The 112399-nt window shown below is 71.6% G+C and carries 115 protein-coding genes (2 of these 115 cut by a window edge); 19 read left to right on the top strand and 96 right to left on the bottom strand.

Going from position 1 to position 112399, the window contains the following annotated elements; genetic code table 11:
- The 3 genes from CFRA_RS02455 to CFRA_RS02445 all read right to left on the bottom strand — a co-directional run.
- Positions 1–551, bottom strand: the beginning of a protein-coding gene (locus tag CFRA_RS02455) for an inorganic phosphate transporter (RefSeq protein ID WP_075663307.1). The gene continues 1066 nt to the left of window position 1, outside the view; the window shows 551 of its 1617 coding nt (coding positions 1–551); its start codon is at positions 549–551; its stop codon lies off the left edge, out of view.
- Positions 552–1029: 478 nt separating this feature from the next.
- A complete protein-coding gene (locus CFRA_RS11815; RefSeq protein WP_425429717.1) occupies positions 1030–2670 on the bottom strand; it encodes a DNA polymerase Y family protein in 1641 nt (546 codons plus the stop codon).
- 163 nt (positions 2671–2833) lie between these two features.
- The gene (locus CFRA_RS02445) at positions 2834–3619 is read right to left on the bottom strand and encodes a hypothetical protein (protein ID WP_211272334.1); all 786 of its coding nucleotides are present in this window, start codon (positions 3617–3619) and stop codon (positions 2834–2836) included.
- 55 nt (positions 3620–3674) lie between these two features.
- Here CFRA_RS02445 and CFRA_RS02440 point away from each other — a divergent pair, with 55 nt between their 5' ends.
- Positions 3675–4103 (top strand): hypothetical protein, encoded by a 429-nt coding sequence (locus CFRA_RS02440; protein ID WP_075663304.1) that lies wholly within the window; start codon positions 3675–3677, stop codon positions 4101–4103.
- 109 nt (positions 4104–4212) lie between these two features.
- Positions 4213–5571, top strand: a complete 1359-nt coding sequence (locus tag CFRA_RS02435; RefSeq protein ID WP_075663303.1) for an NtaA/DmoA family FMN-dependent monooxygenase — start codon at positions 4213–4215, stop codon at positions 5569–5571.
- 63 nt (positions 5572–5634) lie between these two features.
- Here the strand turns inward: CFRA_RS02435 and CFRA_RS02430 are convergent, their stop codons facing one another.
- From CFRA_RS02430 to CFRA_RS02420, 3 genes are read right to left on the bottom strand one after another with little or no spacing between them, the layout of a single operon-like run.
- Entirely contained in the window at positions 5635–5892 is a 258-nt protein-coding gene (locus CFRA_RS02430; protein WP_075663302.1) for a hypothetical protein, read from the bottom strand.
- A 39-nt stretch (positions 5893–5931) separates the two neighbouring features.
- Positions 5932–6579 (bottom strand): response regulator, encoded by a 648-nt coding sequence (locus tag CFRA_RS02425; protein ID WP_075663301.1) that lies wholly within the window; start codon positions 6577–6579, stop codon positions 5932–5934.
- A 32-nt stretch (positions 6580–6611) separates the two neighbouring features.
- Positions 6612–7799: an ATP-binding protein gene (locus tag CFRA_RS02420; RefSeq protein ID WP_211272333.1), complete on the bottom strand. Its 1188-nt coding sequence runs from the start codon at positions 7797–7799 to the stop codon at positions 6612–6614.
- 85 nt (positions 7800–7884) lie between these two features.
- Here CFRA_RS02420 and CFRA_RS02415 point away from each other — a divergent pair, with 85 nt between their 5' ends.
- The gene (locus CFRA_RS02415) at positions 7885–9198 is read left to right on the top strand and encodes a PspC domain-containing protein (RefSeq protein ID WP_075663300.1); all 1314 of its coding nucleotides are present in this window, start codon (positions 7885–7887) and stop codon (positions 9196–9198) included.
- 95 nt (positions 9199–9293) lie between these two features.
- Here the strand turns inward: CFRA_RS02415 and guaA are convergent, their stop codons facing one another.
- Complete coding sequence (gene guaA, locus CFRA_RS02410; protein ID WP_075663299.1) at positions 9294–10868, bottom strand: glutamine-hydrolyzing GMP synthase; 1575 nt, start codon at positions 10866–10868, stop codon at positions 9294–9296.
- Positions 10869–10957: 89 nt separating this feature from the next.
- Positions 10958–11851 (bottom strand): LysR family transcriptional regulator, encoded by an 894-nt coding sequence (locus CFRA_RS02405; protein ID WP_075663298.1) that lies wholly within the window; start codon positions 11849–11851, stop codon positions 10958–10960.
- Between the two features lie 100 nt (positions 11852–11951).
- Here CFRA_RS02405 and CFRA_RS02400 point away from each other — a divergent pair, with 100 nt between their 5' ends.
- Positions 11952–12896 (top strand): EamA family transporter, encoded by a 945-nt coding sequence (locus CFRA_RS02400; protein ID WP_083667005.1) that lies wholly within the window; start codon positions 11952–11954, stop codon positions 12894–12896.
- 14 nt (positions 12897–12910) lie between these two features.
- Here CFRA_RS02400 and CFRA_RS11965 read toward each other — a convergent pair whose 3' ends face one another.
- The 4 genes from CFRA_RS11965 to guaB all read right to left on the bottom strand — a co-directional run bounded on the left by CFRA_RS11965 (position 12911) and on the right by guaB (position 17416).
- A complete protein-coding gene (locus tag CFRA_RS11965; RefSeq protein ID WP_281247464.1) occupies positions 12911–13036 on the bottom strand; it encodes a hypothetical protein in 126 nt (41 codons plus the stop codon).
- Positions 13033–14418 carry a PAS domain-containing protein gene (locus tag CFRA_RS02395; RefSeq protein ID WP_075663296.1) on the bottom strand — a complete coding sequence of 462 codons (1386 nt, stop codon included), beginning with the start codon at positions 14416–14418 and terminating at the stop codon, positions 13033–13035. The genes CFRA_RS11965 and CFRA_RS02395 overlap by 4 nt, the downstream gene beginning before the upstream one ends.
- Positions 14419–14494: 76 nt before the next feature.
- Positions 14495–15631, bottom strand: coding sequence for a GuaB3 family IMP dehydrogenase-related protein (locus CFRA_RS02390; RefSeq protein WP_075663295.1), 1137 nt, complete (start codon positions 15629–15631; stop codon positions 14495–14497).
- Between the two features lie 264 nt (positions 15632–15895).
- Positions 15896–17416, bottom strand: coding sequence for an IMP dehydrogenase (gene guaB, locus CFRA_RS02385; RefSeq protein ID WP_075663294.1), 1521 nt, complete (start codon positions 17414–17416; stop codon positions 15896–15898).
- A 136-nt stretch (positions 17417–17552) separates the two neighbouring features.
- Between guaB and CFRA_RS02380 the strand changes: the two genes are divergently transcribed.
- Positions 17553–17924 (top strand): DUF5319 domain-containing protein, encoded by a 372-nt coding sequence (locus CFRA_RS02380; protein ID WP_156887942.1) that lies wholly within the window; start codon positions 17553–17555, stop codon positions 17922–17924.
- Positions 17925–18031: 107 nt separating this feature from the next.
- Here CFRA_RS02380 and CFRA_RS02375 read toward each other — a convergent pair whose 3' ends face one another.
- Both CFRA_RS02375 and CFRA_RS02370 read right to left on the bottom strand, forming a co-directional pair.
- Entirely contained in the window at positions 18032–18886 is an 855-nt protein-coding gene (locus CFRA_RS02375; protein WP_075663292.1) for a hypothetical protein, read from the bottom strand.
- Entirely contained in the window at positions 18879–19451 is a 573-nt protein-coding gene (locus CFRA_RS02370; protein ID WP_075663291.1) for a sigma-70 family RNA polymerase sigma factor, read from the bottom strand. The genes CFRA_RS02375 and CFRA_RS02370 overlap by 8 nt, the downstream gene beginning before the upstream one ends.
- A gap of 349 nt (positions 19452–19800) precedes the next feature.
- On the opposite strand from CFRA_RS02370, the gene CFRA_RS02365 reads away from it, so the two are divergent.
- Positions 19801–20088 carry a WhiB family transcriptional regulator gene (locus CFRA_RS02365; RefSeq protein ID WP_075663290.1) on the top strand — a complete coding sequence of 96 codons (288 nt, stop codon included), beginning with the start codon at positions 19801–19803 and terminating at the stop codon, positions 20086–20088.
- Between the two features lie 185 nt (positions 20089–20273).
- On the opposite strand, the gene groL is transcribed toward CFRA_RS02365, so the two are convergent.
- The 15 genes from groL to glmS form a co-directional block, all read right to left on the bottom strand.
- A complete protein-coding gene (groL, locus tag CFRA_RS02360) occupies positions 20274–21887 on the bottom strand; it encodes a chaperonin GroEL (protein WP_075663289.1) in 1614 nt (537 codons plus the stop codon).
- Between the two features lie 15 nt (positions 21888–21902).
- Positions 21903–22202 carry a co-chaperone GroES gene (groES, locus tag CFRA_RS02355; RefSeq protein WP_075663288.1) on the bottom strand — a complete coding sequence of 100 codons (300 nt, stop codon included), beginning with the start codon at positions 22200–22202 and terminating at the stop codon, positions 21903–21905.
- Positions 22203–22432: 230 nt separating this feature from the next.
- A complete protein-coding gene (locus CFRA_RS02350; protein WP_075663287.1) occupies positions 22433–22852 on the bottom strand; it encodes a hypothetical protein in 420 nt (139 codons plus the stop codon).
- A gap of 157 nt (positions 22853–23009) precedes the next feature.
- Positions 23010–24062 carry a tRNA (adenosine(37)-N6)-threonylcarbamoyltransferase complex transferase subunit TsaD gene (gene tsaD / locus CFRA_RS02345; protein ID WP_075663286.1) on the bottom strand — a complete coding sequence of 351 codons (1053 nt, stop codon included), beginning with the start codon at positions 24060–24062 and terminating at the stop codon, positions 23010–23012.
- Positions 24063–24144: 82 nt separating this feature from the next.
- Positions 24145–24603: a ribosomal protein S18-alanine N-acetyltransferase gene (gene rimI, locus CFRA_RS02340; RefSeq protein ID WP_075664816.1), complete on the bottom strand. Its 459-nt coding sequence runs from the start codon at positions 24601–24603 to the stop codon at positions 24145–24147.
- A gap of 116 nt (positions 24604–24719) precedes the next feature.
- On the bottom strand, positions 24720–25382 hold the full coding sequence (gene tsaB / locus CFRA_RS02335) for a tRNA (adenosine(37)-N6)-threonylcarbamoyltransferase complex dimerization subunit type 1 TsaB (RefSeq protein WP_075663285.1): 663 nt from the start codon (positions 25380–25382) through the stop codon (positions 24720–24722).
- 27 nt (positions 25383–25409) lie between these two features.
- The gene (locus tag CFRA_RS02330; RefSeq protein ID WP_075663284.1) at positions 25410–27005 is read right to left on the bottom strand and encodes an aspartate:alanine exchanger family transporter; all 1596 of its coding nucleotides are present in this window, start codon (positions 27003–27005) and stop codon (positions 25410–25412) included.
- A gap of 204 nt (positions 27006–27209) precedes the next feature.
- The gene (locus CFRA_RS02325; RefSeq protein WP_245797636.1) at positions 27210–28586 is read right to left on the bottom strand and encodes a Dyp-type peroxidase; all 1377 of its coding nucleotides are present in this window, start codon (positions 28584–28586) and stop codon (positions 27210–27212) included.
- On the bottom strand, positions 28583–29797 hold the full coding sequence (gene efeO / locus CFRA_RS02320) for an iron uptake system protein EfeO (protein WP_075663283.1): 1215 nt from the start codon (positions 29795–29797) through the stop codon (positions 28583–28585). Before efeO ends, CFRA_RS02325 begins: the two co-directional genes overlap by 4 nt.
- The gene (efeU, locus tag CFRA_RS02315) at positions 29797–30792 is read right to left on the bottom strand and encodes an iron uptake transporter permease EfeU (RefSeq protein WP_075663282.1); all 996 of its coding nucleotides are present in this window, start codon (positions 30790–30792) and stop codon (positions 29797–29799) included. Before efeU ends, efeO begins: the two co-directional genes overlap by 1 nt.
- 491 nt (positions 30793–31283) lie before the next feature.
- Positions 31284–31844, bottom strand: coding sequence for a vitamin K epoxide reductase family protein (locus CFRA_RS02310; RefSeq protein WP_075663281.1), 561 nt, complete (start codon positions 31842–31844; stop codon positions 31284–31286).
- 45 nt (positions 31845–31889) lie between these two features.
- On the bottom strand, positions 31890–32729 hold the full coding sequence (locus CFRA_RS02305) for a class I SAM-dependent methyltransferase (RefSeq protein ID WP_245797634.1): 840 nt from the start codon (positions 32727–32729) through the stop codon (positions 31890–31892).
- On the bottom strand, positions 32726–33223 hold the full coding sequence (gene tsaE, locus CFRA_RS02300; protein ID WP_075663280.1) for a tRNA (adenosine(37)-N6)-threonylcarbamoyltransferase complex ATPase subunit type 1 TsaE: 498 nt from the start codon (positions 33221–33223) through the stop codon (positions 32726–32728). Before tsaE ends, CFRA_RS02305 begins: the two co-directional genes overlap by 4 nt.
- Entirely contained in the window at positions 33220–34398 is a 1179-nt protein-coding gene (alr, locus tag CFRA_RS02295) for an alanine racemase (protein ID WP_075663279.1), read from the bottom strand. The genes tsaE and alr overlap by 4 nt, the downstream gene beginning before the upstream one ends.
- Positions 34395–36257 carry a glutamine--fructose-6-phosphate transaminase (isomerizing) gene (gene glmS, locus CFRA_RS02290; protein WP_075664813.1) on the bottom strand — a complete coding sequence of 621 codons (1863 nt, stop codon included), beginning with the start codon at positions 36255–36257 and terminating at the stop codon, positions 34395–34397. Before glmS ends, alr begins: the two co-directional genes overlap by 4 nt.
- Before the next feature lie 142 nt (positions 36258–36399).
- Here glmS and CFRA_RS02285 point away from each other — a divergent pair, with 142 nt between their 5' ends.
- Positions 36400–37266: a dienelactone hydrolase family protein gene (locus CFRA_RS02285; protein ID WP_075663278.1), complete on the top strand. Its 867-nt coding sequence runs from the start codon at positions 36400–36402 to the stop codon at positions 37264–37266.
- A gap of 130 nt (positions 37267–37396) precedes the next feature.
- Here CFRA_RS02285 and CFRA_RS02280 read toward each other — a convergent pair whose 3' ends face one another.
- The 12 genes from CFRA_RS02280 to eccCa form a co-directional block, all read right to left on the bottom strand.
- Entirely contained in the window at positions 37397–37579 is a 183-nt protein-coding gene (locus CFRA_RS02280) for a hypothetical protein (protein WP_169842158.1), read from the bottom strand.
- Positions 37576–39168 carry a hypothetical protein gene (locus CFRA_RS02275; protein WP_075663276.1) on the bottom strand — a complete coding sequence of 531 codons (1593 nt, stop codon included), beginning with the start codon at positions 39166–39168 and terminating at the stop codon, positions 37576–37578. The genes CFRA_RS02280 and CFRA_RS02275 overlap by 4 nt, the downstream gene beginning before the upstream one ends.
- Positions 39165–39485, bottom strand: coding sequence for a hypothetical protein (locus tag CFRA_RS02270; protein ID WP_075663275.1), 321 nt, complete (start codon positions 39483–39485; stop codon positions 39165–39167). Before CFRA_RS02270 ends, CFRA_RS02275 begins: the two co-directional genes overlap by 4 nt.
- Before the next feature lie 160 nt (positions 39486–39645).
- Positions 39646–40989 carry a phosphoglucosamine mutase gene (gene glmM / locus CFRA_RS02265; RefSeq protein WP_075663274.1) on the bottom strand — a complete coding sequence of 448 codons (1344 nt, stop codon included), beginning with the start codon at positions 40987–40989 and terminating at the stop codon, positions 39646–39648.
- Positions 40990–41281: 292 nt separating this feature from the next.
- A complete protein-coding gene (gene rpsI / locus CFRA_RS02260) occupies positions 41282–41836 on the bottom strand; it encodes a 30S ribosomal protein S9 (protein ID WP_075663273.1) in 555 nt (184 codons plus the stop codon).
- The gene (gene rplM / locus CFRA_RS02255) at positions 41833–42276 is read right to left on the bottom strand and encodes a 50S ribosomal protein L13 (protein WP_075663272.1); all 444 of its coding nucleotides are present in this window, start codon (positions 42274–42276) and stop codon (positions 41833–41835) included. The genes rpsI and rplM overlap by 4 nt, the downstream gene beginning before the upstream one ends.
- A 382-nt stretch (positions 42277–42658) precedes the next feature.
- Positions 42659–42949, bottom strand: a complete 291-nt coding sequence (locus CFRA_RS02250; RefSeq protein WP_075663271.1) for a WXG100 family type VII secretion target — start codon at positions 42947–42949, stop codon at positions 42659–42661.
- Positions 42950–43009: 60 nt separating this feature from the next.
- Positions 43010–43324 carry a WXG100 family type VII secretion target gene (locus CFRA_RS02245; protein ID WP_075663270.1) on the bottom strand — a complete coding sequence of 105 codons (315 nt, stop codon included), beginning with the start codon at positions 43322–43324 and terminating at the stop codon, positions 43010–43012.
- 192 nt (positions 43325–43516) lie between these two features.
- A complete protein-coding gene (locus CFRA_RS02240; RefSeq protein WP_075663269.1) occupies positions 43517–44581 on the bottom strand; it encodes a DUF349 domain-containing protein in 1065 nt (354 codons plus the stop codon).
- A gap of 247 nt (positions 44582–44828) precedes the next feature.
- Positions 44829–45455: a hypothetical protein gene (locus CFRA_RS02235; protein WP_075663268.1), complete on the bottom strand. Its 627-nt coding sequence runs from the start codon at positions 45453–45455 to the stop codon at positions 44829–44831.
- A 64-nt stretch (positions 45456–45519) separates the two neighbouring features.
- A complete protein-coding gene (locus CFRA_RS02230) occupies positions 45520–46569 on the bottom strand; it encodes a type VII secretion-associated protein (RefSeq protein WP_083666785.1) in 1050 nt (349 codons plus the stop codon).
- On the bottom strand, positions 46566–50222 hold the full coding sequence (gene eccCa / locus CFRA_RS02225; RefSeq protein ID WP_342743163.1) for a type VII secretion protein EccCa: 3657 nt from the start codon (positions 50220–50222) through the stop codon (positions 46566–46568). The genes CFRA_RS02230 and eccCa overlap by 4 nt, the downstream gene beginning before the upstream one ends.
- Before the next feature lie 412 nt (positions 50223–50634).
- Here eccCa and eccD point away from each other — a divergent pair, with 412 nt between their 5' ends.
- Complete coding sequence (gene eccD / locus CFRA_RS02220) at positions 50635–51972, top strand: type VII secretion integral membrane protein EccD (protein ID WP_075663267.1); 1338 nt, start codon at positions 50635–50637, stop codon at positions 51970–51972.
- 77 nt (positions 51973–52049) lie between these two features.
- On the top strand, positions 52050–53261 hold the full coding sequence (locus CFRA_RS02215) for a S8 family serine peptidase (RefSeq protein WP_075663266.1): 1212 nt from the start codon (positions 52050–52052) through the stop codon (positions 53259–53261).
- Between the two features lie 37 nt (positions 53262–53298).
- Here CFRA_RS02215 and CFRA_RS02210 read toward each other — a convergent pair whose 3' ends face one another.
- From CFRA_RS02210 to secY, 17 genes are all read right to left on the bottom strand, one after another.
- Positions 53299–53979, bottom strand: coding sequence for a hypothetical protein (locus tag CFRA_RS02210; RefSeq protein ID WP_156887939.1), 681 nt, complete (start codon positions 53977–53979; stop codon positions 53299–53301).
- Between the two features lie 80 nt (positions 53980–54059).
- Positions 54060–54857: a hypothetical protein gene (locus CFRA_RS11540; protein ID WP_156887938.1), complete on the bottom strand. Its 798-nt coding sequence runs from the start codon at positions 54855–54857 to the stop codon at positions 54060–54062.
- A gap of 149 nt (positions 54858–55006) precedes the next feature.
- Complete coding sequence (locus tag CFRA_RS02200) at positions 55007–56314, bottom strand: SAM-dependent methyltransferase (RefSeq protein WP_075663263.1); 1308 nt, start codon at positions 56312–56314, stop codon at positions 55007–55009.
- A 196-nt stretch (positions 56315–56510) separates the two neighbouring features.
- The gene (locus tag CFRA_RS02195; protein WP_075664810.1) at positions 56511–58025 is read right to left on the bottom strand and encodes an FAD-binding oxidoreductase; all 1515 of its coding nucleotides are present in this window, start codon (positions 58023–58025) and stop codon (positions 56511–56513) included.
- Between the two features lie 124 nt (positions 58026–58149).
- On the bottom strand, positions 58150–59352 hold the full coding sequence (gene eccB, locus CFRA_RS02190; RefSeq protein ID WP_083666779.1) for a type VII secretion protein EccB: 1203 nt from the start codon (positions 59350–59352) through the stop codon (positions 58150–58152).
- Positions 59353–59574: 222 nt separating this feature from the next.
- Positions 59575–60519, bottom strand: a complete 945-nt coding sequence (gene truA / locus CFRA_RS02185; protein WP_075663262.1) for a tRNA pseudouridine(38-40) synthase TruA — start codon at positions 60517–60519, stop codon at positions 59575–59577.
- A gap of 152 nt (positions 60520–60671) precedes the next feature.
- A complete protein-coding gene (locus CFRA_RS02180; RefSeq protein ID WP_075663261.1) occupies positions 60672–61592 on the bottom strand; it encodes a PRC and DUF2382 domain-containing protein in 921 nt (306 codons plus the stop codon).
- Positions 61593–62172: 580 nt separating this feature from the next.
- Positions 62173–62679: a 50S ribosomal protein L17 gene (gene rplQ / locus CFRA_RS02175; protein WP_075663260.1), complete on the bottom strand. Its 507-nt coding sequence runs from the start codon at positions 62677–62679 to the stop codon at positions 62173–62175.
- A gap of 37 nt (positions 62680–62716) precedes the next feature.
- On the bottom strand, positions 62717–63727 hold the full coding sequence (locus CFRA_RS02170; protein ID WP_075663259.1) for a DNA-directed RNA polymerase subunit alpha: 1011 nt from the start codon (positions 63725–63727) through the stop codon (positions 62717–62719).
- Positions 63728–63795: 68 nt separating this feature from the next.
- On the bottom strand, positions 63796–64401 hold the full coding sequence (gene rpsD / locus CFRA_RS02165) for a 30S ribosomal protein S4 (protein WP_075663258.1): 606 nt from the start codon (positions 64399–64401) through the stop codon (positions 63796–63798).
- 23 nt (positions 64402–64424) lie between these two features.
- A complete protein-coding gene (rpsK, locus tag CFRA_RS02160; RefSeq protein ID WP_075663257.1) occupies positions 64425–64829 on the bottom strand; it encodes a 30S ribosomal protein S11 in 405 nt (134 codons plus the stop codon).
- Positions 64830–64832: 3 nt separating this feature from the next.
- On the bottom strand, positions 64833–65201 hold the full coding sequence (gene rpsM, locus CFRA_RS02155) for a 30S ribosomal protein S13 (protein WP_075663256.1): 369 nt from the start codon (positions 65199–65201) through the stop codon (positions 64833–64835).
- 194 nt (positions 65202–65395) lie between these two features.
- Positions 65396–65614, bottom strand: a complete 219-nt coding sequence (gene infA, locus CFRA_RS02150; RefSeq protein ID WP_075663255.1) for a translation initiation factor IF-1 — start codon at positions 65612–65614, stop codon at positions 65396–65398.
- Between the two features lie 178 nt (positions 65615–65792).
- Entirely contained in the window at positions 65793–66590 is a 798-nt protein-coding gene (locus CFRA_RS02145) for a L,D-transpeptidase (protein ID WP_075663254.1), read from the bottom strand.
- 197 nt (positions 66591–66787) lie between these two features.
- Positions 66788–67579, bottom strand: a complete 792-nt coding sequence (gene map / locus CFRA_RS02140) for a type I methionyl aminopeptidase (protein ID WP_075663253.1) — start codon at positions 67577–67579, stop codon at positions 66788–66790.
- A gap of 6 nt (positions 67580–67585) precedes the next feature.
- A complete protein-coding gene (locus CFRA_RS02135) occupies positions 67586–68143 on the bottom strand; it encodes an adenylate kinase (protein WP_075663252.1) in 558 nt (185 codons plus the stop codon).
- The gene (gene secY, locus CFRA_RS02130; protein WP_075663251.1) at positions 68140–69465 is read right to left on the bottom strand and encodes a preprotein translocase subunit SecY; all 1326 of its coding nucleotides are present in this window, start codon (positions 69463–69465) and stop codon (positions 68140–68142) included. Before secY ends, CFRA_RS02135 begins: the two co-directional genes overlap by 4 nt.
- A 267-nt stretch (positions 69466–69732) precedes the next feature.
- Between secY and CFRA_RS02125 the strand changes: the two genes are divergently transcribed.
- Positions 69733–70377, top strand: coding sequence for an arsenate-mycothiol transferase ArsC (locus CFRA_RS02125; RefSeq protein WP_075663250.1), 645 nt, complete (start codon positions 69733–69735; stop codon positions 70375–70377).
- Between the two features lie 239 nt (positions 70378–70616).
- Here the strand turns inward: CFRA_RS02125 and rplO are convergent, their stop codons facing one another.
- Genes rplO through rpsH form a run of 6 tightly spaced genes read right to left on the bottom strand, consistent with a single transcriptional unit; the run spans position 70617 to position 73305 of the window.
- Positions 70617–71066 (bottom strand): 50S ribosomal protein L15, encoded by a 450-nt coding sequence (gene rplO, locus CFRA_RS02120; protein ID WP_075663249.1) that lies wholly within the window; start codon positions 71064–71066, stop codon positions 70617–70619.
- 7 nt (positions 71067–71073) lie between these two features.
- Entirely contained in the window at positions 71074–71259 is a 186-nt protein-coding gene (gene rpmD / locus CFRA_RS02115) for a 50S ribosomal protein L30 (RefSeq protein WP_075663248.1), read from the bottom strand.
- A gap of 3 nt (positions 71260–71262) precedes the next feature.
- A complete protein-coding gene (gene rpsE, locus CFRA_RS02110) occupies positions 71263–71901 on the bottom strand; it encodes a 30S ribosomal protein S5 (RefSeq protein ID WP_075663247.1) in 639 nt (212 codons plus the stop codon).
- A gap of 40 nt (positions 71902–71941) precedes the next feature.
- Positions 71942–72349: a 50S ribosomal protein L18 gene (gene rplR, locus CFRA_RS02105; protein ID WP_075663246.1), complete on the bottom strand. Its 408-nt coding sequence runs from the start codon at positions 72347–72349 to the stop codon at positions 71942–71944.
- Between the two features lie 2 nt (positions 72350–72351).
- Complete coding sequence (gene rplF, locus CFRA_RS02100) at positions 72352–72888, bottom strand: 50S ribosomal protein L6 (protein ID WP_075663245.1); 537 nt, start codon at positions 72886–72888, stop codon at positions 72352–72354.
- An 18-nt stretch (positions 72889–72906) separates the two neighbouring features.
- Positions 72907–73305 (bottom strand): 30S ribosomal protein S8, encoded by a 399-nt coding sequence (gene rpsH, locus CFRA_RS02095; protein WP_075663244.1) that lies wholly within the window; start codon positions 73303–73305, stop codon positions 72907–72909.
- A gap of 485 nt (positions 73306–73790) precedes the next feature.
- On the opposite strand from rpsH, the gene CFRA_RS02090 reads away from it, so the two are divergent.
- Both CFRA_RS02090 and fdhD read left to right on the top strand, forming a co-directional pair.
- Positions 73791–74090 carry a DUF6457 domain-containing protein gene (locus CFRA_RS02090; protein ID WP_075663243.1) on the top strand — a complete coding sequence of 100 codons (300 nt, stop codon included), beginning with the start codon at positions 73791–73793 and terminating at the stop codon, positions 74088–74090.
- Between the two features lie 28 nt (positions 74091–74118).
- Complete coding sequence (gene fdhD, locus CFRA_RS02085) at positions 74119–74943, top strand: formate dehydrogenase accessory sulfurtransferase FdhD (RefSeq protein WP_075663242.1); 825 nt, start codon at positions 74119–74121, stop codon at positions 74941–74943.
- 10 nt (positions 74944–74953) lie between these two features.
- On the opposite strand, the gene CFRA_RS02080 is transcribed toward fdhD, so the two are convergent.
- The 7 genes from CFRA_RS02080 to CFRA_RS02050 all read right to left on the bottom strand — a co-directional run bounded on the left by CFRA_RS02080 (position 74954) and on the right by CFRA_RS02050 (position 83140).
- Positions 74954–75760, bottom strand: a complete 807-nt coding sequence (locus CFRA_RS02080; RefSeq protein WP_075663241.1) for a formate/nitrite transporter family protein — start codon at positions 75758–75760, stop codon at positions 74954–74956.
- 419 nt (positions 75761–76179) lie between these two features.
- Entirely contained in the window at positions 76180–76764 is a 585-nt protein-coding gene (rplE, locus tag CFRA_RS02075) for a 50S ribosomal protein L5 (RefSeq protein ID WP_075663240.1), read from the bottom strand.
- On the bottom strand, positions 76765–77079 hold the full coding sequence (gene rplX, locus CFRA_RS02070; protein ID WP_075663239.1) for a 50S ribosomal protein L24: 315 nt from the start codon (positions 77077–77079) through the stop codon (positions 76765–76767).
- A complete protein-coding gene (rplN, locus tag CFRA_RS02065; protein ID WP_075663238.1) occupies positions 77080–77448 on the bottom strand; it encodes a 50S ribosomal protein L14 in 369 nt (122 codons plus the stop codon).
- A 265-nt stretch (positions 77449–77713) separates the two neighbouring features.
- Complete coding sequence (locus CFRA_RS02060) at positions 77714–79216, bottom strand: hypothetical protein (protein ID WP_075663237.1); 1503 nt, start codon at positions 79214–79216, stop codon at positions 77714–77716.
- Positions 79217–79429: 213 nt separating this feature from the next.
- Positions 79430–81490: a sucrose-specific PTS transporter subunit IIBC gene (locus CFRA_RS02055; RefSeq protein WP_075663236.1), complete on the bottom strand. Its 2061-nt coding sequence runs from the start codon at positions 81488–81490 to the stop codon at positions 79430–79432.
- Between the two features lie 135 nt (positions 81491–81625).
- A complete protein-coding gene (locus tag CFRA_RS02050) occupies positions 81626–83140 on the bottom strand; it encodes a glycoside hydrolase family 32 protein (RefSeq protein WP_075663235.1) in 1515 nt (504 codons plus the stop codon).
- A 196-nt stretch (positions 83141–83336) separates the two neighbouring features.
- Here CFRA_RS02050 and CFRA_RS02045 point away from each other — a divergent pair, with 196 nt between their 5' ends.
- A complete protein-coding gene (locus tag CFRA_RS02045; protein WP_156887937.1) occupies positions 83337–84233 on the top strand; it encodes a carbohydrate kinase family protein in 897 nt (298 codons plus the stop codon).
- A gap of 136 nt (positions 84234–84369) precedes the next feature.
- Here CFRA_RS02045 and CFRA_RS02040 read toward each other — a convergent pair whose 3' ends face one another.
- The 15 genes from CFRA_RS02040 to rpsJ form a co-directional block, all read right to left on the bottom strand.
- A complete protein-coding gene (locus CFRA_RS02040; RefSeq protein WP_075664809.1) occupies positions 84370–85638 on the bottom strand; it encodes a threonine/serine exporter family protein in 1269 nt (422 codons plus the stop codon).
- Positions 85639–85748: 110 nt separating this feature from the next.
- Positions 85749–87089 carry an ABC transporter permease gene (locus CFRA_RS02035; RefSeq protein WP_075663233.1) on the bottom strand — a complete coding sequence of 447 codons (1341 nt, stop codon included), beginning with the start codon at positions 87087–87089 and terminating at the stop codon, positions 85749–85751.
- The gene (locus CFRA_RS02030; protein WP_075664808.1) at positions 87086–87742 is read right to left on the bottom strand and encodes an ABC transporter ATP-binding protein; all 657 of its coding nucleotides are present in this window, start codon (positions 87740–87742) and stop codon (positions 87086–87088) included. Before CFRA_RS02030 ends, CFRA_RS02035 begins: the two co-directional genes overlap by 4 nt.
- Before the next feature lie 104 nt (positions 87743–87846).
- Complete coding sequence (locus tag CFRA_RS02025; RefSeq protein ID WP_156887936.1) at positions 87847–89115, bottom strand: efflux RND transporter periplasmic adaptor subunit; 1269 nt, start codon at positions 89113–89115, stop codon at positions 87847–87849.
- A gap of 185 nt (positions 89116–89300) precedes the next feature.
- On the bottom strand, positions 89301–89582 hold the full coding sequence (gene rpsQ / locus CFRA_RS02020; protein ID WP_075663231.1) for a 30S ribosomal protein S17: 282 nt from the start codon (positions 89580–89582) through the stop codon (positions 89301–89303).
- Positions 89583–89822, bottom strand: coding sequence for a 50S ribosomal protein L29 (rpmC, locus tag CFRA_RS02015; protein WP_075663230.1), 240 nt, complete (start codon positions 89820–89822; stop codon positions 89583–89585). It abuts the gene before it with no gap.
- A complete protein-coding gene (gene rplP, locus CFRA_RS02010; RefSeq protein ID WP_075663229.1) occupies positions 89822–90238 on the bottom strand; it encodes a 50S ribosomal protein L16 in 417 nt (138 codons plus the stop codon). The genes rpmC and rplP overlap by 1 nt, the downstream gene beginning before the upstream one ends.
- Positions 90239–90241: 3 nt before the next feature.
- Positions 90242–90994, bottom strand: a complete 753-nt coding sequence (rpsC, locus tag CFRA_RS02005) for a 30S ribosomal protein S3 (RefSeq protein ID WP_075663228.1) — start codon at positions 90992–90994, stop codon at positions 90242–90244.
- Positions 90994–91356: a 50S ribosomal protein L22 gene (gene rplV, locus CFRA_RS02000; protein WP_075663227.1), complete on the bottom strand. Its 363-nt coding sequence runs from the start codon at positions 91354–91356 to the stop codon at positions 90994–90996. Before rplV ends, rpsC begins: the two co-directional genes overlap by 1 nt.
- Positions 91357–91359: 3 nt before the next feature.
- Complete coding sequence (gene rpsS, locus CFRA_RS01995; protein WP_075663226.1) at positions 91360–91638, bottom strand: 30S ribosomal protein S19; 279 nt, start codon at positions 91636–91638, stop codon at positions 91360–91362.
- 16 nt (positions 91639–91654) lie between these two features.
- Entirely contained in the window at positions 91655–92494 is an 840-nt protein-coding gene (rplB, locus tag CFRA_RS01990; protein ID WP_075663225.1) for a 50S ribosomal protein L2, read from the bottom strand.
- Between the two features lie 27 nt (positions 92495–92521).
- Entirely contained in the window at positions 92522–92827 is a 306-nt protein-coding gene (gene rplW, locus CFRA_RS01985) for a 50S ribosomal protein L23 (protein ID WP_075663224.1), read from the bottom strand.
- Positions 92827–93483, bottom strand: coding sequence for a 50S ribosomal protein L4 (rplD, locus tag CFRA_RS01980; protein WP_075663223.1), 657 nt, complete (start codon positions 93481–93483; stop codon positions 92827–92829). Before rplD ends, rplW begins: the two co-directional genes overlap by 1 nt.
- Positions 93480–94136: a 50S ribosomal protein L3 gene (rplC, locus tag CFRA_RS01975; RefSeq protein WP_075663222.1), complete on the bottom strand. Its 657-nt coding sequence runs from the start codon at positions 94134–94136 to the stop codon at positions 93480–93482. The genes rplD and rplC overlap by 4 nt, the downstream gene beginning before the upstream one ends.
- A 29-nt stretch (positions 94137–94165) precedes the next feature.
- Entirely contained in the window at positions 94166–94471 is a 306-nt protein-coding gene (gene rpsJ / locus CFRA_RS01970; RefSeq protein WP_003854291.1) for a 30S ribosomal protein S10, read from the bottom strand.
- Between the two features lie 656 nt (positions 94472–95127).
- Between rpsJ and CFRA_RS01965 the strand changes: the two genes are divergently transcribed.
- Genes CFRA_RS01965 through amaP form a run of 6 tightly spaced genes read left to right on the top strand, consistent with a single transcriptional unit; the run spans position 95128 to position 98312 of the window.
- Positions 95128–95628 carry an Asp23/Gls24 family envelope stress response protein gene (locus tag CFRA_RS01965; protein ID WP_075663221.1) on the top strand — a complete coding sequence of 167 codons (501 nt, stop codon included), beginning with the start codon at positions 95128–95130 and terminating at the stop codon, positions 95626–95628.
- Positions 95629–95631: 3 nt separating this feature from the next.
- On the top strand, positions 95632–95940 hold the full coding sequence (locus tag CFRA_RS01960; RefSeq protein WP_075663220.1) for a hypothetical protein: 309 nt from the start codon (positions 95632–95634) through the stop codon (positions 95938–95940).
- Between the two features lie 18 nt (positions 95941–95958).
- Complete coding sequence (locus tag CFRA_RS01955; RefSeq protein ID WP_075663219.1) at positions 95959–96156, top strand: hypothetical protein; 198 nt, start codon at positions 95959–95961, stop codon at positions 96154–96156.
- A 5-nt stretch (positions 96157–96161) separates the two neighbouring features.
- Complete coding sequence (locus CFRA_RS01950; protein ID WP_075663218.1) at positions 96162–97142, top strand: Asp23/Gls24 family envelope stress response protein; 981 nt, start codon at positions 96162–96164, stop codon at positions 97140–97142.
- Entirely contained in the window at positions 97123–97755 is a 633-nt protein-coding gene (locus tag CFRA_RS01945; RefSeq protein ID WP_075663217.1) for a DUF6286 domain-containing protein, read from the top strand. Before CFRA_RS01950 ends, CFRA_RS01945 begins: the two co-directional genes overlap by 20 nt.
- Positions 97752–98312, top strand: coding sequence for an alkaline shock response membrane anchor protein AmaP (amaP, locus tag CFRA_RS01940; RefSeq protein ID WP_075663216.1), 561 nt, complete (start codon positions 97752–97754; stop codon positions 98310–98312). The genes CFRA_RS01945 and amaP overlap by 4 nt, the downstream gene beginning before the upstream one ends.
- 173 nt (positions 98313–98485) lie before the next feature.
- Here the strand turns inward: amaP and CFRA_RS01935 are convergent, their stop codons facing one another.
- The 10 genes from CFRA_RS01935 to rpoB form a co-directional block, all read right to left on the bottom strand.
- The gene (locus CFRA_RS01935; RefSeq protein ID WP_075663215.1) at positions 98486–99199 is read right to left on the bottom strand and encodes a hypothetical protein; all 714 of its coding nucleotides are present in this window, start codon (positions 99197–99199) and stop codon (positions 98486–98488) included.
- Positions 99200–99395: 196 nt separating this feature from the next.
- A complete protein-coding gene (gene tuf / locus CFRA_RS01930) occupies positions 99396–100586 on the bottom strand; it encodes an elongation factor Tu (protein ID WP_075663214.1) in 1191 nt (396 codons plus the stop codon).
- Positions 100587–100989: 403 nt separating this feature from the next.
- Positions 100990–103113 (bottom strand): elongation factor G, encoded by a 2124-nt coding sequence (gene fusA / locus CFRA_RS01925; RefSeq protein WP_075663213.1) that lies wholly within the window; start codon positions 103111–103113, stop codon positions 100990–100992.
- A gap of 230 nt (positions 103114–103343) precedes the next feature.
- A complete protein-coding gene (rpsG, locus tag CFRA_RS01920; RefSeq protein WP_075663212.1) occupies positions 103344–103811 on the bottom strand; it encodes a 30S ribosomal protein S7 in 468 nt (155 codons plus the stop codon).
- A gap of 3 nt (positions 103812–103814) precedes the next feature.
- The gene (rpsL, locus tag CFRA_RS01915; RefSeq protein ID WP_075663211.1) at positions 103815–104186 is read right to left on the bottom strand and encodes a 30S ribosomal protein S12; all 372 of its coding nucleotides are present in this window, start codon (positions 104184–104186) and stop codon (positions 103815–103817) included.
- Positions 104187–104522: 336 nt separating this feature from the next.
- Positions 104523–105752 (bottom strand): hypothetical protein, encoded by a 1230-nt coding sequence (locus CFRA_RS01910; RefSeq protein ID WP_156887935.1) that lies wholly within the window; start codon positions 105750–105752, stop codon positions 104523–104525.
- A gap of 110 nt (positions 105753–105862) precedes the next feature.
- The gene (locus CFRA_RS01905; RefSeq protein ID WP_075663209.1) at positions 105863–107686 is read right to left on the bottom strand and encodes a choline/carnitine O-acyltransferase; all 1824 of its coding nucleotides are present in this window, start codon (positions 107684–107686) and stop codon (positions 105863–105865) included.
- Positions 107687–107696: 10 nt separating this feature from the next.
- Positions 107697–107984 carry a hypothetical protein gene (locus CFRA_RS01900; protein ID WP_156887934.1) on the bottom strand — a complete coding sequence of 96 codons (288 nt, stop codon included), beginning with the start codon at positions 107982–107984 and terminating at the stop codon, positions 107697–107699.
- Between the two features lie 197 nt (positions 107985–108181).
- Positions 108182–112189 (bottom strand): DNA-directed RNA polymerase subunit beta', encoded by a 4008-nt coding sequence (locus tag CFRA_RS01895; RefSeq protein ID WP_075663207.1) that lies wholly within the window; start codon positions 112187–112189, stop codon positions 108182–108184.
- A gap of 144 nt (positions 112190–112333) precedes the next feature.
- On the bottom strand, positions 112334–112399 hold the final stretch of the coding sequence (gene rpoB, locus CFRA_RS01890) for a DNA-directed RNA polymerase subunit beta (RefSeq protein WP_075663206.1). It continues 3429 nt past the right edge of the window; 66 of the gene's 3495 nt are visible here — the last part of the coding sequence; its start codon lies beyond the right edge, outside the window; its stop codon occupies positions 112334–112336.

Here is a 112399-nt window from a genome sequence, read left to right as displayed (position 1 = left end):
CCCTTGCCGGTGATGAAGCCGACGGTCAGGGCGGCGCCGACGATGCCGCCGACGATGGAGTGCGTGGTGGACACGGGCCAGCCGAGGCGGGTGGCCACGAGCAGCCAGATGGCGGCGCCGAGCAGGGCGGCCATCATGATGTAGAGGAACTCCGAGGCGTCCAGGCCCTGGATGGCGTCGAGGTCGACGATGCCGGACCGCACGGTGTCGGTGACCTCGCCGCCGGCGAGCACGGCGCCGCTGACCTCGAAGATCGCGGCGACGACGAGCGCCTGCTTCAGTGAGAGCGTGCCGGCGCCGACGGAGGTGCCGAAGGAGTTGGCCACGTCGTTGCCGCCGATGTTGAACGCCATGAACATGGCGAAGGCGATGGCGGTGATCAGGACGATGCGGCTGGCGCCGTCGCCGACGAAGTCGAAAGACCACAGCGTGAAGATGATGATGGTGACCGCGAAGATGGCGCCGAAGGTCAGGTGCCAGCCCCAGTCGTTGGCCTGGGACGCGAGCGATTCACCGCCCTTTTTCGTCTGAGTCGTTGGTGATGCAGTCATGGCCCGGTTCCCTTGTCTCTCTCCGGTTTCTCTGAGGGAGGCGGGCCGCCGTCGCCGGTGGCACCGCCTCCATGTGCGTGCAGGTTCGACGGTCCGCACGGGGCCGCACCCCCAGGTTGGTCGGCCAGCGTGTCCACAGGGACGCCCCAGGGCGACGCCAGGGTTGCGTGCGCGTTAATTCTTCGTGGCGCTTGCCGACGTCCCGTCGGTCCCCGTCGGCGGTTCCGCGCGGCGTGCGCGCGTGGTGGCGCGGGCGCGGGGTACAGCGCAAACGTGGAATTTATGGGATACGCGCATGCACGTGTGCACGCAGGTGCGGGTGAGCCCGGCCGACCAGCTGAGCGACCATGTAGTCCTCACCCGTGTGCGCGCTGGTGCGGCGGGCGAGCCCGACTGTGGAGGCGCGCGTGGGCGGGGTGCGCGCAGGGGCAAGTGAATACGGGACCCAGCAGAAACGACCCGGCCGCGGGCATGCGGCCTAGGTGTAGAGCGCCTCGATGGCCCAGCGGCCCGCGCGCCAGATGAGCAGCCAGGCGTAGGCCGCGCCGTCTTCGCCGTCCTCGCCGGCGACCTGGAGCCGGGCGACCGGCTCGGGACGGTCGACGGGCCAGGGGCCGGCCCAGCCGGTGACCCGGAAGCGGCGCCCGCCCCAGGCCAGCCCGGCGGGGGCGGCGCTGAGCTCGGCCTCGGCGGTGACGGCGACGCGGCGCCCGGAGGCGTCGACGAGCGTGACCCGGCTGGCGGGGTGGTTCGGCCCCGCGCCGAGGCGCGCGGGCAGCGGTCCCGGGATGCGGCCGGGCCACGAGCCCTCGGGCGGCGCCTCGCGGGCCTCGCCGTAGGGCACGAGCTCGACGCGCTCGGCCACCCCGCGGCCGCCGATCAGGCGTGGCTGGAGCACGGCGTCGGCCCCGAGGGTGGAGACGACACGCTCGACGGCGCGGCGGGCGGCCTCTCCCCCGGTGCGCCGGCCCCACAGGGCGGCGACGGTCTCGGGCTCGGCGACCTCGACCGGGTCGAGGGTCAGCGCGACCAGCCCGTCGTCGGGGTCGGGGAAGGCGTCCTGCCCCTCGTCAGCCTGCGCCGGATCTGCCGCGGAGACCGGATGGACTGCACCGGCGGGACGGGAGGGACGGGAAGGCCGTGGGGCAGCATCGGCGTCACCCGCCGCACCGGGCCGCGGGGCGCGGGGGTGGCCCGGGGCGGCGTCGAGGGCGCGGGCGGTCAGCCAGCCGTCGAGCTGCCAGCGCACCCGGTCGGCCGTGGCGGACTCGGTCAGCGGCTCGCGGGTGCGCCACACGCGCGTCAGCCGCTCGCCGCCGGCGAAGTCCGCGGTCACCCGCAGCCGGTTGCACGCCACCCCGGCCTCGGCGAGGCGCGCGTGCAGGCGTGCGGCCAGCTGGCGGGCGGCGAAGGCCGCGGCGTCGACGCGCACCACCGGCTCCGACGGCTCGAGGGCGACCGCCAGGTCCGGGCGCCCGGCCTGCGGGGCGACCAGGCGCTCACCGGCGGCCGTGGCCACCTCGCGCAGCCGCGCCCCGGCCGCGCCGAACCGGGTGACCACGGCCGGGCCGGGCAGGGCGGCCAGCTCCCCGGCCGTGCGCACCCCGAGGCCGACCAGCGTGGCCGCGGTCTCCCCGTCGCAGCCCAGGGCGACCTCGGCGACGAGCTCGGCGAGCGGCAGCGGGGTCAGGAACTCCCGGGAGGCGCCCGGGGCGACGACCCGGCCGTGCCGGGCGGCGAGCACCGCCGTGGACAGCTCGTCGGCGACCCCGGCCAGGCAGTCCACGCCCCGGCGGGCGGCGGCGTCGAGCAGCCGCTCCACCGCGGCGTCCTCGCCGCCGAAGAAGCGCGCCGGCCCGCCCGCGGAGACCACCGCCAGGCCCGGGCGCAACACCTCGACGCTGGCGGCGACCTCGTCGAGCCCCGCGGCCACCGGCTCGAAGGCGCGCGCGTCGCGGTCGGCGTCGGCCTCGGCGACGTCGAGCTCCGGGCACAGCGCCTGGGCCGCGCGCAGCCGCATGCCGCGGCGGACCCCGGCGGCCCGCGCGGCGGTGCCGCAGGCGAGAACGCGGTGCTCGGCGACGACGGCGGCCGGGGCGGTGAGCCCCGCGGCCTGCACGGGCCAGTCGGGGAACCACAGCGCGATGACGCGCGGGGCCTGCGGGACCGCCGCCCCGCGCGCGTCCCCGTGCCTCCGCTCCGCACTCTCCGCATTCGCCGTCACGGGGCCGATTATCGTCTATCGAACACCTGTGCGCCAGCGCTGCCGGTCAGGACCGGACTCAGACCGCGCGCAGCCGCCCGGCGGAACGCCGCACCCCTCCGACAGCGTCGTCGACCGCGCCCTCGGCACCCGCGCCGGCGTCGCGCGCGGCGTCGGCAAGCGGGCCCGGAGCCCCCAGGCGCAGCACCGTCGACCGCGGCGCCGCCCCGCGCACCAGGGTCCGCACGCCGATCTCGAGCACCCGGATGCGCCCGGCGCCGCGGCCCAGCCCGTCGAAGCCGGTCACGCGCGCGCTCACCCGCGCCAGCGGCGAGGGCACGCGCACCCCAACGGCCAGCAGCGCCGCCGTGCCGCCGCGCAGCCGGGCCAGAAGCGGGCGCGCCGCACGCGGGGTGAGCTCGCCCGCACCGCGCCAGACCACCAGGTCCAGGCCGTCGACGAGCACGCCGGCCACCGCCGCCGGCTCCGCCCCGGCCCGCGGCACGGCCACCACGCGGTCAAGCTCCCCGCCGGCCTCGGCGACCCCGGCGAAGGAGAGCTCCGGCCAGCCGACGACCCCGACGCTCAAGCCCGCCGCGGTCGCCCGGGCGAGCGCCTCGGCGACCAGCGCGGCGCACCCGTCGAGCTCGGTGACCGCGCCGCGGGTCAGCGGCAGGGCGGCGTCCAGGCGCGCGCCGAGGCCGAGCACGTGCGCCGCATCGACCACCGCGGCGTCGGCGGTCGAGCCACCGCCGCCCGCCCCCGCACCGCCGGAGAGCGCGGCGACCTTCTCGCGCAGCACCGCGATGGTGCCGGCACGGTCGAGCCCCGCCAGCTCCCCGCCACGAACGCCTGTTCTATCCACGTCCGCGATTATCCCCCGCCCGCCGCCCGAGCGTCAACTGGTAGCGTGAGGCCCCATGACCACGGCATACGGCAGCATGCACGCACACCAGACCCCGATCCCCACCCCGCCGGTGGTGCGCCTGGGCACCTCGGCGCTGTTCGGTCTCGCCGTCGCCGTGCTGACCACCCCGCTGCCCCGTGGGGCGCAGGTCGCCGTGATGATCGTCGCCGTCGCCGCCGGCTGCCTGCTGACCTTCTCACACCCCTACCGCCGCGAGATGCGCGCCTTCCTGGACAAGCGCGGCATCGAGGCCCGCCCGCGCCTGGGCCAGGTGCTGCCGCTGTTTCTGGTCTGGCTCGCGCTCATGCTCGCCCCGCTGCTCGCCCCGGCGGCCACCTGGGTGACGCTGGTGGCCTTCCTCGTCGTCTTCGGCTGGATGTTCTGGGTCTTCCCGCACGTCGACGGCACCCGCGCGCTCGCCTTCGCCGACCCGGAGGAGTAGCGCCCACGGCGCGCGGGCGGGGCGTCGTCAAGCACGCGCACCTCACCTGAACGGGGGTTTGCGCGCCAAAAATTTCGCGTGGTCCAGGACACGGACGACAATTGCCGTCATGTTCCTCTCCGCACTCGACATGCTCGTGCCCACCCACCAGTCCTCCGGCCTGTGGCGCCACCCCGACGCCGAGCCGGAGCAGTACCGCGACCTGGACTTCTGGGTCTCCCACGCGCGCATGCTCGACGAGGCCGGCTTCGACGCCCTCTTCCTCGCCGACGTCGCCGGCATCTACGACGTCTACGGCGGCAGCGGCGCGGCCGCCATCCGCGCCGGCATGCAGTACCCGCTGCTCGACCCGATGCTGCTCATCTCCGCGCTGGCGGCGGCCACCCGGCACCTCGGGTTCGGCGTCACGGCGAACACCTCGTATGAGTCGCCGTACCTGCTCGCCCGGCGCTTCGCCACGCTCGACCAGCTCACCGGCGGGCGCATCGCCTGGAACATCGTCACCGGCTACCAGCCCGGCGCGCTGCGCAACATCGGCGCCCCCGAGCTGGACCACGACACCCGCTACGACCGCGCCGACGAGTTCGCCGAGGTCTGCTACGCGCTGTGGGAGGGCTCCATCGAGCCCGGGGCGCTGGTCTCCGACGCGGAGTCGGGCGTGTACATGGACCCGGCCAAGGTGCACCCCATCGAGCACAGGGGCGAGTGGTTCGACGTGCCGGGCGCGGCGGTGAGCCTGCCCGGCCCGCAGCGCACCCCGTTCCTCTTCCAGGCCGGCTCCTCGCCGCGCGGCCTGGCCTTCGCCGCCCGCCACGCCGAGGCGCTGTTCTTCTCCGGCACCACGCCCGACAACGTCGCCCCGCTGGTCGCCGAGGCGCGCCGCCTGCTCGCCGGGGAGGGCCGCGCCGACTCCGAGCTGACCACGATCACCTCCGTGACCGCCATCGCCGCCGAGACCGACGCCGCCGCCTTCGAGCGCTACGAGTCCTACCTGCGCTACGTCGACCGGGAGGCCGCGCTCGCGCTCTTCGCCGGCTGGACCGGGCTGGACCTGTCGACCTACGGCCCCGACGACGTGCTCGAGGACGTCGAGATCCAGGGCAACCGCTCCGCGCTGCAGTCCTTCACCAGCCTGGACCCCACGCGGCGCTGGACCGTCGGCGACCTGGCCGCGCACATGACCATCGGCGGGCGCGGGCCGGTCTTCGTCGGTTCGGGTGCGACGATCGCCGACGAGCTCGAGCGCTGGCTGCGCGAGTCCGGCGTCGACGGCTTCAACGTCGACTACGCCCTGCGCGGGCCCGACATGCGCGCCTTCGCCGAGCACGTGGTGCCGGTGCTGCGTGCGCGCGGGCTCGTCTCGGCCGAGGATTCGATTGACGACGCCGCGCCGCGCACCCTGCGTGCGCGCGTGGCGGGTTCCGACCTGCTTCCGGCCACGCACCCGGCGGCGAAGTACCGCCGGTAGGGGCCGGGGCGCTGCCGCACCCCGCGCCGGGGAGGGAGCACGTCGCGGGGGGCGGCGTCGGGCTCAGCGGCCGCCGCGGCGGTCCTGCTCGGCGCGGATGCGCTCGGAGACGTCCTGGATCTTGTTGTTCGCCCACACGTAGAACAGGTGGCAGGCGTAGAAGACCGCCCAGATGCCGAGGAACGTCGGCAGCCACCAGCCCCAGTAGAGGTCGGACTGCCAGATGAAGATCGCCGTGAACAGCAGGGCGAACAGCAGCGTGCGGGTGGGGTCGACGTGGAAGAAGATGCGCTCGCGTCCGCGGCGCTCACGTGCGGCCATGGTTGACTCCCTTCGGTTCCGGTCGGGCTTTCCGCCCGCTCAGTCCAGGTCGCGCGAGGCGGCCCAGCGCGACAGCGCGTAGCGGTTGGACTGCTGCGTCTTGCGCAGGATGTTGGAGGCGTGCGTCTCCACGGTCTTGACGGAGATGAACAGCTCCTTGCCGATCTCCCGGTAGGTGTAGCCGCGCGCCAAAAGCCGCAGCACCTCCAGCTCACGTGGGGTCAGCTCGTCGACCACAGGGTCGTGCGCGCCGGCGGCCGCCGGGCCGTGGCCGGCGAAGGCGTCGAGGACGAAGCCGGCCAGCCGCGGCGAGAAGTAGGCGTCGCCGCCGTCGACGCGCTCGACGGCGTGGGCGAGCTCCGCGCCGTCGATCGACTTGGTCACGTAGCCGCGCGCGCCGGCGCGGATGACCGAGATGACGTCCTCGGCGGCGTCGGAGACGCTCAGCGCCAGAAAGCGCGGCTCCGCGCCCGCGTCGTGGACCCGCCGGATGACGGCCACCCCGCCGCCGTCGGGCATGTGCACGTCGAGCAGCACCACGTCGGGCCGGGTGCGCACGATCCCCGTGACGGCGTCGGCGACGGTGCCGGCGTCGCCGACGATCTCGCAGCCGGGCTGGGCGCCCAGCTCGGCGCGCACGCCGGAGCGGAACACGGAGTGGTCGTCGACGAGGAAGACTCGGGTCATGCGGCCAAGGATACCGCCCGCGCCCGGCCCGCTCAGTCGAGCTCCACGGCCACGCGCACCTCGGTGCCCTCCCCCGGCGTCGAGCGCACCGTCGCGGTGCCGCCCACCCGCTCGACGCGCCCGTGCACGGAGTCGGCCAGCCCGTGGCGGTCGGCGGGCACCGCCTCCGGATCGAAGCCGCGGCCGCGGTCGCGCACGAAGATCTCGAGGCGCCCGCCGAGCAGCTCGGCGTAGACGTCCGCGCCGTCCACCCCGGCGTGCTTGGCCACGTTCACGCACGCCTCGCGCGCGGCCAGGACGGCGGCCTGCGCGGCGTCGGAAAGCGGCCTGTCCTCGCCGACGGTGACGGGTGCCAGGTGCAACCCGAAGAGGTCCTCGACCTCGCCGCAGGCGCGCTCCAGTGCGCCGAAGACGCTCAGGGTCTGCTTCTCCTGGGTGTCGAAGAGCCACTGGCGCAGCTCGCGCTCCTGGCTGCGCGCCAGGCGCGAGACGGTCTCGGGCTCGGCGGCGTTCTTCTGGATCAGCGCGAGCGTCTGCAGCACCGAGTCGTGCAAGTGGGCCGCGATCGCGGCGCGCTGCTCGCCGGCGAGTTTCTCGGCGCGCTCGGTGGACAGCCGCTCGGAGACGCGCAGCGCGGCGGGCACGCCGATGACGGCCACGCCGGCCAGGGTGAACACGACGGCGGTGAGCGCCTGGACGAAGCCGTCGGAGCTGGTGCCCACCAGCAGCACGACCACACCGACGAAGACCAGCCCCGTACCCACGAGCACGGAGGCGACCCCGGCGGCCCCGCGCACGCCGCGGTCGTAGGCCTGCCAGGCCAGCACGGCGCCGAGCGCGACGACGACCAGCGGCACCAGGAGCTCGACGTGGAGCCCGCCCTCGCCGTCGGTGCTCACCGACATCGTCGAGCCGAGCACCAGGGTGACCAGGATCAGCCCCCACCACCCGAGAGCGGGCACGCGGGTGCGCGTCGGCGGGGCGTCGGCGGTCCCGGCGTCACGCGTGCTGACCAGCCAGATGCCTGCGTAAAGCAGCACGCCCACCCCGCCGGTGACCGTCAGGCCGAGCAGCACCAGGCGCACCCAGAACACGTCGACGCCCAGGTGGCGCGCGAGGCCCGCGGCCACGCCGGCGAAGACCGCACCCTCGCGCGGGCGGGTGTAGACCGGGTAGGCCACCTCCCCGCGGATGCGCGCGCCGGACTGCTTTCGGAACATGCCCTCCATCTTCCCCGCCACGGTGCCCGCGCACATCGGGGGTTTCCCTGATGCGCCCCGGCGACGCACCGGAGAGAATAAGGGCATGGACACGAATACCGCGGGTGAGCTGGCCCGCCGGATCTGGGCGACGCGCCCGCCGCGCCTGTCGGGCTCCCCGGGTGCGGGGGTGTGCGAGGGCATCGGCGTGCGCTACCGCATCGACCCGGTGCTCGTGCGCGTGCTCTTCGTCGTCGGCGCGTTCATCTGGGTGACCAGCGTGCCGATCTACCTGATCCTGTGGGGCCTGATGCCCCGCTACGGCGTGCCCTACTCGCCGTTCGAGTCACTCGGCCGGCCCGGCTCCGACAGCAAGGACCGCACGGCCGGCGTCCTGCTGCTCATCTTCGCCGTGCTGACCTCGGGGTTGCTCGGCTCGAGCCTGGTCGACGGCGCGGCGCTGGCGTTCCTGGTCTCCCTGGCGCTGGCCGGCGGCGCGATCGTGCTGCTGCACAAGCGCACCCCGGTGCCGCCGCCCGGGCTGGTCGCCGCGCAGCGCCCCGTCGGCGGGGACGCACCCGTCGATGGTGGTTCCGGCGATGCTTCCGGCGATACGCCCGGCGAGGGGCGGGACGGCACAGGCGCCGTCGGCGCGGGTGCCGCGGGCGGCGCGGGTGCCGCCCCCTGGGCCGATCTGTCCGGCTACAAGGTCGCCGAGGGCTGGCCGGACCCGCGGGCGGGCGCGCAGCGCCAGGCCCCGGCCGGCGACTGGGACCCGCTGGGCGCGGCGCCCTACGACTGGCGTGACCAGGGCCGCACGGACTACCGGGCGAAGAACCCCGACTCCACGGGGGCCAGCTACCCCGGCGACGGCACGGGCGGCGCCCAGGACGCACCGTGGTACGCCGACGCCGCCGTCGGGGCCGGCTCCGGCGCGAGCACCCACTACACGGGCGCAGACTTCGCCGGGCGGCCGGGGAGGAAGCGGCGCAACTGGCCGCTGATCGTCGCCGGGGCGCTGCTCGGCGCCCTGATCGGCGTGGCCGGGCTGCTGCTCGCCGGCGGCGCGGTCTTCGGCGAGGACCACCACGCCCCCGCCTCGGAGGCGGACCTGCGGGACGACTACGAGGGCGGAATGAAGGCCCTGACGGTGGATCTGACGGACGTCGGCCCGCTCGACGAACAGCACACGGTGACCGTGAGCTCGGGCCTGGGGCCCACCCAGGTCTTCCTGCCGGCCGACGTCCCGCTGCACCTGGAGTGCGACGAGGGCCTCGGCGAAATGGACTGCCGGCCCGGCGACTACAACACCGGCGCGGGCGGAGCCCGGATGACGGTCGTCGTCGAGGGCGGGCTCGCGCCCACGCCCACGACGGTGGCGGTGGTCAGCGACCCGCCCGAGGACCGCGACGCGGACTAGACGGGCCTCCGGACGCCGGGGGCTCCGGGGCACCTAGGCCGCCTGCACGGCCCCTCCCCCGGGGCCCCGGGATCAGGGCCGGGGCCGGGGGTGGGTCACTCCCACTCGATGGTTGCCGGCGGCTTCGAGGTCACGTCGAGGACCACACGGTTGACGTCGGCGACCTCGTTGGTGATGCGCGTCGAGACGGTCTCGAGGACCTCGTAGGGGATGCGCACCCAGTCGGCGGTCATGGCGTCCTCGGAGGAGACCGGGCGCAGCACCACGGGGTGGCCGTAGGTGCGGTGGTCGCCCTGCACGCCCACCGAGCGGACGTCGGCGAGCAGCACCACGGGGCACTGCCAGATCTGGTCGTCGAGGCCGGCGGCGGTGAGCTCCTCGCGCACGATGGCGTCGGCGGCGCGCAGCGTCTCGAGGCGCTCGGCGGTCACCTCGCCGATGATGCGGATGCCCAGGCCCGGGCCCGGGAAAGGCTGGCGGGCGACGATGACCTCGGGCAGGCCGAGCTCGCGGCCGACGGCGCGCACCTCGTCCTTGAACAGCAGCCGCAACGGCTCCACCAGGGTGAACTCGACGTCGTCGGGAAGCCCGCCGACGTTGTGGTGGCTCTTGATGTTGGCGGTGCCGGAGCCGCCGCCGGACTCGACGACGTCCGGGTACAGGGTGCCCTGCACCAGGAAGTCCACGCTGGCGCCGGCGGGGGCGTCGGCGAGCACGCCGGAGACGGCGCGCTCGAAGGAGCGGATGAACTCGGCGCCGATCGCCTTGCGCTTGGCCTCCGGGTCGGTCACACCGGACAGCTTGGCCAGGAAGGCCCCGGACTCGTCGACGGTGACCAGCTTGGCGCCGGTGGCGGCGACGAAGTCGTTCTCCACCTGCTCGCGCTCGCCGGCGCGCAGCAGGCCGTGGTCGACGAACACGCAGGTCAGTCGGTCACCGATGGCGCGCTGCACGAGCGCGGCGGCCACGGCGGAGTCCACACCGCCGGACAGCCCGCAGATCGCGTAGCCGTCGCCGACCTGCTCGCGCACGCCCTCGATGAGCTCCTGGGCGATGTTGGCGGCGGTCCAGTCCTGCTCGAGGCCCGCGACGTCGGTGAGGAAGCGGGTGAGCACCTCCTGGCCGTGCGGCGAGTGCAGCACCTCGGGGTGGTACTGGACGCCGGCCATGCGCTTCTCGGGGCACTCGAAGGCGGCGACGGGCGCGCCGGCGGAGCTGGCGGTGGCGGTGAAGCCCTCGGGGGCCTCGGTCACGGCGTCGCCGTGGCTCATCCAGACCTTGTGGGTGTGCTCGAAGCCCTGGTGCAGCACGCCGGTGTCGACGGTGAGGTCGGTGCGGCCGTACTCGCGGCGGCCCGTGGCGGAGACGGTGCCGCCGAGCTGCTGCGTCATGATCTGGAAGCCGTAGCAGATGCCGAAGACGGGCAGGCCCAGCTTCAGGATCTCCGGGTCCAGGGAGGGCGCACCGTCGGCGTAGACGGAGGCGGGCCCGCCGGAGAGGATGAGGGCGGCGGCGTTCTTCTCGCGCACCTCGTCGGCGGTGATGGTGTGGGGCACGACCTCGGAGTAGATGCGGGCCTCGCGCACGCGACGCGCGATGAGCTGCGCGTACTGGGCGCCGAAGTCCACGACGAGGACGGGGCTGTTCTTGGTCTCGATCGGCTGCGTCACGGTGTCTGATCCTAGTCGATGCGCCGGTGGCACCCCGATTCGGCTCCGCTCCCCTCCCCCGCGTCTTGTGCTTGCCGACGTCCGCTCACTCACCGTCCGGCGGGCAACGCGCGCGCGAGCGCGGCGCGCACCGCACGTAGCGCGGGCAGGTGCTCCCGTCCGGCGTTGACCACCGAGTACAACCGGCGGGTGGGGTCCCCGGGGAGGCGCACCCGGCGCACGCCCTCCAGGTGCGGGACGAGCAGGCCGGAGACCATGGCCACGGCGTGTCCGTCGGCGACGAGCTGGGCCTGCAGCATCGGGTCGATGGTCTCGTAGACGACTCTCGGGCTGAACCCGGCGTGCCAGCAGGCCGCGTGCGCCCAGCTGCCCGGCGGGGTGCCGGGCGGGTCGAGCGCCCAGGGCGCGGCCGCGAGCTCGCCGAGCTCACGGGCGGACCACGGCCCGCTCGGCGGGGTGATCAGCACCCAGGGGTCGTCGACAAGGTGTTCGCGGTGCAGCCCGCTGGCCGCGCTCGCGCCGACGGTCGCCGTCAGCGAGAACTCCTCGCCGAGCAGGAGGTCCAGGCGGCGGGCGCGCAGGTCGTCGAGTCCCTCGGCGAGCTCGCGCTGGAAGACGCGCACCGTCAGGCCGGGGTGGCGTTGGGCCAGTTCGGCGATGGCTGTGGGCACGACCCCGGAGAGCACCGACTGGAAGGAGCCGAGGCGTACCGTCCCGCGGACCTCCTCGGTGGCCATGGCGGCCTCGGCCTCGCGGGCCAAAGCGAGCAGCCGCTCGGCGTAGTCGACGAGCTGCTCGCCCTTGGCTGTCAGCCGCAGGCGCCGGCCGTCGCGTTCGGTCAGCGGGCAGCCGGCCTCGGCCTCGAGCTGGGCGAGCTGCTGCGAGATCGCCGAGTGGGTGTAGTTGAGCTGCGCGGCGACTGCCCCGACCGTGCCCAGGCGGGCGAACTCGCTGAGCACGCGCAGGCGCTGGAGATTGAACACGTGCGTCCCCTTCCACCGGCTCATCCGTCAGTTTCTGTTAACTGTACAGGCGAGAAAACGTCGCTTTTCTTTGACTGTCGCCTGCGCCATTCTCGAGGTCATGACCGTCTCCTCCTCCTCCCCCGTCGGCGACGGCGGGGACGTGGCCGGTGGTGCAAGGCCCGGCGCGCCCGGCGCAGCGTCGGACGCAGCACCCGACCGTTCGCGCGTCACCGGCGTGCTCCTCGTGCTCGGCTCGTGCGCGTCCCTGCAGTTCGGCGCCTCCGCGGCCACCCAGGTCTTCCCGGCGGCCGGGCCCTGGGGTGTCACGGTGCTGCGCCTGGCCTTCGCCGGGATCGTGCTGACGGCCATGGCCCGCCCGCGGGTCGGTAAGTGGTCGCGCGGGACGTGGGTCAAGGTCGTGCTCTTCGGTGTCTCGCTGGGCCTGATGAACGGCTTCTTCTACGCCTCGATCGCGCGCATCCCCCTCGGGGTGGCCGTCACGGTCGAGTTTCTGGGGCCGCTGCTCCTGGCCGCGGCCACGGGACGGCGCGCCCGGGACTTCGCGTGGGTCGCCCTGGCACTGGCGGGCATCCTGCTCATCGGCTTCGACTCGTTGGCGGGGGCGACCTCGCTGGACCCGCTGGGCATCGTCTTCGCCCTGGTGGCCGGGGCGTTCTGGGCGGCCTACATCCTCTCCTCGGCCCGGGTGGGCGCCGCCGTCGACGGGCAGGGCGGGCTGGCGGTGGCCTTCCTCGTCGGCGCACTGGTGCAGGTGCCCGCCGGTTTCCACGGCGCGGGTGTCATTCTCGCGGACCCGGCGTTGATCGGCTGGATGGCGCTGACCGCGCTCTTCGGTTCGCTGGTGCCCTACACCCTGGAGCTGGGCGCGCTGCGCCGGCTGCCGGTGGGCGTCTTCGGCATCCTGCTCTCGCTGGAGCCCGTCTTCGCCGCCGCCATCGGCTGGTGGCTGCTCGGCCAGACCCCGAGCGCGGCCGTGTGGGCCGCGGTGGTCTGCGTGGTGGCGGCCAGCGTGGGCACCACCCGCAGCAAGCCGACCAACTGAGCCTCCGGTCGGGGCTACCAGCCGCGGGTGGCGCGCTGCAGGGCGTCCTCCACCTCGGCGACGAGGTGACGCAGCTCGGCGACGTCCGGGCGGGGTAGCCGACCGGCCCGCCGGCGGTGCCCTGCCGCGGGAGTTGTCACCAGCCGCGGGTGGCGCGCTGCAGGGCGTCCTCCACCTCGGCGACGAGGTGACGCAGCTCGGCGACGTCCGGGCGGGCCAGCGCGGAGAGCGAGCCGGAGGCCGCGGTCAGCTGGGCGGCCGCGGCCCGGGTCTCCTCGGCGGCGGCCGAGACGGTCTCGACGAGCTCGCGGGCGCCGCCCGTCAGGTGCTCGACGTCGGTGTCGTCGAGCCAGCCGGCGATCATGCCCTGCACCGGCTCCATGATGCGGGCGACCGAGCCGGCCTTGGAGTTCAGGCGGGTGACCAGGCGCTCCTCGCGGGTGACCTGCTCGTCGAGGGAGTCGATGCCCGCCTTCAGCGCGGTGCACAGCGCCGTGAGCGACTCCGGGGAGTCCGCGGCGCCCGGTTCGACGGCGAAGGTGCCCGCCGCGGCGGTCTGCAGGCGCACCAGCGCCAGCGAGAACAGCGCCTCGCGGGAGGCACGGTCCACCCGCTCGATGAGCCCGGAGAGCTCCTCGAGGTAGCCGCCGACGATGCCGTGCATGTTCGCCCAGATCTGCAGCGGGGCCAGCAGCAGGGTGCGCTGCGGGCCGGTCAGGTCCAGCTCGTCGGCGGCGGCGCGCACCCGCTCGCCGGCGCCCGCGGCCTCGGAGACCCGGGCGGTCAGCCCGCTGAGTTCCTCGGTGAGCGCGCCGGTCTCCTCCTGGCCGCGGGTCCAGTCGCCGAGCAGGTCGTGGGCGCGGTGCAGCGCGGCGATCATCTCCGCGGCCGCGGCCTTCGCCGTGACGGCTGCGTCCGGGGACCCCGTCCCGGTACCCCCGTCGGCCGCGCCGTTCGCGGCCCCGGACTCCGCGGGGGCGTCGGGAAGCGCGGCGCCGGCGGCCTCGCGCGCGGCGAGCTCGGCGGGCAGCAGCCCCCACTGGAAGCGCTCGTAGCTCTCGGCACCGAGGGCCTCGGGCAGCGCCGCGGCGGTGTCCCGGGCGGCCTCGCGGCGGGTCCGGCCGGCGTGCTCGGCCGCGCGCTCCTGCTCACGCGCCTCGGCGTAGAGCGCGAAGGCCCGGTCGGCGGCCTCCGTCATCGGGCGGGTGCGCACCGAGAGGTAGCCGCCCGCGGGCAGCGGGGTGACCGTGGCCAGCACCTCGTAGGGGCTGCCGTCGGCGGACCGGTTGCGCACGAAGCCCGCGAACGGGCGCTCCGCCTCGAGGGCGTCCCACATGACGCGGAAGACGCCGGCGGGCATGTCGGGGTGGCGCACGATGTTGTGCGGGGCGCCGACCAGCTCCTCGAGCGGGTACTTGGACAGCCGCACGAAGACCTTGTTGGCCAGCGTGATGCGGCCCTTGTCGTCGGTGGTCGAGAAGAAGACGTCGTCCAGGCCGACCGGGTTCTCTTGCCGGTTCATCGTCGTTGTTTTCAGCTCTGTTTTCAGCTCGGTGATCTCTGGGCGGGGCGCCTCAGACGTTCGGGACTCCGGCGCCTCAGCGGAGCGCCAGGTCGACCTTCTGGAAGGACTTCACGTCGGTGTATCCGCACTTGGCCATCGCGCGGCGCAGGCCGCCGACCAGGTTCTCCCGGCCCGACGCACTGGTCGAGGGGCCGTGCAGGAGGGTCTCCAGGCTCGGGCGCTCGCCGGTGTAGGTCGGGCGCGAGACGACGCCGCGCGGGAAGCGCGGGTGCGCGGCCACGGACGGCCAGTAGTAGCCCCCGGCCGGGGTCTCGGCGGCCGGGGCGAGCAGCTCACCGGCGGCCACGGCGTCGGCACCGCAGGCGATGGCCTTGGCGACGTCGCCGGAGCTCTCGATCTCGCCGTCGGCGATGATGTGCACGTAGCGCCCGCCGGTCTCGTCGAGGTAGTCGCGGCGCGCGGCGGCGGCGTCGGCGATGGCGGTGGCCATCGGGGCCTCGATGCCCAGCGCCGCCGAGGAGGTGTTCACGCCGGAGCCGACGATGACGCCGGCGGCGCCGGTGCGCATCAGGTGCAGCGCGGTGGTGTAGTCGGTCACGCCGCCGGCGATGACCGGCACGTCGAGGGAGCCGATGAACTCCTTGAGGTTGAGCGGCTCACCGCCCCGGGCGACGTGCTCGGCGGAGATGATGGTGCCCTGGATGATCAGCAGCTCGGCGCCGGCCTTGATCACGTGCGGGGCGAACTCGCGGACGTTCTGCGGGCTGACGCGCACGGCGACGGTGGCGCCGGAGGCGCGGACCTCGCCGATGCGCTCGGCGAGCAGGTCGAAGTCGACCGGGGCCGAGTGCAGCTCCTGGAGCACCCGGTTGGCGGCCGGGGTGTCCACGCCCTCGCCCTCGGATTCCTCCGCGGCGGCGGTCACGCGGGCGATCGCGCCGTCGAGGTCGGCCTGGCGGCCCCACAGGCCCTCGGCGTTGATGACGCCGAGGCCGCCCTGGCGGTCCATCTCGATGACGAACTCGGGCCCGGCCAGCGAGTCGGTCGGGTGCGACATCACCGGGATGTCGAAGGTGTAGGCGTCGATGTGCCAGGTGGTGTCGGTCTCCTTCGAGGAGCGGGTGCGCCGGGAGGGCACGATCGAGATGTCGCGCAGGTGGTAGGTGCGGCGGGCCTCTCGCCCGATGCCGATTTCGGCGTAGTCACGCATTGGGTATTTCCTCATCTCAGGGGACGACGAACGGCGGTTGTGCGCACAAGAGTTTACTCGCGGCGGCCGCACCGGGGCCAGACGGGGCGAACGGCGCACTGCGGGGTGCGGGCGGCGGAGCCGCCCACACGGCGGCGCCGCGCGGTACCCGCCCACGGCGGCCGACGGGACGTCGTCAAGCACGGGCCCGGGCACACGGAAGGGGCGCACCCCGGGTGACACCCGCGGTACGCCCCTGCCCCGCTGTCTCAGCGGACCCGGCGACTAGTGGTAGTTCGGCGCCTTGACGGTCTGCTGGATGTCGTGCGGGTGGCTCTCGCGCAGGCCCGCGCCGGTGATCTGGACGAAGCGGGCGTCGTGCAGCGCGGTGATGTTCGCCGAGCCGGTGTAGCCCATCGCGGCGCGCAGCCCGCCGACGAGCTGGTGGGTGATCGCGTCGATGCCGCCGCGGAACGGCACGCGGCCCTCGACGCCCTCCGGGACCAGCTTGTCCTCGCTCTTGACGTCGGCCTGGAAGTAGCGGTCCTTCGAGTAGGAGCGCTTCTCGCCGGTCAGGCCGCGGCCCTGCATGGCGCCCATCGACCCCATGCCGCGGTAGCGCTTGTACTGCTTGCCGCCCACGACGACGATGTCGCCCGGCGCCTCGGCGGTGCCGGCGAGCATGGAGCCGAGCATGACGGAGTCCGCGCCGGCGGCCAGGGCCTTGGCGATGTCGCCGGAGAACTGCATGCCGCCGTCGGCGATGATCGGCACGCCGGTGCCCTTCAGGGCGGCGGAGGCCTCGAGGATGGCGGTGATCTGCGGGGCGCCCACGCCGGCGACGACGCGGGTGGTGCAGATCGAGCCCGGGCCGATACCGACCTTGACGGCGTCGGCGCCGGCCTCGTACATGGCCTTGGCGGCCTCGCGGGTGGCCAGGTTGCCGCCGACGACGTCGACGCGGTCGCCGAAGTCCTTCTTGACACGGGTGACCATCTCGAGCACGCGGTTGTTGTGGGCGTGCGCGGAGTCGACGACCAGCACGTCGACCTCGGCGTCGACCAGCTGGGCGGCGCGCTTGTAGGAGTCCTCGCCGGTGCCGATGCCCGCGGCGACGAGCAGGCGGCCGGAGGCGTCCTTGGAGGCGTTCGGGTACTGCTCGGTCTTGACGAAGTCCTTGACCGTGATCAGGCCGGTCAGCTTGCCGTCCGGGTCGACGATCGGCAGCTTCTCGACCTTGTTGGCGCTCAGCAGCTGCAGCGCCTGCTCCTTGGTCACGCCCGAGGGGGCGACCACGAGCGGCATCGGGGTCATGACCTCGGCGACCTTGCGCTTCATGTCCGGCTCGAAGCGCATGTCGCGGTTGGTGCAGATGCCCACGAGCACGCCCTCGGCGTCGACGACGGGCAGGCCCGAGATGTGGAAGCGGGCGCACAGGGCGTCGACCTCCTCGAGGGTCATCCCGGGGGTGCAGGTCACCGGGTCGGTGACCATGCCGGACTCCGAGCGCTTGACCGTCTCGACCTGCTCGGCCTGCTCCTCGGCCGACAGGTTGCGGTGCAGCACGCCGATGCCGCCCTGGCGCGCCATCGCGATGGCCATGCGCGACTCGGTGACGGTGTCCATGGCCGCCGAGGCGACCGGCATGCCCAGCCGGATGTTGCGCGTGAACTGCGCGGAGGTGTCCACCTCGGAGGGGATGACGTTGGACTCCGCCGGCAGCAGCAGCACGTCATCGAAGGTCAGCCCGTTGAGCAGGACCTTGTTCGGGTCGTCTCCGCCGGTGAATACGCGCTCCTGGGTCATCTTCTTCGGTCTCCTCACTTGTGCGATCGCTCCCGGTCACCACCACGACAATGGCGGTACTCCCCGTCACTTTAGTGCGGAAACGCCAGGCGGGGGTCATTGCCCTCGGCAGGCGCTCTCAATAGGATCGGGCGTTGTGAACTTTGACCATCAGATGCCCCTCGACCCGTTCGCCGACGACCCGAACGACCCCGCGTCGTTCCTGACCGAGGACGAACCCGTCGAGCCGATCTCCGACGAGGAGCGCGCCGCCATCGAGCGCGACCTGGCGCTGGTCAAGGACTTCCGCCGCGTGCTCGAGCCGCGCGGGGTGCGCGGCATCGTCTTCTTCTGCGAGGACTGCGAGATCTACCACTACTTCGACTGGGCGATCCTGGCGGCCAACATGCGCGCCACGCTGCGCGAGACCGTCAGCCCGGTCCACGAGCCGGGCGCGCAGCCCGACGTCGACGCCTACGTCACCTGGGACTACGCCCTCGGCTACATCGACGGCGTGCGCGGCATCTGAATTTCCGACGGCGCGCGCGTGCGGCGGCGCGCGTGACACGCACCGTGGGGTGGGGTACGCGCCGCCGGGGGGCGGCGCGCGGCGTCGGCGATCGCGCGGCAGGCGCGCTAGCTGCTGCCCTGGTTGCCGTCGCCCTGCCGGCCGGACGGCGACGGGGAGTCCGTCTCGGGGAGCAGCTGGATGGTCGTCGTCGGCGTCGGCTCGCTGGTCGGCTGCGAGGGCGGCTGCGGGGAGCCGCCGGGCACGGTGGTGGTGATCACGACGGTGCTGGTCTCGGTGACCGTCTCGGTGGACGCCTCCGGGCGGGTGGGCTCGCTCGACTTCGCGGAGGGCTTCTCCGGCTTCGAGGTCTCCGGGGTCTCGGTGACCTTCTCCGAGATCGTGCGCTCGAGGCGCTCGGTGGCGGTCTCGGCCGTGCGGCCCTCCATGCCGGCGATGAGTTCGCGGGCCTCGAGCAGCAGGCGGCGGGCGGTCTCCTCGTCGCCGCTGTTGCTCGCCGCCTCCATCTGGTCGAGGGTGCCGGCGAGCTCGACGAGCGCCTGCTGGTCCTGGCCGCGGTCCAGCACGCCGGTGGCGTTGAGCGCGAGGCCGCTGCAGGCGATGAGCATGGTCGCGGCGGCCGCGCCGACCAGGCCGGCGAGCCACGGGCGGCCGCGGCGACGCTCGGAGAGGTCGGTGACCGCGGCGTGCCGGCCGCCGGTGGGCGTGCCCGAGGCGCGGCCTGCGCCGGCGGACGCGGCGGCGCCGGTCGCACAGGCGGCGCCGGACGCACGGGTGGCGCCGTCGGCGTCGTCGGCGCCGGAACCGGCGAGGAAGACGGGCGCGGGCGGCGCGTCCGAGCGGACCTCGTCGCGCAGGTCCGCGAGCATGCGGGTCAGCTCGTCGGAGCCCTCCGCACCGGCGCCGAGCGCGTCGAGGAGCCGATCCTCCTCGCGCACCGCGTCCAGCTCTCGCTCAGCCATTGATCTCTCCCTGTTTTTCAATCAGCGTGCGCAGACGTTTCATCGCACGGAACTGGGCCACCCGAACCGCACCGGGGGTGCTGCCGACGATCTCGGCGGTCTCGTCCGCCGAGAGGCCGACCATCACGCGCAGGATCACGATGTCACGGGCCCTCTCGCCCAGTGAATCGAGAAGCGCGCGCACTCTGTTACCGCCGTCGGCGGCGAGCACCGCGGCCTCGGGTCCCTCGGCGTGTCCGCCGGTCTCGGGGACCTCCTCGGTGGGCACCGAGTGGTCGCGGGCCATGGCGCGGTGGGCGTCGGCGACCTTGTTGAAGGCGATGCCGTAGACGAAGGCCATGAACGGCCGTCCGCGGTCGCGGTAGCGGCTGATCGAGTTGGCCACCGCCAGGCAGACCTCCTGGGCGACGTCCTCGGCCGTCGGCGCGCGGCCGCCTCCGATGCGGGCGCGCGCGTAGCGCAGCACCTGCGGGTGGATCAGCCGGATGATCTCGCGCAGTGCCCGGCGGTCACCGGAGACCGCGTCCGGCACGAGCCGTCGCAGTTCTTCGTCGGTGTCACTCACGGCGTCAGGGGGATCTCTCTACGTGTCACGGAAAAAGGCGGGGCGTCCGGGGCCGGACCGGGCCGGGCGGGGGACGCGCCGCGGACAGGGGTCGCACAGCATCGTAGCGCGGGAGCGCGGGCGACCGTCAGCCAGTCGGGGACTTTCTGCCACCCCTCCCCCAGGCGTGGGCAGGACGAAAGAATTAACCCATCGTTAATCTTTTACGTTTATGCAGCTCAACGACGTGCGATTCCGGGAGGGCATCTTGTTTCCACAGTTCAGCTACCGGGCGGCCACTTTTCGTTCACCGAGCCTGTTTTAACTGCGTCTGGTAACGCGGCCACGAGAGTTCACGAGGAGATAGTCGATGTCACAGCCCCACCTGCTGCCCGGTCCGAACGCGGATTTCTGGGACTGGCAGCTGCACGGAGCATGCCGCGGTAAGGACTCGGACGTTTTCTACCACCCGGACGGTGAGCGGGGTCGGGCGCGCGCCCGCCGCGAGAACCGCGCCAAGGCCATCTGCCACACCTGCCCGGTCATCGACGCCTGCCGCGAGCACGCGCTGTCCGTCGGTGAGCCCTACGGCATCTGGGGTGGCATGAGCGAGTCCGACCGCATGCTCTACCTGCGCCGCGAGAGCGTCCGCGTCTGAGGCGCGCAGGTCGCGCCCCGACGCCCGCGGGTTGAGTCACCGCGGCGTCGGGGCGCTGACTGACCACGACAAGGCCCGCCCCCTCTCTCCTGAGGGGACGGGCCTTGTCGTTCGTCCGCGACGGCGGCGCGGTCACGCGCACCCGGCCGGTGACCCGGCCCGGGCGGCGCGGCCGTGTTCAGCCGCTAGTGCTGGTGGCCGTGGCCGGCGCCCTCGGCGGGCTCGGCCGGCTTGTTGACCACGGAGGCCTCCGTGGTCAGCACCATGCGGCCCACCGAACCGGCGTTGACCACCGCGTTGTGGGTGACCTTGACCGGGTCGATGATGCCGTCGTCGATGAGGTTGCCGTACTCGAGGGTCTGGGCGTTGAAGCCCTGACCGTTCGGCAGCTCGGCGGTGCGGGAGACGACCACGGCACCGTCCAGACCGGCGTTCTCGGCGATCCAGAAGGTCGGCTTGGTCAGCGCGTGGGCCAGCACGCGCACGCCGACGCGGGTGTCGCCGTCGAACTGCTCGGCGTACTCGTCGATCTCGCGGGAGATCTGGGTCAGCGCGGAGCCGCCGCCGGCGACGATGCCCTCCTGCACCGCGGCGCGCGCGGCGTTGATGGCGTCCTCGACGCGCAGCTTGCGCTCGGAGACCTCGGTCTCGGTCGCGGCGCCGACGCGCAGCACGGCCACGCCGCCGGACAGCTTCGCCAGGCGCTCCTCGGCCTTCTCCTTGTCCCAGGAGGAGTCCGTGGTCTCGATCTCGCGGCGGATCTGCGCGCGGCGGGACTCGACGTCGTCGGCGGAGCCGGCGCCGTCGACGATGACGGTCTCGTCCTTGGTGATGGTGACGCGGCGAGCGGCACCGAGCACCTCGGGGCCGGCCTCGGCCAGGGAGATGCCCAGGTCCGGGTCGACGACGGTGGCGCCGGTGACCACGGCCAGGTCATCCATGAAGGCCTTGCGGCGCTCGCCGAAGTACGGGGACTTCACGGCGGCGACCTTGAGGGTCTTGCGGATGGCGTTGACCACCAGGGCCTGCAGGGCCTCGCCCTCGACGTCCTCGGCGATGATCAGGGCCTGCTTGCCGGAGTCGGCGATCTTCTCCAGGATCGGCAGGAAGTCCGGCAGGGAGGAGATCTTGTTGCGCACCAGCAGCACGACGGCGTCGTCGAGCACGGCCTGCTGCGCCTCGGTGTCGGTGATGAAGTAGGGCGACAGGTAGCCCTTGTCGAAGGAGACGCCCTCGGTGACCTCCAGCGAGGACTCCATGGACTGGCTCTCCTCGACGGTGACCACACCGTCGCGGCCGACCTTCTCCATGGCCCCGGCGACCATCTCGCCGACGCGCTCGTCGCGCGAGGAGACGGTGGCGACCTGGGCGACGGCCTTGGCGTCGGCGACGTCGGTGGCACGCTCGCGGAGCAGCTCGACGGTCTTCTCGACACCGGCGCGGATGCCGGCGCCGAGCTCGAGCGGGTTCGCGCCCGCGGCGACGTTGCGCAGGCCCTCGCTGATGATGGCGCGGGCCAGCAGGGTGGCGGTGGTGGTGCCGTCACCGGCGTTGTCGTTGGTGCGGATCGCGACGTCCTTGACCAGCTGGGCGCCGAGGTTCTCGAAGGGGTCCTCGACGTCGATCTCGCGGGCGATCGTCACGCCGTCGTTGGTGACGGTGGGGCCACCGAAGGCCTTGTCCAGCACGACGTTGCGGCCGCGCGGGCCCAGGGTGACCTTGACGGCGTCGGCCAGGGTGTCGACGCCGCGCAGGATGCCCTCACGGGCCTCCTGGTCGAATGCGATGAGCTTCGCCATAAAAGAGGACCTCCCTTACTTGCCGACGACCGCGAGCACGTCGCGGGCGGAGAGGATCAGATAGTCCTCGCCGTCGTACTTGATCTCGGTGCCGCCGTAACGCGAGAAGATGACGGTGTCGCCCTCCTTGACGTCCACGGGCACGCGGTTGCCCTCGTCGTCGAAGCGGCCCTTGCCGACGGCGATGACGGTGGCCTCCTGCGGACGCTCCTTGGCGGTGTCCGGGATGACCAGGCCGGACTTGGTGGTGGTCTCGGCCTCGTTGATCTGGACCAGGATGCGGTCCTCGAGCGGGGTGATGTTGACGTTTGCCACTGTCATTCCTCCATTGCTGAAAGTTTCGTTCAAAGCCGGTCGCGGAAGTGAGGCACAGCCGCCGTCGCGGGTGGACAACTGTGTGTCCGTCAACCTGTTTGGCACTCTACCCCCGTGAGTGCCAGCATTCAACAACCACAACTGCCAGCGCCGGGGCGCCGGCGGAGCGGCGAAGGCCCGCACCCCGCGAGGTCGCGGGAGGCGGGCCGGAGGTCGGGTGCGCGCGGCGGTCAGTTGGCGAGGTTGAGCACCGCGGCGCGCCAGAGGGCGAAGTCCTCGGGCTCGTCCTCGCGGTAGGCCTCGACGGCGCGCACGGCGTCGTCGACGCGGGCGACGGTGTCGTCGTCGATGTCCTCGCCGTCGGCGCCGACGAAGAGCACCGGACCGCTGATGGCGCGGGTCGGGTCGGGCAGGAAGGCGGAGTTGCCGGTCGCGGCCTCGTTGCGGGCCAGGGAGGCCACGGGGTTGGGCTCGGCACCGGCGGCCGCGGCGCCGGCGCTGTAGAGCGCGGCGTAGACGTCGCCCTCCTCCTGGAAGACGACGGAGACCCGGCCGTCGACCGGGCCGCCGAGCAGTTCGGCGGCGTCGTCGAGTTCGAAGTCGACGACGCGGTGGGAGAGGTCAGGCTGCACCAGCAGGCCACGGGTCATGGGGTCCTCCATCGGGTCGGTACGGGCCGAAGTCAGGCTCACGCTAACCCGGATCCGATGTTTCCGCAGCGCAGGCCACCTTTCGTTCACCGCGCCGACGCCGCGGGTTCACCGCACGTCGGTGCGTGCGGCCCCTCGCACAGACCCGCCGTGCCCCTCAGCCCGCCACGAGCGGGGTGTCCACCTCGAGCGAGGTGTCCGTGCCCACCGCGTAGCCCGAGGGCTGCGCCCCACCGTGGATGAGCTTGGCCGCCAGCGTGGCGATCATCAGCCCGTTGTCGGTGCACAGCTTCGGCTCGGGCACCCGCAGCGCGATCCCGGCCGCCGCGCACCGCCGGCCGGCGAGCTCGCGCAGCCGCGAGTTGGCCGCCACTCCCCCGCCGAGCAGCAGCGTGTCCGCCCCGGTGTCCTGGCAGGCGCGCACGGCCTTGAAGGTCAGCACGTCGCAGACGGCCTCCTGGAAGGAGGCGCACACGTCGGCCACGCGCACGGTGCGCCCCTCGCGCTCTGCGGCCTCGACGTGGCGGGCCACGGCGGTCTTGAGCCCGGAGAAGGAGAAGTCGTGGCGGTGGCCGTGCTCCTCGTCGCGGGCGCGCATCAGCCCGCGCGGGAAGGCGATCGCCTCCGGGTCGCCGTCGCGCGCGGCGTTGTCGATGGCCGGCCCACCCGGGTAGCCCAGGCCGAGCAGGCGGGAGACCTTGTCGTAGGCCTCGCCGGCGGCGTCGTCGAGCGTGGAGCCTAGCTCGCGCACCGGCAGCCCGTCGGAGCCGACCTCGAGCAGCTGCGTGTGCCCGCCGGAGACCAGCAGCGCGACGGCGTGGCCCAGCCCGCCCTCGCCGGTCAGCGAGCCGACGGCGACGTGCCCGCCGAGGTGGTTGACCCCGTAGAAGGGCACGCCCCAGGCCGCCGCGTAGGCCTTCGCGGCCGAGGCGCCGACCAGGAGCGCCCCGGCCAGGCCCGGCCCGACGGTGGCGGCCACCGCGTCCGGGCGCCCGATGCCGGCCTCCTCCAGCGCCGCGCGCATGACGGGCACGACGGCCTCGAGGTGGGCGCGCGAGGCGATCTCCGGCACCACACCGCCGAAGCGGGCGTGCTGCGTCATCGACGAGGCGACCTGGTCGGCCAGGACCGTCACCGTGCCGTCGTCGTTCAGGCGCACCACGCCGACGCCGGTCTCGTCGCAGGAGGACTCCACACCCAGGATGATCATGCGCTCAAGGTTACCGAGCCGGTCAAACGGCCCCGGACGCGCCGTCCCCGCGCACGGTCACCGGCGCGCGCGGCGCGCCGTCTCAATTTCCGACGCCCGCGCGGCGCATCGTGTACGCGTCCGCCCCCGAGGGCTGGTAATAACCGCGGCGCACACCGATGCGTTCGAAGCCGAGCGACTCGTAGAGCCCGATGGCCGGGGCGTTGTCCGTGCGCACCTCGAGGAAGACCGGACCGCCGAATCGGTCGGCCTCCGCGAGCAGCACGTCCATCAGCCCACGGCCGAGCCCACGGCCCTGGAACCCCGGGTCCACGCCCACGGTGTGCACCTCGAACTCCGGGTCGCGCAGGGGCCCGGCGATGCCGAGGCCCGCGTAGCCGACGAGCAGCCCGTCGATCTCGCAGCCGACGTAGATCGTCGAGCGCGCCGCGAACTCCTCGCGGAAGGCCTGCTCCGGCCACGGGCTCTCGCCCGGGAAGAGGACGCGTTCCAGCTCCGCGCAGCGCACGGCGTCCCGGGTCTCGAGCCCGCGCCAGACCACGCCCCGGGCCGCGTCGCCCGCGGCGCTCTCAGTGCCGCCGCCGGCGGCGTCCCCGCACCCGGCGGCGCCGGAACCGCCGGCGCCGCCGGGCGCGACGTCGTCAATCGGGCCGCCGCTCACGGGCGCAGCGCCGGGGAGACGCGCACCGTCGGCGCGACGGCGTCCGGGCGGCGCAGGTAGATGGGCCGGAACTCGACCTCGGGCGCGGTGACCAGGCCGGCCGGCTCCGGGTAGAGCTCGACGAGCTCGGCGTCGCCGGTCTCCGGCAGCTTCTCGGCCAGCGTGTCCGGCGCGCTGACGACCGCCAGGCCCGCGGGCAGCGGCAGGTCGGCCGGGGCGCAGACCTCGGGGCCGGCGGTGCGGGCGCCGGCGGCGTCGTAGGTGGCCCAGTAGGCCTCGCGGCGCCGCGCGTCGGAGACGACGAGCGCGACCCGCCCGCTCAGGCGCGGCGAGCGCGCCACGGCGTCCAGGGAGCAGACCCCGCGCAGGGGCACGCCCAGGGCGTCGGCGGTCGCGGCGGCGGTGGCCATGCCGACGCGCAGGCCGGTGAAGGGGCCCGGGCCGCAGCCGCAGACCACCCGGTCGATGTCGGCGTAGTTCAGGCCCGCCTCGGCGAGCACCTCGGCGATGGTCGGCACGAGCAGCTCGTTGTGGCGCCGGGCGTCGTCGAGCACGCGGGCGGCGCGCACGACGGGCGCGGGGCGGGCGGCGTCGGAGACCCCGTCGACGAGTCCGACGACGAGGCGGGCGGTTGAGGTGTCCAGGGCGAGCGTTGTCACACGCGCAACCCTACTGCCCCGCCTGGATCAGACGAGCAGCAGGACCAGCAGCTGGCCCGCGATGATCTTGCCGACCATGCCCGTCGGGTAGACGGTGGCGTAGCCGCGGGCGGCCAGCTCGGTGCCCGTCTGCTCGTTGAGGTAGGAGATCACGGCCGGGTTGGTCGACGCACCGGCGGCGACACCCATCGCCTCGTCCCAGGTCAGGTGCAGCAGCCACATGCCGACCGCAGCGCTGACGAGGTAGACCACGACGGTGACCAGGAAGCCGGCGCCGATGTAGTAGAGGCTCGAGGCGTCGGTCAGCGCGTCGCGGAAGCCCGCGCCGGCGGTGGTGCCCACGCCGGCCAGGAAGATCGACAGACCGAGCGTGGAGAGCGTGCGGTTGGCGTGGTACGGGATCTGCCAGTTGATGCCGCCGGTGCGGGTGAGCGCGCCGAGGATCAGGCCGGCGATGATCGGGCCGCCGCCGAAGCCCAGGGAGAGCACCGAGCCGCCGGGCAGCGGGATCGGGATCGCGCCGATGAGCAGACCGGCGAGCAGGCCCAGGGCGAAGGGCAGCAGGTTCAGGTCCGCCAGGGAGCGCTCGGAGTCGCCGAAGAAGCGGTTGACCTCCGGCAGGCGCTCCGGGGTGGTGACCACGCGCACGCGGTCGGAGTAGTTGAGCACCAGGTCGTCGCTCGGTGCGATGTCGGAGTCGCCGCGGCGCACGCGCGCGATGGTGAAGCCGTGGGCGACGGTGTCGAGCTCGCCGACGGTCTTGCCGGCGACGTTCGGGTTGGACAGCGTCAGGCGGCGGAACATCAGCCCGGAGCTCTCCAGGGACATCGGCACGGCCTCGCCGAGGACGGCCTCGGCGGCGTTGAGGGCTTCCTCGGTGCCGTTGAGCACCACGACCATGCCGGGCTCGACCGGGCGGTCCGGGTCGGCCAGGGTGTGGGTGCCGTCGGGCAGCTGCAGGCGGGTCGCCGAGACGGGCTGGTCGGCGACGACGGGCAGGTCGCGGATCGCGCCGCTGATGCCGCTGCGCAGGGAGATCGCGCGCCACTGCACGGGCGCGACGATCAGGCCCTCCTTGCGGGCGTCTGCGACGTGGTCGACCTTGAGGATCGCCGAGCCGGCCGCCGCGATGACGATGGCGGCGATGACCGCACCCGGGTAGGCCAGCGAGTAGCCGACGACCACGTCCGCGCCCTGGGAGGCGTCGAGCATGTCGACGATGGCGGCCATGGCCGGCGTCGAGGTCAGGGCACCGGCGAACATGCCCGAGCCCTTGATCGGGTCGAGCCCGAAGCCGCTGACCAGTGCGTAGGTCAGGCCGACGAGCGCCAGCAGGAAGACCGCCAGGAAGGCGTTGAGCTTCCAGCCGCGCGAGAGGAAGGAGGCGAAGAACTCGCGCCCCGCGGTCAGGCCGATCGCGTAGACGAACAGCGCCAGGCCCAGCTGGTAGACGAGGGTGGGCAGGCTGATCTCCGGGTTCATCGCGCTGAGGCCCAGAGCGACGAAGAGGACCGCGGAGGCGCCGAGCGCCAGGCCCGCGACCTTGATCTTGCCGACCGCCAGACCCACCGCGAGGATCAGGAACATCGCGATGAGGGGTTGATCGGCCAGGAAATCTAGCACTGCCACGGGCTCCAGGGCTCCTTCACTCGGCGGGCATTACCGGTTGCGATTGTGCCCGGGAACGCCCGGTTAGGCAACAAAATGAATGTGCACCTACGCCGACGCCCGGGCCTGCCCCCGGATGGGGCGGGCCCGGGCGTGACAGCCTGTGCTCAGGCGGGCGTCAGGTGGTTCCCACCGTGGGCGGCGGACATGCCGGCGGGGCTACTCCGAGACCTCGAAGAGGCGCTGCCCGACCATCGAGTCGTCCTCGCGCAGACCGCCGGGGATGATGAACATGCCCTTGCCGATGTGCTGGAGGTACTCGGTCATCTGGTCGTCGTACATGGCCTTCAGCTGCGGGATGAAGTTGGTCGCGGGGTTGCGCACGAAGGCGATGAAGAACAGCCCGGCGTTGAGCCGGCCGAACTTGGTCAGCCCCTCCGTGTAGTTGTAACCGCGCCGCAGCATCCGCGCGCCGCCGTGGTGGGACGGGTGGACCTTGGCCACGTGGCTGGTCGGGTCGATCAGCGGCTCGCCGTCCTCGCCGGTCTTCTCGAAGTCCGGGTCGGTGAACTCGTCGCCGCCCGACTTGGGCGCGCCCTTGAGCTTGTCGCGGCCGATGATCGTCTCCTGCTCGGAGAGGATCAGCTCGTCCCAGACCTCCATCATCATCTGGATCTTGCGGAAGCAGAGGTACGAGCCGCCCGCGGCCCAGTCGCCGGCGTCGTCGTCGGGCTGGATCCACAGGTGCTTGTCCAGCTCCTCGTCGGTGTCCTCCGTCTTGATGTTGGAGGTGCCGTCCTTGAAGCCGAAGAAGTTGCGCGGGGTCTCCTGCTCCGTCGAGGTCGAGGAGGTGCGCCCGTAGCCGAGCTGCATCCACTTCACCGAGGCGGTGCCGAAGGCGATGCGCTTGAACTGGTGCATCGCGTGCAGGACCACCATCGGGTCCTCACCGCAGATCTGCACGAGCAGGTCGCCGTTGCAGATGGACTCGTCCATCTTCTCGGCGGCCATGCGCGGCATGCCGTCCTTGAGCACCTGCGGGCAGTGGGCGGCCAGGCCGAAGCGGTCGCCGTCCTCGGGGTGCTCGAACAGGGTCGCGCCGAAGCCGAAGGTGATGGTCAGGGCACCGGTGCCCAGGCCCATCGCCTCACCGGTGTCGTCCGGCGGCACGTCGTCGCGCGCCTTCGGGTCGTTGACCGGCTCGCCGGCCTGCATGCGCTCGGCCGCCAGGGTCCAGTCCTCGAGCAGCTGCCTGAGGTCCTCGCGCCGCCCGGCCGTCATGTCGAAGGCCACGGCGATCATCTGCTGCTGCGCCGGGGTGACGATGCCGGACTGGTGCTCGCCGCGGAAGGGCACCACCTCGTCGGAGGCGGGGCCGTCCGCGGTGGCCCGGGCGGTGCCGTAGCCCGCGCCGAACCCGGCCAGGCCGAGCGCGGCGCCGGCGCCGATGCCGCCCATGAGCATCGTGCGCCGGTTGACGGTGAAGCTGTCTGACTTCCCGGCGTCGGCGGCCCCGGCGGCGGACGCGCCCTGGGCGCCCGCACCGTCAGTGCCGTCGGTGCCGTTCAGGCCGGGGTTGTCCTGCGTGCCGGTCACGACAGGATGGCCTCCGTCAGCTTGGCCAGCGGCACGCGCAGGGCGTCGACCTTGTCGGCGAGCTCGCGGGTCTGCTGGTCGTTGAGGGTGTCGTAGTAGACGTAGCCGTCACCCTCCTTGTACTTCGCCAGCTCGTCCTTGAGGTCACCGATGCGCTGGTTGATCTGCTCGGTCAGCTCCGGGTCCTTCTTCTTCGCCAGGGCCTCGACGTTGCCGAAGGCGACCTCCGCGCCCTCCAGGTTGGCCTGGAAGTCCCACAGGTCGGTGTGGCTGAAGTGCTCCTCCTCACCGGTGATCTTGGTGGTGGCGACCTCCTCGAGCAGCGAGATGGCGCCGTTGGAGATGTCGTCGATGTTCACCTCGAAGTCGTCGGCGTAGACGAGGTCGTAGAGCTCCTGCGTGTCGGCGACCAGCTTGTCGGCGTACTTCTCGCGGTCGGCCTGGCTGAAGGGCTGGTAGGCCTTGCCGTCGTTGTCCTCGGGCTTGGGCTGCCAGAGGTCCTTCTCGATGACGTGCCAGCCGGTCCACTCGCGGTCGGCGGTGTCGTCGGCCTCCTGGTAGTCGGCCTCGCGCTCGTCGAGGGCCGGGTCGATGTCGCCGAAGGCCTCGGCGGTCGGCTCGATGCGCTCGTAGAACATGCGGGCCGGGGCGTACTGGGCGCGGGCGGCGTCGTCGTCGCCGGCCTTGTAGGCCTCGGCGAAGTTCTTGGTGGCCTCGAGCAGCTGACCGGACTGGTCGCGGATGTAGGCCTCGTACTGCTTGACGCCCTCGTCGATGGCGGCCTGGTCGTCGGCGGCCAGCTCGACGGCGTCACCGGTGACGGTGAACTCGCGGGCGTCGACCAGGGAGCCGACCATGTTCTTCTTGCAGGCGGTGTAGTAGGTGCCCGGCTCGAGGAGCACGGTGAAGTCGCGGGTGGTGCCCGGCCCGAGGTTCTCCAGCTCGCCGACGATGCGCAGCTTGTCCTCGGCGAGGACCTCGAACTCGTTCTTGGCGGGGCCCTTGTTGTTCAGGGTGAACTTCACCTGGCCGGAGTTCGCCTCGCTGACGGCGACGTCGCAGGTGGTGTCGTCGATCTCGACGGCAATCGGGTCGCCGGAGCCGGCGGCGTCGGTGCCGGAGGAGGCGCCGTCGTCGTTGGCCACACACCCGGCGAGGGCCGCGGGCAGCACGAGCGCGGCGGCGCCCACGGAGATAATGCGTCGGTTCATTACTGTTCTTCCTTTCGGGAGGACGCGTGCGCGGCTGCCGGGTCCGACCCGGGATTTCCGACGCCCGCGGCGGTCGCCGGGGCGGGCCCGGAACCGTCGGCGGGGGCGTCGCCCTCGGGGCCGTGCCCCGGGTGCTCGGCACGCTTCACGGCACGCCGGGTGCCGCGGATGTTGATGATGAAGATCGGCAGGACGATGACCAGGTAGACCACCCAGCCGATGACCTGCAGGTAAGTCGGGGCGAGGTTGAGGTTGAACATCGCCTCGAGAAGGACGAACCAGACCGTGTCCGGGGAGAGCCCCGGGATCGAGCCGTCGAAGTAGCCGGTGATGTCGTAGGCCGGCACGCCCCAGCCCGGCAGCACGGAGGCCTCCTGGAGGTCACCGATGCCGTAGGAGACGATGCCCGCGGCCACGAAGATGAGCAGCAGGCCGGTGATCTGGAAGAACACCGACAGGTTGATCCGGGCGGTGCCGCGGTAGACCAGCCAGCCGATGAAGACGGCGACGATCAGGCCGGTCAGCACGCCGACGGAGGGCTGCCAGAAGCCGCCGTCGGTGGTCGCCTTGACGGTGGCCCACACGAAGACGGCGGTCTCGACGCCCTCACGGCCGACCGAGAGGACGGCCAGCCAGACGATCCCCCAGCCGGAGGAGTCGCCGGCGAGCGCGGCGTCGGCCTTGCCGGTGATGTCGGCGCCCATCTTCTTGCCGTTCTTGCCCATCCACAGGATCATCCCGGTGATCATGGCGACGGCGACGAGCGAGAGGGATCCGCCGAGGATCTCCTGCGCCTGGAAGGTCAGGGTGTAGGGGCCCCAGGTCATCAGGGCGCCGGCGGCCAGCGGCACGACGGCCGCGATGACCACGCCGACCCACATGCGGGGCAGGACGTCGGTGCGCCCGACCTTCTTCAGGTAGGCGACGAGGATGCCGACGATCAGGGCGGCCTCCACGCCTTCTCGCAGGGCGATCAGAAAGTTTGCGAGGAACACGTGGATCCCACCGCCTTTCGGTACCGCCGGTCCCCCGTTCCGGCGTCTCGTTCTCGAGAGACCTCAGGACCGGCGATCGTTAAGCCTAGGCTCACCTCCATCACATGACCACTACTTAATTAGTAGTTGACTCAATATGTATGCCCAGGCATGCCTAAGCCGCCCTTATTCGGGGGCATGCACCCCGCACCGGACATTCCGCGCCGTGCGCAGGGAGAATGCACGCCGCCCGACCGGATCCACCCGGCCACGGCTGCCCGGCCACGGCTGCCCGACCGGATCCACCCGGCCGGAGCCACGCGACCCCAGCCACCCGGCCACGGCTGCCCTACCGAGACCGCCCCCGGACACACGAGAGCCCGGACGCATCGACTGCGGCCCGGGCTCTGCGGTGGTGGTGCGCGGTGGTGGTGCGCGGAGAGTGCGCGGCAACCGGCGGGGCGCGCGCCGGCGCCGGTCCACGTGCGGATCAGTTGCGGATCAGTTGCGGATCAGAAGAGGTACTCGTGGTTGCGCGAGATCACCACGGCCGCGATCACCGCGACCCACACGAGGATGATCAGCCAGCGCCAGCGGTACAGCACGGTGTTGCCGCCGTAACTGCGCACGGTCTCGGAGGTGACCAGCACGAACAGCGGGATGGTCACCGCCCACACGACCATGCAGTACGGGCACAGCAGGCCGAGCACGAAGACGGAGTCGTAGAACATCCAGTGCACGAAGATCAGCGCGAGGGTGACACCGACCTGAATGAGGAACCAGAACCAGCCGGCGAAGACCGCACCCGCGGCCAGCGCCGCGCCGATGGCGGTCACGGCGGCGAAGCCTGCGACGCCGAACAGCGAGTTGGGGATGCCGCCGATGACGGCCGAGGAGTTCGAGCGCATCACCGAACCGCAGGAGAGCACGGCGTTGACGTCACAGCTGGCGACGTAGTCTTCGTCGGCGACGATGTGCAGGTACTCGACGGTGAGCACGAGCGCGGCGGCCAGGCCGACGGCTCCGAGCAGGAAGATCAGCCAGCCGAGGACGCGGTGGGGCTTGGTGAGCACGGGGACTCCCTTTCGGGGCGGTTGTTCAGGACCCCTACAGAATAGTCACACCTGCAAGTTGTTGACACGTCGGCAGTCTTCCTCCGGGGCGTAACCGCCGAGCACCACCAGCGGCCAGCGCACCTCGCGGACCGTCGCGGGATCACCCCACAGCTCCGCGAGGTGCCCCAGGAAGTCGTCCATCAGCGCGCCCTCGCCTGCCTCGCGGGCGGTGCGCAGCGCCGACCAGGTGCCCAGGTAGCCGGCGAAGCCGGGCAGGTCCATCCCGCGGACCAGGTGGGAGTCCTCGCGGAAGGTCCGCTCCAACGGCACCTCCACCGAGCGCAGGTTCTCCTCGACCAGTCGGCGGCGCGGATCCCAGAACCGGTGGAAGGGCCCGTGGTAGAACTCCCGGAAGGCCGCGGCCACCGGCGTGCCCGGTCCGGGCTCGGCGACCCCGTAGGAGACCAGCGCGACCGGGGCGGCGGGCTTGGCGACGCGGCGGGCCTCGGCGAAGAATCCGGGCAGGTCCACCCAGTGGGCGGCCTGGGCCACGGTGATCAGGTCGGCGCACGAGTCCCGCAACGGCAGCTTCTCGGCGGTCGCGGCGACGTAGCGGGCCGCGCCCGCGCCGTGGCGCACCTGTGCGGTGGCCGGGTCCAGCCCCACCGTCAGCTCGAAGTGCTCGGCCAGCCGGGCGGTCAGCTGCCCGGTGCCGCAGCCGACGTCGACGGCCAGCCCGCGGCCCGGGGCCGCCTCGGCCAGGCGCCCGGAGAGCTCGGCCGGGTAGTCCGGCCGGAAGGCGGCGTAGTCACCGCCGGAGTCGAAGAGCGCACCGCCGCCGGTCACGCCGCCGGTCACACCCCCGCCCGCGGCACTGCTGTCGGCCGGCTGTCCCCCACTCACGCGTCCTCGCCCTCCCAGCGCCAGGAGATGATGCGCGCCTCGCTGTCGGGGTCCTCCTCGACCGCGGTCGTGCGGTCCAGGTGGACGACCAGGCAGGTGCCGGCGATCTGGCCGACCAGCCCCTCACCCCACTCGGCCACCACGGCGGCCTCGTCGAGGCGCGACTCCAGGTCCAGGCTGTCGAGCGCACCGACGGGGTCTCCCCCGCCGTCGCCGAGCAGCCGGTAGGCGTCGACGTGGATGAGCCCCGGGGCGCCCGGCTCGGTGGCGCGGTGCTCGCGGGCGATGGTGAACGTCGGTGAGGTCACCCGGCCGCGCACGCCCATGCCGCGGGCCAGGCCCTGGGTCATGGTCGTCTTGCCGGCGCCGAGCGGGCCGTCGAGGATGACCACGTCACCGGCCTCGAGCAGCGCGCCGAGGCGCTCGCCGAAGGCGCGGGTGTCCTCCGCGGTCTCGGCGCGGATCTCGCCGCGCTCCCCCAGGCCGGGCCTCATCGCGCACCGCCTGCGGTGCCGTCCTCGCCCGCGGTGACCGACGCGGCGTCGTCAATCGCACCGCCGACGAAGACGCGGCGGGTGCGCCCGGTCGGGCGCGAGACGACCTCGTAGTTGATGGTGCCGACCTGCTCGGCGAGCCGGGTGGCGCTCACGCCGCCGGCGCCGAAGATGACGGCCTCGTCGCCGGGGGCGACCCCGTCGGGGTTGTCGCCGAGGAAGATGACGTGCTGGTCCATGCAGACCCGGCCGACCTGCGGGTAGGCGCGACCTCTCACGGTCACGCCGAAGCGGCCCTGCCAGGCGCGCGGCAGCCCGTCGGCGTAACCGGCGGGGACCACGGCCAGGTAGCCGTCCTCCGGGGCGCGCCAGGTCATGCCGTAGCTGGTGCCCTCGCCGGCGGCGACGGGTTTGACCACGGTGATCCGGCCGACCCAGCTCATCGCGGGGACCAGGCCGTGCTCGTCCTCGGGCACGCCGGCGACGGTCTCCAGGCCGTAGAGGGCGGCACCCGGGCGGACCATCTCGAAGCGCAGGTCCGGCCGCGAGAGCGTGCCCGGCGAGTTGGTCAGGTGGTTGACCGGCACCTCCAGGCCGAGGGTGCGCGCACGCGCGATCGCGGCGCGGAAGTGCGAGGCCTGCAGGTTGTTCTGCGCGTCGCCGGCGACGTCGCCGCAGGCCAGGTGGCTCATCAGGCCGGTGACGGTGACCTGCGGGGCGTCGCGCAGCATCGCGAAGACCTTGCCCCAGTCCGCCTCGTCGACCCCGGAGCGGTGCATGCCCGTCTCCACCTTGACCGTCACCCGGGCCGGGCGGCCCGCGTCGACGACCGCGCGGGCGTGCTCCGGCGAGATGACCGCCAGGTCGATGCCCGCGTCCAGCGCGGCGGCGACGTCCTGCTCCGGCGACCAGATCCACGCCAGCACCGGCGCGGTCACGCCGGCGTCGCGCAGCTGGTGGGCCTCCGCGAGGGTGGCCACGCCGAGCTGGTCGGCGCCGGCGGCGAGCACCGTGCGTGCGACCTCGACCGCGCCGTGGTTGTAGGCGTCGGCCTTGACCACGGCCATCAGCTGGGCCGGGTCGACGGACTCCTTGAGCGCCCGCGTGTTGCGCGCGACGGCGTCCAGGTCGATCCGCAGTTCCAGAAGGTTCGTCCCGGACTTCTGCCCACTCACTCCACGGTCACCGACTTCGCCAGGTTGCGCGGCTTGTCGATGTCCTCGTTGCCGCACTCGCGGGCGATGTAGGCCGCGAGGAACTGCAGCGGGACGGTCGCCAGGAGCGGCTGCATGATCGTGGAGGTCTGCGGCATGCGGATCAGCCAGTTGGCGTAGGGCTCGACGGCGGTGTCGCCCTCCTCCGCGATGACGATGGTCTTCGCGCCGCGGGCGCGGATCTCCTGGATGTTGGAGACGATCTTGGAGTGCAGCTGAGGCACCCCGCGCGGGCTGGGCACGATGACGACGACGGGCAGGTCGTCCTCGATCAGGGCGATCGGACCGTGCTTGAGCTCGCCGGCCGGGAAGCCCTCGGCGTGGATGTAGGCCAGCTCCTTGAGCTTGAGCGCGCCCTCGAGCGCGACCGGGAAGCCCACGCCGCGGCCGAGGAAGAGCATCGTCGGCAGGGCGCCGAGGTGGTGGGCGATCTCCTCGCACTGGCCGGCGGCCTCGAGCAGCGGCTCGATCTTGCCGGGGATCTCCTCGAGGGTCTCCCAGATCTCGCGGATCTCGTCCGGGTACTTGGTGCCCTTGGCCTGGGCGACGGCCAGGCCGACGATGTAGTTGGCGGCCACCTGGGCCAGGAAGGCCTTGGTGGAGGCCACGCCGATCTCCGGGCCGGCGTGGGTGTAGAGCACGCCGTCGGACTCGCGCGGGATCTGCGAGCCGTTGGTGTTGCACACGGCCAGCACCTTCGCGCCCTGCGACTTCGCGTGGCGCACGGCCTCGAGGGTGTCGGCGGTCTCGCCGGACTGCGAGATGGCGATGACCAGGGTGCGCGCGTCGACGACGGGGTCGCGGTAGCGGAACTCGCTGGCGACCTCGATCTGGACGGGCACGCGCGCCCAGTGCTCGATGGCGTACTTGGCCAGCAGGCCCGAGTGGTAGGCCGAGCCGCAGGCGACGACGAAGACCTGATCGATGCTCTTGAGGAACTCGTCGGAGAAGTTCTGCTCGTCGAGGACGATGCGGCCGTCCTGGCAGTGGCCGGCCAGGGTGTCGCGCACGGCGGCGGGCTGCTCGTTGATCTCCTTCATCATGAAGGAGTCGTAGCCGCCCTTCTCCGCGGCCTCGAGGTCCCAGTCGATGGTGAAGGGGCGCCCGGTGGCCTCGGAGCCGTCCAGGTTGAGGATGCGGTAGCCGTCGCGGTCGATGACCACGACGTTGTCCTGGCCGAGCTCGACGGCCTCCTTGGTGTACTCGATGAAGGCCGCGACGTCGGAGCCGAGGAACATCTCGCCGTCGCCGACGCCGATGAGCAGCGGGGTCGAGCGGCGGGCCGCGACGATGCGGTCCGGGTGGTCGGCGTGCAGGAACAGCAGCGTGAAGGCGCCCTCGAGACGGTTGACCACGGCCAGGGCGCTGGCCTCGAAGTCGCCGGCGGTCTCGCCCTCGTTGTAGGCCTTGGCCATCAGGTGGGCGGCGACCTCGGAGTCGGTCTCGGAGACGAGCTCCACGCCGTCGCGCTCGAGCTCGGCGCGCAGGGCGGCGAAGTTCTCGATAATGCCGTTGTGGACGATGGCCACCTTGCCGTCGTACGACAGGTGGGGGTGGGCGTTCTCGTCGACCGGGCGGCCGTGGGTCGCCCAACGGGTGTGCCCGATGGCGGTGGTCCCGGCCAGCTTGTCGGCCCCGATCTCCTCGATGCGGTCCTCGAGGTTGGCCAGCTTTCCGGCGCGCTTGGCCACGGAGACCCGGCCCTGGTCGGCGACGGCGACACCGGCCGAGTCGTAGCCGCGGTACTCCATCCTGCGCAGGGCGTCCACCGCGACGGTCAGCCCCGCCCGGTCACCCACGTATCCAACAATTCCACACATGCCCATCAGGCTACCGGCGCGTCGACCGCCACGGGAATCGCACGCGCCGGGGGTGTCCGAGGGGTCTTTCCGGACGGCGGCGGGCAAACGGATTCGCCCGGTCGGCGGCGCGGCATGCACGGCGTCGGATATTCTCTAGGGCGTGGCTGAGAATCTGAGCAAGAACCTGTCCAAGCTGTCCAAGCGGGGGCCGCACCGCGTGCTCGTGGGCGACCTGAGTTACGCGGGGCTGCCCGGCAAGGTCTACACCCCCGCCGAGGGCAACGGCGTGCCCGGCGTCGCCTTCGGTCACGACTGGCTGCGCGGACTGAAGAACTACCACGTCACGCTGCGCCACCTTGCCAGCTGGGGCATCGCCGTGGCCGCCCCGGAGACGGAGACCGGATTCTCGCCGAACCACCGCGGCTTCGCCGCCGACCTCGAGACGGCCGTGCAGATCCTCGCCGGCGTGCGCCTCGGCCACGGCAACGTCACCGTGGGCCCCGGCAAGCTGGGCGTGATCGGCCACGGCATGGGCGCCGGATGCGCGGTGCTCGCCGCCGCCGGTTCGACGAAGATCCGCGCCGTCGGCGCGCTCTACCCGGCGACCACCGCCCCCTCCTCCGTCGAGGCGGCCCGCCGCCTGGAGATCCCGGGCCTGGTCGTCGGCTCCGGCGAGAGCGCGCTGCTCGACGCCGGCAACCCGGCCGCGCTGGCGCAGGCCTGGGGCGGCGAGGTGGCCTACCGCGAGATCGACAAGGGCAACCAGCAGGGCTTCACCGAGGACACCATGTTCAAGCTGCTGCTCGGTGCGGCCCGCCCGCAGGTCGGGGCGCGCGAGACCGCCCGCGGCCTGCTGACCGGCTTCCTGCTGGCCACCCTGGGCGACGACCGGAAGCTCTCCGGCTTCGCCGACCCCGAGGCCACCGCCAAGGGCTTCGAGTCGCTGACCGGCGAGGACCTCGCCGACCGCGCCGACACGCTGGGCTACAAGTCCGGCTCCGGTATCGAGCGCTCCCCCGCCAACTGACTGAGCGCGGGAGCGATTCCCGCCGCCGCGGCGCCACCTTCTCCGGTGGCGCCGTTTTTTGCTGTTCCGGTTTTTCGTCCCCGCTCTGTCGTCCCCGTTTTGTCGCCCTGTGTCGTCGCCCCCCCCCGGCTCAGCGGCGCAGGATGCCGCGCACGGGACCGCCCCTGCGCGACCGCGGCCGCTGCTGCCTTCGCTTGGACGTCTGCGGCGCCTCGGTCTTCTTCTTGGCCTCCTCGAGGGCGGCCTCGAAGTCGCGCAGCCGAGCGTCAGCTCGGGCGCGGAAGTTCCGCGCGAACTCCTCGAACTCCATCACCACGGCCCCGCCTTCCTGGTCTCGGTGGCGGGCACGGGCTCCGGGGCCGGGCCGTCAGCCGGTGGCTCCGGTGCGGGTGGCTCCGGTGCGGGAGCAGGGGCGGGCGGCTCCGGTGCCTGGGCCGGTGGCGGTGTCTCCGCCGCGGGAGCCGGCGCGGGATCCGGGGCCGGCGCGGCAGGTGCGGGTGCTCCGTCCGCGCCCGGTGCGACCCCGGCCGCGGCCAGCTTCTTGGGCGGGGGCTCAGGCTCCGGCACCTGGTCGAGCGGCACCTCCGGCTCCGGTTCGGGCGCAGGCTCGGGTTCAGGTTCCGGTTCGGGCTCCGGCTCGGGTTCAGGCTCCGGTTCAGGTTCCGGGACCGGGCACTCGAGCACCCCCGAGGACTCGATGCACTCGGCCACCGCACCGACGACCACTCCGGCGACCACCAGGCCGATGCCCACCCCGAGCACCGCCTCATGCCCGCCCGGCTGCGGGCACTCGACCGGTGGGCATTCCGCCGTAGCCGGGGTGACCGGCTCCTCTTCGGGTGGGCACTCCTGCTCCCCCGTCTCCTCCTCCGGCGGGCAGTCCTGCTCCCCGGTCTTCCCTGTCTCCTCGGCCGTGGTGGTGCTCCCGCCGGTCTCCACGGTCTTCTCGTCGACGACCTTCTCCGGCACCGGCTTGCCCGCGGGCTCGTCCCCGCAGTCCTCGGCGGGCGGTACGGGCTTGGCCGAGCTCGCGGTGGTCTCCTCCTGCTCACAGTCCCCGGTCCCGTCGCCGCCCGAGCCGTCATCCGAGGCGTCACCGGCGCCGTCTCCCTTGTATTTCTTGTCGGCCGCACCGCCACTGTCCTCGGTGACCGTCCCGCCGCCCGGACCGGGGGCGCTGCCTGTCCCGCCGGCCGAACCGCCGGCCAGGGCACTATCCGCACCGCCCGCGGAACCGCCGCCGGGCGGGCAGGACTCGGGCGCGACGGCCCCGGAGGCCTCCGCCTCGCACGGCTCCGAGCAGGCGTCCTCGACCCGGCCGGTCAACTCCTCCAGACACCCGCGCACGGCCTCATCGCGGCCCTCGCACAGGTCCAGCAGGCACTCGCCGGCCTCGTCGATGAGCCCCTCGCCCGCAGTCACGCAGGCCAGGAACTCACCGGCCTGCTCCAACGGGTCGAGCAGGCCCAGGCGCGCGGCGATCTCCTTCACGGAGGCGACGAGCCGGCCGATGATGTTCTCCATCGCCGAGTCGGAGTCGTCCTCCACCTCGTCGATGACGCGGCACGCCTCCTCCCCCGCTTTCACCGCCTTGTCCGCGTCGTCCTTCTGCGCGAACCAGGTCTCGCCCAGCTCACCGAGGCCGTGGACCAGCAGGCCGACGCCGAATTCCCCGAGCAGCCGGATGAGCAGCCCGTTCTTCCGCCGCAGCGGGGCGGTCTCCGTCTCCCCGGCCGCGGCGGCGAGCTGTGCGCGGATCTCCCCGGTGTCCAGCCCACCCAGGGAGCCGAGCCGCTCGCCGAGGGCGGCCGGCGAGACCTTCGGGCCGCGGTAGGCGCCCCGCGAGGCGCGGCCCAGCTCGGCGACCGCACCCGCGTAGCCGGTGCCGATCCCCGGCCTCATCGAGCGATCCCCGGCAGACGGGTCAGGGCCAGGTCATTGTCCGCCTCGACCGCGGCGGCGCGGCCGACGTGCCCGTCGACGACCGAGATGCCCCGCCCCACCGCGTGCAGTCGGGCGGCCGCGGAGTCGTGCAGCCGTGCCAGCGCCGCGGCCAGGGCCGCGCCCTGGGGCGCGAGGTCGCGGCCGGCGGCCGCCGGGTCGAGCGCGGGCCGGGTCGAGCCGTGCACCCCGGACTGGTGCTCGACCTCGCGGGCGGCGTCGTCGAGTGTGGCGCGGGCGCGCCACGTGTCTATCCTCATCACTTCCTGGCCCGACATGGGCGATCCCCCTCCTGGAACGGCTAACTGGCTTACACCACTGTTCGACCCGTCAGAAGGGGGTTCCGGTTCCCGATTCCGCGAAGGACACGGGAAACCGCAGATCAAAGGCCCGCGGACCCGCACGCGCGCAGAACCGCGCGCACCCGGGTCCCCGGCGTCAGACGGCGGTGACCACCGCGGCCAGCCGGCCGGCGACGCGCCGGGCGACGGCCTCCTCGGGCGCCTCGACCATCACGCGGAAGAGCTCCTCGGTGCCCGAGGGGCGCAACAGCACCCGGCCGGTGTCGCCGAGCTCCTCCTCGGCCTCGGCGATCGCGGCGACCACCGAGGGGTCCCCGGCGATCGAGGTCTTGTCGGCCACGGGCACATTGACCAGCACCTGCGGCAGCACCGTCATCACGGCGGCGAGCTCCTTGAGCGACTTCCCGGTCTCGGCCATGCGCGCCATGACCGAGAGCCCGGTCAGCGTGCCGTCGCCGGTGGAGCAGTGCTCGGGGATGATCACGTGGCCGGACTGCTCGCCGCCCAGCGAGAGGTCGAGGTGCTGCAGCTCCTCGAGCACGTAGCGGTCGCCGACCTTGGTGGGCACGATGTCGATGCCCTGCTCGGCCATCGCCAGCTTCAGCCCCAGGTTGCTCATCACCGTGGCGACGAGCTTGTTGTCGCGCAGGTCGTTGCGCTCCTTCATGCCGACGGCGAGGATGGCCATGATCTGGTCGCCGTCGACGACGTTGCCCTCGGCGTCCACGGCCAGGCAGCGGTCGGCGTCGCCGTCGTGGGCCAGGCCCAGGTCGGCACCCTGCTCGACGACGGCGCGTTGGACCTGCTCGATGTGGGTCGAGCCGCAGTTGTCGTTGATGTTGTAGGCGTTCGGCGTGTTGAAGATCGGCGTGACCTCCGCACCGGCGGCCGCGTAGGCCGTCGGGGCGACCACGGAGGCCGCGCCGTTGGCGGTGTCGACGACGACCTTGATGCCGCTGAGGTCGGTGCGCACGGCCTCGCGCAGGTGGTTGAGGTAGCGTTCCTCGGCGTCGGGGGCCTCCTCGATGATGCGGCCCACCCCGGTGCCGGTCGGCCCGGTCTCGGGCAGGTCGGCCATGGCGCGCTCGATCTCGTCCTCGACGGCGTCGGGCAGCTTGCGCCCGCCGGCGGAGAAGAACTTGATGCCGTTGTCCGGCATGGGGTTGTGCGAGGCGGAGACCATCACGCCGATGTCGGCGCCGTAGTCGTCGGTCAGGTAGGCCAGCGCCGGGGTCGGCAGCACGCCGACGCGCAGGACCTCCACGCCACGGGAGGCCAGGCCCGCCGAGAGCGCCGCGGCGAGCATCTCGCCGGACACGCGCGGGTCGCGGCCGATGATCGCGGTCGGCCGCTTCTTGTGCGAGGGCAGGTCCGCGGTGAGCACCTGCGCTGCCGCCGCACCCAGCTTGAGGGCGAGCGGGGCGGTCAGCACGGTGTTCGCCTGACCACGCACGCCGTCAGTTCCGAAGAGTCGTGTCATGGACCCCATTATGCCTGCCGGTGTCCCCCGTCCCCGGTGCAGGCCCACGGCGTGGCTTGACGACGCCCGCGCCCGCACCCGTGCAGCGCACCGCGCCGTGGGCGCGGGCGTGGGCGCCGCGACGCAGCAGCGGCCGTGCGGCGACACGGCGCAGCAGTGCGGCGGCGTGCGCTGTTCTGCGGTGCGTGCAACGCGTCCAGTGCGGCCGTGAGGCCGCACCTCCCCCGACAGACGGCGACGCCGCCGCTCCCGGGCGGGAGACGGCGGCGTCGGCAAGCGAAACCGGGAAGGTTTAGCGCTTGGAGTACTGCGGGGCGCGGCGGGCCTTGTGCAGACCGGCCTTCTTGCGCTCGACGGCACGGGCGTCACGGGTGAGGAAGCCGGCCTTCTTCAGGGCCGAGCGGTCACCCGGGTTGTACAGGTTCAGCGCACGCGCGATGGCGAGGCGGAACGCGCCGGCCTGACCGGTGGGGCCGCCACCGGAGAGGTTGGCCTGGATGTCGAACTGGCCCTCGCGCTCGAGGAGGGTCAGCGGGCCCAGGATGAGCTGCTGGTGGATCTTGTTCGGGAAGTACTCCTCGAGGGAGCGGCCGTTGCAGGAGATCGCACCGGTGCCCGGCTGCATCTTCACACGCACGATGGCGCGCTTACGACGGCCGACGGTCTGGATCGGGCCGTCGACACCCGCGGGCTGCTCGGCGACGACGTCGCCCTCGGCCTCGGTGTCGGTCGCGACGGCGTCACCGATGGTGTTGGTGAACTCCTCGGTCGCGGCCGCGGCGGCGGCCAGGTCCTCGGCGTCAGCCACGTTCTCGGTGTTCTCGGTGTTGTTGATCGGCTCCGTCACTGGGACACCACCTTGATCTCGTAGGACTCGGGCTGCTGGCCGGCGTAGGGGTGCTCGGAACCGGCGAAGACGTGCAGCTTCTTCACGGACTGGCGGGAGAGCTTGTTGTGGGGCAGCATGCCCTTGACAGCCTTCTCCACGGTCTTCTCGGGGTACTCGTCGAGGGCGCGACCGAGGGTCATGGCCTTCAGGCCACCCGGGTAGCCCGAGTGACGGTAGCGCATCTCGCGCTGACGCTTCTTGGTGCTGACCGCAACCTTGTCCGCGTTGATGATGATGACGTGGTCGCCGCAGTCGACGTTCGGGGCGAAGTACGGCTTGCCCTTGCCACGCAGCAGGTTCGCCGCGTGGGTGGCAAGGCGTCCCAGAACCACGTCCGTGGCGTCGATGACGTACCACTTGCGCGTGACGTCACCGCTCTTCGGGTGGAATGTAGACACTGATGACTCCTTGAAAGTCTGTCTTGGGGCTGCCGGCCAAGCTGGTGCGCCCGTGAACGGGATGCCTCGGCGGCCGGTGGAGACCCGGGGCAGTCGCGCCCCCGGTTTCCCGGGAGGCACGGCACACAGACCGGAAACGATACCCGCCCGGTGGCGGTCAAGGCAAAACGCGTGTGAGGGCCGGGTGACGGGTGGTTCCCGTCGCCCGGCCCCGGCCGGCTAGTGCCGTCGTTCCCCTGCTTTCCGACGCCGCGTCGGTCGCCGTCGGCGGTTCGTGCCCACTCCCCGCCCCGCGCCCGAGCCGCCCGCCGGTCGTCGTGTGCACGTGGCGCATGCGCGCCGCGTACGGCGGACCGGTCGGCGCCGGTGCTTCACCCGTGGGTCAGTTGCCCCAGGCGGCCGCGGCGGCGCGGTTGGTGTTGGACATGTTGTCGTTGCCGGTGTCGACGACGCGGGCCACGGTCCGGAGGACCTCGTTGAGCTCGGCGGCGGCGTTGTCCCACTTGTTCTGCGCCTCGTTCCAGGCGACGGCGGCGTCGCCCTCCCAGATGGCGGCCATCGGGGCGACGTCGGACTTGAGCGTCGCCAGCTGTCCGGAGATGCGGCCGCTGGTGGCGGTGATGTCCGCGGACGCCGCGGAGATGGCACCGAACTGGTACTGGATGTCGGTCATGGTGGTCTTGTCCCCCTGTGTGTTCCTGTTTTCCCGTGCGGTCTGTGGCTGAGGCCCGTGCTAGATCGGCAGGCCCGCACCGGCGCTCTTGAGGTCGCCGGCGTTCTGGGTCTCGGTGTCGTCGAAGCTGCGGGCGTTGCCGCGGATCGTGTCGCTGATGGTGCGCAGGGCGTCCTGCAGGTCCCGTGCGGCGGTGTCCCAGCGCGCCATCAGCTGGTCGAAGCTGCGCTGCGCCTCGCCCTTCCAGGACGCCCGCACCCCGTCGACGGTGCCCCGCAGTCGGTCAAGTTCCCCACGGACCTCGCTGTTGGTGCCGTCCACGCGGTTGGCCGTGGACTGCATGACCTCGGAATCGGTACTGAACTGTCCGGACATGTTCTCTCCCCCTCGAGTTGTCGGTGCGGGCGGCGGCCGGGCGGCCCGCCTGCTTTCCCACACATCTAGTTCGACTGTCCGGACCCCCTGTCCGGTTCCCCGCCCGCCGAATTTCTCTTCCGCGGTTCGCCTCTGTGGTCCTCTTCCGCGGTTCTCCTCCGCCGGCGCGTGCGTGCGGCCCCCCGGCGCGGCTCAGTACATCCGGCGGAGGCGGTCCTCCAGGTCCCACACCTTCCGCTCCGCGATGCGCACCCGCGTCGCCGCGTCGCGCAGCCGGGCGTCCGCGTCGCCGTTGAAGACCCAGGGCTGTCCGTGCATGCTCCGTGCGACGGACTCGTGGTGGTCGCGCGCATCGGCGAGGCGGGCGCGGGCGTCGGAGAGCGCGGCGTCGAGGTGCGCCCTGGCCTCGTCGTGGTTGTCGGGGCCGCGCCGGCCGAATCGGCGGTCGGCCTCGGTGGTGCGCTCGCCGCGGGTGAACCGCTCGGGGTGGGACTTCTGCAGGTCCCGGCGCGCGTAGAAGCGGTCCTTGGCGGCCCAGAAGTCCCGGTTGATGCGCTTCCGGTCGGCCTTCTTCATCGGGCCGTCGAGCGCCCTGAACGTCGCGATCAGCTGGTGCACCTCACCGGAGGCGCTGGCGGGGTCGGGCAGCTCGGCGAAGGTGGTCATCTTGCCCACCAGTTCCTCGGCGTAAGTGGTCGTCGTCCGGGCGCGGTTGTTCCAGTCCTCCCAGTGCTGGTTGGACAGGGCGTAGTAGTCCCCGCGCAGGGCGTAGTAGCGGTCGTTGAGCTCCTTGGTCTCCTTGCCCGAGTAGCCGACCGCCTTCCAGTGGACGTGGATCTCCTTGACCCGGTCGCGCGCCTGCCGGGAGTAGTCGCGCATCTGGATGACCCCCTCGAGCTGACGGATCAGCTCGCGGCGCTCGTCGGCCGTGCGCGACCACTCCGCCTTGAGCTGGTCGAAGTGCTCGTTGCGGCACTCATAGACACGGTCGCGTGCGGAGTAGAACTGGTCGCCCAGGTCGTTGTTGACCTCCTTGCCGGCGAACCCCGCGGCCTTGAACCTCTCGGTGAGGCGCCTGGTCTCGAGGGAGATCCCCTTCTCCCCGGCGCGGTGAACCAGTTGCTCCATCTCCGCGATGAGTCCGCGCTTGATGTCTGCGGCGCGGGCGAACTCCTGTTCCTTCTCCTCCCAGAACCGCCGCTTCTCCTCGCGTTCAGCCTGGATACGAGCCCATTCGTCGTCGCTGTACCACGTCATGGCTTGAGCGTATCCAGCACGGGGCCGGCCACGTGGTGTGTTCGGGGAGCAGTCCCCGGCGCGACCGGGTCAGAAGGTCGGCCGGCAGGACAGCCGGCGGGTCGGCCAGCCGGTCGGGCCGGACCGACAGCGGGTCGGGCCGACAGCGGGTCGGGCCGGATAACCGGGCGAGCCGGGAGGTCTGCGGCAGGCTCCGAAGGCATGCGACAGAGCCGCCCGGGAGGCGGGTCCGGGGCGGGGAGAGGGACTAGCTGGAGCTGCCGAAGCGACCGAAGAAGTCCCGGACCATGGAGAAGAGGTCCGGCAGGGTGATCCACTGGTCGAGCCCCGGGATGTAGACCTTGACGGGCGAATCCCCCGAGCTGCTCAGCGACGAACCCTGCTCAACGGGAGCGTCCTGGTCGTCCTGACCGTCCTCGCCGTCCTGGCCGTCGTTGCCGTTCTGGCCATCCTGACTGTCCTGGCCATCCTGGCCGTCGTTGCCGTTCTGGTCATCCTGACCGTCCTGGCCATCCTGGCCGTCGTTGCCGTTCTGGTCATCCTGGCCGTCCTCGCCACCCTGGTCGTCCTCGTCGTCCTTGGGCGGGCCGCTGCCGTCCTTGAGGCCGCAACGGTTGGCCGCCTCGTCGACGCGCTCGAGCGCCTCGAGGATCTGCGGGCCGCGGGGGTCGAACCTGGCTGCAATGCGCGCCATGGTGACCTTCTGGTTGTAGTCGGCGGTGTTGGTCCAGTACTTCGAGGCCTGCTCGCAGGTGATGGGACCGTCGGGCAGGGCGGAGAGGGCGTCGTCGATGATGTCGGCGTTGGCAACGGGCGTGGAGAGTCCGGCGACGAGGGTGCAGGCCACGACGCCGGCGCGCAGAGAGTTCTTCATGGCCGTAAGGATAGATAAGAACTGTCTTACAGGTGACTTGAACGGCAAAACGTTCAGCTCCCGTTCACTCGGCGACGTAGACCTCCAGGGAACCGGTGACGACCCCGCAGGCCGCGCGCTGCGTCGCCGCCGGGGCCGTGCGCGTCTGGCACCCGACCGACAGTTGCGTGTCGTGGGCGACCCAGCTCAGCCAGTTCGTCTCCGAGCCGTCACCGGGGTCCTCCCGGTAGGCCACCGCACCTTCGGGCGCCTCGGATGCCGCGGCCGCGGCGTCCTGCGGGTGCAGCACCGGGTCAGCGTCGACCTCGCGGGAGACCTCCTCGAGCACGCGGGAGCCGGCCACGCCGTGCAGCGGTGCCGCGGCGACGTGCACCCGCAGGTCCGGGTCCGGCCCGCGCAGGATCCAGCCGCCGTCGACGGACTCGGCGCGGAATCCCGGCGGGGTGGCCAGACGCACCGTGTCCAGCTCGTGGACCACGACCTGCCCGTCGATACCCGAGCCCGGACCGTCGCCGCCGGTGCCGGAGGCCCGCCCGGAGCCGTCACCGCCCGCTCCCCCGGCCCCGGGCGCGTCCGCGTCGCCCACGCCGCCGGCGGCGGCCGGGGCGTCGTCGGCGCCCGACGCCGATTGGTCTTGGGGTGAGGTTGTCACCCGGATCGCCCACCACGACAGCGCCGCGACCAGCAGGACCACCGCGACGAGCACGAAGTGAAAGACACCAGGGCGAGGACCGTCCCCACCGCGCAACGGCCCGGGACGGTCCGCAGGCTCGAGCGGCTCGGGAAGCGGGTGCTCACGCAGGGCGTCGGCCGGGTAGGCCCCCACCCCCTTGGCCACCAGGGCGCGCACGAGGATCTCGGCGGCGGGCTCGGCGGCGTCCACGATGACCTCGACCTCGGGCCAGCGCTCCGGGTAGAGCTGACGGACCTGGTCGACGACGGCGGGCACCGCCCATCCGTCGGTGATGCCGGAGGCCGGCAGGTCGTAGCGGTAGATGCTGTCCGGCCCGTCGAAGATCGTGGCGGTCTCGGTCACGGTCACCGTCAGCGCACGGTCGGCGCGCCGTTCCTGTCCGTCCAGGCTGTCCGCCAGCCGGTCGATCGCGTTCGTCACGCCCGCTCACCTCCCCCGGCGCCCGAGGTCCCGGCGCTCTTGGCGGGGACGGCGACCTGGAGTACGCCGACCCCGGCCAGTTGCGCGCGGCCCGGCGCGCGGGCGGCGGGTTTCACGCCGAAGATGGTGCCGTCGTCACGGTCGGAGTCGAGGACCACCGCCGCGGGGTTCTGGTCGCGCACCCCGGAGAGCAGCGGGCGGAAGGCCGCGCGCGAGAAGCCGCCGGCCTTGCGGGCGAGCACCAGGTGCAGCCCGATGTCGCGGCCGTGGGGCAGGAGCTCGACGATCCCGGCGAACTCGTGGTCGTCGATGAGGTCCGCGTCGTCGACGACCAGGAAGATCTCGGGCCCGGCCCACCAGTCGCGGGCGGCCAGGCGCGCCGGGGTGATGTCCTGACCGGGCAGCCGCTCGCGCAGGGTGACCACCGTGTCGGCGAGTACGCCGCGCACCGCCGCGCTGTTGGCGGCGTAGGCGGCGAGCATCTCCTCGGCCACCGCACCGAGGTGGGCGCGGCGCGGGTCGAGCAGCACGATGCGCGCTGCGTCGCGCCCGAGCTCCGTGATCCCGGCGAGCACCCCAGCCAGCATGGTGGACTTGCCGGATCCCGAGGACCCGACGCAGACCAGGTGCGCGCACTCGGTGGTGTCCCAGCTCTGCGTGGTGAGCCGCGGCCCACCCACGCCCAGCGGGATCAGGCTGCCGGCCGCCGGGGCGAGTGCCGCGCGGTCGAGCAGTTCCGGCAGCTCGCGCAGCGGCTCGACCGGCGGCTGACCGGAGGCCTCGGTCACGGCGGTGACGTGTCCGATGTCCTGGGTGTTGGCCGCGGCCCACAGCACCGGCTCGCAGTCGGCGGTCAGCCCGCGCCCCGGTGCGGCGGGCAGTTTCTGCTGGGCCTTGCGGTTCAAAAGCGAGTCCATCGCCTCGGCCAGGCGCAGCTCGAGACGGGTGGAGATCAGGTCGCGGATCGCCGGGCGCAGCGAGGGCCAGCGCACCGTGGAGATCAGCACGTGCACCCCGGCCGCAGGCCCGTCGGCGACGATGCGTGCGACCTGGTCGAGGCGGTCCTCAAGCTCACCGGACAGCGTGTGCCACCCGTCGAGGACCAGGAAGGTGTGGGCGGCCGGGCTGCCGCCGGGGTGGTCCTCGATGACGGCGGTGACCTCGTCGAGCACGCGCCGGGCACGCTCCATCTCGCCGCGCCCGGCGCGCCCGGCGACGTGCGGCAGGCGGGCCAGTGTGGCCAGGTCGCGGCCGGAGTCGATGATGTAGCAGCGGATCTGCGTGGTCGTGTGGGTCGCGGCCAGGGCGGTGACCACGGTGCGCAGCGCGGTGGTCTTGCCGGACTTCGGCCCACCGGCGATCGCGAGGTGGCCGTCACCGACGGAGAAGTCCAGGATCATCGGGTCCTGGCGCTGGTGGTAGGGCCGGTCGATGACGCCGACGGCCACCTGCAGCGGCCCCGGCGACTCGACCACGCCGGCCAGTTCCACACGCTCGGGCAGCGGCGGCAGCCAGATGCGGTGGGCGCTGCGCCCGTCGGCGGAGGCGACGGCCGCCTCGACGACGGCCTCGAGCACGGTGGGCCGCTCCCCCGCCTCGCCGGAGACGGTGCCCTCCCCCGCCGCGGACAGGACTTCCTCCCCGGGCGCAGACACGCCCTTGCGGCCGGAGACGGGTGCATTCGTTACCCCGGGGACGGATGCGCCAGCATCCGTCCCGTCGAAGAGCCGCACTCTCCTGCGCCCACGGGTGACGGACGCGGCGTCGGCAATCGACGGTGCCTCCGGGGCGGCGGGCAGCGGACCGGAGACGTAGGCCGCCTGGAAGCCGGTGATGGCCTCGGGCCCGGAGCGCAGGAGACCCGCGCCCGGCGCGCGCGGCAGCGAGTGGGCGTCAGGCACGCCGAGGACCTGGCGGGACTCGGCGGCGGAGAAGGTGCGCAGACCGATGCGGTAGGACAGGTGGCTGTCCAGGCCGCGCAACCGGCCCTCCTCGAGGCGCTGGCTGGCCAGCAGCAGGTGGACGTGCAGCGAGCGGCCGAGGCGCCCGACGGCGACGAAGAGGTCGGCGAAGTCGGGGTGCGCGCTGAGCAGCTCGGAGAACTCGTCGACGACGATGACCAGCGCGGGCAGCGGCTCGAGCCCGGGACGACGGGCGCGCAGCGCCTCGTACTCGGCCACGCCCGAGAGTCCCCCGGCGGCGCGCAGGACCTCCTGGCGGCGGTGCAGCTCGCCGGAGATCGCGTCGTGCATGCGCTCGACGAGCACGGCCTCCTCCTGCAGGTTGGTGATCACCGCGGAGGTGTGCGGCAGCTCCTCCAGGCCGAGGAAGGTCGCCCCGCCCTTGAAATCGACGAGCACGAAGTTGAGCTGCTCCGGGCTGTGGGTGGCGGCCAGCGCCACGACCAGCGTGCGCAGCAGCTCGGACTTGCCGGAGCCGGTCGCGCCGATGCACAGCCCGTGCGGGCCCATCCCGCCCTCGGCGGACTCGCGCAGGTCCAGGGTGACCGGCACGGCCGGCCCCGACCCGCGGGTGATCCCGATCGGCACGGTGAGCCGCTCGGCGGGTGGGTCACGCCACAGCCGCGGCGGGTGCGCGCCGCCCAGGCCGTCCGGCCCGTCGAGGCCGAGGAGCGCGGGCAGGTCGTTGGCCACCGCACCGCGGCCGTGGCCGGGCCGGCGGCAGGACGCCGTGGCGCGTGCCAGGGTGGCGGCGGCGCGCGGGGACATCGCGTCGGGCACGCCGAGATCCTCGCGCCCGCCGTCGGTGTGGGCGATCAGCCGGTCGGCGGCGGTCAGCGCCAGGCCCTCGTCGCGCGCCCGGGTGCGCAGCGCCGTCGGCGCCCCGGTGCCGACCTCGATGACGCAGGTCAGCGAGTCGTCGTCGAGGAAGTCCTCGGTGCCGGTGGTCGTGATCCCGTCGACGACGAGCACCCGGAACGCCGCCGCGTGCGGGGCGCGGGCGTGCGGCAGCCACTTCACCCACGCCCAGCCGGTGGTGTCCCCACGGACCTCGACGCCGACGGCCTCCGGCCCGTGGTGGAAGACGAGCTGGGCGACGATCGCGCGCACCTGGTCGCCCGCGCCCGGCCCGGCGACGGAGAGGTGGCCGAAGGCGGCGAGGTTGAGCACCACCGGCAGGTCCGGCACCGTGCCCACGGAGCGCACCGTGTGCCGCAGCGCCACCGCGCACACCGGGTCGAGGTCCTCGGGCGCGCCCTGCTCGCCGACCTCGAGCGGGGTGCACAACGGCGCGGGCCCGGTGCCCAGGCGCACGTGCAGGGCGTCCGCGTCCTCGGCGCCGCGCTCCCAGAGCCGGTCGGTGGGCACCAGCGCCCACAGGTCGCCGGGCGCGGGGTGGCGGTGCTCCTCGTGGGCGCGCTGGGCGGCGGCGTTGTCGAGTGCGGTGCGCCGCAGCTCGTTGAGGTGGCGCAGGTAGGTCCGCCGGGTCTCGTCCGGGTCGCGGTTCTGCGGCGGGGCGAACATCCCCATGAAACCCATCGCCAACATGACCGGGAGAATCAGCATCATCGGGTGCACCGTGCCGGCCATGCGCACCATCAGCAGCACCATGCCGATCATCGCCGCGACCATGACCAGCGGCAGCAGGATGCGGATCAGTGCGATCGGGCGCGGGGTGTCGGCGGCGGGCACGGCCTCGGCGGCGAGCCTGCCCTCCGGGCGCGGCGGGGCGGGCTCGCGGGCGCCGGGTGTCAGCGGATGGACGGTGCGCCGACGCGGGCGCTCCGGTGGTGCGAACGGCGCGGGCGGCGCGGGCGGTTCTGGCTGCGCGGCCGATGCGGGCGGCGCGGGCGGTTCTGGCTGCGCGGCCGATGCGGGCGGCGCGGGCGGCGCGGCCGGCGCATGCCGGTCGCCTGGCGCGATTGCGGTGCTCATGCGGAATTTCCCCCTCTGGTTTCCCCCGTCGCACGCGGGGTCCCCGCGGCACCCCTCGCGCCGCGCCCCCCACGCGGGTCCCACCCCTCTCGGGTGGACACGGGCGCAAGTCTAGGTCACGATGAGCGCGCACACAGGGGGAAGAAAATATCGAGGGGGATTTTTCACCGTGGAGACCGAACACGTTCTCCGGCTGTGCGTGCGCGTCCACACAGGCGGCTTCCACCGGGAGACCGACCTGAGCGTGCCCGTGAGCAGCTCCGTCGCCGACATCGCCGAGGAGGTCGCCTGGCTGGTCGGCGCGCCGCACCCGCAGACGCCGTGGCAGGCGACCACCGCCGCCGGCGCACCCGTGCCGCCCGAGGAGCCGCTGGGTGCGGTCGGCCCACCCGACGGCGGGGTGCTCGTGCTCGCACCCGGGCACCCGAGCCCGCGCCCGGTGCCGCGCGACGCCGCCGAGGCGCTTGCCGACGCCGCGCTGGCCGGCCGTGCGCATCCCGGCGGGTTGGCGCAGGCCACCGCCGCCACCGGCGTCGTGATGCTCGCCGTGCTCGTCGCCCACGCCGCCCCGGCGTGGCTGGTCGCGGCCGTGGCGGCCACCGCCTGCCTGCTGCTTCTGGCCTGGCGCCGCGAACTGACCGCGGCCGCCATGGCGCTGCCGCCGCTGTGCGGGCTCGCGGCGTCCGGCTGGGTGCTCGGCGGCACGGTGCCGGAGGACTCCTCCGGGTGGGCGGCCGCGCTCGGCGCGGGGCTGGCCGCCGCCGGGGTGGGGCTGGCCGCGGTGGCGGCCCTCCGCCCGCACCGCCCGGGTGCCGGCTGCCTGGCCGCTGGCGTGGTGGTGCTGCTCGTCTGCGCCTGCGCCACCGGCGCAGGCGTGCTCTCCGGGGCGACGGGGGCGGCGACGGTCGCCGTGGCCGTGGCGCTGATCTGCGGGTGGGCGGCGCCGGCGATCGCGCAGACGGCCGCGGGGCTCTCGGTGCCGCGCCTTCCCACCGCCGGCGAGGAGGTCACCCTCGCCGGAGTCGAGGTCCCGGACGCCGCGGCGCGCGCCGGGCGGGCCCGGCGGGTGCACGCCGGGGTGGTCTGCGGGGCCGCGGCGGTGGCCGTGGCGGCGCTGCCCTGGCTGGCCTGGACCACGCGCGGGAGCTCGCCGGCGTGGTTCGCGCTGGCCTTCACGCTGTGCGTGGCCGCCGCCTGCGGGCTGCACGCCCTGCGCCACGCCGACCCGGTCGCCCTCTGGGCGAACCTGGCCGTGGCCCTGGCCGGGCTTGTCGCCGCGGCCCCGGCGGCGACCGGGGTACCCGGGGCCGCGCCCGTGGCTCTCGGCATCACCGGTGCGGTCGCCGCCGCCGCGCTGACCGCGCCGCTGTGGGCGGGCAGACTCAGCGACCCGGAGCCGACGACCCTGGTGTGGTGGGAGCGCGCCGAGTCCACCGCGCTGGCGGCCGCGGTCCCGCTGGCCGCGCACCTGGCCGGCGTCTTCACCTGGCTGCGGGCTCTGGGATGAGGGCCCGGCTGCCCGCGGCCTGCGCCGCCGCCGGGATGCTCCTCGTCCTGTCCGCCCCACCCGTCCAACCGGCCGCGGTGGGCGCCGAACCCGACCGCGCCTGCGTGGTGGGCACCCCGCCGCGGGAACTCGCGGTGCCGCCGGTGGCCGACCGCGGCCACGGCCTGGCCACCGGGTCCGGGGTGATCGTCGCCGTCATCGACACCGGGGTCGCCGACCACCCGCGCCTCGGCGGGGTGGTGCCGGGCGCCGACCTGGTCACCCCGGACGCGCCGGACCCGCTGCGCGACTGCGACGGACACGGCACCGTCGTCGCAGGTGTCATCGCCGCCCGCCCCTCGGAGCAGGACGCGCTGGTCGGCATCGCCCCCGGCGCGCGGATCGTCAGCGTGCGCCAGTCCAGCGCGCACTACCGCTCCCCCGCCGGCCCCGGTGCCGCGGGGGCGCAGCGGGAGGGCTCGGGCACCCTCGGCGGGTTGGCCCGGGCGATCCACGAGGCCCTGGACCAGGGCGCGCGGGTGATCAACGCCTCCGTGGTCGCCTGCGTGGAGCCGAGGCGCGCGGCGGGCATGGACACCGGCAGCCTGGACGAGGCGCTCGCGCGGGCCGAGGCCGAGGGCGCCGTGGTGGTCGCCGCCGCCGGCAACGCCTCGGCGGACTGCCCGCCGGGTTCGGTGGTCTACCCCGGTCACGCCGAGACGGTGCTCACCGTCACCGCGCTGGCCGACGAGCACCGGTTGGCCGACTACTCGGTGGCCGCCGGGCCCGGCTCGCTGGCCGCCCCGGGGACCGTGGCCGTGGGGCTGGACCCGGGCGGGGCGGGCCTGGCCACCGGCGTGACCGACCCGGAGAGCGGCACCGCCCGCGGCTTCGAGGGCACCAGCTTCGCCGCGCCGGTGGTCAGCGGGTTGGCCGCCGCGCTCATCGAACGCCACCCCGAGGCCTCGCCGGCGCTGCTGCGCGCGCACCTGCGCCAGGCGGCCCAGCCGCCGCACGGGGCGGTCGACGCCCACCAGGTGCTCGGCCACCTGCACGTGCCGGAGAGCGCCCGCGCAGGCGGCGGTGCAGGAGGCGTCGACGCGGGCGCCGCAGGCGCCGGCGGGGGTGCGGGAACCGCCGACGGGGGCCGCGGGGCGTCGTCAAGCGGAGAAGACGGGGAACGCATCGCCGCACCCGTTCCCGCCGACACCTCGGTGACCGGGCGCGCGGCGGCCGTCGGTGTCGGGATCCTGGCGATCCTGGCGCTGTCCGGCCTGGTGGTGGGCCTGGCCGTGGGCGGGCGTCGGTAGGAGGTCCTGAAGCGGCGGGCCCTGAACGTGACCGGGCCTATCCGACGTTGATGATGTCCTGGCGGACCACGAAGGGCTTGTGGCCGGGCCGGGCGATGGTCACCTGGACCGACTGGGGCCCGAGCGCGTCCTCGGGCAGGTCGACCACGTAGGTCTTGCACGAGTTGTTCTCGAAGCCCTCCGAGGGGTCGGGCCGCGAGATGCTCACGCCCGCTTCGTCGAAGATCTCGTGCTTGAAGGAGCACCGCATGCCCTCGAGGTCCTTGCCGTCGGTCGTCTCGCCGCCGATGCTGACCCAAAGCCCGTCGGACCGCTTGGCACCCTCGTGCTGGAGGTAGGCGTTCATGTAGTCGTCGCTGAAGGTCACCGTCAGCCGCTTGAAGCCCTCGTCGTCGAGGTTGCTGAAGGTCGCCGAGACGTCCTCGGGCGGGCGGTCCGGGTCCGGGGCGTCGTCGGTGAGCCGGTAGGTGCCGTCGCCGTTGGCCAGCTTCTCGTTGGGGTCACCCGCCGCCTTCGTCGTGGTCGACGACGAGGTCGCGCTCGAGGTGCCCGCGGTGCTCGAGGCCGCCGGGCTTGACTGCGCGGGCGAGGTCTGCGGCCGGGTGGTCAACACCGGCGCGTCCGGCTCCGGGTCCCCGATCGTGCAGGCCCCGAGGGTCAGCGCGGCGGTGCCGAGGGCCGCGGCGAGGGTCATGCGGGCGGGACGGGACAGGGACACGGCGGACTCCTAGGGCGGTCAGGTCATCGGTGGTGCGCACCTCACTTTAAGGGTGCGCACCAGGAGGCGCCGGGACGAGGTCAGGCATTCCCGGCGAGCACGATCGGCTGGGCGATCACGAGCGGCTCGAAGCCGGACATCGCGACCGTGACGCGCAGCTGGGCCGGGCCCGTCTGCTCCGGAAGCGGGGCGGTCACCCACCCGTTGCAGGTCTGGCGGTGGACCGTGCCCGCCGACGGGATAGCCGCCCCGGCCGGGTCGCGGAACTCGAGGTCGACCGCGCAGTCGCGCTCGCCGAAGACCTCGCCGTTGACGTCCCGGCTGCTCAGGTAGACCGCGGCGGTGTCGGTGCCGGCCAGCGAGCGGGTCGGCCGACCCGCGCCCGGGGCGCCGTAGACGAGCATCGCGCGGTTGTCCGCCTGGTCGAGGCGGACGTCGAGGCGGTCGAAGCCGTGCTCGCGCGCCCCGGTGAAGCCCAGCGCCACCGGGGCGACCGCGCCACCCGGCGCGCGGGTGGTCGCGCGGAAGGAGCCGTCGGGGTTGCTCAGCTGCGCGGTGGCCTCCCGGCCGTCGTCGAAGACCCGCAGGCTCCCGTTGACGGCGGGACCGGGCGGAGTCGCGGTGGCCTCGGGGCCCGCCGTCGCCGCCGCACCGGCGGTTCCCGCACCGAACCCGGCCGTCTCCGCCGTGCTCCGCGCGGCGGACTCCGCCGCGGCGTCCCGGGCGGTGGCGGCGACGGTCCCCGGGGCGGGCTCCGGCTCAGGCCCGTAGACCGGCCCGTTCCCGGCACCGGCCTGACCGGCGCAGGACGCCGCACCCACGCCGAGCCCCAGCACGCAGACGGCGAGCGCCGCGCGGCGTCGGAAAGCGACGCTCACGCGGGCGAGTCGACGGCGGAGGGCGGCACGGGACATGGCGGTACTCCTGGGAGGTCGGGGCGACGCACGGCGGTCCGTGCGTCGCGGTACGGCCTCAACCTAGAAAGCCCGCGGGTCCCGCGGCCAGTGCTGCGGGGAGCGCTCCCTGCTCAGGGGCGCCACCACATGCGCTCGGGCACCCCGCAGCGCGAGCCGTTCTCGTCGAGCTTGACGCCGAGCACCTGGTGCAGCTGCACGACGTTGTGCTCGAAACCCCACTCGGAGCCGGCCATGTACATCCCCCACAGCTTCGCGGTGGGCAGCCCCACCAGGTCGACGGCGCGGTCCCAGTTGGCCTTGAGGTTCTCGCACCAGTCACGCAGCGTGCGCATGTAGTCGAAGCGCAGGTTCTCCTCGTGGAGCACCTCGAAGCCGTGGTCCTGCATCTTGCGCACCACGGTGCCGGAGCCGGTCAGCTCGCCGTCCGGGAAGATGTAGCGGTCGATGAACTCGCCCTTGCGGGTCTTGTGGTTGTCCGGGTAGGTGATGCAGTGGTTGAGCATCAGCCCGCCCGGGCGCAGCTTGCCGGAGAGGAACTCGAAGTAGTCCGCGTAGTTCTTCACGCCGACGTGCTCGAGCAGCCCGATGGAGCTGACGGCGTCGAAGTCGGACTCGGGCACGTCGCGGTAGTCCTGGTAGCGGATCTCGGCGAGGTCGCCCAGGCCGTCGGCCTCCACGGCGGCGCGGCCCCACTCGGCCTGCTCCTGGGAGAGCGTCACGGCGATGACGTGCACGCCCCGGCGCGCGGCGTAGCGGGCCATCCCGCCCCAGCCGCAGCCGATGTCGAGCAGGCGGTCGCCCTCCTTGAGGCGCAGCTTCTCGAAGACGAGGCGGTACTTGTTGATCTGCGCGTCGTCGAGGCCGGCGTCCTCGCTCGGGTAGTAGGCGCAGGTGTAGGTCATCGTGTCGCCGAGGAAGAGCTCGTAGAACTCGTTGCCCACGTCGTAGTGGGCGGAGATGACGTCCGCGTCGCGCTCCTTGGAGTGGCGCGACAGGCCCTGGCGCAGAGAACGCTCGAGGAAGGAGGAGCGCTCGACCTCGGGCAGCGGCTGGATCTGCAGCGCGCCCATCCTGCGCAGCTCGGCGTAGATCTTGAGCAGCTCGCCGGCCGAGGGCTTGCGGAACTGCCCGTAGAGGTCACGCAGGGTGTCGAAGATGCCGTAGGGGTGGGCCAGGTGCTCGCCCTCGACCTCCATGCCGCCGGTGACCCAGGCGCGGGCGAAGCCGACGTCGCCGGGGCTGGTCGCGATGTAGGACAGACCCTCCGGGCTGAGGATGCGCACCGTGTACTTCGCGTCGGCGGGGCCGGCGGTCGAACCGTCGAAGGCCTCCCATCGGAAGGGGTTCGGCGCCTCGACGAGCTTGTCGATGATCTCACCGACGGTCATCGTGGAGTCCTTCTCGGAGGAGGCGGTCATCGCGTTCACTATCCTTTCTCAACCGACTGACATGCCAGTCTAATCGTCTGCGACTAATTCGCCCGTTGAATCAGTGCACCGTTCGGCGGGTGCGCTCCGGCGGGGTGGAAGGGCGCCCGGCGCGAGCGGCGGCGCAGGCCGCGGCGCGGGACCCGGTGCCCGCGGCGCGGGCCCCGACGCGCAGCCCGGTGCCCGCTCAGGCGCCCTCGACGGTCTTCTCGTAGAGGCCGGGGAAGCGCCCGTCCGGGTCGAAGACGCCCTTGAGCCGGGCGGGAAGTTCGCCGCCGTAGAGCGCCTCGAACTGCTCGCGGGTGTAGAAGGCCTCCGAGTACAGCGACTTGTGCCCGCCGAGCTCGTGGACCTTCGCCTCGATCGCGCGGTTGAAGGCGCCCTCGCCGGCGTCCGGGCCCATCAGGTCGCCGGGCACCGCCGACCAGAAGCCGGCGTTGATCCAGGTGGTGCCGGGCTTGAGCGGGTAGAGCGGCCAGGGCGCGTCGGCTGCGGCGGTCAGCTCGCCGGTGCCGACCAGCTTCTCGGAGCCGGCGCGCAGCCGGATCGGGCACAGCCACATCGGCTGGATGTCGCAGGAGTCGAAGAACCAGCGCAGCCACTCGGCGAGCCGGTCGGTGGTCACCTCGACGTCCTGGACCACCCGCTCACGGTGCGGCTCGCCGGTGCGCGCCCGGGTCAGCCGGTGCTCGATGTCGAAGCGGCGGTCCAGGCCGACCAGCTTCCAGTAGAAGCTCGAGCGGCGCAGGCTGCGCGGCCACAGGCGGCGCACCGTCGGGTCCTGCGCGCCGAAGGCCCGCGAGCACCAGAACCAGTCGATGTCCCAGCGCCACAGGTAGTCGCGGAAGGCCAGCCGGTCGCGCAGCACACCCTCGGGGTGCTGGATGGAGCGGTAGTAGACCCGCTCGCGGGTGTAGTCGCTGACCGGCCCCTCCTCCTCGGAGGCGGTGCCGAGCACCAGGTAGAGCTCCTCCGGGGAGAAGACCACCGCGTCCAGGTAGTCGACGCGGACGCCCTCGTACTCGGCCGTCTCGGCGGCGGTGCCGAGCGCGGCGGCGAAGGTGTCGGGGTCGTGGAAGCGCACGTGGCGCAGCTCGACGGCGGCCGGGGCGTCCTCGAGCAGCACGCGCAGGCGCACCGCGTAGCCCAGCGAACCGTAGGAGTTGGGGAAGCCGCGGTAGAGGTCGACGTTGCGCTCCGGCGAGCAGGTGACGATCTCACCGGTGCCGGTGAGGATGTCCATCTCGGTGACCGACTCGTGGGGCAGCCCGTTGCGGAAGCAGGTCGACTCCACACCCATGCCGCTGACCGCCCCGCCGAGGGTGATGGTCTTCAGCTGCGGGACGACCATCGGCACCAGGCCGTGCGGCAAGGTGGCGTCGACGAGGTCCTCGTAGGTGCACATGCCCTGCACGTCGGCGGTCTTGGCCACCGGGTCGACGGCGATGACCCCGTGCAGCCCGGAGACGTCCAGGCCCGCGGCGTCGCCGGAGCGGCCGCGGAAGAGGTTCGAGGTCTTCTTCGCCAGCCGGGCGCGCTGGCCTGCGGGGATCGCGCGGAAACTCTCCGTGAGCTTGTCGACGCCGCGTTGGTGCGCCCACCAGCCCACAGGTTCCACGTTGACGGGGTCGACCCCGCGCCCGAGCGCAAGCGACTGAGTGGCCTTGGCCGCCAGCCCGACGGCCGCATCGCGAATACCCATGACCGCCACCCTAACTCCGGTTCCGGGCCGCGCGCCCGCGAAGAGTTCCGCGACGGCGCGCGCCGTGCGCGCCCGCCGTGGGTGCCGGCCGCGGGTGCCGGTCGCGCGCGTCCGGGAGCGCGGCTCAGGGGCGGGCCGGGGCGTCGACCTCGAGGGCGGCCTCGGCGGTGAGCGCCGCGCCCTCCGGCAGCAGGCGCAGCACCGGCCACCAGCCCGGGTGCGGCTCGGGCAGGCCGAGCACGGCGGCCGCCTCCGGGTCCGGCAACCGGTGGCGCACCCCGTTGTCGGAGATGACCTGCACACCGTGGCCGGTGTCGACGGCGAAGGCGCCCGCCCCGGGCCCGGCGAAGCGCTGCGCGGTGCCCTCCCCCGGGAGCTCCACGGCCGCGCCGTAGGGCCGCGCGGCGTGCAGGCTCAGCGCGGCGTCCGGCCCGCCGGTGCACACCTCCGCGTCCGTGGGGTCGGCCAGCTCGACCACACCGCCGCCCGCGCCGGACGCGCCGGCCGCGTCGAGGTCGACGGCGGTCAGCTCCGGCAGCTCCGGGGCGGCGGCGAGCACCTCCGTCGGCGGGCGCCACACCCGGGTGGCCTGGTCGACGCCGAGGGCGGCGCGCACCCGGTCTCCCTCGGGCGTGCCCTCCTCCGGCAGCGCCCGGCGGCCCTCCGCGGTGACCAACCAGTCACGCACGGTGCCGGAACGCGCGCCGTCCGCGCGCGGCCGGGCGATGAGCCCCGCGGCGTCGGCAAGCGGGCGCGGCACGGTGAGGGCCACGGTGACCGCACCGTCGGGGGCGACGCACGCGGCCCAGCGCGCCTCGGGTGACGGGGCCTCCTCGGCGACGGTGCCCGGCGCGCCCGGGATGCCGACCGGCCGGCCGAGCGGGCGGGCGGCGAGCGCGTCCGGGGAGGCCTCGGCGGGCTCCTCGGGGCCGCCGGCGATCAGGCGCGCGGAGGCGAGGTTGGCCACGGGGTGCACGGTGTCGTCGACGCGCACGAAGAGGGCGCCGGACTCGGCGCGCAGGACGGCGGCCTCGCCGGGGTCCGGGGCGGGGTCGACGACGGCGAGCAGGCCCGCCCCGGCGGCGACCAGGCCTGCGGCCGCCGCGCCGATCAGCCCGGCGCGTCGGCGTCGGGCCAGCGGGTCGTGGATCATGCGGATGTCGCCGAAGACGAGGCCGTGGCGCAGGCGGCGGGTGAGGAAGCGGTGGCCGGAGACCTGCGCGCGCGTCGTCGGTGCCGGTCCCGGCGCCGGCCCGCGCCCGGGTGCCCCGTCCGGTGCGCCGCCGGATGCGCCGCGCGCGGCTGAGTGGTCGTGCCTGTGCGACATGGTCCTCCCCCGTCGAACCCCGTTACTCCCCCTTGGCGGGCGGGCCCGGCGTGGCGCCGGGCCGTCTCGCCTCTGGCGCACACCCTAGCGCGGGGCCGGCGGCCGCGCCCGGTGAACGCGGTGTGTGGACGCACCCCGTGGTACGAGCCACGACGTGCGGGCCTCCGGGTACGCACCCCGGGGAACGGGCCCCGGAATACGCGCCCCGGGTTCAGGCGACGCTCACCGGGCGGTCTCGTCGCCGTCGCCTGCGGCGGCGACCCCGCCCGGGTGCGCGGGCGGGGCGGGCACCGTGCGCCTGGTGCGGGTGGTCTCGGCACGGGCGGCGAGTTCGTCGGGGGCCGGGTAGTCGACGCCGACGAGGCTGAGCCCGCAGGCCGGGGCGACCGGCACGGCGGAGCTGCGGGAGGTCTCGGCCAGCAGCGCGCGGGCGAACTCGGGCTCACGGCGGCCCTCCCCCACCGCCAGACAGCAGCCGACCAGCGAGCGCACCATCGACCAGCAGAAGGCGTCGGCGCTCACCCGGGCCTCGAAGAGCTGCGGTTCGGCCGGGGTGGACACGTCGTGCCAGGTGAAGGCCTGCAGCTCGCGCACGGTGGTGGCGTGCTCCTTGGGCCGGCAGAAGGCCGCGAAGTCGTTGAGGCCGATCAGCTGGGCGGCGGCCTCGTTGAGCCGGTCGAGCTCGACGGGCTTGGGCCACACGGCCGTGTCGCGCGCCCGGGTCGGCAGGGCCCCGGAGGGCGCGGTGGTCACGCGGTAGCGGTAGTGACGGCGCAGCGCGGAGAAACGGGCGTCGAAGCCGGCCGGGGCGAAGCTGCAGGCTCGCACGACGACGTCGGCCTCGAGCAGCTTGAGCAGCCGCGGCACCAGGCGGGCCGGGTCGCCGGCGATCGAGCGCTGCCCGAGCACGTCGGCCGGCACGTCGACGTGGGCGACCTGCCCGGAGGCGTGCACCCCGGCGTCGGTGCGCCCGGCGACGGTCAGGGTCACCGGCTCGCGGAAGATCAGCGAGAGCCGGTCGGTGATCTCGCTCTCCACCGTGCGGATCTGCGGGTCCTTCTGGCTGGCCCACCCGTGGAAGTCGGTGCCGTCGTAGGCGATGTCGAGGCGCAGCCGGACGTGTCCGGCGCTCTCCCCGTGGTCGGTGCTCCCCGTCTCCGGGCTCATCGGGTTCCGTGGCCTCTCTTTCCGCGTTCACGTCCGTACGCTGGGCTGAAACACGTCAACGGTACCAACCTACGCAGACGACCGCCGCGCCTCCCTCGACGGGTGACGCGGCGGTCGGGTTCAGGCGGGGCCTGGGATGTCGGCCTGAGGGCTTACTTGCCGGCCTTCGGGTCGGTGACGCCCTCGGTGTCGAACTGCTCCTTGCGGACGGTCTCGGAGACGGTCTCGGTGTCCTGGACCTGCTCCTTGTTCAGGGCGACCTTCTCGACCGGGACGGTGTCCTTGGAGACGTTCACGCGCTCCTCGTGGAGGGTGACCGAGGCCTCCTCCTCGCCGATGTTGCCGGTCAGGTTCTTGGCCTCCTCCTCGGAGATCGGGGTGCGCTCGACGCGGACCTCCTCGCGGGTGACCGGGACCTCGACCTGCTCGGTGTCCTCGACGACGTACTTGCGCAGGCGGGCCTCGCCGGAGGCGACGCGCTCCTTGCCCACGTTCAGGCGCTCCTCGGAGCGGATCATCTCGTCCTGGTTGCCGGCGGCCTGACGCTGGGCGTCGACGTCGGCGGCGGCACGACGGTCGGCGTCGACGTCGGCGGCGGCGCGACGCTGGGCGTCGACGTCAGCGTCGGCGTGGTGCTTGCCGTCGGCGGCGGCACCGGCGCCCGCGCCCGCGGCGGCGTAACCGGCCTTGTCGCCGGCGACCTCGCGCTCACCGGCGGCGGCCTCGCGGCGGTCGGAGCCCACGCCGGTGATGCCGGGGGCGTCCTGCACGCCGTAGTGGCGGTAGAGCTCGTCCTGCTGCTCCGAGGTGAGGTTGCGGTCGGAGTCCAGGTCCGGGGCGTCCTTGACGCGGTCCTTGGAGAAGGCCAGGTTCAGGGCGTCGCCCTCGAAGTTGGCGCCGCGCAGCGGCACCAGGCTGGAGCTCATGCCGAACAGGCCGTGGCCCACCTCGACGAAGGTCGGGGCACCGGTCTCGTCGTCGACGAAGATCTCCTTGATGTCGCCGAGCTTGTCGCCGGTGTTGTCGTAGGCGGTCGCCTCGAAGAGCTCCTTGAGCTCGCGCTCGTTGGCCATTTTTCGTTCCTTTCGCTCGGCGCCGTCGCGCGGCGCCCGGTCGATGATGCGTCTGAAAATGAGAGGTTGCGGGCGAACCCCGCTTCCTGCCCGACACGCTATGGACATCAACGCCGTACTGTCCGCCCCACGGCGGGCCGGAGGACGCCTCGAGACGCCGAAATTGAACGGAAATTGAACGGCCCGGTCCGATTTCGCGGACAAACGCGCCCCCGGGGCCAGCCCATTTATCACGCCGGGCGTATGCCTTGAGCCCCCGACACTCCACTACGGGCCGGGAAATGAAGATTTGGTAACACCTGAAACCAACTGCGGTGACGGACGTTCACCGGTCGTCCTACGTGTCACCCGGGCCCCGTCCCGATTTCCGACGCCCCGCCGCGCGGTCGGCGGTCCCCGCACCGCCGGCGCCCCCTCCCGCGGGCGCACCCGACGCCGTGTGCGCTGTGCCCGGACGTACCCGCGCCGCGCGGACGCGGCGCCCCTCCCCCGGACATGACGAAACCCCGCGCGGTGCACGCGCGGGGTTCGGGCGCCCGGTGGGCGCCGGCTCATACCGGGTCAGTCCGGTACGGGAGAACTACTTCTCCTCAGCCTCAGCGGCCTCGGTCTCCTCAGCCTCGGTGGCCTCGTCGGCCTTGTCCTCGGCGTCGGCCTCGGCGGCCTTCTCCTCCTCGGCCTTCTGCGAGGCGGCCACGCGGTTGGCGCGGGAGGCGTCCTTGCCGGCGACCTCCTCGAGGACCAGGGAGATCTGGGACATCGGCGCGTTGTCGCCGGTGCGGTTCTCCAGCTTGATGATGCGGGTGTAGCCACCCTCACGGCCCTGGAACTGCGGGGCGAGATCATCGAAGAGGTGCTTGACCACGGCCTTGTTGGTGACCTTGGCCAGGACCTCGCGGCGGTCGGCGAGCGTGCCGGCCTTGGCCTTGGTGATCAGCTTCTCGGCGTACGGGCGCAGGGCCTTGGCCTTGGCGTCCGTGGTCTTGATGGCGCCGTGCTCGAACAGCGACGAGGCGAGGTTCGCGAGAACCTTGCGCTGGTTGGTCGCCGATCCGCCGAGGCGGGCGCCCTTCTTCGGGGTAGGCATTGATTACTCCTCGTGTGAAAGTTGGTGAGCGGGCGTTCTACTCTTCGTCCTCGGCCTCGTCGTCCACGAATCCACCGGTCTCGGCGTCGTAGCCCTCCAGCTGCGTGGGGTCGAAGTCCTCCGGCGCGTCCTTGAGCGTGAGCCCAAGGCCGGCCAGCTTGATCTTGACCTCGTTGATCGACTTCTGCCCGAAGTTGCGGATGTCCAGCAGGTCCGACTCGGTGCACTCGGCGAGCTCACCGACGGTGTGGATCTCCTGGCGCTTCAGGCAGTTGTAGGACCGGACGGAGAAGTTCAGGTCCTCGATCGGCATGCTGTAGGCGGCCAGCGACTCGGACTCCTGCGGGGAGGGCCCGATCTCGATGCCCTCGGCCTGCTCGTTGAGCTCGCGGGCGAGCCCGAACAGCTCGACGAGGGTGCCGCCGGCGGACGCCATGGCGTCGCGGGCGGTGATGGAGTTCTTCGTCTCCACGTCGATGACCAGCTTGTCGAAGTCGGTGCGCTGCTCGACGCGGGTCGCCTCGACCTTGTAGCTGACCTTGAGCACCGGCGAGTAGATCTGGTCGACCGGGATACGGCCGATCTCGCCGGCGGTCTGGGCCGCCGGGACGTAGCCGCGGCCGCGCTCGACCACGAACTCGATGTCCAGGCTGCCCTGCTCGTTGAGCGAGGCGATGTGCAGGTCCGGGTTGTGGATCTCGACACCGGCCGGCGGCTCAATGTCGCCGGCGGTGACCTCGCCCGGGCCCTGCTTGCTCAGGTACATCACGACGGGCTCGTCGGAGTCCGAGGACAGCACCATGGACTTGATGTTCAGGATGACGTCCGAGACGTCCTCCTTGACACCGGCGATGGTGGTGAACTCGTGGAGCACACCCTCGATCTTGACGCTGGTCACCGCCGCGCCCGGGATGGACGACAGCAGGGTGCGACGCAGCGAGTTGCCGAGGGTGTAGCCGAAGCCGGGCTCCAGCGGCTCGATGACGAACCGGGAGCGCGACTCGTCGATGTACTCCTCGGTGAGGGACGGTCGCTGAGAAATGAGCATGATTCTCTCCTTTGGCGCCCGCTATATGACGCCGGTAGGTGGAAAGGTGGAGGACGGGACTCGGAGGATTACTTCGAGTAGAGCTCGACGATGAGCTGCTCCTGCAGCGGGATGTCGATCTGGGCGCGCTCGGGCAGCTGGTGCACGAGGATGCGCAGGGTGTCGGGGACGACCTGGAGCCAGGCCGGGACGACGGAGTCGTTCAGGTTCTCCTGGGCCTCCTCGAACCAGACCATCTTCTTGGAGCGGTCGCGCACGTCGATGATGTCGTACTGCGAGACCTGGAACGACGGAACGTTGGTGTTCTTGCCGTTCACGGTGAAGTGGCCGTGGGAGACCAGCTGGCGGGCCTGGCGGCGGGTGCGGGCCAGACCGGCGCGGTAGATGACGTTGTCGAGCCGGGACTCGAGCAGGATCAGCAGGTTGTCACCGGTCTTGCCGGGAAGGCGGTTGGCCTTCTCGTAGTAGCGGTGGAACTGCTTCTCCATGACGCCGTAGGTGAAGCGGGCCTTCTGCTTCTCCTGCAGCTGGAGGAGGTACTCGGACTCCTTGATGCGGGCGCGGCCGGCCTGACCCGGCGGGTAGGGGCGGCGCTCGAAGTAGCGGTCTCCGCCGACGAGGTCGACGCGGAGACGGCGGGACTTACGGGTTGCGGGACCGGTGTAACGGGCCATTTCTTCCTAACCTTTCCTTTCCCTTAGACGCGGCGACGCTTCGGCGGACGGCAGCCGTTGTGCGGCTGCGGGGTCACGTCGGAGATCGAGTTGACCTCGAGGCCGGAGGCCTGGAGGGAGCGGATGGCGGTCTCGCGGCCGGAGCCCGGCCCCTTGACGAACACGTCGACCTTCTTCATGCCGTGGTCCATCGCCTTGCGGGCGGCGTTCTCGGCGGCCATCTGCGCGGCGAACGGGGTGGACTTACGGGAGCCCTTGAACCCGACGTGGCCGGAGGAGGCCCAGGAGATCACGTCACCGTTCGGGCCCGTGATGGACACGATGGTGTTGTTGAAGGTGGACTTGATGTACGCGTGGCCTGCGGCCACGTTCTTCTTCGGAGTGCGGCGCCCGCTGCGGCGTGCGCCAGAGCGTGTCTTCGGAGGCATGTTTTACTTCTTCTTTCCGGCGATCGTCTTCTTCGGGCCCTTGCGGGTCCGGGCGTTGGTCTTGGTGCGCTGACCGTGCACGGGCAGACCGCGACGGTGGCGGCGACCCTGGTAGCTACCGATCTCGATCTTGCGACGGATGTCGGCCTGGACCTCGCGGCGCAGGTCACCCTCGACCTTCCAGGACGCCTCGATGACGTCGCGGAGGGCGGAGACCTGCTCGTCGGTCAGGTTGTCGGTGCGCAGATCGGGAGAGATGCCGGTCTCCTCGAGCAGCTTGGCGGCACGGGCGGGGCCGATGCCGTAGATGTAGGTGAGCGCGACCTCCATGCGCTTGTTGCGCGGGAGGTCGACGCCGGCTAGACGTGCCATGTGGCAGTACCTTTCCGGTTGTTACGGTGGTTTGCTCCTCTTCCGTCCACGCCAACCGGCGTCCCGTCCGGACCGTTACCCGGAGAGGTACGCCGTGGTGCGCGCGGCTCCAGCCACCGTGGCCGGAGGTGTGCAGCGCCCCGCGCCCGTCGTGCGGGAGCGGGGTACCTGGGAAAAGAGGAGGCGAAAATGTCCTACTTGTAGCGGTAGACGATGCGACCGCGGCTGAGGTCATAGGGCGACAGCTCGATGACCACGCGGTCCTCGGGGAGGATGCGGATGTAGTGCTGACGCATCTTTCCGCTGATGTGCGCGAGAACCTGGTGTCCGTTGTCCAGCTCGACCTTGAACATCGCGTTCGGCAGGGGCTCGATGACACGGCCCTCGACCTCGATGGCGCCTTCCTTAGCCATATCCTCCACATTCCCGGACGGCCCGTGGCCGCCCTCGTCGTTTGCACTGCAAGTCAGGCATGCGCGGATGCCGCACACGCCGTCGGGTTAGTTTACCGACGTACCAGGCAAAAGGCAAAAGCACCCCGGCCGTGGGACCGGGGTGCTTGACGACGCCGCGCACGGCGGCGTGGTGCGTCTAGTACACGTAGACCATGTCGCCGACCTGGAGCTGGTCGAAGTAGGTCACCGCGTCGTCGTGGTTGAGGTGGATGCAGCCGTGCGAGAGCAGGTTGACGTTGCCCTGGTGGAAGGCCACACCGTTGTTGGTGAAGTACACCGAGTACGGCATCGGGGCGTTGCCGAACTCGTGCGAGACCTCGTCCTTGACCTTGCGGTTGACGAAGTGGGTGCCCTTCGGGGTCGCCGTGGCCGGCGAGGGGGCGCCGGCGGACATCGGGACCGGGCCGTAGGAGACGCGGCCGCCGTCCTGCAGCCAGGTGCGGCCACCGTCGATGTCGATGCACGCGCGGGCCTGCGCCGGGCAGGGACCGGTGTCCACGCCGTCGTTCGCGGCGGGCGGGGCCGGACGGGCGGCGGCCTCGGCGGCGGCGACACGGGCGGCCTCCTCGGCGTTCTTCTGGGCGATCAGGCCGGGGAACAGGCCCTCGACGACCTGGTCGACGACCTGACGGGCCGGCTCCTGCATCTCGGGCGGCAGCGCGGCGGCCTGCTGGTGCAGCCACACGCGCGAGTCCCAGGCCTGCTCACGGGCCTGGTTGGCGAGGTCGTCGATCTGGGCCTGGAAGTCGGCGGGCAGCTCCAGGGCGGAGGAGCCGACCTGCGGGAGCTCGGAGGAACCGAGCTCGGGGAGGGTCTGGGCGTTGGCGTTCGCCGGGCCGGCCACGAGAGTCGCGGCGGCCGCGCCCCCGGCGAGCAGGGCGCCGAGGCGGCGACGGGCGCGCGACGGCTTGGCGTGACGGGGCTTGTAAGTCATGCGGCGAGTATAACGTCTCCCCTACTCAACCGCGCGCGCGACGCCCCACGGCCGCGTCGCCGCTCCCCCGGCGTCGCCGCGTCAGATTCCCGGCGGGATCCCCGCCGGCGGCCACGCCGGCGCCCACCCGCAGACGCCGAACCGCCCCACACCCGAGGGTGCGGGGCGGCGTCGGAAAGCGGGGCGGACCCGACGCGTCACTCGGCGCGCGGGGTCAGGATCCGCGGGCCGTCGGCCGTGGCGGCGACGGTGTGCTCCCAGTGGGCAGCGCGGGTGCCGTCGGCGGTGATGACGGTCCAGTCGTCGTCGAGGATCTCCGAGTCCCACGTGCCCAGGGTCAGCATGGGCTCGACGCACAGGGTGGTGCCGTCCTGGATGACCGGGCCGTGGCCGGCACGGCCCTCGTTGGCCAGGTACGGGTCCTCGTGCATCTCGTGGCCGATGCCGTGGCCGCCGAAGCCGTCGACGATGCCGAAGGCCAGGCCGTGACGCTCCTCGGCGGCGCGGGTGGCCACCTCGAGGGCGTGCGAGACGTCGGAGAGCCGGGCGCCAGGCACCATGGCGGCAACACCGGCGAGCATGACCTCCTCGCAGGCCTCGTTGAGCGCCTGGGAGTCCGCATCGAGATCGCCGACGCCGAAGCTGAAGGCCGAGTCGCCGACCCAGCCGTCGAGAGTGGCGCCGCAGTCGATGCTGACCAGGTCGCCCTCGACGAGCACGGTCTCCTCGTCCGGGATGCCGTGCACGATGACGTCGTTGACGGAGGCGCAGATGGAGCCCGGGAAGCCCTGGTAGCCCAGGAACGTCGGGTAGGCGCCCGCGTCACGGATGGTCTGCTCGGCGACCGCGTCGAGCTCCTTCGTGCTCACCCCGGGACGGGCCGCGGCGCGCACGGCGAGAAGAGCCTCGCCGACCACGCGGCCGGCGGCCTCCATCGCGTCGAGCTCGCCGGGGGTCTTCGCCGGGATTCGCTTACGCCGGAAGATCAACTTCGCTTAGCCCTCGACGTGCTCGTTGATGGCGGCCAGGGCGCGGGCGTTGATCTCCTCGATCTCGCCCTCGGCCTCGACGTTGATCAGCTCGCCCTCGTAGTGCTCGATCAGCGGAGCGGTCTCGTCGCGGTAGACCTGCAGACGGGTGCGGATGGTGTCCTCCGTGTCGTCGGCGCGGCCGCGGGCGAGCATGCGCTCGACCACGACGTCCTCGGAGACACGGAAGTTCAGCACGCCGTCGAGCTTGAGGCCCTTCTTGGCCAGCAGGTCGGTCAGGATCTCGGCCTGCTCGACCGTGCGCGGGAAGCCGTCGAGGAGGAAGCCGTCGGCGGCGTCCGCCTCGTCGAGGCGGGACTCGACCATGCGGGCGGTGACGTCGGTCGGCACGAGCTTGCCGGCGTCGATGTACTGCTTGGCCTCCACGCCCAGCGGGGTGCCCTCGCCGATGTTGGCGCGGAACAGGTCGCCGGTGGAGATGTGGGGGACGTTGAGCTTCTCGGAGAGAATGGCGGCCTGGGTGCCCTTGCCGGCACCGGGGGGCCCGAGGAGAACGAGTCTCATTTGAGGAGTCCTTCGTAGTTGGATTGCAGAAGCTGGCTCTCGATCTGCTTGACCGTGGTCAGGGCGACCGAGACGAGAATCAGGATGGCGGTGCCGCCGAAGGCGGTCATGCCGGATCCCTGCTGGCTGCCGACACCCAGGTCCAGGGCGATGTTCGGCAGCACGGCGATGATGCCCAGGTAGATCGAGCCCACGAACAGCAGGCGGTTCATCACGTAACCGAGGTACTGGGCCGTGGGACGCCCCGGACGGATGCCCGGGATGAAGCCACCGTACTTCTTCATGTTCTCCGCCTGATCGTTCGGGTCGTACTGGACGGAGACGTAGAAGTAGGAGAAGAAGATGATCAGCACGAAGTAGATCAGGATGTAGATCCACGACGAGGGCGTCATCAGGTGCGAGATGACGTTGCGCTGCCACCAGTTGTCCGGCGCGCCCGCCTGACCCGAGTTGATGATCTCGGTGATGAGCACCGGCATGTAGATCAGCGACGAGGCGAAGATGACCGGGATGACGCCGGCCTGGTTGACCTTCAGCGGCAGGTAGGTCGAGGAACCGCCGTACTGACGGCGGCCGACCATGCGCTTGGCGTACTGGACCGGGATGCGGCGCTGGCCCTGCTCGACGAAGACGACGCCGACGACGAGCACGATGACCGCGGCGACGACGATGCCGAAGACGAGGCCGCCGGAGTTGTTGAGCACGCTCATGCCGTCGTTGGGCAGGCGGGTGGCGATGCCGGCGAAGATCAGCAGCGACATGCCGTTGCCGATGCCCTTCTCCGTGATCAGCTCACCGAGCCACATCACGATGATCGCGCCGGCGGTCATGGTCACCACGAGCACGATGAGGTCCCAGAGGTTGCGGTCGGCGACGAGGACCTGGACACCCTGGCCGAGCAGCTGCTCGCGGTCCGCCAGGGCGACGATGCCCGCGGACTGCAGCAGCGCCAGCGCCACCGTGAGGTAGCGGGTGTACTGGGTCATCTTCGTCTGACCGGACTGCCCCTCCTTCTTCAGCTGCTCGAAGTGGGGGATGACCACGGTCAGCAGCTGCACGATAATGGAGGCCGTGATGTAGGGCATGATGCCGATCGCGAAGACCGACAGCTGCAGCAGCGCCCCACCGGAGAACAGGTTGATGAGCGAGTAGACGCCCGACTGTTCATCGGTGAGCTCGCGGAGTCGTCCGGCGATGGACTGGTAGTCCACTCCCGGGGACGGGATCTGCGCGCCGACGCGATAAAGGATGATCATCGCGAGGGTGAAGAGAATCTTCTTGCGCAGATCGGCGTCCCTGAATGCCTGGATGATGGCGGACACGAACCCTCCTGGCTTCCCGCCGGCTGAGCCTTGCGCTCGCCCCGGTTCGGGAGCGGGCACAAAAAATAGCCGCTCAGCTGCGGAAAGTGTTCTCATGGCCCCGCCGCTTACCAGGCGTGCGGGACTGGTGGACACAATTGACTCTCCTACCCTACCAGCAGGACCACGTTCGACCACCAAACCCGGGAGGGTTTAAGCATCATCGGGTGCGCGCGCAGGCGCATTGGGTTAACATTAGGTTAACCCCCGGTTAAAGGAGAGATCACCGTGTCGGACAACGACCTTGCCCCCGAGCACTTCGACAACGTGCGCCGCGATCTGCACCGCCGCTTCGGCCACCGGATCGACGCCGAGACCGTCGACCGCGTCCTCGACGAGGCCATCGCCGCCTCCTCGGACGCCACGGTCTCCACCTTCCTGCCCACCCTCGTCGACCGCGAGGCCTCCGACCGCCTCAGCGAGATGCTCACCGCCGACGACCCCGAAGCCGCCTGCCGCCAGGAGATCGTCTACGTCTCCCGCCGCAACGCCGGCCGCACCCAGCTGGCCGCCTCCATCACCCGCGCGCTCGCCGACGAGGAGGTCGCCGTGCGCGAGATCGGTCTCGAGCCCGCCGACGGCATCAACCCGCACGTGACACCCGTCCTCGAGGAGAAGGGCCTGCCCACGGACGTCCTCGAGCAGATCCACCTGGTGCCGCGCACCGTGCACCGCGCCGACGTCGTGGTGCTCATGGGCGTCGACGTCGACGAGATCCCGGACGTGCCCGGCGACCGCTACGTCCACTGGGACGTGCAGAACCCCGACGGACGCTCGCTCGAGGACGTGCGCGCCACCCGCGACCACCTGCTCGAGCTGATCCCGGGCCTGCTCGCCGAGATGGGCGTGCGCACCACCGCCACCGTCGCGTAAGACGCCGCTCACGCCGACGCGCCGTTGTGCCGCTCACGCCGACGCGCCGCTGCGCCGCTGACGCGACGCAACCCCAGGCGAAAACGCCGACGCCGCACCCCGCGGCGTCGGCAATCTCTTTCCCCGTACTCCCCCGACGCAGAAGAAGGACCCCGCCGGTCGCAGTCGAGCGACCGACGGGGTCCTTTTCTCTTACCTCCGCGGCGCCCGCGCGAGGCGCGGGGCCGGGACGAGGCGCCTTAGTTCTCCGTCTTGACGGAGCCGCCGGCGGCCTCGATCTTCTCCTTGGCGGAGCCGGAGAACTTGGCGGCGGTGACGTTCAGGGCGACGTCGATGTCGCCCTGGCCGAGCACCTTGACCGGCGCCTTCGGGCGCACGAGGCCCTTGGCGGCGATCTCGGCGGCGGTGACGTCGCCACCCTCCGGGAAGGCCTTGGCCAGGTCGCCGACGTTGACCACCTGGTAGTAGACCTTGTTCGGGTTGCGGAAGCCCTTCAGCTTCGGCAGGCGCATGTGGATGGGCATCTGGCCACCCTCGAAGCCCGCCGGAACGTTCTTCCGGGCGCCGGTGCCCTTGGTGCCGCGGCCGGCGGTCTTGCCCTTGGAGGCCTCACCGCGGCCCTTGCGGGTCTTGGGCTTGTTCGCGCCCTTGGCCGGGCGCAGATCGTGGAGCTTGATGATGTCGCTCATGGTTTACCTACTCCCCTGCCACTTCTTCGACGGCGACGAGGTGGCGCACCTTCTGGATCATGCCGCGCGTGGCTCCGTTGTCCGGCTGGACGACGGTGTGGTGCGGGCGCTTCAGGCCGAGGGCCTCCAGGTTGGCGCGCTGGGTCGGGTTGAGCCCGACCCGGCCGCGGGTCTGCGTGATCTTCAGAGCCATGGTTTAGGCCTCCTGTCCAGCGCGAGCGCGCAGCATACGGGCCGGGGCGACCTCTTCCAGGGACTTGCCGCGGCGGGCCGCGACCTCCTCCGGACGGACGAGGGCCTTCAGGCCCGCGACGGTGGCGCGGACCACGTTGATGGCGTTGCCCGAGCCCAGGGACTTGGACAGCACGTCCTGCACACCGGCGCACTCGAGCACCGGGCGGGCGGCGCCACCGGCGATGACACCGGTACCGGGGGCGGCGGGCTTCAGCATGACGCGGCCCGCGGAGTCCTCACCGATGACCGGGTGGGTGATGGTGCCGGCGACCATGGGCACGCGGAAGAAGTTCTTGCGAGCCTCCTCGGCACCCTTCTGGATGGCGGCAGGCACCTCCTTGGCCTTGCCGTAGCCGACACCGACCATGCCCTGGCCGTCGCCCACGATGACGAGGGCGGTGAAGCTGAAGCGACGGCCGCCCTTGACCACCTTGGACACGCGGTTGATGGTGACGACGCGCTCGATGTACTTGTCGCGCTCGTCCTGCTGGCGGCGGTTGTTGCGGCCGCCGCGGCGGTCGCGGCGCTCGCCGCGCTGCTCGTTGTTCTTCTTGTTCTCGTCGGCGGAGCGTCCGCCGTCACGCCGTTCACGTCCCGGCATTACGCGATCCTTCCGTAGATGTTCGTCTTGGCTGCGGTCATCAGAACTTCAACCCACCTTCGCGGGCGGCGTCGGCCAGAGCGGCGACGCGGCCGTGGTACTGGTAGCCGGCGCGGTCGAAGACGACGCGCTCGACACCGACCTCCTTGGCGCGGGCGGCGAGCAGCTCGCCGACCTTGGCGGCCTTGGCCTTCTTGTCGCCCTCCAGGCTGCGCAGCTCCGCCTCGGTGGTGGAGGCCGCGGCCAGGGTGTGGCCGACGGTGTCGTCGATGATCTGGGCGTGCATGTGGCGCGAGGAACGGTGGACGACGAGACGCGGGGCCTCGGCGGTGCCGCGCAGGTTGCGACGCACGCGGGCGTGACGCCGGCTGCGGGCCAGACGACGACGCGTCGAGATGTCCTTGCCCACCGGGACGCGCTTCTTGCTGTTCTCTGCGGTGTTGCTCATCTTTACTTACCCGTCTTTCCGACCTTGCGGCGGACCTGCTCGCCCTCGTAGCGGATGCCCTTGCCCTTGTAGGGGTCGTGGCGGCGCAGACGACGGATGTTGGCGGCGAGCTGGCCGACCTGCTGCTTGTCAATGCCAGTGATCGAGAACTTCGTGGTGCCGTCGACGGCGAAGGTGATGCCCTCGGGCGCCTCGATGGTGATCGTGTGGGAGTAGCCCAGGGAGAACTCGAGGTCCTTGCCCTTGGCGACGACGCGGTAGCCCACGCCGTAGATCTCCATGTTGATCGTGTAGCCCTCGGTGACACCGACCACGCAGTTGTTGATCAGCGAACGGGACAGGCCGTGCAGGGCACGGTTCTTGCGGTCGTCGTCGGGACGGGCGACCTTGATCTGGTCGTCCTCGACGGCGGCGGTGATGGGCGCAGGCAGCTCGACGTGCAGGGCACCCTTGGGGCCCTTCACGTTGACGTCCTGGCCGTCGATGTTGATCTCGACACCGCTCGGGATGGTGATCGGGGCGTTACCGACACGCGACATTAGTTAATCACCCTTCCCTTACCAGACGTAGGCGAGGACTTCCCCGCCCACACCCTTCTCGTTGGCCTGTCGATCGGTCATGAGGCCGTGGGACGTGGAGATGATGGCCACGCCCAGGCCGCCCAGGACCTTCGGCAGTTCGGTGGACTTGGCGTAGACGCGCAGGCCCGGCTTCGACACGCGGCGCAGGCCGGCGATCGAGGCCTCGCGCTGCGGGCCGTACTTGAGGTCGAGCGACAGGGTCTTGCCGACCCGGGCGTCCTCGACGGAGTAGTCGGCGATGTAGCCCTCCTGCTTGAGGATCTCGGCGATGTTCACCTTGATCTTGGAGGACGGCATCGACACGCGCTCGTGGTGCGCGCCGGAGGCGTTGCGCACACGCGAGAGCATGTCGGCAATAGGATCAGTCATGGTCATGGATGTGACCGTTGCCTTTCTCGTTGCGGTTCCTGAGGATGCCCCACCGAATGCGTTCTCCGGGTGCTGTCTCGGGCCACTTGTGCCGGTCGGACTCAGTAGTCCGCCTGCTCGCTGCCCTTCGTCCACCACGGTCCGCGTGACCGGCGGGGGGCCTACAACAAAGTAGGAAGTACTTACGGTTGAACCTCGCCCACCGGGCAGAGGTCCGTCGATCGAGAGTACAGGCCCATCCGCACTTCTGGCAAATCCCGATTGCCGACGTCGCGCCCCTCCCCCGTGCACGCCCGCGCCCGCGGTGGCGCCCGCGGGCAGCCGAGCGTGGTGCCCACGGGCAGCCGAGCGTGGTGCCCACGGCGTGGGCACGTGGCGCCCGTGCCGTCTGCGCGCGCCCCGCCGGGCGCCCTAGTGCGGCACCCGCCGCGCCGGGGACGGACCTAGAGTGGTCGGTGCCGACGCGGCGGCGTCGCGTTCCGTCGCCGCCCATGAGACTTAAGGAGGTACCCGCCGTGAGCGACCCGACCCAGGACAAGACCGCCAACCAGTGGCTGCGCGAGGCCTGCGAGGTCCTCGACATCGACTACGAAGGCTTCAGGGCCGTCATCCCCGATCTTCTCGACCTGACCCGCGACGTCGCCCACGGCCCGTCCCGGCCCGCCGCCCCGCTGACGGCCTTCCTGGTCGGTCTCGCCGCCGGCCGGGACGGCGCGCAGCTGCCCGGACACGGCCACGACCGCGTCGCCCAGATCACCGAGCGGCTGCGTGCCGACGGCTACCTCGACTGAACCCCTCCCCCGGAAAGGAACCCCCACGTTGTCCCGTATCACCCCGTCCTTCGCGGTCACGAAGGTCCGCCTCGACGAGGCGGGCTCCGTGGAGACCGACACGCGTGCCGACGTCGTCGCCGGTGAGGAACCGCTCGAGATCCGCGTCGGGGGCAAGACCCTGACGACGACGATGCGCACCCCGGGCGCGGACATCGATCTGGTCCACGGGCTGCTCTACTCCGAGGGGCTGATCACCTCGGCCGACGAGGTCACCGAGGCGCGCTACTGCGCCGGGGCCTGCGGGCCGGACGGGATGAACACCTACAACGTCCTCGAGTTCGAGCTCGCCGGTGGGCGCGCCCCGGCCCCGGAGTTCATCCGCACGCTGCCGACCTCCTCGGCGTGCGGGGTGTGCGGCTCGACCTCCATCGAGCAGATCATGTCGAAGGCGCGCCACCCCATCGTGCCGCTCGCGCTCGACCCGCATCTGGTGGTCGGCCTGCCGGAGAAGTTGCGCACGGGCCAGAAGGCCTTCCGGCGCACCGGTGGCATCCACGCCGCGGGTGCGTTCACCGCCGACGGGGAGCTGGTCAGCGTGCGCGAGGACATCGGCCGGCACAACGCCGCCGACAAGGTCATCGGCGACCTGCTGCGCACCGGACAGATGCCGGCGGAGAAGATGATCCTCGTGATGAGCTCGCGCGCCAGCTTCGAGCTGGTGCAGAAGGCGGTCACCGCGGGATTCTCCGCGCTGGTCGCGGTCTCGGCGGCCAGTTCCCTGTCCGTCGAGCTCGCCCGTGAGGCGGGCCTGGCGCTGACCGGCTTCACCCGCCCGGGCCGCTTCAACCTCTACTCCGGCGAGCTGGCGTAGAGCCCCGGGATCAGTCCCGGTAGACCTCGTTCTTGGACATGTTCAGGTAGGCGTAGACGCCGCCGATGAGCAGGCCGCCGCCGACGAAGTTGCCCAACCAGACCATCAGCCAGTTCAGGCCGACCGCACCGACGGTGAAGTTGTCGGGCATAAGCGCCGGGTCGAAGCCGGCGTTGAAGAAGGTCAGGGTGAACAGCGAGAAGTTGGCGATGATGTGCTCGAGGCCGAGGCCGACGAAGATGGCGATGAACGGCACGATCACGAAGAACTTGCTCACCAGGTCCTTGGCGAAGAGCGCACCGACGATGCCCATGTTGACCACGAAGTTCGCGCCCATGCCCTCGAGGAAGGCCTGCCAGGGGCCCTTGTCCAGCTTGCCCTCGGAGAGCGTGGCGATCAGGTGGCTGGAGTCGAAGTCGTTGAACTTGGCGGAGTAGCCGAGCAGGGCGGCGATCAGGGCCGCGCCGATGAGGTTGAAGAACGTCGTGACGACCAGCAGCCAGATGCCCTTGCCCCAGCCGATCTTCTTCTGCACCGCACCGTAGGACATGAACATCATGTCTCCGGTGGCCAGCTCGGCGTTGAGGATCACGATGGCGAACAGGCCCAGGCCGAAGAACAGGGCGAAGAAGACCGCGCCCAGCGCGGTGTTGCCCAGCGCAGTGTTCACGCCCTGGCCGACCACGGCCGCGAAGGCCGTGGCGACGGTCAGGTAGACCCCGGCCAGCGTCGCGCGCGTGGCGAAGCGCAGGAAGTCGTGGGTGAGCAGTTCGTCCTTCTTCTTGACCGCTCCCGCGACGGTCTCGTTCAGGGACATGGGCAGAGCCTTCCTCTTCAACGTCCGGTCGAACCGGGGTGGCGGCCCCGGCGCACCCGGGGCGATAATCCCGGCCGCACCGGGTGAAACGTCGACGTGCCCGGCACCGCGCTACGGCACCGGGGCGACGCGGGACACCTTACTCCGCACCTGACCTGCGGCCCACGTGGAGGTACGAGATCCCGGACACAACGACATTTGACCGGGTCGCCACAGAGAAAACCGGCCGCGGAGCGCCGGCCGGAAGACGGTCCGGGAGACCCTCGCCGAAAGACCCGGGCCAGGAGCACCGGACCGGACACGTCGGGCCCGTGGACCTAAGCATGCGAAAGACCCCCGCCCGAAGGCGGGGGTCTGTGCGCTACGCGGCGCTCACGCGGGGACGTCGCCCCGACGCGGCGTCGGAAAGCGGAAGGCTCTTAGGCCTCCTTGGCCTGCATGCGGCCGTCCTTGCCGGCGAAGGGGAAGCCCAGCAGACGCAGCAGCGAGCGACCCTCCTCGTCGTCACCGGCGGTGGTGACCAGCGTGATGTCCATGCCGCGCGGACGGTCGATCTTGTCCACGTCGATCTCGTAGAACATCGTCTGCTCGGTCAGACCGAAGGTGTAGTTGCCGTTGCCGTCGAACTGCTTGTCCGACAGGCCGCGGAAGTCACGGATGCGGGGCAGCGCGACAGTCAGCAGGCGGTCGAGGAACTCCCACATACGGTCGCCGCGCAGGGTGACCTTGGCGCCGATCGGCATGCCCTCGCGCAGCTTGAAGTTCGCGATGGACTTGCGCGCGCGGCGGATCTGCGGCTTCTGGCCGGTGATCGCGGTCAGGTCCTCGATCGCGCCGTTGATCAGCTTGGAGTCGCGGGCGGCGTCGCCGATGCCCATGTTGACCACGATCTTGGTCAGGCCGGGCACCTGCATGACGTTGTCGAAGTTGTACTTCTCCTGCAGCTTGCCGCGGATCTCGTCGCGGTAGACGGTCTTGAGCCGCGGGGTGTAGTTCTCAGCCATTTAGATGTCCTTCCCGTTGCGCTTCGAGATGCGGACCTTCCGGCCGTTCTCGTCGAAGCGGTACCCCACGCGGGTGGGGTTGCCGTCCGAGTCGAGGACCGCCACGTTCGAGACGTGGATGGGCGCCTCCTGGGTGACGATGCCGCCGGACTCGGCGCCACGCTCCTGGGCGGAGTCGGCGACGTGCTTCTTGATGCGGTTGACACCTTCGACCAGGACCTTGTCGCGCGCGGGGTAGGCCTCGATGACCTTGCCGCGGGCACCCTTGTCCGGCCCGGAGATGACGAGGACCGTATCGCCCTTGTGGATCTTCACCTAGATCACCTCCGGTGCGAGGGAAACAATCTTCATGAACTTCTTCTCACGCAGCTCACGGGCGACGGGCCCGAAGATGCGGGTACCACGCGGCTCGTTGTCGTTGCGGATGAGCACGGCGGCGTTCTCGTCGAACGCGATGTAGGAGCCATCCTTGCGGCGGGTCTCCTTCTTCGCACGGACGATGACGGCCTTGACGATCTCGCCGGCCTTGACGTTGCCGCCGGGAGTCGCCTCCTTGACAGTCGCCACGACCGTGTCGCCGATGCCAGCGAAGCGTCGGGTGGAGCCACCGAGCACGCGGATGACCAGGATCTCCCGGGCACCCGTGTTGTCGGCGACCTTCAGACGCGATTCCTGCTGAATCACTGGGGTCTCCTTGACCTGGTTGCATGTGCGTCAGATTTCCGTCCTGTACGCACGCGGTCTCTTGCTACTCTGCCTCGACGGCGCCGCGCATGACCTGCGCCGGCGTCCCGCGGAACGTCGGGCGGCTCGGAAACGCACCGCCGCGCCCGCCCGTCGGGGCAACCCGAACATTAAACCACCCGGTCCCCGCGCCGGTCAAACCCCGTGTCGGGGCGCACACGGGCCCGCTTTCCGACGTCCCGCCGCGCGCCCGTGCGCGGTCGTGTCAACGGTCCGTCGCGTCCCCCGACTCGGCGGTCTTGGTGCCCTGCGCGGCGTCCGCGGACTTCGTGTCCCGCGCAGCGTGGGCGGACTTCGCGCGCGGTGCGGCGGCAGAGTCGGTGCCCGCGTCCGGCGCCACGGGCTCTTCGCCGACGGCGGTGGGCTCGGTCTCGGCGACGATGCGGACCTCGCCGGGGATGAGCGGGCGGTTCTTCGCGTCGGCCCAGAACTCCTCGCTGTCGAAGGAGTCGGCGTCGAAGTTGGCGTCCGGGTCGCTGGCGAGCTCGTCGACGACGTCGGCGGTGATCACGTCGCGCAGCCCCTCCCCCGAGACGCTGGCGGCGCGCTCCTGGCGGGCGAGGTCCACCCAGTCCTCGCGGGTGAAGCGCCCCTTCGGGTCGATGCGGCGCAGGATCAGCGCGCGGATCTTGTCGCGGCGGCGCGCCTCGGCGGTGATGCGGCGGCGCCCCTTGGACAGCCAGGTGATCAGCAGCACCGCGATGAGCACGATGCCCAGCCAGCCGAGCCACGGGAAGACGTTGGCCACCAGCAGCGTGAAGTCGAAGAAGCTGAGGGCGAAGCCGGCCAGGGTGACCACGGTGAAGATGATCCGGTAACGGTTCGGGGCGGCCACGGAGACGCGCTTGCCCAGCGAGTAGAAGACGCCGAGGGCGGTGGAGAAGATCATCAGGTAGGTCGCCACGGAGGCGAAGATGCCCAGCGCCGGGTTCATCTCGGTGATCAGGGCCAGGGTCGGCAGGTCCGCGTCGTGGACGGAGTCGATCTGGAAGATCAGGGCGACGGCCATCACGATCAGGATCGCGCCGAAGAGCCAGCCGCCGATGAAGCCGCCGCGGCCGGCGGTGCGCGGGTGCCAGTTGTTGCCGCCGATGATCAGGGCCATGGCGATGCCGGAGAACATCGACAGACCGATGTAGTTGAAGGTCGACAGCCACCAGTTCGGCAGCGGGGACTCGACGGACTCGCGGGCGAAGGCCTCGGCCGCGGCGATGTCCTCCGGCGGGTTGGCCACGCCGTAGACGGCGGCGGCGACGAGCACGAGGATCATCACCGGGGTGATCGTGCCGATCATGTTGGTGACCTTGTCCACGTTGAACATGCCCGCGGCGAGCACGAGGGCGACCATCAGCGCGGAGCCGACCCACAGCGGCAGGCCGAACTGCTGGTTCAGGTTGGAGCCCGCACCGGCGAGCATGACGAAGCCGATGCAGAACTGCGAGATCGACAGCGAGTAGTCGAGGAACCTCGCCATCAGCGCCGAGGTGATCGAGTTGAAGACCATGCCGTGCGACTGGGCGCGGAAGTAGCTGCCGTACTGCAGGATCACCATGGCGGTGATCGGCATGAGCAGCAGGACCACCGCGCCGCCGGCGATGCCCCACCATCCGTAGGAGACGTAGTACTGCAGCATCTCCTGGCCGGAGGCGAATCCGGCGCCGACGGTGACGCCGAAGTAGGCCAGGGCGATCACGAGAATCTTCTTCACGGTGGGGGTCCCTCTCCTGTTCTTCAGTTGGGTGTCGTGTACCCATCTTGGTGGTCGCGGGCGTTCGCGCCAAACCGGGAGGTGAAGTTTTTCGCCTGCGCACACGCCTGACACACGCCTGCGGCCCCCGTCCCGAAAGGGACGGGGGCCGCAGGATTCAGGCCGTTTCACCCGGTGCCAAGCCGGGTCGTGGCCCGGGCACCGGGCCGGGCGTCAGGCCTTGGTGGCCGTGCCCGTCGAGCCGGAGGCGGCGGACGCCTCGGCCGGCTCGGAGTCGACGGTGTAGAACGCGTCGCCGGCGGCGACCGGGCCGGGCACCGCGAGTCCGTCGGCCGGCAGGACCGGGCCGAGCTTCTTGGCGTTGGAGACGACGACCGGGGTGGTCACCGGGTAGCCGGCGGCCTTGATCGCCTCGATGTCGAACTCGCACAGCTTCTGGCCGCGGGTGACCTCGTCGCCCTTGTTGACCAGGGAGGTGAAGTGCTCGCCCTTGAGGTTGACGGTGTCGAAGCCGATGTGCATCAGGATGTCGACCTTGGTGCCGTCGGCGGCGGTGGTGCGCACGGCGTAGGCGTGCCTGGTCGGGAAGGTGACCACGACCTTGCCGTCGACCGGCGAGACGAGCTCGCCGACCTGCGGCTCGACGGCCAGGCCGTGGCCCAGCTTGCCCTCGGCGAACATCGGGTCGTCCACGCTCGGCAGGGCGACGACGTCACCGGTCAGCGGGCTGGAGACGGCGGTGGCGTCGGAGGCGGCGACGGCACCGGCGGCCGCGGTGGAGCCCGTGGCGGCCGCGCCGGTCAGCGCGGCACCCGTGGCGGGGTCGCCGCCCTCGGTGCCCACGGCGTCGGGGTCGATGGAGCCGTTGCGGGCGATGAGCCGGCGGCCGTAGATCCAGTTCGCCGCGAAGGAGAGGACGAAGACGATCACGGCGCACAGCAGGAAGCGGCCCCAGTCGCCGGCGCGCATGGAGACCACACCGATGAAGCCGGCCGCGCCGAGGGCGGTGGCCTTGACGTCGAAGAGGGCGATCATCGCGCCGCCGATGGAGGCGCAGCCCATGCCGATGAAGAACGGCCAGCGCAGGCGCAGGTTCACACCGAAGATGGCCGGCTCGGTGATGCCGAAGATGGCGGAGAAGCCGGAGGCGCCGGCCAGGCCCTTGAGCTTCTCGGACTTGGCCTGGGTCCACACGGCCAGCGTGGCCGCGCCCTGCGCGATGTTGGCCATCGAGGCGATGGCGAAGATGAAGGAGCCGCCCGCGGTGGCCCACAGCTGGATCTCGATCGGCGGGAAGGACTGGTGCAGGCCGGTGATCACGATCGGCGAGTAGACCAGGCCGAAGACGAAGCCGCCGACGGGGCCGGCGAAGTCGTAGAGCCAGGACAGGCCCTCACCGAGCCAGTCGCCCGCGGTGCGCATGACCGGGCCGACGGCGATGAAGGTGATGAAGCCGGTGACCAGCAGGGTCAGCACCGGGGTGACCAGGAAGTCGACGGTGCCCTTGAGGTGCTTGTGCAGGAACTTCTCGATGGTCGCCAGGATCCAGGAGACCACCAGCACCGGCAGCACGGTGCCCTGGTAACCGGCCTGGGCGACGTTGAGGCCGAAGATGTCCCAGTAGGGCATCTCGCCGGCGGCCATGGTGGCGGCCACGTCGTAGCCGTTGACCAGGCTCGGCATGACCATCGCCATGCCCATGCCGGCGCCGAGGAACTCGTTGCCGCCGAAGCGCTTGGTCGCGGTGAAGCCGACGAGGATCGGCAGGAAGGCGAACGGGGCGCTGGCCAGCAGGTTGATCAGGCCCGAGACGTCCTCGAGGGCGGGCACCATCTGGATCAGCGCCTGGTCGCCGAAGACACCCTCCGCCACGAAGACGTTGTTGAGGGCCATCAGCAGACCGCCGCCGACCAGGATCGGGATCAGCGGGACGAAGATGTCCGCGAGCATCTTGACCGCGCGGGTGAACCAGTTGCCCGACTGGGCGACGACGTCCTTGAGCTCCTCGGTCGACACGGCGATCGACTTCGAGGTCTGGCGGTCCAGCTCGTCGAAGACGTAGTCGACGTCGCCGGGGCCGACGATGACCTGGAACATGCCGCCGGACTCGAAGGTGCCCTTCAGGTCCGGGTCGTTGTCCAGCTTGTCGCGGTCGACCTTGGATTCGTCCTTGAGCACCATGCGCAGTCGCGTGGCGCAGTGCGCGGCGGCGACGATGTTGTCCTCGCCGCCGATGTCGGCCAGCACCCTGCTGGCCACGTCCTTGTAGTCCACTGCCTTGTGGCCCTTTCTCCCCGTCTCCGGCGGGGTCCGGTACGTTTCTCCCGGCCGTCCGGCTCTCGGCCGGTCGTACGGGGCTTCACTCTGGTGTGTCTGTCGCTTCGGTTGACTGTCGGTCTACTGGCGGGTTCAGCCCGCGGCCCCGGGCGGTGACCCGGCGCGCACGGGGGCCCAGCGCTCCCCCGCCGTCGGCCACGCGGTCAGCGCGGCCGCCACCGCCCCGTCGCCGGCGAAGACCTCAACGGCCCCGGCGTCGACGATGACGCGGCAGCGCCCGGGCCGGCACCGGAAGACGCGGGTGTCGGCGGCGTTGCCGTCGCCGGCGTCCGTGCGGGTGCCGGCACCGGCGCGCGTGAGTGCCACGCTTTCCGACGCCGCGTCCCAGGTCACCGTCACCGCGACCGTCCCGGCCGTGTCCGCCAGTTCCACTCCGGCGTCCGTGCCCGCGGGGAAGTCGACGGTGACGTCCTGGACGTCGGCGGTGGCGCCGTCACCCGGCGCCGGGACGGGCGCAGCATGGGCGCCCGACGCGGCGTCGGCAAGCACGGGCTCCTGGATGAGGCGCCCGGCCTCGAGGCGCACGCGGCGCGGCAGGGTCAGCGTGTGCACCCAGCCGTCGGCGAGCGTGGGCGCCTCGTCGGCGCCGGGCAGGCCCATCCAGCCGAGCATCAGCGCGTCGCCGTCCGGGTGCGCGATCAGCTGCGGGGCGTAGAAGTCGTGGCCGAGGTCCAGCTCGCTGAAGCCGCGGGTGACCTCGAAGGTCAGCGCGCCCGGCTCGCCGGTCAGGTGGCCGACGAGGTAGCCGCACTGGTCGGAGCTGGCGTAGTGGGTCACCGCGACGTCGGGGTGCTCGGGGTCCATCTCCTCGACCTCGTCGAGGCCCTGCGGGCAGACGACCAGCACGTCGTAGTCGCGGCCGTCGGCGTGGTCGGTCAGGGTGATGAGGTTCGGGCACTCCCACATGTAGCCGCCGGGCACGAGGTCCGGGGCGTCGCCGGGGGCGGCGTGGGTGGTGTCGAAGGCAGGCTCGCCGGCGAAGTCCCAGTGCTCCAGGTCGGTCGAGGTGTAGACGACGACGGTGCCGGTCTCGTCGGCGCGCTGGGCGCCGAGGACCATCCGCCAGCCGCCGTCGGCGACGCGGGTGACGTGCGGGTCGCGCACGTGGCCGGTGTAGCCCTCGGGCGAGCCGTCGATGAGCGGGTTGGCCGGGTCCGGGCGGTGGATGCCGCCGGCCGGGCCGTCCGGGTCGGTGACGAAGACGCGGTTGACCGACGGGGTGCGCACCCCGTCCTCCTTGAGGTTGCCCGTGTAGAAGAGCTGGACCCGGCCGGCGTCGTCGGTGACCGCGGAGCCGGAGTAGCAGCCGTCGCGGTCGTAGGCCTGGCCCGGGTGCAGGGCGTCCGGCAGGTGCTGCGGCTCGCCGCCGGAAAGCGGCAGTGTGGTGTGCGCCCAGCCGGTGCGCTTGTGCGCGAAGGGGAAGACCGGGTCGTGCTGGTAGTAGACGTGCAGGGTCTCCCCGGAGACGAAGAGTCCGTTGGGGTCGTTGAGACGACCGGCCGGAGGCGCGACGTGCAGCCGGGGGCGCGGGTGGTTCAGGCCGCGACCCGCCCCGGGGGCGGTGTCTGCGGCATGCTCGGTGACCATGGGTCTGATGTTATCGCCCGAAAACTGCTAAATCCATTTATCACGTTGTGATTCCGCTCCCACCTCCCGGTTTCGACACTTGACAGGCTGCGGCGGCCGCCGGCGGTACGGCGGCCCGGACCGCACCCGGGGTTGATCCGGGCCCGCCCCGGGGCGCACGCGGTGGATGCGCGGTGCTTTCGCTAGCCTGGAGAACATGATCACCGTCTACGGCGAGGGCCTGGTCGACCTGGTCCCCAGCCAGAACAACCCGCTCTCCCCGCTCGTGCCCGCCCTCGGCGGCGGCCCCTTCAACGTCGCCGTCGTCCTGGCCCGCCAGGGCGCCAAGGTCGCCTTCCAGTCCCGCGTCTCCGAGGACAACTACGGCGACGCGCTCATGCGCCGCCTCGAGGAGGAGGGCGTGGACACCTCCGGCGTCCAGCGCGGCCCCGAGCCGACGACGCTCGCGGTGACCACCATCGACCGGGAGGGCTCGGCCTCCTACAACTTCTACTGCGAGGGCACCGCCGACCGCCTCGTGGAGCCGGAGGCCGTCGACTGCGACATCGCCTGCTTCGGCACCTGCTCGCTGGCCTGGGAACCCGGCGCCTCGCGCTACATCGAGGTGCTGCACCGCCACGCCGCCGCCGGCCGGCTGGTCGCCCTCGACCCGAACATCCGCCCCGACTTCGCCACCGACGCCCACCGCGAGCGCCTGCTGGGACTGCTCGACGACGTCAACCTGCTCAAGCTCTCCGAGGAGGAGGTCGAGTTCTTCGGCGGCATCGACAAGCTGCGCGCCAGCTCCGTCGAGGCGGTCGTGACCACCCGCGGCGGCGAGGGCCTCAGCCTCGACTGCGGCGAGCTCCACCTCGACGTGCCCGCCCACCACACCGAGGTCTCCGACACCATCGGCGCCGGCGACACCATCATGGGCTCGCTGCTCGCCGCCATCGAGCGCGCCGGCCTGAAGGCCGGCCAGCTGGGTCAGGCCACCGAGTCGCAGTGGCACGAGATCCTCACCCTGTCCGCGGCGGCCGCCGCGATCACCTGCTCGCGCACCGGTGCCCAGCCGCCGACCCTCGACGAGGTCGCCGCCGAGCTCGGGCGCTAGCTCCCCCCACCCCCCACCCCATCTCGGGCACGACCCGGGTCTCTGGCCGGCCCCGGCGAGCCGGTCCCGGACGAGCTCCGGGGCCGGAGTCGCCCGCCAGGCCGCCCAGCCGTTCCCGGGCAGGCTCCGGGGCCGGCTACTTCTCGAATTCGGCCAGCGGCTTCTCCAGGTCGATGTAGCGGCCGAGAACCCAGTCGCGGTCGGTGAGCATGCGGGCGGTGACCAGGCCCGCGCCGATGGCCAGCACGGTCATCACCGCCGTGGCCGCCGCGTCCACGCCGAGCTCGATGTTGCCCGAGGTCAGCGCGTAGACCGAGCCGAACATCGCCGGGCCCGGGATCATGATCACCGAGGCCGGCACCGTGGTGGTGATGCGCGGGATGTCCGCCTTCTTCGAGGCCACCGCGCCCAGCAGCCCGATGGCCAGGCCGCCGAGAAAGGCCGCCGCGTACGCGCTCGCGCCGGCCTGCACGAGCACCAGGCGCAGCACGTTGGAGGCCATGCCGACCACCGCGGCGATGAGCACCATCCGCCGCGAGGAGTTGAACAGCAGGGCGAAGCCGGCGATGCCCACGAACGAGGCCGCCGCCGCCAGCAGGAACCAGCGCGGGTCGTCCACCGTCGCCGGCCGCGGCGGCGGGGCCATCCCCGTCACCCCGCTGACCAGGGCGACCGAGAAGGTCGCCGCCACGATCACCGTCGCCGCGTACGTCAGGCGCGACAGACCGGCGGTGAAGTCGAAGCGGGAGAGATCGATGATCGCCGAGAACAGCGGGAAGCCCGGCACCACGAAGAGCACCGAGGCGACGAAGCCGGGCGCGGCGGCCGCGGGCTCGACGACCCCGGCCAGGCCCAGCAGCTCGATGACCGCCCAGAAGACCAGGCAGGCCGTCACCGCGGCCGCCGCCACGGCGCCGAGCTGGCGCACGTGCCGGCGCAGCAGCAGGCCACGCACCGCCTGGCCGCACCCGGCGGCGACGGCGACCACCAGGACGTCGGCAAGCGAGAAGTGGTTGAGCACGGCGAACCCGGCGCACGCCAGACCTGCGGCGAGGATCAGCACCGGCAGCGTCCAGCGCTTGACCACGCCGGACTCGATCCGGTCGAGGCGGGCGTTGAGCCACTCCGCGTCGACGCGGCGGTCCAGGTGGTGGGTCAGGGTCTCCAGCGCCTCGATGCGCGAGGCGTCCACCCCGGGGCTGTCCTGGCCCGCGACCACGGTGCGGAAGTGGTCGCCCCGGTGGAACGTGCAGGTGATCGTGGTCACCGAGATCTGCGCGTCCAGGCGGTCGAAGCCGAGCGCGCGCCCGGCCCGCTTCATCCCGCGGATGATGCGGTAGCCGCCGGTGCCCGCGGCCATGAACATCAGGCCCAGGCGCAACACCGCGTCGGCGGCCACCCCCATGCGGTGCTGGCGCTCCGCGTCCCAGCCCCCGTTGTCGCCGGCCGCGCCGGCTGAACTCTCACTCAACGAACAGGTCCTCCTGTCGCGGCGCTCTTTCCGCCGCGAGAAACTCACTCGTAGCGTAGCGCGTCGATCGGGTCGAGCTTCGCGGCCTTGCCCGCCGGGTAGTAGCCGAAGAAGAGCCCGACGGCGAGCGCGAAGAGCAGCGAGACGGCCACGCCGGAGAGCGGCGGCAACACGAAGGTGCCCAGCGCGGCGGCCCCGATCATGCCCGCGACACCGCCGATGACCACGCCCAACAGGCCGCCGAAGAGGCAGACGATCATCGCCTCGACGACGAACTGGATGCGGATGTCGCGCCGCCGCGCACCGAGCGCCTTGCGCACGCCGATCTCGCGGGTGCGCTCGGTGACGGTGACCAGCATGATGTTCATCACGCCGATGCCGCCGACGAGCAGCGAGATGCCGCCGATGGCCGAGAGCGCGACCGACATCGTGCCGAAGAGCTGGTTGAGCGCGTCGAGGCCCTCCTGCATGTCGATGACCTTCGCGTGGTTCTCCGTGTTGTCGCGGTAGAACCCGTCCGCCCAGGTCTGCACGTCGCGGCCCAGGGCCTTGGAGTCCTCGCCCTCGGCGGCGCGCACGCGGATCTGCGAGAAGCCCTCGCTCTCCTGCGCGCCGGTCTGACCGGAGCCCGCGACGCCCGCACTGACACCCGTGCCGGCTCCGGCGCCGCCGGAGCCGGCCGCGGCGAGCTCGCGGTCGCCGCCGAGCGGCAGGTAGATCTGCGGGTCCGGGCCGTTGCCGTCGCTGACGAGCAGCCCGCCGCGCGCGGTGTTCTCGTAGACGCCGACGATCACCGCGTCCGTCGAGGCCTCCCTGCGGCTCAGCTGGATCTGCTGGCCGAGCGCGGCGTGGGCGTCGCCGCCGAAGAGGTCGTCGACGGTCTGCTGCGGCACCACCGCCACCGGGCGGCGCCCGGCGACGTCCTCGGCGGTGATCAGGCGCCCGGCGACCGCCTCCATCTTGCTCAGCGGCATGACGTCCTGGTTGACGGTGTGCACGTCGGCCTTGCCGCGGCTGAAGCCGCGGGAGACCTCGACGCCGGTGGTGGTCTGTCCCTCCACGGCCACGCCGGCGACGCGCCCCTCGAAGCGGGTGCGCAGGTCGTCGACCATCTCAGGCGTGATCAGGTCCTGCGGCGGCACGGGCCCGGAGACGTAGCCGGAGTCCTCCTCCGCGGTGTCGCGCGGCTCGACGACGAGGGTGACGTCGTTGACGCCGACGTCGTCGAGCGAGTCCATGGTCTGCACCTGCAGCGAGCGGCCCAGGGTGAGGATGGCGACGACGGCGGCGATGCCGACGACGACGCCGAGCAGGGTCAGCGCCGAGCGCATCTTGTTGGTGCGCAGACTGGTCACCGCGAGGGTGACGGCCTCGGAGAAGTTCACGCGATCACCCCGTCGCGCATCGTGAGCACCCGCCCGGTCTCGGCCGCGAGCTCCGGGTTGTGGGTGATGAAGACGATGGTCATCCCCTGCTCCTCGTGCAGTCCGTGGAAGAGGTCCATGACCTGGCGTCCGGTGGCGGTGTCCAGCGCGCCGGTGGGCTCGTCGGCGAGCAGCAGCGCCGGGCCGTTGGCCAGCGCGCGGGCGATGGCCACGCGCTGCTTCTGGCCGCCGGAGAGCTCGTTGGGCCGGTGGTGGGCGCGGTCGGCCATGCCGACCTGCTCGAGCAGCGCCATGGCCCGCTCGCGGCGCTCGCCGCGCGGCACCCCGGCATACGTCATGGGCATCTCGACGTTGCGCAGTGCGTCGATGCGTCCGACGAGGTTGAAGTTCTGGAAGACGAAGCCGATCTCGTCGGCGCGGTAGCGGGCCAGCTCGTCGTCGTCGACGGCGAGGACGTCCACGCCGCCCAGCCGGTAGGTGCCCGTGGTCGGCCGGTCGAGCAGCCCGATGATGTTCATCAACGTCGACTTGCCGGAGCCGGAGGTGCCCACCACGGAGAGGAACTCGCCGCGGGCGACGTCGACGTCGCAGCCGTGCAGCACGGTGATCTCGGCCTCGGTGCCCTCGTTGAAGCGCTTGACGACGTCGCGCATCTCGATCAGGTGCCCTGCGTCCGCCGTCGCCGTGGGCTCCGGCGCCTGCGGCGCCTGGGGCGCCGTCAGCTCCTCGGTAGGCTGGTCGTTCGGGTGGGCCTGGCTCACTGCCCCTCCCCCGGCTGATCGGCGGGCTCCTCGACGGCGACGGTCTCGCCGACGGCGTCGCGGTAGTCGGCGGCGCGGTTGACCACGAGGTCGCCGCGGCGCAGCGGGCCGCCGGTGACCTCCACCTGGAAGTCGGTGACCAGGCCCGGGGTCACGGCGCGCTTCTCGATGCGGCGCTGGCCGCCCTCGCCCTCGGCGAGCACGAGCACGGCCGGGCTGCCCTCGGCGGTGTCGAAGACCGCGTCGCGCGGCACGCTGAGGACGCCCTGCGCCTTGTCGGTGAGCACGCGGGCCTTGGCGGTGGCGCCGACGGGCAGGCCCTCGGGGGTGCCGGAGATCTCGATCTCCACCGGGTAGGTGGGCTTCGGCTGGGCGCCGGCGGCCGCCGCCTCGGCGGGCACGGGCTCGGCGACCGGGGAGATCTTGGCGACGGTGCCCTTGAGCTCCCTGTCGCCCGTGGCCGGGGTGGTCAGGGCGACCTCGTCGCCGGTGTGGATGCGGCCGGCGTCGGCCTCGTTGACGGTGGCGCGCACCACCAGGCGGGCCGGGTCACCGACGGTGACCACGGGGCCCTGGGCGGGGGCGCCCTCCTTGGCGTCCACGGAGACGACGACGCCGTTGGACGGCGCGCGCAGCGTGGCGGCGTAGATGTCCTCCTGCAGCGCGGAGATCTGGTTCTGCAGCTGACGCCGCGTGGAGGCGAGACCCTGGCGGGCCTGGCCGACGGCGGCGGCCGCGCTCTGCGGGTCGGCCCCGGCCGCGTCGGCGTCCCCGCCGGCGGCGTCCTCTTCCCCGGTGCCGCCGGTCATGTCCGCGGTGCCGGTGGCGAGGCCGCCGGCGCCCCCGGCCTGGGCCGCTGCGTAGGCGCTCTCGGCCTGGCTGATCTGCTCAGCGCCGCTGGCCTCGGCGTCGGCCAGCTGGCCCCGCAGGGAGTCGAGCTGGCGCTGCATCTCGGTGGTGTCCATCTCGGCGACGACCTGGCCCTCCTGGACCTGGTCGCCGAGGCCGACGTGCAGGCTCGCGACGTTGGCGGTCACGCGGGTGGTGACGTTGGTGGTCTCGGCCGGCTCGACGCGCCCGGTGACCGCGACGCGGCTCTCCAGGTCGCCCGGTTCGACCTCCGTGAAGTCCTCGGCGCTCATCGAGCGCGACGGGCCCGTGGCCGCCAGCGCGAAACCGGCGATCAGGGCGATGAGGACGAGGGCCAGCAGGACGGCGCCGGCGATCCAGAGGCCGCGCCGCTTCTCGGGGAATCTCAATTTCACGCCGTAAGGCTACTTCGTGGCGCCCCGGAAAAGAATCGGGGGTTTCCCTGAATCCTCCACGGATCGATCCCCCATACTGCGCGGCGTCAGCAATCTCTCTTGAACATGCGGAAGGGCCCGTCCCGGAGGAATCCGGGGCGGGCCCTTGAACCCGTGACCGTCAGACGGTCACCGGGGCGCACAAACTACTTGGCCTTCTCGAGGATCTCGACGAGGCGGAAGTGCTTGTTCTTCGACAGCGGACGGGTCTCCTCGATGAGGACGCGGTCGCCGACGCCGGCTTCCTCGTTCTCGTCGTGGGCCTTCACGCGCGAAGAGGTGCGCATGATCTTGCCGTAGAGGGCGTGCTGCTTGCGGTCCTCGACCTCGACGACGATGGTCTTCTGCATCTTGTCGGAGACCACGTAGCCCATGCGGCGCTTCTGCGCGGTCTTCTCCAGGGTCACGTTCTCAGCGTTCTCGGTCATTTAGCCTTCAGCCTCCTCGTCACCCGGAACCACGGACAGGCCCAGCTCACGCTCACGGATGACCGTGTAGATGCGGGCGATGTCGCGCTTGACGGTGCGCAGACGGTTGTTGTTGGTCAGCTGCCCGGTGGCGGCCTGGAAGCGGAGGTTGAACAGCTCCTCCTTGGCCTCGGACAGACGCTCGGTGAGCTCCTCGGCGTTCAGCGCGCGGAACTCGTGGGCGGGGGTACCGGTAGCCATCAGAACTGGTCCTCCTTCTTGATGATGCGCACCTTGCACGGGAGCTTCTGCGCGGCACGGCGCAGAGCCTCGATGGCGGTGGCCTCGTTCGGGTAGCTCATCTCGAAGAGGATGCGGCCCGGCTTGACGTTGGCGATCCACTTCTCGACGGGGCCCTTACCGGAACCCATGCGCACACCGAGCGGCTTCTGGGTCAGCGGACGGTCCGGGAAGATGTTGATCCAGACCTTGCCGCCGCGCTTGATGTGGCGGTTGATCGCGATACGGCCCGCCTCGATCTGACGGTTGGTGATGTACGCCGGCTCGAGAGCCTGGATGGCGTAGTCACCGAAGGTGATGCGGTTACCGCCCTTGGACAGCCCGGAACGACCCGGACGGTGCTGGCGGCGGTACTTCACGCGCTTCGGGATAAGCATCGCTTAGTCCTCCTGCTTCTTCTCGGCGCGGGGACGGCGCTGGCCACCGCGGCGCGGACGGCCACGGCCGCCACGGCCACCGCGACGGTCGTTCGACGGCGCGGCCAGGTCGCTCTCGCGACGGCCACCGACGACGTCGCCCTTGTAGATCCACACCTTGACGCCGATGCGCCCGAAGGTGGTGTGGGCCTCACGCAGGCCGTAGTCGATCTCGGCGCGGAGCGTGTGCAGCGGCACACGACCCTCGTGGTAGCGCTCGGTGCGGGACATCTCGGCACCGCCCAGACGGCCGGAGCACTGGATCTTGATGCCCTTCACCTGCGGCTGACGCATGGCCGACTGAATGGCCTTGCGCATGGCGCGGCGGAACGCGACGCGGCCGGCGAGCTGGTCGGCGATGTTCTGCGCGACCAGGGCAGCGTTGGCGTCGATGTTCTTGACCTCGAGGATGTTCAGCGCGACCTGCTTGCCGGTGAGCTTCTCCAGCGCGCGGCGGATGCGGTCGGCCTCCGAGCCGCGGCGGCCGATGACGATGCCCGGCCGGGCGGTGTGGATGTCGACGCGCACACGGTCACGGGTGCGCTCGATCACGACGTCGGCGATGCCGGCGCGCTCCAGCCCGTGGGACAGGAACTCGCGGATCTTGATGTCCTCGGCGACGTAGTTCTTGTATTCCTTCTTGTCGGCGTACCAGTGGGTCTTCCAGTCGGAAGTGATACCCAGCCGGAGGCCGTGGGGGTGAATCTTCTGGCCCACTACTTGGCCCCTTCCTTCTGGCTCTCGACAACCACGGTGATGTGGCTGGTGCGCTTGCGGATCATGAACGCGCGTCCCTGGGCGCGCGGCTGGAACCGGCGCATGGTCGGGCCCTCGTCGGCAAAAGCCTCGGAGATGACCAGCGAGCGCGGGTCCAGGCCGAAGTTGTTCTCGGCGTTGGCGGCGGCGGAGGCGACGACCTTGGCCACCGGCTTCGCGGCACCCTGCGGGGCGTACTTCAGGATCGCGAGGGCCTCGGACACGGACTTGCCGCGGACGAGGTCGATGACGCGACGGGCCTTCATCGGGGTGACGCGGACGTAGCGCGCGGTCGCGCGGGCGGAGGTGATGGTTTCACTCATCGCTTATCGACGTCCCTTCTTGTCGTCCTTCTGGTGACCGCGGAAGGTCCTGGTCGGGGCGAACTCGCCCAGCTTGTGGCCGACCATGGACTCGTCGACGAACACCGGCACGTGCTTCCGGCCGTCGTGGACGGCGAAGGTGTGGCCGATGAAGTCGGGCAGGATGGTCGAACGGCGCGACCAGGTCTTGATGACCTGCTTCGTGCCCTTGTCGTTCTGAGCGTCCACCTTGTTGAGGAGGTGCTCATCGACGAACGGCCCCTTCTTCAGGCTGCGTGGCATTGTGACTTACCTCCTCTTATCGCTTGTTGGAACGCGACCGGCGACGACGCACGATCATGTTGTTGGAGTAGCGGTTCGGGTTGCGGGTGCGGCCTTCCTTCTGGCCCCACGGGCTGACCGGGTGGCGGCCGCCCGAGGTACGACCCTCACCACCACCGTGCGGGTGGTCGACCGGGTTCATGACGACACCGCGGACGGTCGGGCGCACGCCCTTCCAGCGCATGCGGCCGGCCTTGCCCCAGCGGATGTTGATCTGCTCGGCGTTGCCGACCTCGCCGACGGTGGCGCGGCAGCGGATGTCGACGCGACGGATCTCGCTGGAGGGCATACGCAGGACGGCGTAGTTGCCTTCCTTACCCAGCAGCTGGATCGAGGCGCCGGCCGAGCGGGCCAGCTTGGCGCCGGCGCCCGGCTTCAGCTCCACCGCGTGGACGGTGGTACCGGTCGGGATGTTGCGCAGCGGCAGGTTGTTGCCCACCTTGATGTCCGACTCCGGGCCGGCCTCCACGACGGTGCCCTGCTTCAGGCCCTTCGGGGCGATGATGTAGCGCTTCTCGCCGTCGAAGTAGTGCAGCAGCGCGATGTTCGCGGTGCGGTTCGGGTCGTACTCGATGTGCGCGACCTTGGCCGGCACGCCGTCCTTGTCGGCGCGACGGAAGTCGATGACACGGTACTGACGCTTGTGTCCGCCGCCCTTGTGGCGGGTGGTGATGTGGCCGTGGACGTTACGGCCGCCGGTCTTGCTCAGCGGGCGCAGCAGGCTCTTCTCCGGCTTCGAACGAGTGATCTCGTCGAACTTGGAGACGGAGCTGGCGCGGCGACCCGGAGTTGTCGGCTTGTACTTGCGAATAGCCATAATGGTTCCTTTACTTCTCGACCTTCTTTACGCGGTCGCGCCGCCGAAGATGTCGATGGAGTCGCTGCCCTCGCGGAGGGTGACGTAGGCGCGCTTGGTCGCCTTGCGGCGGCCGAACCCGGTGCGGGTGCGCTTACGCTTGCCCTCGCGGTTGACGGTGTTCACCGAGGCCACCTTGACGCCGAAGATCTCCTCGACGGCCTGGCGGATCTGGGTCTTGTGGGCGTCGGGGCGCACGAAGAACGTGTAGGTGCCCTGCTCCATGAGACCGTAGGACTTCTCGGAGACGACCGGGGCGATGATGATGTCGCGGGGGTTGACGGTCTTGGCCATTACTTGCTCTCCTCCTTGTCCGCGCCGGTGACGCGGTTGATGAAGGTGTGCAGCGCGGCGACCGAGAACACGACGTCGTCGGAGTTGAGCACGTCGTAGGTGTTCAGCTGCTCCGGGACGAGGACGTTCACGTTCGGCAGGTTGTTGGCGCTGCGACGGGCGTTGAGGTCCTCACGGCCGACGACGAGCAGCACCTGCTTGCGGTCGGTGATGCGCTCGATGAACGCACGCGCCGACTTGGTCGAGGGCTTCTGGCCCGGGACCAGCTCGTCGATGACGTGGATACGGTCGCCGGCGGCCCGGTTGGAGAGGGCGCCGTTCAGGGCGGCGGCCTTCATCTTCTTCGGGGTCCGCTGGGCGTAGTCACGCGGCTGCGGGCCGTGGACGGTGCCGCCGCCGGTGAACTGCGGCGCACGGGTCGAGCCCTGACGGGCGCGGCCGGTGCCCTTCTGACGGTAGGGCTTGCGGCCACCGCCGCGGACCATGCCGCGGGTCTTGGTGGCGTGGGTGCCCTGTCGCTTCGCGGCGAGCTGCGCGGTCACGACCTGGTGCAGCAGAGCCGTGGAGACCTCACGGTCGAAGATCTCCGCCGGCAGCTCCACCTGGCCGTCGGTGCCGCCCGCGGCGGTCTGGACGTCCAGAGTCAGGTTGGTCATGCGTGAGCACCGCCCTTCACTGCGGTCTTAACGGTCACGATGCCGCCGCGCACGCCGGGGATGGCCCCCTTGATGAGCAGCAGGTTGGCATCGGCGTCAATCTTCTGAACCTTGAGGTTCTGGGTGGTGACGCGGTCATTACCCATGCGGCCCGCCATGCGCTTGCCCTTGAAGATGCGACCCGGGGTGGCGCAGGCGCCGATGCCGCCGACGCGGCGGTGGGCGGCCTGGTTACCGTGGGCGGCACCCTGGCCGGCGAAGCCGTGGCGCTTCATGCCGCCGGCGAAGCCCTTGCCCTTGGAGGTGCCGGTGACGTCGACGAAGTCGATGCCGTCGAAGACCTCGACGGTGACGTCCTGGCCGACCTCGTAGGCGGAGACGTCGTCCATGCGGATCTCCGTCAGGTGGCGCCGCGGGGTGACGCCCGCCTTGGTGAAGTGGCCGGTCTGCGGCTTGTTCACCTTGCGGGGGTCGATCTCGCCGTAGGCGATCTGGATGGCGTTGTAGCCGTCGGTCTCGGTGGTACGGATCTGGGTGACCACGCACGGCCCGGCCTCGACGACGGTGACCGGAACGACCCGGTTCTCCTCGTCGAAGACCTGGGTCATGCCGAGCTTGGTGCCCAGAATGCCCTTGATCTCGTTTTCACTCATTGTCTGTTCTCCGCAGTAGTTTCAGGCGATCACTGGATGTTCACGTCGACACTGGCCGGAAGGTCGATGCGCATGAGCGCGTCGACGGTCTTCGGCGTCGGGTCGAGGATGTCGATGAGGCGCTTGTGGGTGCGCATCTCGAAGTGCTCGCGAGAGTCCTTGTACTTGTGGGGAGAACGAATAACGGCGTACACGTTCTTTTCGGTGGGCAGTGGCACAGGCCCGACGACGCGTGCGCCGGTACGGGTCACGGTCTCGACGATCTTGCGCGCAGACGCGTCGATCGCCTCGTGGTCGTAGGCCTTGAGCCGAATGCGGATCTTCTGTCCCGCCACGCTTATCCTCTTCCTCGCTCGGTCCCACTTGCTCTCCCGGTCGCCCGGGGGCGCAGAGGTGGGAACTCGCTTCCTGATGTCTCTATAACGTTGTCCGGTCCTCTACAGGGCACGGGCGCAACGCCAGTTCATGGTTCTTGACCGTTCGGTGCCGGCCGGGGGTCTCGACGGGGCGTGACCGATAAACACGCCACAGGGACCTCGCCGTCCGGCTGGGTCAAGTCCGAGGGGGATCACGCGCCGCTGGGACGCGTAAGCGTGGCCCTCGTGTACTGCCGCTGTTTATTTGCCATGCCCCTCCTCCGGTCTCCGCGCTCGGGACTGCCACGTCTTGATCGACTGACCTACCCCGATTGCGGAGCCTTCCACGGGTCCGGAGACCCGAACGAAGGTGTCATGTTCGCCCTACCAGCGGCGCCTCCGGGCATGCGGACATGCAGCGGGGACGCCGTGTTAAAGCAACCCGGACATTAAAGCACGCCGACCACCGCGAACGCAAACCACGGACTTTCCCGCCTCCCTCCCCGATTGCCGACGCCGCGCGGGTCACCGTCGCGTCGCCCCAGCGCCGTTACGGGATTGCAACGCGAGCGAAAGAAATCGGCTCTAGACTCGGTGGCGCAACACATATCACCTATCCGAAGGGATCCACGACCATGGCCGACCAGAACAAGACCGCCGCCAAGAAGGACGACAAGGACGCCGCCGTCCCGGCCGTCGCCGAGAACAAGGCCGACGACCACGGCCGTACCACCATCGAGGACGTCGTCGTCGGCAAGATCGCCGGCCTGGCGGCCCGCGAGGTCACCGGCGTCCACGCCCTGGGCGGCGGCGGCGCGCGCACCGTCGGCGCCATCCGCGAGGCCTTCGGCGCCTCCGAGAACGTCCAGCAGGGTGTGTCGGTCGAGGTCGGCGAGACCCAGGCCGCGGTGGACCTGTCCATCGTCGCCGAGTACGGCGTGGCCATCCACGAGCTGGCCGAGGCCATCCGCCGCAACATCATCCGCGCCATCGAGCGGATGACCGGCCTGGAGGTCACCGAGGTCAACGTGACCGTCACCGACGTCCACCTGCCCAACCAGGACGACGACCGCGACGACGAGCAGCGCGAGCTGGCCGCCGCCGAGCAGGAGCAGGTCGCCCCGCGCGTCCAGTAACCGATGACCGCCGCTGATCCCATCGAATATCCGCAGGCCGCCCCACTGGCCGAGCGGGTCCTGGCGGTCGACGGCGTGGCGGATCTCCACCCGGGCACCTTCGGCGAGGTCGCGCTCCTCTACCCCGGCCACCGTGTGCCGGGGCTGCGCCTCGACCGGTCCGGTCGCCTGGAGGTCCACGTGGTCGCCGACCTCGCCCGCGCCACCGACCTGCGCTCCCTGAGCGAGGACGTGCGCGGCGCGGTCGGCGGCGACCGGCCCGTCGACGTCGTCGTCGCCGACGCCACCGGAACCCCGCCCGCCACCGCGTAACCGTGTGAAGGAAATTCCATGAAAAACATGACCGTCATCGGCGTGGCCGTCGGCCTCGCCGTCGCGTTCGCCGTGATCCTGGGCGGGCTGCCCGGCTTCCTGTGGGCGCTCATCTTCGGTGCCGTCGGAGGTGTCGTCGGCGCCCACTTCGAGGGCCTGATCGACCTGCGCAACATCGCCGACGCCTTCCGCACCGGGCGCGGGGGCCGCGGGTGAGTTCCGTGGACCCCTCCGAGAACCCGCAGGGCGGGGAGGTGTACATCACCGACCGCGCCGTGCACAAGGTCGTCACCGCGGCCACTGCGTCGGTGCCTGGCACCGTCTCCTCCGGCGGCGGCTTCGACAAGCTGACCGGCATGAGCTTCCCGCGCTTCGACCTGCTGGTCGACCGCGCCAGCCACATCGTCACCGTCGAGGCGACGATCGCGGTGTCCTGGCCCTCGCCGGTCACCGACGTCGCCGAGAAGGTGCGCACGACCATCGCGCGCTGGATCACCGACGCGACCGGCATGAACGTCGGGCACGTCAACGTGGTCGTCGGCAACGTCGTCGGCGCCCCGCAGCGCGTGACTTCCGTCGAGGTGGCGGCCGCCGCCGAGCGGCCGGCGCTCTCGCCGGTGGCCGTGGCCCCCTCCGAGGTGGCCGCGCCGCGGTACCGGCGTCGCTCCGCGGCGCTGGCCACCACGCGTGAGGTGCCCGTGCGCACCCGCCCGGCCCGCGAGCTGAACCAGGTGCACACGGCCGCCGAGGTGCCGCTCAATGCCGTGCACGTCGCGCCCGAGCGTCCGCTCGACGCGGTGCACACCGCCGCCGAGCGCCCGCTGCACGCGGTCGAGGTGCGCCCCTCCCCCGAGCCCGCGGTCCCCCGCGAGCCCGAGGAGCTGCGCACGGTGCCGGTGCACGTCGCCGAGGAGCGGCCGCTGACCCCGGTCCACGTGGCCGAGGGGTCACCGCTGCGCGAGCCGCGGGTCGTCGACCCGACCCCCGTGGTCACGCCGGCCGCCCCGCTGCCGCGGCGGCTGACACCGGTGCACGTCGTCTCCGGCCCGGAGCCCGTGCACGCGGTGCTGCCCGTGCGCGCGGAGCCCTTCGTGCCGAAGCTGCCGCCGAAGCGCCCGCTCACGCCCGTCCGTATCGTCCCGCGGGGCCGTTTCAGCCCCGCACAGCAGAAGGGAGGCCCCTATGGCCCCCGAGTCGACTGAGGCCCGCACCGGCGCCGGCCAGGAGCCCCGGGCCACCCCGGCGGCCCGCTGGCTGGCCGTGCTGCTGGGCCTGGCGCTGGTCGCCCTGGGCGTCGTCGCCGGCCGTGAGCTGTGGCTGCGGCTCTCCGACGGCGTCTCCTGGCGCAGCTGGCTCGACCCGGTCCTGGAGATGGTCGCGGAGAACCGCTTCCAGCCCTGGATGACCTGGGCGTCGATCATCGCGGTCGTCGTCGGGCTCATCCTCATCCTCGTCGCGCTCAAGCCGCGGGCCCGGACCCACCGGCGCCTGGCGTCGAACGTCTCGCTCTGGGCGCGCCCCGTGGACATCGCCCGCCTGACCACGGCGACCGCCAAGCGCACCCCCGGGGTGGGCAGCGCCTCGACCCGGGTCTCCGGCAAGACCGTCACCGCCGAGGTGCAGTCCAACAGCACCGCCGACGGGGTGGCCGAGTCGATCCGCTCGACCATCGAGTCCACCATCGGCCCGCTGCTCGCCGACAACGCCAAGTTCCGCATCAAGGTCCTCGAACCCGAGGCCCCGCAGGTCTCGGCCCGCGGCACCGCCCCGGCGTCCGCGGGGGACACCGCCCGGGAAGAGGAGGTCGCGCGATGAGTCACGCACTCGCGGCACTCGACCGCTTCCTGCTGTTCCTGATCGGCCTGATCGCGCTCGCGGCCGGCGTGGCCGTGATCCTCGTGTGGGCCCAGGTCCCGGAGGCCACCGAGTACTCCGACCGCCTGGACCTGGCCGGCGCCGCCTCGGTCACCGGGAACACCTGGTACGACGTCGCGCTCGGCGCCGTGGCCGTGCTCGGGGTCTTCCTCGGGCTGTGGCTGATCGCGGCGAACCTGCGACGCCGCGGCTTCAACCGGGTGCGCTCCTCGGCCACGGACAAGACCGGCTCCGTCGACGTCGCCGTCGCGCGGCTGGCCGGTGCGGTGGACGACTCGATCGAGCAGTTCCCCGGCGTCACCGACGTCTCCCACCGCGTCGCGATGGACCGCTCGCGCCCGACGGTGACCTGGACGGTCACCGCCGACCCGAACGTGGACGTCAGCCGGCTGCGCGCCGAGCTGGAGAACAGCGAGACGGACTTCCGCTCCGCGGTCCGCGACATGGACCTCGACACGGTCTACCGCCTCCACGTCAACGCGGTGAAGCAGCAGTAGCGCCGCTTCCCCGCCGATTCAACGGCCCCGCCCCTCGACTGGGGCGGGGCCGTTTCTCTGCCTAACCGTGCCGCCGCGGGGGCAACAGTTCCGGCGGGCCCGAACACGAGGGACCCGACCCCCGGCGACCCGGCTCCCGGGGTATGCGGCCCCGCCCGGGAGCTCGAGCGGCTTCAGTCCTCCGCGCCGAGCTCCACCGCGAAGATCTCAATGACCTCGCCGTAGACGTGCTCCGCCCCGCCGCCGCGAGGCGCCACGCGCAGCTGCTCGCCGACCTCGGCGGAGACCAGCCGGGCCCACTTGAGGTGCTCGTGCTCGACCTCGCGGCCGACCTTGGCGTAGACGTCGAGGCCCCGGCCCGCGAGCACCATCCGCTCCGTCTTTCCCTCGGTGCACCGCAGGGCGTAGACGTCGCGGTCCAGCGACCCGCGCGTCAGCCCCCTCAGCGACGTGCGCGCCCTGCGGCCCGCCTCCACGGTGATGCCGGCGACCACGCCGAGGCGGTGGTCCACTCCCCCGCTGTCGCGCAGCACGCACGGCATGCCGACGCGCAGGCGCACGACGTCCTCGAAGAGCCAGCTGACCGGCTGGCGTCCCTTCACGCCCGAGCGCACGGTGACCCTGCGGGCGGCCATGTCGAGCGTGAGGCGGGCGGCCGGCGACTCGGTGCGCACCATCACCAGGCCCGGGGTGTCCGTGTCCGCGGACTCGGGGTGGCGGGCGGCCATCGCCTCGAGGGCGGCGATCAGCTCCTCGTCGTCGGCGCCCCAGCCGATGCCCTCGTTGCCGAGCATCGCGAAGAGCGTAGCCAGCTCGAGGTCGGGCCGGCCCTCCCAGGCGCGTCGCACCGCGTCGAGGACGCGCGGGATTCGGGTCGGGTCTTTCACGCCCGCCACTCTATCCGCCGCCGCACCGGCACCGCGGCACACCCCGTCCCCCGGCGGCCCGGCAGAGCCGTGGCAGCCCGGACACACGAAAAACCGCCTCCCCCGTGACGGGGGAGGCGGTTTTCCTTGGCACACGGCCGGGTGAGCGTCAGACGTCACCCGGCGGGAGGCCGGTCAGACCAGCAGGTAAGCGGACTTACTTGATGATCTTGGTGACGCGGCCGGCGCCGACGGTGCGGGAGCCCTCGCGGATGGCGAAGCGCAGGCCCTCGTCCATGGCGACCGGGGCGATGAGCTCGACGCGCATGTCGACGTTGTCGCCCGGCATGACCATCTCAGTGCCCTCCGGCAGGTGCACGACGCCGGTGACGTCGGTGGTGCGGAAGTAGAACTGCGGACGGTAGTTGTCGAAGAACGGGGTGTGGCGGCCGCCCTCGTCCTTGGCCAGGACGTAGACGGAACCCTCGAACTCGGTGTGGGTGGTGTAGGCGCCCGGCTTGACGACGACCTGGCCGCGCTCGACGTCCTCACGCTTGGTGCCGCGGAGCAGCAGACCGCAGTTGTCGCCGGCCTCGGTGTAGTCCAGCATCTTGCGGAACATCTCGATACCGGTGACGGTGGTGGTCTGGGCCTTGTCCTTGATGCCGATGATCTCGACATCCTCGTTGACGTTCAGGCGACCACGCTCGACACGACCGGTGACGACGGTGCCGCGGCCGGTGATGGTGAAGATGTCCTCGATCGGCATCAGGAACGGGTGATCGATGTCGCGGACCGGGTCCGGGATGGACTCGTCGCAGGCGTCCATCAGGTCGACGATGGACTGGGTCCACTTCTCGTCGCCCTCGAGGGCCTTCAGAGCGGAGATGTGGACGATCGGGGCGTCCTCGTCGTAGTCCTGCTCGGCGAGCAGCTCGCGGATCTCCATCTCGACGAGCTCGATGATCTCCTCGTCGTCGACCATGTCGCACTTGTTCAGGGCGACCAGGATGTAGGGGACGCCGACCTGACGGGCGAGCAGCACGTGCTCACGGGTCTGCGGCATCGGGCCGTCGGTGGCGGCGACCACGAGGATGGCGCCGTCCATCTGAGCCGCACCGGTGATCATGTTCTTGATGTAGTCGGCGTGGCCCGGGGCGTCGACGTGAGCGTAGTGACGCTTCGGGGTGGAGTACTCGACGTGGGAGATGTTGATCGTGATGCCACGCTCCTTCTCCTCCGGCGCCTTGTCGATGGCGTCGAAGGCGAAGGCCTGGTTCTCCTCAGGGTACTTCTCGGCCAGCACCTTGGTGATGGCGGCCGTGGTGGTGGTCTTGCCGTGGTCAACGTGACCGATGGTGCCGATGTTGACGTGCGGCTTGTTACGCTCGAACTTCGCCTTTGCCACTGTGTGTCCTCCTGGACTTCATGGTGGCTACGACTCTCGCAGCCACGTGGTTTACGGATTGCCACCCTCGCTCCGGCCGAGGCCGGACTGCTGGCGATGGCGTTTTTTGCAGTGTGCCAGTTACACGATCCTAGGGTCCGCCAGCGTCTTTTTCAAACCTGGCCTGACCCTACGTCGTCGGGTTTCGCGGCCCTGAACGTCTCTTCGCCGGGATCCGTGCCGTACCGGCCAACCCGACCTCACCCCGCACGTCGTACGTGCAGGCGGGGTGAGACCCGGTGTGGCCGCTACGACCGGTTTCGGCCGGCGGCGTCGACGGGGTCCCCGGGCACAACGGGGACCCGGACCGCCCGGGGCGGGCGGCGCGACGTCGTCAATTCAACGGGCGTCACGCCGCTACGCCCTACTTGCCGGTGCGCTCCTCGATGATGGCCTGGGAGACGCTCTGCGGCACCTCGCCGTAGGAGTCGAAGACCATCGTGTAGTTCGCGCGGCCCTGGGTCTTGGAACGCAGGTCACCGACGTAGCCGAACATCTCGGACAGCGGGACCTGGGCCTTGACGACCTTGGCGCCGGCGCGGTCCTCCATGGCGTTGACCTGGCCACGGCGGGAGTTGATGTCGCCGATGACCTCGCCCATGTACTCCTCCGGGGTGATGACCTCGACCGCCATCAGCGGCTCGAGAAGCACCGGCTTCGCGCGGGCCACGCCCTCCTTGAGGACCTGGGAACCCGCGATCTTGAACGCCATCTCCGAGGAGTCGACCTCGTGGTACTGGCCGTCCTCGAGGGTGGCCTTGATGTTGACCAGCGGGAAGCCGGCCAGGTGGCCGTACTGCATCGCGTCCTGGATACCGGCGTCGACCGAGGGGATGTACTCCTTCGGGATGCGGCCACCGGTGACCTCGTTGACGAACTTGTAGGTGGCGGACTCGCCCTCCTCCAGCTCGTCCTGGTCCGGGTGGTAGGGCTCGAAGGAGACGATGACCTTCGCGAACTGGCCGGAACCACCGGTCTGCTTCTTGTGGGTGAACTCGACGCTCTGGACCGGCTTCTTGATGGTCTCGCGGTAGGCCACCTGCGGGGCGCCGACGTTGGCCTCGACCTTGAACTCGTCCTTCATGCGGGTGACGAGGACGTCGAGGTGCAGCTCGCCCATGCCGCCGATGACGGTCTGGCCGGACTCCTCGTCGAGCTCGACGGTGAAGGTCGGGTCCTCCTCGGCCAGCTTCTGGATGGCCACGCCCAGCTTCTCCTGGTCGGACTTGGTCTTCGGCTCGATGGAGACCTTGATGACCGGGTCCGGGAAGTCCATGGACTCGAGGATGATCGGGTCGTTCTGGGCGCACAGGGTGTCACCCGTGGTGGTGTTCTTCAGACCGATGACGGCGTAGATGTTGCCGGCGTGGGCGAAGTCGACCGGGTTCTCCTTGTTCGCGTGCATCTGGAAGATCTTGCCGATGCGCTCGCGGTGCTCCTTGGTGGAGTTCAGGACGGTCTCGCCCGGCTCCATCGTGCCCGAGTAGACGCGCACGAAGGTCAGCTTGCCGAAGAAGGGGTGGGCGGCGATCTTGAAGGCCAGGGCCGACAGCGGGGACTCGTCGGAGGGCTTGCGGGTCAGCTCGGTGTCCGGCTCGCCCATCTTGTGGCCGTGGACCTCGCCGACGTCCAGCGGGTTCGGCAGGTAGTCGACGACGGCGTCGAGCAGCGGCTGCACGCCCTTGTTGCGGTAGGCGGTGCCGCACAGGACCGGGAAGATCTCGGAGGAGACGGTCATCTTGCGGATGGCGCCCTTGATGTCCTCGACGGTGAGCTCCTCGCCGCCGAAGTACTTCTCCATGAGCTCCTCGTCGGACTCGGCGACGGCCTCGAGCAGCTTCTCGCGGTACTCGGCGGCGCGGTCCTGCAGCTCGGCGGGGATCTCGGTGATGGTCGGCTCGGCGCCGACCTCGACCTTGCCCGGCCAGACGATGGCGCGCATCTCGACCAGGTCGATGACGCCCTCGAAGTCGTCCTCGGCGCCGATCGGGAGCTGGAGGACGAGCGGCTTGGCGTTCAGACGGTCGACGATGGTGCCGACGGTGTAGTAGAAGTCGGCGCCCAGCTTGTCCATCTTGTTGACGAAGCAGATGCGCGGCACGTCGTAACGGGCGGCCTGACGCCAGACCTGCTCGGACTGTGGCTCGACACCCTCCTTGCCGTCGAAGACGGCGACGGCGCCGTCCAGGACGCGCAGGGAGCGCTCGACCTCGACGGTGAAGTCGACGTGGCCGGGCGTGTCGATGATGTTGATCTGGTGACCCTCCCAGAAGCAGGTCACCGCGGCGGAGGTGATGGTGATGCCGCGGTCCTTCTCCTGCTGCATCCAGTCCGTGGTGGACTGGCCCTCGTGGGTCTCGCCGACCTTGCGGTTGATACCCGTGTAGTAGAGGATGCGCTCGGTGGTCGTGGTCTTACCGGCGTCGATGTGGGCCATGATGCCGATGTTGCGGACCTTGTGGAGGTCCTTAAGCACTTCTTGTGCCACAGTCTTACCCCAACTTAAATGTCGTGGACGTCTCCCGGAGCCCCGTCGCCTGCGGGCGGACGGGGACGGGACGGCGCCTCGGATGTTCGGTGTTGCGTCGTACAGGTCGTGGCCCGGCGTGCGGTCTCGTGCCGACGCCGCCGAGCGGCCGACTGCTCAGTGTAGTGCGGCTGAGCCGGCTGCGCAGAGCGCACAGGCCGGTCAGCTGCACTGACACCGGGCCCGGCTGACTACCAGCGGTAGTGGGCGAAGGCGCGGTTGGCCTCGGCCATCTTGTGGACGTCCTCGCGGCGCTTCACCGAGGCACCGAGGCCGTTGGAGGCGTCGAGGATCTCGTTGGCGAGGCGGTCCTTCATGGTGTGCTCACGACGCTGACGGGTGAAGGTCACCAGCCAACGCAGCGCCAGGGTGGTCGCACGCGCGGGGCGCACCTCAACCGGCACCTGGTAGGTCGCACCGCCGACGCGGCGGGAGCGGACCTCCAGCTCCGGGCGGATGTTGCCCAGAGCCTTGTCCAGGGTGCCCACCGGGTCGGTGCCGGTCTTCTCGCGGCACTGCTCGAGCGCGCCGTAGACGATGCGCTGGGCGGTCGACTTCTTGCCGTCCTGGAGCACCTTGTTGACCAGCATGGTCACCAGCTCGGAGTCGTAGACGGGGTCCTTGATGATTTCGCGCTTAGGAGCTCGCGACTTACGCATGTTTTACTTCTCCTTCTTCGCGCCGTAACGGGAACGGGCCTGCTTGCGGTCCTTGACACCCTGGGTGTCGAGGGTGCCGCGGACGATCTTGTAACGGACACCCGGAAGGTCCTTCACACGGCCGCCGCGCACGAGCACCATGGAGTGCTCCTGCAGGTTGTGGCCCTCGCCCGGGATGTAGGCGGAGACCTCGATGCCGGTGGTCAGGCGCACACGGGCGACCTTACGCAGAGCGGAGTTCGGCTTCTTCGGGGTGGTGGTGTACACGCGGGTGCACACACCGCGACGCTGCGGCGAGCCCTTGAGGGCCGCGGTGGCGACCTTCGCGGACTTGGAGTGGCGGCCCTTGCGGACCAGCTGCTGGATAGTGGGCATGTACCGTCCTTTTGACGTAGTTGAAGTTCTTCATCACGGTCCAGGCTTCCTTCTCGGAGGCCCTGACCGCCGGCCACCGCTGGAAGCGGGAGCGTCAAGACATGAAAAAACGGAGGCTCTTTCCCGGGGCCCTGCCGTTCGTGTCCAGGCACCGTCGCGGCGGGCCGCTTCGGTGTCAGACTCCCACCGCCACTGGTGACGGGGGACTGTCGCGTGACTCTACACGCACGCCCGGGTGCTGCACAAATCCCGCCCGGTGCGGTAGTCCCCCGATTGACGACGTCGCGTCCCTCCCCCGGTGCGCACGCGCCGGCGTGGCACGCGCGGGCGTGGTTGCTACTCGAACTCGTAGCGCGGCGGCTCGATGTTGAATCCGTCGAGTGAGTCGAGGAAGCGCTGGAGCTCGGCGCGCATGTCCCGCCGCACCCGGCGGTTGACCGTGTAGGGCTCCGGCCGCGTCAGGGTCGACGGCTCCGGCGGCCGGGTCCGCTCGTTCTCGATGATCTTCCGCAGGCGCTGCACCTCGCGGCGGGTCTTTTCGGACGCCCAGTCCTCGGCCAACGAGTTCGTCCTCGGGTCACGCACCCCGACCCGCTCGGCGACGTAGCGGATCGCCTGCTCACGGGCCATCCCGTTGGCCGCCTCCCAGTCCCGTAGGAGCCGCCCGTTGTGCGCGCTCACCTCGGCGCGGGCGGCGAGCTCGGCCTCCTCGTGGGCACGTCGTTGCGCGGCGTTGTACTCCTCGACCTCGCGCGCCCTGGCCTCCTTGCGCCGGCGCCGCAGCCACATCAGACCGAAGATGACCGGCAGCAGGATCAGCGCCACCGTGCTGATCGCCGGTATCGGATCGATCACCCGCGGCTCGGTGGACAGGTACGGGCCGTTGACCGCCTCGTCGTAGATCCTTATCGGCATCCCGACGAACGCGCAGACGCCGATGTACGCGGCGAACCAGCACACGAAGGTGAGCACCAGGACCCGCAGCATAGACATCCGGGGCGGCGGCTCCTTCTGGACCGGGTCCGGCAGCGGCTGAGGCGGCGGCATCTTCCTCGGCGGGGTGAAGAAGAGCCCCGTGCGCAGTGCGTCGTCGCGCCACTCGGGCCGCTTCCAGCCCGGGAAGTCCGCGACCACCCGGGCCACCCGCTCGGCCACCATGTCCAGCCAGTGTTCACAGGCCTCCTCGTAGTCCCGGAGGTAGTTCAGCGCCCGCGGCCGGAACTCCCGCGAGTACCCGCGCCCCACCCCGTCGCGCCAGAGCGCGTAGTTGATGTGGCTCATGGTCTCGAAGCCGGCGTTCATGTCCGCGTGCATCGCGTCGACCGAGTCGCGGAGGTCCTGCAGCCCCTCGTCAAGCCTGTCGAAGCCGTCGCGGACCACGTCCCTCGTCTCGGCGAGCAGCGTCTGGCTCCGCCGGGCGTTGCGGTTCGCGTTGACCGCCGCGGCCGCGTTGATCCCGTTGCCGATCACGCTGGAGGTGAGGAGCCACTTCTGCTTCGACGCCAGATCACGCGTCGCGCCGGTCATGTCCGCGTAGTAACCGCTCATCTCTTCATTGGTGGTCACCCTGTCACCTCCGGATCCTCCCCGGCGCCCTGCCGGTTCACCACGGATCATTGTCACACGCGGCCGGCGGGACCCCCTCCGGGCGCGGGGAACACTCCCCTCAGGCGGGGTCAGGCCGCGTCGAGCCCGGTGATGAACTCCGCGAGCCGCGCGGCCGCCTCACCCAGCGCCTCGAGGAACGCCTCCGGGTGCTCGGCGCCCGCGCCGAAGGTGACCGTGTACTCGACCGCGTCCGCCAGCGGCGTGTAGCAGATCCCGAAACCGTCCGGCGTGGTCGGCGCGAACGCGTAGCGCACGACCTGCGCGTCCGAGCCGACGGAGGTCGTCGAGAGGAAGTCGGTGCGCGCGGCGGCCAGCCCCGGATCCCGCAGGAACCCGGGGTCCTCCCCCAGCTCCTGCGCCGTCCAGCCGAGTGCCCACAGGTGCCGGTCGACGCCGCGGCCGGTCTTGCAGGCCTTGACCCAGTCACGGTGGGCGTCGAGCGCGGCCTTGAGCCCGGCGCGGTCCGCCGAGCCGGCGAGCAGTGCGCGGGCGAAGGCGACGGCGGCCGGGGTGACCGGGCGCAGGCACTCCGTGCGCCCGGCGGCGTACTCGCGCATGTCGACGGCCTCGTAGACCGCGCGCACCCGCCCGTAGGTGGAAAGTTGCGCGACGGTCATGACCAGCTGCGCGTAGGCGTCGGCGCTGAGCTTGATGTTCCGTGGCCGCGGGCGCGCCGCCCGGCGGATCTCCAGGCGCGGCGGCTCGTGCTCCGGGGCGGGCAGGTTGCGCGTCCAGCTCAGCTCCTGCGGCGCCCGATTGCCGACGTCACGTCCCTCCCCCGCGCCGATTCCCGCGCCGTCGGCTCCGTCCACGTCAGCTCCGCCGGCGCCGGCGAGCTCGGCCTGGATGTCGGCGACGGTCTGCACCAGCGTGGCGCCGTCGACGGTGGAGTGCTCGACGAGCAGGGCGGCCCAGCCGGAGTCGTCGGCCGCCAGCTCGTAGGTCAGCGGCTTGTATGCCCAGTAATGACCGGACGCGAAGGCGCCGGTGCGCAGCCGGCGGGCATCGGGGTCGGGTTTCGGCGCGTCACCGGTGGCGAGGCTCGTGCCGTCTTCCGCGGCTCCGGCGACTGCGGCTGCTCCGGCTTCCCCGGCCGCCCCGGCCGCCGAGGCGTCTGCAGTCGCGGGCAACGAGACGCAGAAGAGCGCGCGGGCGAGCCGCTCGTGCACGGCCGCGTTGGCCGGTTCCGCGAGCCAGGCGCGGAACTCCGCGTCGCCGCTTCCCCGGTAAGAGGCGTCGGTGAACCCGGGCGCGCCCCCTGGGCGGTCGTCCGCGGGCGAGCCGTGGGCGGTGTCCAGGATTCGAGCGAAGCCGGCGGCCAGCTCGGAACGCGGGACCACCCGTCCCCCGCCGTCACTGACCGGGAGCGCGAAGGCGCGCCCGCCGCAGAAGACGACGACCTCCCGGTCGGCGGCCGTGCGCGGGCCGTACTCGACGGTGTCGCGGCCCGCGCCCGGCACCCGGACGCCGCCGCGCAGGCAGTTCCACTGCTCGGCGGCCAGCTCGTTGCCCCGTGCGTCGAAGCGGGCACCGGTCCGACCGGCGGCCTCGGGGAGATGGACGCGGGCGGCCGCGTGCACGACCGCGGCGAGGCGCTCCAGCCCGTGCGCGTCGGTGTCCAGGCGGATCTGGAAGCAGACGTTGGAGCTCAGCGGCAACGGTTCGCGGGTCGTCAGGTAGCCGTCGAGCCAGCGTCCGGCCAACCAGCTCGAGCCGGCCGCCGCACACTCGGCGGCGTAGTCGGCCAGGGCGGCCTGGATGCGGGGACCTGCGCCCACGGCGAAGTCGTGGGCCAGACGGCGGGTGGGCGCGGCGTCGTCAATCACGGCGTCAACGCAGCTCAGGGTGCGCTCGAGCGTGTCGTCGAGCGCGGGCACGGGCAGGGGTTTCACGCCCGCCAGGCTACCGGGGATCGACGGTGCCGTCCCGCCTGTCCGCCGCGGTGCTGTCCCGCCTGTCGGTACCCTCACCGTCCCGCCGCTCGCCCTCGTCGCCGGCGTACCAGGCGGCCAGCCCCTTCAGGTCCGCCTCGCGCGTGGCCTGGTCGCCGTCGTGGAAACGACGCTTGCCCGCGCGGCGCGGGTCGTAGCCGCGCACCACCCAGCGGGCGGCGAGCAGCAGGACCGCCACGCACGCCGCCAGCAGGAGCACGAGCACGGCGATGACCGCAATCTCAGTCCAACCGATCATGCGGCCCACGATAGCGGGCCGACACGTGGACGTGTGTGGCCTGTGCGCGACCGCCCGGCACCCGTGGGAAGCGCAGGCAGACGCGACGACGCCCCGCCCTCCACGGGGGAGGACGGGGCGTCGGGGCGGCCCGGTGAGCGGGCCGCCGGCCGTCAGGTCACGGGACCACGGCCGCGGGGGCGCGGCTGAAGCGCGACCTACATCTCGAACTCGTCGAGCGGCACGGAGGCGCCGGTGAACTCGCCACCGAAGTCGTCGCCGTAGATCGACTCGCCGAAGGTCGGGATCGGGTACGCGGCGTTGCGCGCCGCCTCGGTCGGCTTGACCGAGATGTTGCGGTAGCGCGAGATGCCGGTGCCGGCCGGGATCAGCTTGCCGATGATCACGTTCTCCTTCAGGCCGATCAGCTTGTCGGAGCGCTTGTTGATCGCGGCGTCCGTGAGCACGCGGGTGGTCTCCTGGAAGGAGGCCGCCGACAGCCAGGACTCCGTGGCCAGCGAGGCCTTGGTGATGCCCATGATCTCGCTGCGCAGCTCGGCCGGGTCGCCGTTGGAGGCCAGGGCCTCCGCGTTGGCGGCCTTCGCCTCCGAGAGGTCCACCAGGGTGCCCGGGAGGAACTCGGTGGAGCCGGAGTCGATGACGGTGCCACGACGCAGCATCTGGCGGATGATGATCTCGATGTGCTTGTCGTGGATGGACACACCCTGGGTGCGGTAGACCGCCTGGACCTCGTCGATCAGGTGCTTCTCCACACCGCGGCGGCCGAGGACCTCGAGCACGTCGTGCGGGTCGGCCGGGCCACGCAGCAGGCGGTCGCCCACCTCGACGTGGTCGCCCTCGCGCAGCGCACGCTCGATGGTGGCCTGCGGGTTGGACTCCATCGGACGACGCACCTGGGCAAGGCCCTGGCGCTTCGACAGCTTCTCGTAGACGATGTCGTCGCCGCCGTCGTCCGGCGAGAGACGCAGGGTGTAGAAGTTGCCCTGGTCCTCGAGGTGCACCGTGCCGGCCGCCGAGGCGATCGGGGCGCAGTTCTTCGGCACGCGGGCCTCGAACAGCTCCTGGACACGCGGCAGACCACCGGTGATGTCGCCGCCGACGCCGCCCTGGTGGAACGTACGCATCGTCAGCTGGGTACCGGGCTCACCGATCGACTGGGCGGCGACGATGCCGACGGCCTCGCCGATCTCGACCAGCTTGCCGGTCGCCATCGACTTGCCGTAGCACTTCGCGCACACGCCGGCCGGGGTCTCACAGGTCAGCACGGAGCGGACCTTGATCTCGGTGACGCCACCGTCGACCAGCTTGTTGATGTTGGTCTCGTTGAGGTCGGAACCGGCCTCGAGGACGACCTCGCCGTCCGCGTTCGAGGCGTCGGTGGCCAGCACGCGGCCGGCGACCGTGGTCTCGTTGAGCGGGTGCGGCGCGTAGCCGGTGACGTTGCCCTCGGCGTCGAGGAGCTCCTCGGCGACCGGGACGCGCACGCCCTGGCGGGTGCCGCAGTCCTCCTCGCGGACGATGACGTCCTGGGCGACGTCGACCAGACGACGCGTCAGGTAACCGGAGTCGGCGGTACGCAGGGCGGTGTCGGCCAGGCCCTTACGGGAACCGTGGGAGTTGTTGAAGTACTCCATCACCGACAGGCCCTCACGGAAGGAGGTCTTGATCGGGCGGGTGATGTACTCACCGCGCGAGTTCACGACCATGCCCTTCATGCCGGCCAGGGTCCAGATCTGACGCATGTTGCCGGCGGCGCCCGACTTCACGATCATCGGGATCGGGTTGTCGTCCGGGTACAGGGCCTCGACGGCCTCGCCGACCTCGTTGGTGGCGGTCTGCCACAGCTCGACCAGGCGGTCGTAGCGGTCGCGCTCGGTCAGGGCGCCCTTGTCCCAGAACTTGCGCTCGATCTGGCGGGCCTCCTCCTCGTAGCGCTCGAGGATCTCGTGCTTGTTGGGCAGGACGAGCACGTCGGCCATCGAGATGGTCACACCCGAGCGGGTGGCCCAGTAGAAGCCGGCGTCCTTCATCTTGTCCATCGTCTGCGCGACGGTGATCATCGGGTACTTCGCGGCGAGGTCGTTGATGACGTCGCCGAGCAGGATCTTGCCGGAGCCGCCGCCCTTACGGACCATGACGCCCTCGCGGTACGGGTAGTCCCACGGCAGCAGCTCGTTGAACATGATCCGGCCGAGCGTGGTCTCCGCCAGCCAGGTCTGGCCGCGCTGCCAGCCCTCCGGGAACTGCTCCTTCTCGATCTCCTCCGGCGGACGCAGGTGGGAGATGCGCACGTGGATCGGAGCCTGCAGGCCCAGCACGCCACGGTCGCGCGCCATGATCGCCTCGGCCATGGTCGTGTACACGCCCTCGGCCGGGTGGTCCTCGGACGGCGCGACGTAGCGGCCCTGGCCGCCCAGCTCGTCCGGGCCCTTGTCCATGGTCAGGAAGTACAGGCCGGTGACCATGTCCAGTCGCGGCATGGCCAGCGGCTTACCGGAGGCCGGCGACAGGATGTTGTTCGAGGCGAGCATCAGGATGCGGGCCTCGGCCTGCGCCTCCGCGGACAGCGGCAGGTGCACGGCCATCTGGTCACCGTCGAAGTCGGCGTTGAAGGCCTCACAGGCCAGCGGGTGCAGCTGGATGGCCTTGCCCTCGACGAGCTTCGGCTCGAAGGCCTGGATGCCCAGGCGGTGCAGGGTCGGGGCGCGGTTGAGCATCACCGGGTGCTCGGAGATGGCCTCCTCGAGCACGTCCCAGACCTCGGGGCGCTGACGCTCGACCATGCGCTTGGCGGACTTGATGTTCTGCGCGTAGTCGTGCTCGACCAGGCGCTTCATCACGAACGGCTTGAACAGCTCGAGGGCCATCAGCTTCGGCAGGCCGCACTCGTGCAGCTTGAGCTGCGGGCCGACGATGATGACGGAACGGCCCGAGTAGTCGACACGCTTACCCAGCAGGTTCTGACGGAAGCGGCCCTGCTTGCCCTTGAGCAGGTCGGACAGCGACTTCAGCGGGCGGTTGCCCGGGCCGGTGACCGGACGGCCGCGACGGCCGTTGTCGAACAGCGCGTCGACGGACTCCTGCAGCATGCGCTTCTCGTTGTTCACGATGATCTCGGGGGCGCCGAGGTCGATCATGCGCTTGAGGCGGTTGTTGCGGTTGATCACGCGACGGTAGAGGTCGTTGAGGTCGGAGGTCGCGAAGCGGCCGCCGTCGAGCTGCACCATCGGGCGCAGCTCCGGCGGGATGACCGGGATCGCGTCCAGGACCATGCCGGCCGGGTCGTTGCCGGAGCGCTGGAAGGCGGCGACCACGCGCAGGCGCTTGAGGGCGCGCATCTTGCGCTGGCCCTTGCCGTTGGCGATGGTCTCGCGCAGGCTCTCGGCCTCGGCGTCGAGGTCGAAGTTGCGGATCAGGGTCTGGATGGCCTCCGCGCCCATGCCGCCGGTGAAGTAGTCCTCGTAGCGGTCGACGAGCTCCTCGTAGATGGACTCGTCGATGATCATCTGCTTCGGGGCGAGCTTGACGAAGGTGTTCCAGATCTCGTCGAGGCGCTCGATCTCGCGCTCGGAGCGCTCGCGGATGTGCTGCATCTCCTTGTCCGCGGCGTTCTGCACCTTGCGGCGGGCGTCGGCCTTGGCGCCGGCGGCCTCGAGCTCGGCGAGGTCCTCCTCGAGCTTCTTGGAGCGCTCGGCGATCTCGGAGTCGGCGTCGTGCTCGACGTCCTGCTTCTCCAGCAGCATCTCGGCCTCGAGGTCCTCGAGGTCCGCGTGACGGGCCTCGTCGTCGACGCTGGTGATGATGTTGGCGGCGAAGTAGATGATGCGCTCGAGGTCCTTGGGCGCCAGGTCCAGCAGGTAGCCCAGGCGCGAGGGCACGCCCTTGAAGTACCAGATGTGGGTGACCGGCGCGGCCAGCTCGATGTGGCCCATGCGCTCACGGCGCACCTTGGACTTGGTCACCTCGACGCCGCAGCGCTCACAGATGATGCCCTTGTAACGGACGCGCTTGTACTTGCCGCACTGGCACTCCCAGTCGCGGGTCGGCCCGAAGATGCGCTCGCAGAACAGGCCGTCCTTCTCGGGCTTGAGGGTGCGGTAGTTGATGGTCTCCGGCTTCTTGACCTCGCCCTTGGACCAACGGCGGATGTCCTCGGCGGTGGCCAGGCCGATGCGAAGCTCGTCGAAGAGGTTTACGTCGAACACGTAACTCCCTTTCACCTCCCCTTGGGGGAGGGATTGAAATGGCGGTAAGAGAACTTGGCGGTGTGAGGCCCCTGCCCCGGGCGATTGCCGACGCCGCGTCAGTTGCGCGGTGCGGTTCTCGCCCGTGGGCGGGGGTCGCCGTGGTTATGCGATGTCGGCGTCGGAACGCTCGTCGCGGGAGAGGTTGATGCCCAGCGACGAGCCCTCCAT

The organism is Corynebacterium frankenforstense DSM 45800, assembly GCF_001941485.1.
Classification (GTDB): domain Bacteria; phylum Actinomycetota; class Actinomycetes; order Mycobacteriales; family Mycobacteriaceae; genus Corynebacterium; species Corynebacterium frankenforstense.
Note: the sequence above shows the minus strand (reverse complement) of the source record. Positions and strands in the feature narration are given on the sequence as shown.

Excerpts from the sequence above, each read along its gene's own strand:
- CFRA_RS02440 (WP_075663304.1), top strand. The coding sequence starts at position 3,675 with ATGACCACGGCATACGGCAGCATGCACGCACACCAGACCCCGATCCCC.
- CFRA_RS02435 (WP_075663303.1), top strand. The coding sequence starts at position 4,213 with ATGTTCCTCTCCGCACTCGACATGCTCGTGCCCACCCACCAGTCCTCC.
- CFRA_RS02430 (WP_075663302.1), bottom strand. The coding sequence starts at position 5,892 with ATGGCCGCACGTGAGCGCCGCGGACGCGAGCGCATCTTCTTCCACGTC.
- CFRA_RS02425 (WP_075663301.1), bottom strand. The coding sequence starts at position 6,579 with ATGACCCGAGTCTTCCTCGTCGACGACCACTCCGTGTTCCGCTCCGGC.
- CFRA_RS02420 (WP_211272333.1), bottom strand. The coding sequence starts at position 7,799 with ATGTTCCGAAAGCAGTCCGGCGCGCGCATCCGCGGGGAGGTGGCCTAC.
- CFRA_RS02415 (WP_075663300.1), top strand. The coding sequence starts at position 7,885 with ATGGACACGAATACCGCGGGTGAGCTGGCCCGCCGGATCTGGGCGACG.
- CFRA_RS02400 (WP_083667005.1), top strand. The coding sequence starts at position 11,952 with ATGACCGTCTCCTCCTCCTCCCCCGTCGGCGACGGCGGGGACGTGGCC.
- CFRA_RS02395 (WP_075663296.1), bottom strand. The coding sequence starts at position 14,418 with ATGAACCGGCAAGAGAACCCGGTCGGCCTGGACGACGTCTTCTTCTCG.
- CFRA_RS02390 (WP_075663295.1), bottom strand. The coding sequence starts at position 15,631 with ATGCGTGACTACGCCGAAATCGGCATCGGGCGAGAGGCCCGCCGCACC.
- guaB (WP_075663294.1), bottom strand. The coding sequence starts at position 17,416 with ATGACCCAGGAGCGCGTATTCACCGGCGGAGACGACCCGAACAAGGTC.
- CFRA_RS02375 (WP_075663292.1), bottom strand. The coding sequence starts at position 18,886 with ATGGCTGAGCGAGAGCTGGACGCGGTGCGCGAGGAGGATCGGCTCCTC.
- CFRA_RS02365 (WP_075663290.1), top strand. The coding sequence starts at position 19,801 with ATGTCACAGCCCCACCTGCTGCCCGGTCCGAACGCGGATTTCTGGGAC.
- groL (WP_075663289.1), bottom strand. The coding sequence starts at position 21,887 with ATGGCGAAGCTCATCGCATTCGACCAGGAGGCCCGTGAGGGCATCCTG.
- CFRA_RS02350 (WP_075663287.1), bottom strand. The coding sequence starts at position 22,852 with ATGACCCGTGGCCTGCTGGTGCAGCCTGACCTCTCCCACCGCGTCGTC.
- tsaD (WP_075663286.1), bottom strand. The coding sequence starts at position 24,062 with ATGATCATCCTGGGTGTGGAGTCCTCCTGCGACGAGACCGGCGTCGGC.
- efeO (WP_075663283.1), bottom strand. The coding sequence starts at position 29,797 with ATGAACCGACGCATTATCTCCGTGGGCGCCGCCGCGCTCGTGCTGCCC.
- tsaE (WP_075663280.1), bottom strand. The coding sequence starts at position 33,223 with ATGAGGCCCGGCCTGGGGGAGCGCGGCGAGATCCGCGCCGAGACCGCG.
- glmS (WP_075664813.1), bottom strand. The coding sequence starts at position 36,257 with ATGTGTGGAATTGTTGGATACGTGGGTGACCGGGCGGGGCTGACCGTC.
- CFRA_RS02275 (WP_075663276.1), bottom strand. The coding sequence starts at position 39,168 with ATGAGGCCGGGGATCGGCACCGGCTACGCGGGTGCGGTCGCCGAGCTG.
- CFRA_RS02270 (WP_075663275.1), bottom strand. The coding sequence starts at position 39,485 with ATGTCGGGCCAGGAAGTGATGAGGATAGACACGTGGCGCGCCCGCGCC.
- glmM (WP_075663274.1), bottom strand. The coding sequence starts at position 40,989 with ATGACACGACTCTTCGGAACTGACGGCGTGCGTGGTCAGGCGAACACC.
- CFRA_RS02250 (WP_075663271.1), bottom strand. The coding sequence starts at position 42,949 with ATGACCGACATCCAGTACCAGTTCGGTGCCATCTCCGCGGCGTCCGCG.
- CFRA_RS02245 (WP_075663270.1), bottom strand. The coding sequence starts at position 43,324 with ATGTCCGGACAGTTCAGTACCGATTCCGAGGTCATGCAGTCCACGGCC.
- CFRA_RS02240 (WP_075663269.1), bottom strand. The coding sequence starts at position 44,581 with ATGACGTGGTACAGCGACGACGAATGGGCTCGTATCCAGGCTGAACGC.
- CFRA_RS02235 (WP_075663268.1), bottom strand. The coding sequence starts at position 45,455 with ATGAAGAACTCTCTGCGCGCCGGCGTCGTGGCCTGCACCCTCGTCGCC.
- CFRA_RS02200 (WP_075663263.1), bottom strand. The coding sequence starts at position 56,314 with ATGACCGCCTCCTCCGAGAAGGACTCCACGATGACCGTCGGTGAGATC.
- CFRA_RS02195 (WP_075664810.1), bottom strand. The coding sequence starts at position 58,025 with ATGGGTATTCGCGATGCGGCCGTCGGGCTGGCGGCCAAGGCCACTCAG.
- eccB (WP_083666779.1), bottom strand. The coding sequence starts at position 59,352 with ATGTCGCACAGGCACGACCACTCAGCCGCGCGCGGCGCATCCGGCGGC.
- truA (WP_075663262.1), bottom strand. The coding sequence starts at position 60,519 with ATGAGCCCGGAGACGGGGAGCACCGACCACGGGGAGAGCGCCGGACAC.
- CFRA_RS02180 (WP_075663261.1), bottom strand. The coding sequence starts at position 61,592 with ATGGCCAACGAGCGCGAGCTCAAGGAGCTCTTCGAGGCGACCGCCTAC.
- rplQ (WP_075663260.1), bottom strand. The coding sequence starts at position 62,679 with ATGCCTACCCCGAAGAAGGGCGCCCGCCTCGGCGGATCGGCGACCAAC.
- CFRA_RS02170 (WP_075663259.1), bottom strand. The coding sequence starts at position 63,727 with ATGCTCATTTCTCAGCGACCGTCCCTCACCGAGGAGTACATCGACGAG.
- rpsD (WP_075663258.1), bottom strand. The coding sequence starts at position 64,401 with ATGGCCCGTTACACCGGTCCCGCAACCCGTAAGTCCCGCCGTCTCCGC.
- rpsK (WP_075663257.1), bottom strand. The coding sequence starts at position 64,829 with ATGCCTCCGAAGACACGCTCTGGCGCACGCCGCAGCGGGCGCCGCACT.
- rpsM (WP_075663256.1), bottom strand. The coding sequence starts at position 65,201 with ATGGCACGTCTAGCCGGCGTCGACCTCCCGCGCAACAAGCGCATGGAG.
- infA (WP_075663255.1), bottom strand. The coding sequence starts at position 65,614 with ATGGCTAAGGAAGGCGCCATCGAGGTCGAGGGCCGTGTCATCGAGCCC.
- CFRA_RS02145 (WP_075663254.1), bottom strand. The coding sequence starts at position 66,590 with ATGACTTACAAGCCCCGTCACGCCAAGCCGTCGCGCGCCCGTCGCCGC.
- CFRA_RS02135 (WP_075663252.1), bottom strand. The coding sequence starts at position 68,143 with ATGAGACTCGTTCTCCTCGGGCCCCCCGGTGCCGGCAAGGGCACCCAG.
- rplO (WP_075663249.1), bottom strand. The coding sequence starts at position 71,066 with ATGAGCGACATCATCAAGCTCCACGATCTGCGCCCGGCCAAGGGCGCG.
- rpmD (WP_075663248.1), bottom strand. The coding sequence starts at position 71,259 with ATGGCTCTGAAGATCACGCAGACCCGCGGCCGGGTCGGGCTCAACCCG.
- rpsE (WP_075663247.1), bottom strand. The coding sequence starts at position 71,901 with ATGCCGGGACGTGAACGGCGTGACGGCGGACGCTCCGCCGACGAGAAC.
- rplR (WP_075663246.1), bottom strand. The coding sequence starts at position 72,349 with ATGAGCAACACCGCAGAGAACAGCAAGAAGCGCGTCCCGGTGGGCAAG.
- rplF (WP_075663245.1), bottom strand. The coding sequence starts at position 72,888 with ATGTCGCGTGTCGGTAACGCCCCGATCACCATCCCGAGCGGTGTCGAG.
- rpsH (WP_075663244.1), bottom strand. The coding sequence starts at position 73,305 with ATGACCATGACTGATCCTATTGCCGACATGCTCTCGCGTGTGCGCAAC.
- CFRA_RS02090 (WP_075663243.1), top strand. The coding sequence starts at position 73,791 with ATGAGACTTAAGGAGGTACCCGCCGTGAGCGACCCGACCCAGGACAAG.
- CFRA_RS02080 (WP_075663241.1), bottom strand. The coding sequence starts at position 75,760 with ATGTCCCTGAACGAGACCGTCGCGGGAGCGGTCAAGAAGAAGGACGAA.
- rplE (WP_075663240.1), bottom strand. The coding sequence starts at position 76,764 with ATGGCTGAGAACTACACCCCGCGGCTCAAGACCGTCTACCGCGACGAG.
- CFRA_RS02050 (WP_075663235.1), bottom strand. The coding sequence starts at position 83,140 with ATGGTCACCGAGCATGCCGCAGACACCGCCCCCGGGGCGGGTCGCGGC.
- CFRA_RS02045 (WP_156887937.1), top strand. The coding sequence starts at position 83,337 with ATGATCACCGTCTACGGCGAGGGCCTGGTCGACCTGGTCCCCAGCCAG.
- CFRA_RS02040 (WP_075664809.1), bottom strand. The coding sequence starts at position 85,638 with ATGGGGGTGGCCGCCGACGCGGTGTTGCGCCTGGGCCTGATGTTCATG.
- CFRA_RS02030 (WP_075664808.1), bottom strand. The coding sequence starts at position 87,742 with ATGCGCGACGTCGTCAAGCGCTTCAACGAGGGCACCGAGGCCGAGATC.
- rpsQ (WP_075663231.1), bottom strand. The coding sequence starts at position 89,582 with ATGACCGAGAACGCTGAGAACGTGACCCTGGAGAAGACCGCGCAGAAG.
- rpmC (WP_075663230.1), bottom strand. The coding sequence starts at position 89,822 with ATGGCTACCGGTACCCCCGCCCACGAGTTCCGCGCGCTGAACGCCGAG.
- rplP (WP_075663229.1), bottom strand. The coding sequence starts at position 90,238 with ATGCTTATCCCGAAGCGCGTGAAGTACCGCCGCCAGCACCGTCCGGGT.
- rplV (WP_075663227.1), bottom strand. The coding sequence starts at position 91,356 with ATGAGTGAAACCATCACCTCCGCCCGCGCGACCGCGCGCTACGTCCGC.
- rpsS (WP_075663226.1), bottom strand. The coding sequence starts at position 91,638 with ATGCCACGCAGCCTGAAGAAGGGGCCGTTCGTCGATGAGCACCTCCTC.
- rplB (WP_075663225.1), bottom strand. The coding sequence starts at position 92,494 with ATGGCTATTCGCAAGTACAAGCCGACAACTCCGGGTCGCCGCGCCAGC.
- rplW (WP_075663224.1), bottom strand. The coding sequence starts at position 92,827 with ATGGCCAAGACCGTCAACCCCCGCGACATCATCATCGCCCCGGTCGTC.
- rplD (WP_075663223.1), bottom strand. The coding sequence starts at position 93,483 with ATGACCAACCTGACTCTGGACGTCCAGACCGCCGCGGGCGGCACCGAC.
- rplC (WP_075663222.1), bottom strand. The coding sequence starts at position 94,136 with ATGAGTGAAAACGAGATCAAGGGCATTCTGGGCACCAAGCTCGGCATG.
- CFRA_RS01965 (WP_075663221.1), top strand. The coding sequence starts at position 95,128 with ATGGCCGACCAGAACAAGACCGCCGCCAAGAAGGACGACAAGGACGCC.
- CFRA_RS01960 (WP_075663220.1), top strand. The coding sequence starts at position 95,632 with ATGACCGCCGCTGATCCCATCGAATATCCGCAGGCCGCCCCACTGGCC.
- CFRA_RS01955 (WP_075663219.1), top strand. The coding sequence starts at position 95,959 with ATGAAAAACATGACCGTCATCGGCGTGGCCGTCGGCCTCGCCGTCGCG.
- CFRA_RS01945 (WP_075663217.1), top strand. The coding sequence starts at position 97,123 with ATGGCCCCCGAGTCGACTGAGGCCCGCACCGGCGCCGGCCAGGAGCCC.
- amaP (WP_075663216.1), top strand. The coding sequence starts at position 97,752 with ATGAGTCACGCACTCGCGGCACTCGACCGCTTCCTGCTGTTCCTGATC.
- rpsG (WP_075663212.1), bottom strand. The coding sequence starts at position 103,811 with ATGCGTAAGTCGCGAGCTCCTAAGCGCGAAATCATCAAGGACCCCGTC.
- rpsL (WP_075663211.1), bottom strand. The coding sequence starts at position 104,186 with ATGCCCACTATCCAGCAGCTGGTCCGCAAGGGCCGCCACTCCAAGTCC.
- CFRA_RS01900 (WP_156887934.1), bottom strand. The coding sequence starts at position 107,984 with ATGATCGGTTGGACTGAGATTGCGGTCATCGCCGTGCTCGTGCTCCTG.